Source organism: Paenibacillus albidus, from assembly GCF_014644435.1.
Taxonomy (GTDB): domain Bacteria; phylum Bacillota; class Bacilli; order Paenibacillales; family Paenibacillaceae; genus Paenibacillus_AQ; species Paenibacillus_AQ albidus.
In genome coordinates, this window is record NZ_BMKR01000013.1 from 57,672 (window position 1) to 167,919 (window position 110,248).

97 protein-coding genes, 2 tRNA genes, 4 pseudogenes and 1 riboswitch (1 of these 104 running past the window's edge) are annotated in these 110,248 nt (G+C 49.0%); of the genes and pseudogenes, 81 read left to right on the forward strand and 22 right to left on the reverse strand.

Annotated elements, in window-relative coordinates:
• The 3 genes from mdh to IEY53_RS16755 all read left to right on the forward strand — a co-directional run.
• On the forward strand, positions 1–399 hold the 3' portion of the coding sequence (gene mdh, locus IEY53_RS16745) for a malate dehydrogenase (protein WP_189026899.1). It extends 543 nt beyond the left edge of the window; the window shows 399 of its 942 coding nt (coding positions 544–942); its start codon lies beyond the left edge, outside the window; it ends in the stop codon at positions 397–399.
• 143 nt (positions 400–542) lie between these two features.
• Complete coding sequence (locus tag IEY53_RS16750; protein WP_189026901.1) at positions 543–968, forward strand: hypothetical protein; 426 nt, start codon at positions 543–545, stop codon at positions 966–968.
• Positions 969–1,221: 253 nt separating this feature from the next.
• On the forward strand, positions 1,222–2,091 hold the full coding sequence (locus IEY53_RS16755; protein WP_189026903.1) for an SDR family oxidoreductase: 870 nt from the start codon (positions 1,222–1,224) through the stop codon (positions 2,089–2,091).
• 146 nt (positions 2,092–2,237) lie between these two features.
• Here the strand turns inward: IEY53_RS16755 and IEY53_RS36310 are convergent.
• A pseudogene (locus tag IEY53_RS36310) lies at positions 2,238–3,060 on the reverse strand (transposase); the annotation flags it as partial.
• A 494-nt stretch (positions 3,061–3,554) separates the two neighbouring features.
• On the opposite strand from IEY53_RS36310, the gene IEY53_RS16765 reads away from it, so the two are divergent.
• From IEY53_RS16765 to thiH, 10 genes are all read left to right on the forward strand, one after another.
• Positions 3,555–4,412 carry an ABC transporter permease gene (locus tag IEY53_RS16765; RefSeq protein ID WP_189027062.1) on the forward strand — a complete coding sequence of 286 codons (858 nt, stop codon included), beginning with the start codon at positions 3,555–3,557 and terminating at the stop codon, positions 4,410–4,412.
• Between the two features lie 19 nt (positions 4,413–4,431).
• Complete coding sequence (locus IEY53_RS16770; RefSeq protein ID WP_189026905.1) at positions 4,432–5,313, forward strand: carbohydrate ABC transporter permease; 882 nt, start codon at positions 4,432–4,434, stop codon at positions 5,311–5,313.
• A gap of 35 nt (positions 5,314–5,348) precedes the next feature.
• Entirely contained in the window at positions 5,349–7,025 is a 1,677-nt protein-coding gene (locus IEY53_RS16775) for an extracellular solute-binding protein (protein WP_189026907.1), read from the forward strand.
• Positions 7,026–7,101: 76 nt separating this feature from the next.
• Positions 7,102–8,859, forward strand: coding sequence for a sensor histidine kinase (locus tag IEY53_RS16780; protein ID WP_189026908.1), 1,758 nt, complete (start codon positions 7,102–7,104; stop codon positions 8,857–8,859).
• A 30-nt stretch (positions 8,860–8,889) separates the two neighbouring features.
• Entirely contained in the window at positions 8,890–10,536 is a 1,647-nt protein-coding gene (locus IEY53_RS16785) for a response regulator (RefSeq protein WP_189026910.1), read from the forward strand.
• A 39-nt stretch (positions 10,537–10,575) separates the two neighbouring features.
• Positions 10,576–10,788, forward strand: coding sequence for a hypothetical protein (locus IEY53_RS16790; RefSeq protein WP_189026912.1), 213 nt, complete (start codon positions 10,576–10,578; stop codon positions 10,786–10,788).
• 78 nt (positions 10,789–10,866) lie between these two features.
• Positions 10,867–10,968, forward strand: a riboswitch (TPP riboswitch).
• A gap of 128 nt (positions 10,969–11,096) precedes the next feature.
• Positions 11,097–11,756 (forward strand): thiamine phosphate synthase, encoded by a 660-nt coding sequence (locus IEY53_RS16795; protein WP_189026914.1) that lies wholly within the window; start codon positions 11,097–11,099, stop codon positions 11,754–11,756.
• Positions 11,740–11,943: a sulfur carrier protein ThiS gene (thiS, locus tag IEY53_RS16800; protein WP_189026916.1), complete on the forward strand. Its 204-nt coding sequence runs from the start codon at positions 11,740–11,742 to the stop codon at positions 11,941–11,943. The genes IEY53_RS16795 and thiS overlap by 17 nt, the downstream gene beginning before the upstream one ends.
• Positions 11,944–12,012: 69 nt before the next feature.
• The gene (locus tag IEY53_RS16805) at positions 12,013–12,780 is read left to right on the forward strand and encodes a thiazole synthase (protein ID WP_189026918.1); all 768 of its coding nucleotides are present in this window, start codon (positions 12,013–12,015) and stop codon (positions 12,778–12,780) included.
• 30 nt (positions 12,781–12,810) lie between these two features.
• Complete coding sequence (thiH, locus tag IEY53_RS16810) at positions 12,811–13,932, forward strand: 2-iminoacetate synthase ThiH (protein ID WP_189026919.1); 1,122 nt, start codon at positions 12,811–12,813, stop codon at positions 13,930–13,932.
• A gap of 520 nt (positions 13,933–14,452) precedes the next feature.
• Here the strand turns inward: thiH and IEY53_RS16815 are convergent.
• Positions 14,453–15,472, reverse strand: a complete 1,020-nt coding sequence (locus IEY53_RS16815) for a MerR family transcriptional regulator (protein WP_189026921.1) — start codon at positions 15,470–15,472, stop codon at positions 14,453–14,455.
• A 94-nt stretch (positions 15,473–15,566) separates the two neighbouring features.
• Here IEY53_RS16815 and IEY53_RS16820 point away from each other — a divergent pair, with 94 nt between their 5' ends.
• The 12 genes from IEY53_RS16820 to IEY53_RS16875 all read left to right on the forward strand — a co-directional run bounded on the left by IEY53_RS16820 (position 15,567) and on the right by IEY53_RS16875 (position 29,763).
• Positions 15,567–16,865: an amidohydrolase gene (locus IEY53_RS16820; RefSeq protein WP_189026923.1), complete on the forward strand. Its 1,299-nt coding sequence runs from the start codon at positions 15,567–15,569 to the stop codon at positions 16,863–16,865.
• A 172-nt stretch (positions 16,866–17,037) separates the two neighbouring features.
• The gene (locus IEY53_RS16825; RefSeq protein WP_189026925.1) at positions 17,038–18,684 is read left to right on the forward strand and encodes a fumarate hydratase; all 1,647 of its coding nucleotides are present in this window, start codon (positions 17,038–17,040) and stop codon (positions 18,682–18,684) included.
• Between the two features lie 361 nt (positions 18,685–19,045).
• Positions 19,046–19,435, forward strand: a complete 390-nt coding sequence (locus IEY53_RS16830; protein ID WP_189026927.1) for a VOC family protein — start codon at positions 19,046–19,048, stop codon at positions 19,433–19,435.
• Positions 19,436–19,594: 159 nt separating this feature from the next.
• A complete protein-coding gene (gene pnpS, locus IEY53_RS16835) occupies positions 19,595–21,391 on the forward strand; it encodes a two-component system histidine kinase PnpS (RefSeq protein ID WP_189026929.1) in 1,797 nt (598 codons plus the stop codon).
• Between the two features lie 136 nt (positions 21,392–21,527).
• A complete protein-coding gene (locus tag IEY53_RS16840) occupies positions 21,528–22,256 on the forward strand; it encodes a response regulator transcription factor (RefSeq protein WP_189026931.1) in 729 nt (242 codons plus the stop codon).
• A 206-nt stretch (positions 22,257–22,462) separates the two neighbouring features.
• The gene (gene pstB, locus IEY53_RS16845) at positions 22,463–23,218 is read left to right on the forward strand and encodes a phosphate ABC transporter ATP-binding protein PstB (protein ID WP_229696196.1); all 756 of its coding nucleotides are present in this window, start codon (positions 22,463–22,465) and stop codon (positions 23,216–23,218) included.
• Between the two features lie 29 nt (positions 23,219–23,247).
• On the forward strand, positions 23,248–23,907 hold the full coding sequence (phoU, locus tag IEY53_RS16850) for a phosphate signaling complex protein PhoU (protein WP_189026933.1): 660 nt from the start codon (positions 23,248–23,250) through the stop codon (positions 23,905–23,907).
• Between the two features lie 171 nt (positions 23,908–24,078).
• Complete coding sequence (gene polA, locus IEY53_RS16855) at positions 24,079–26,748, forward strand: DNA polymerase I (RefSeq protein WP_189026935.1); 2,670 nt, start codon at positions 24,079–24,081, stop codon at positions 26,746–26,748.
• A gap of 51 nt (positions 26,749–26,799) precedes the next feature.
• Complete coding sequence (gene mutM, locus IEY53_RS16860; protein ID WP_189026937.1) at positions 26,800–27,636, forward strand: DNA-formamidopyrimidine glycosylase; 837 nt, start codon at positions 26,800–26,802, stop codon at positions 27,634–27,636.
• 195 nt (positions 27,637–27,831) lie between these two features.
• Positions 27,832–28,596 (forward strand): manganese efflux pump, encoded by a 765-nt coding sequence (locus tag IEY53_RS16865; protein ID WP_229696197.1) that lies wholly within the window; start codon positions 27,832–27,834, stop codon positions 28,594–28,596.
• Between the two features lie 10 nt (positions 28,597–28,606).
• A complete protein-coding gene (gene coaE, locus IEY53_RS16870) occupies positions 28,607–29,203 on the forward strand; it encodes a dephospho-CoA kinase (protein ID WP_189027066.1) in 597 nt (198 codons plus the stop codon).
• Entirely contained in the window at positions 29,200–29,763 is a 564-nt protein-coding gene (locus IEY53_RS16875) for a lytic transglycosylase domain-containing protein (protein ID WP_189026940.1), read from the forward strand. Before coaE ends, IEY53_RS16875 begins: the two co-directional genes overlap by 4 nt.
• Before the next feature lie 77 nt (positions 29,764–29,840).
• Here the strand turns inward: IEY53_RS16875 and IEY53_RS16880 are convergent, their stop codons facing one another.
• On the reverse strand, positions 29,841–30,059 hold the full coding sequence (locus IEY53_RS16880) for an alpha/beta-type small acid-soluble spore protein (RefSeq protein WP_189026942.1): 219 nt from the start codon (positions 30,057–30,059) through the stop codon (positions 29,841–29,843).
• Between the two features lie 161 nt (positions 30,060–30,220).
• On the opposite strand from IEY53_RS16880, the gene nrdR reads away from it, so the two are divergent.
• From nrdR to IEY53_RS16895, 3 genes are all read left to right on the forward strand, one after another.
• The gene (nrdR, locus tag IEY53_RS16885) at positions 30,221–30,697 is read left to right on the forward strand and encodes a transcriptional regulator NrdR (RefSeq protein ID WP_189026944.1); all 477 of its coding nucleotides are present in this window, start codon (positions 30,221–30,223) and stop codon (positions 30,695–30,697) included.
• Positions 30,698–30,967: 270 nt separating this feature from the next.
• Positions 30,968–31,043: transfer RNA gene (locus IEY53_RS16890), tRNA-Ala, on the forward strand.
• A 9-nt stretch (positions 31,044–31,052) separates the two neighbouring features.
• Positions 31,053–31,125, forward strand: a tRNA-Lys gene (locus tag IEY53_RS16895).
• A gap of 1,263 nt (positions 31,126–32,388) precedes the next feature.
• Here IEY53_RS16895 and IEY53_RS16900 read toward each other — a convergent pair.
• Positions 32,389–33,048 (reverse strand): TetR/AcrR family transcriptional regulator, encoded by a 660-nt coding sequence (locus tag IEY53_RS16900; protein WP_189026946.1) that lies wholly within the window; start codon positions 33,046–33,048, stop codon positions 32,389–32,391.
• Positions 33,049–33,327: 279 nt separating this feature from the next.
• Here IEY53_RS16900 and IEY53_RS16905 point away from each other — a divergent pair, with 279 nt between their 5' ends.
• Genes IEY53_RS16905 through IEY53_RS16920 form a run of 4 tightly spaced genes read left to right on the forward strand, consistent with a single transcriptional unit; the run spans position 33,328 to position 37,189 of the window.
• Positions 33,328–34,173, forward strand: coding sequence for an SDR family NAD(P)-dependent oxidoreductase (locus IEY53_RS16905; protein ID WP_189026948.1), 846 nt, complete (start codon positions 33,328–33,330; stop codon positions 34,171–34,173).
• Entirely contained in the window at positions 34,170–35,180 is a 1,011-nt protein-coding gene (locus tag IEY53_RS16910) for a zinc-dependent alcohol dehydrogenase family protein (protein WP_189026949.1), read from the forward strand. Before IEY53_RS16905 ends, IEY53_RS16910 begins: the two co-directional genes overlap by 4 nt.
• A gap of 32 nt (positions 35,181–35,212) precedes the next feature.
• The gene (locus tag IEY53_RS16915; protein ID WP_189026951.1) at positions 35,213–36,376 is read left to right on the forward strand and encodes an SMP-30/gluconolactonase/LRE family protein; all 1,164 of its coding nucleotides are present in this window, start codon (positions 35,213–35,215) and stop codon (positions 36,374–36,376) included.
• Positions 36,377–36,400: 24 nt separating this feature from the next.
• Positions 36,401–37,189 carry an SDR family oxidoreductase gene (locus IEY53_RS16920; RefSeq protein WP_189026953.1) on the forward strand — a complete coding sequence of 263 codons (789 nt, stop codon included), beginning with the start codon at positions 36,401–36,403 and terminating at the stop codon, positions 37,187–37,189.
• A gap of 294 nt (positions 37,190–37,483) precedes the next feature.
• On the opposite strand, the gene IEY53_RS16925 is transcribed toward IEY53_RS16920, so the two are convergent.
• From IEY53_RS16925 to IEY53_RS16950, 6 genes are all read right to left on the reverse strand, one after another.
• Entirely contained in the window at positions 37,484–37,897 is a 414-nt protein-coding gene (locus IEY53_RS16925; RefSeq protein ID WP_189026955.1) for a hypothetical protein, read from the reverse strand.
• 103 nt (positions 37,898–38,000) lie between these two features.
• Positions 38,001–38,489: a GNAT family N-acetyltransferase gene (locus tag IEY53_RS16930; RefSeq protein WP_189026957.1), complete on the reverse strand. Its 489-nt coding sequence runs from the start codon at positions 38,487–38,489 to the stop codon at positions 38,001–38,003.
• 104 nt (positions 38,490–38,593) lie between these two features.
• The gene (locus tag IEY53_RS16935; RefSeq protein ID WP_189026959.1) at positions 38,594–39,598 is read right to left on the reverse strand and encodes an ABC transporter ATP-binding protein; all 1,005 of its coding nucleotides are present in this window, start codon (positions 39,596–39,598) and stop codon (positions 38,594–38,596) included.
• Entirely contained in the window at positions 39,595–40,377 is a 783-nt protein-coding gene (locus IEY53_RS16940; protein WP_189026961.1) for an ABC transporter permease, read from the reverse strand. Before IEY53_RS16940 ends, IEY53_RS16935 begins: the two co-directional genes overlap by 4 nt.
• Positions 40,378–40,405: 28 nt before the next feature.
• Positions 40,406–41,224 (reverse strand): ABC transporter permease, encoded by an 819-nt coding sequence (locus tag IEY53_RS16945; protein ID WP_189026963.1) that lies wholly within the window; start codon positions 41,222–41,224, stop codon positions 40,406–40,408.
• Entirely contained in the window at positions 41,224–42,417 is a 1,194-nt protein-coding gene (locus IEY53_RS16950) for a serine hydrolase domain-containing protein (RefSeq protein ID WP_189026965.1), read from the reverse strand. The genes IEY53_RS16945 and IEY53_RS16950 overlap by 1 nt, the downstream gene beginning before the upstream one ends.
• 541 nt (positions 42,418–42,958) lie before the next feature.
• Between IEY53_RS16950 and IEY53_RS16955 the strand changes: the two genes are divergently transcribed.
• Together IEY53_RS16955 and IEY53_RS16960 are read left to right on the forward strand one after the other, a co-directional pair.
• Positions 42,959–43,708, forward strand: coding sequence for a DeoR/GlpR family DNA-binding transcription regulator (locus IEY53_RS16955; RefSeq protein WP_268240782.1), 750 nt, complete (start codon positions 42,959–42,961; stop codon positions 43,706–43,708).
• On the forward strand, positions 43,705–44,529 hold the full coding sequence (locus IEY53_RS16960) for a Cof-type HAD-IIB family hydrolase (RefSeq protein WP_189026968.1): 825 nt from the start codon (positions 43,705–43,707) through the stop codon (positions 44,527–44,529). The genes IEY53_RS16955 and IEY53_RS16960 overlap by 4 nt, the downstream gene beginning before the upstream one ends.
• Positions 44,530–44,625: 96 nt before the next feature.
• Here IEY53_RS16960 and rpoN read toward each other — a convergent pair whose 3' ends face one another.
• A complete protein-coding gene (gene rpoN, locus IEY53_RS16965) occupies positions 44,626–45,945 on the reverse strand; it encodes an RNA polymerase factor sigma-54 (RefSeq protein WP_189026970.1) in 1,320 nt (439 codons plus the stop codon).
• A gap of 190 nt (positions 45,946–46,135) precedes the next feature.
• Here rpoN and IEY53_RS16970 point away from each other — a divergent pair, with 190 nt between their 5' ends.
• From IEY53_RS16970 to IEY53_RS17000, 7 genes are all read left to right on the forward strand, one after another.
• On the forward strand, positions 46,136–48,937 hold the full coding sequence (locus IEY53_RS16970; protein ID WP_189026971.1) for a sigma-54-dependent transcriptional regulator: 2,802 nt from the start codon (positions 46,136–46,138) through the stop codon (positions 48,935–48,937).
• A 179-nt stretch (positions 48,938–49,116) separates the two neighbouring features.
• Positions 49,117–49,536 carry a PTS sugar transporter subunit IIA gene (locus tag IEY53_RS16975; protein WP_189026973.1) on the forward strand — a complete coding sequence of 140 codons (420 nt, stop codon included), beginning with the start codon at positions 49,117–49,119 and terminating at the stop codon, positions 49,534–49,536.
• Position 49,537: 1 nt separating this feature from the next.
• Positions 49,538–50,020, forward strand: coding sequence for a mannose/fructose/sorbose PTS transporter subunit IIB (locus tag IEY53_RS16980; protein WP_189026975.1), 483 nt, complete (start codon positions 49,538–49,540; stop codon positions 50,018–50,020).
• A gap of 27 nt (positions 50,021–50,047) precedes the next feature.
• A complete protein-coding gene (locus tag IEY53_RS16985) occupies positions 50,048–50,818 on the forward strand; it encodes a PTS mannose/fructose/sorbose transporter subunit IIC (protein WP_189026977.1) in 771 nt (256 codons plus the stop codon).
• Positions 50,819–50,848: 30 nt separating this feature from the next.
• Positions 50,849–51,673: a PTS mannose transporter subunit IID gene (gene manZ / locus IEY53_RS16990; RefSeq protein WP_189026979.1), complete on the forward strand. Its 825-nt coding sequence runs from the start codon at positions 50,849–50,851 to the stop codon at positions 51,671–51,673.
• A gap of 932 nt (positions 51,674–52,605) precedes the next feature.
• The gene (locus tag IEY53_RS16995; protein WP_189026981.1) at positions 52,606–52,788 is read left to right on the forward strand and encodes a hypothetical protein; all 183 of its coding nucleotides are present in this window, start codon (positions 52,606–52,608) and stop codon (positions 52,786–52,788) included.
• Between the two features lie 65 nt (positions 52,789–52,853).
• Positions 52,854–53,108, forward strand: coding sequence for a hypothetical protein (locus tag IEY53_RS17000; protein WP_229696198.1), 255 nt, complete (start codon positions 52,854–52,856; stop codon positions 53,106–53,108).
• A 171-nt stretch (positions 53,109–53,279) separates the two neighbouring features.
• On the opposite strand, the gene IEY53_RS17005 is transcribed toward IEY53_RS17000, so the two are convergent.
• A complete protein-coding gene (locus tag IEY53_RS17005; protein ID WP_189026982.1) occupies positions 53,280–54,134 on the reverse strand; it encodes a helix-turn-helix domain-containing protein in 855 nt (284 codons plus the stop codon).
• 140 nt (positions 54,135–54,274) lie between these two features.
• On the opposite strand from IEY53_RS17005, the gene IEY53_RS17010 reads away from it, so the two are divergent.
• On the forward strand, positions 54,275–56,740 hold the full coding sequence (locus tag IEY53_RS17010) for a beta-mannosidase (protein ID WP_189026984.1): 2,466 nt from the start codon (positions 54,275–54,277) through the stop codon (positions 56,738–56,740).
• A 142-nt stretch (positions 56,741–56,882) separates the two neighbouring features.
• Positions 56,883–57,170: pseudogene (locus IEY53_RS17015) on the forward strand (SRPBCC family protein); the annotation flags it as partial.
• 429 nt (positions 57,171–57,599) lie between these two features.
• Here IEY53_RS17015 and IEY53_RS17020 read toward each other — a convergent pair.
• Complete coding sequence (locus IEY53_RS17020; protein WP_189026986.1) at positions 57,600–58,472, reverse strand: LysR family transcriptional regulator; 873 nt, start codon at positions 58,470–58,472, stop codon at positions 57,600–57,602.
• 110 nt (positions 58,473–58,582) lie between these two features.
• Between IEY53_RS17020 and IEY53_RS17025 the strand changes: the two genes are divergently transcribed.
• The 10 genes from IEY53_RS17025 to IEY53_RS17070 all read left to right on the forward strand — a co-directional run bounded on the left by IEY53_RS17025 (position 58,583) and on the right by IEY53_RS17070 (position 73,844).
• Positions 58,583–59,002: a tautomerase family protein gene (locus tag IEY53_RS17025; RefSeq protein WP_189026988.1), complete on the forward strand. Its 420-nt coding sequence runs from the start codon at positions 58,583–58,585 to the stop codon at positions 59,000–59,002.
• The gene (locus IEY53_RS17030) at positions 58,999–59,322 is read left to right on the forward strand and encodes a carboxymuconolactone decarboxylase family protein (protein WP_189026990.1); all 324 of its coding nucleotides are present in this window, start codon (positions 58,999–59,001) and stop codon (positions 59,320–59,322) included. Before IEY53_RS17025 ends, IEY53_RS17030 begins: the two co-directional genes overlap by 4 nt.
• A gap of 44 nt (positions 59,323–59,366) precedes the next feature.
• A complete protein-coding gene (locus tag IEY53_RS17035; RefSeq protein ID WP_189026991.1) occupies positions 59,367–59,624 on the forward strand; it encodes a hypothetical protein in 258 nt (85 codons plus the stop codon).
• 253 nt (positions 59,625–59,877) lie between these two features.
• Complete coding sequence (locus IEY53_RS17040; protein ID WP_189027070.1) at positions 59,878–61,281, forward strand: FAD-dependent oxidoreductase; 1,404 nt, start codon at positions 59,878–59,880, stop codon at positions 61,279–61,281.
• 132 nt (positions 61,282–61,413) lie between these two features.
• Complete coding sequence (locus IEY53_RS17045; protein ID WP_189026993.1) at positions 61,414–63,024, forward strand: response regulator; 1,611 nt, start codon at positions 61,414–61,416, stop codon at positions 63,022–63,024.
• A 66-nt stretch (positions 63,025–63,090) separates the two neighbouring features.
• The gene (locus tag IEY53_RS17050) at positions 63,091–64,851 is read left to right on the forward strand and encodes a cache domain-containing sensor histidine kinase (RefSeq protein WP_189026995.1); all 1,761 of its coding nucleotides are present in this window, start codon (positions 63,091–63,093) and stop codon (positions 64,849–64,851) included.
• A 175-nt stretch (positions 64,852–65,026) separates the two neighbouring features.
• Complete coding sequence (locus tag IEY53_RS17055; RefSeq protein WP_373293875.1) at positions 65,027–65,986, forward strand: ABC transporter permease; 960 nt, start codon at positions 65,027–65,029, stop codon at positions 65,984–65,986.
• Positions 65,987–66,029: 43 nt separating this feature from the next.
• Positions 66,030–66,905: a carbohydrate ABC transporter permease gene (locus tag IEY53_RS17060; RefSeq protein ID WP_189026997.1), complete on the forward strand. Its 876-nt coding sequence runs from the start codon at positions 66,030–66,032 to the stop codon at positions 66,903–66,905.
• Between the two features lie 95 nt (positions 66,906–67,000).
• Positions 67,001–68,560 (forward strand): extracellular solute-binding protein, encoded by a 1,560-nt coding sequence (locus IEY53_RS17065; protein WP_229696199.1) that lies wholly within the window; start codon positions 67,001–67,003, stop codon positions 68,558–68,560.
• 103 nt (positions 68,561–68,663) lie between these two features.
• The gene (locus IEY53_RS17070; RefSeq protein WP_189026999.1) at positions 68,664–73,844 is read left to right on the forward strand and encodes an OmpL47-type beta-barrel domain-containing protein; all 5,181 of its coding nucleotides are present in this window, start codon (positions 68,664–68,666) and stop codon (positions 73,842–73,844) included.
• Positions 73,845–73,890: 46 nt separating this feature from the next.
• On the opposite strand, the gene IEY53_RS17075 is transcribed toward IEY53_RS17070, so the two are convergent.
• The gene (locus IEY53_RS17075; protein WP_189027000.1) at positions 73,891–74,934 is read right to left on the reverse strand and encodes a LacI family DNA-binding transcriptional regulator; all 1,044 of its coding nucleotides are present in this window, start codon (positions 74,932–74,934) and stop codon (positions 73,891–73,893) included.
• A gap of 136 nt (positions 74,935–75,070) precedes the next feature.
• On the opposite strand from IEY53_RS17075, the gene IEY53_RS17080 reads away from it, so the two are divergent.
• Positions 75,071–75,697, forward strand: a complete 627-nt coding sequence (locus IEY53_RS17080) for an SGNH/GDSL hydrolase family protein (protein WP_189027002.1) — start codon at positions 75,071–75,073, stop codon at positions 75,695–75,697.
• A 253-nt stretch (positions 75,698–75,950) separates the two neighbouring features.
• Here the strand turns inward: IEY53_RS17080 and IEY53_RS17085 are convergent, their stop codons facing one another.
• Positions 75,951–76,403: an Lrp/AsnC family transcriptional regulator gene (locus IEY53_RS17085; RefSeq protein WP_189027004.1), complete on the reverse strand. Its 453-nt coding sequence runs from the start codon at positions 76,401–76,403 to the stop codon at positions 75,951–75,953.
• Positions 76,404–76,574: 171 nt separating this feature from the next.
• Here IEY53_RS17085 and IEY53_RS17090 point away from each other — a divergent pair, with 171 nt between their 5' ends.
• The 5 genes from IEY53_RS17090 (at position 76,575) to IEY53_RS35150 (ending at position 84,520) form a co-directional block, all read left to right on the forward strand.
• The gene (locus IEY53_RS17090; RefSeq protein ID WP_189027006.1) at positions 76,575–76,724 is read left to right on the forward strand and encodes a hypothetical protein; all 150 of its coding nucleotides are present in this window, start codon (positions 76,575–76,577) and stop codon (positions 76,722–76,724) included.
• Positions 76,721–78,253: an MFS transporter gene (locus IEY53_RS17095; protein WP_189027007.1), complete on the forward strand. Its 1,533-nt coding sequence runs from the start codon at positions 76,721–76,723 to the stop codon at positions 78,251–78,253. The genes IEY53_RS17090 and IEY53_RS17095 overlap by 4 nt, the downstream gene beginning before the upstream one ends.
• A 659-nt stretch (positions 78,254–78,912) precedes the next feature.
• Entirely contained in the window at positions 78,913–79,590 is a 678-nt protein-coding gene (locus tag IEY53_RS17100) for a GntR family transcriptional regulator (RefSeq protein WP_189027009.1), read from the forward strand.
• Positions 79,591–79,640: 50 nt separating this feature from the next.
• Positions 79,641–80,261: an ABC transporter permease family protein gene (locus tag IEY53_RS17105; RefSeq protein ID WP_189027011.1), complete on the forward strand. Its 621-nt coding sequence runs from the start codon at positions 79,641–79,643 to the stop codon at positions 80,259–80,261.
• A gap of 59 nt (positions 80,262–80,320) precedes the next feature.
• Positions 80,321–84,520 carry an Ig-like domain-containing protein gene (locus IEY53_RS35150; protein ID WP_229696201.1) on the forward strand — a complete coding sequence of 1,400 codons (4,200 nt, stop codon included), beginning with the start codon at positions 80,321–80,323 and terminating at the stop codon, positions 84,518–84,520.
• A 20-nt stretch (positions 84,521–84,540) separates the two neighbouring features.
• On the opposite strand, the gene IEY53_RS17125 is transcribed toward IEY53_RS35150, so the two are convergent.
• Positions 84,541–85,431, reverse strand: coding sequence for an AraC family transcriptional regulator (locus tag IEY53_RS17125; protein WP_189027013.1), 891 nt, complete (start codon positions 85,429–85,431; stop codon positions 84,541–84,543).
• Positions 85,432–85,548: 117 nt separating this feature from the next.
• On the opposite strand from IEY53_RS17125, the gene IEY53_RS17130 reads away from it, so the two are divergent.
• Both IEY53_RS17130 and IEY53_RS17135 read left to right on the forward strand, forming a co-directional pair.
• Positions 85,549–87,438 carry an ADP-ribosylglycohydrolase family protein gene (locus tag IEY53_RS17130; RefSeq protein ID WP_189027015.1) on the forward strand — a complete coding sequence of 630 codons (1,890 nt, stop codon included), beginning with the start codon at positions 85,549–85,551 and terminating at the stop codon, positions 87,436–87,438.
• Positions 87,439–87,441: 3 nt separating this feature from the next.
• Complete coding sequence (locus IEY53_RS17135) at positions 87,442–88,272, forward strand: amidohydrolase family protein (RefSeq protein WP_189027017.1); 831 nt, start codon at positions 87,442–87,444, stop codon at positions 88,270–88,272.
• 501 nt (positions 88,273–88,773) lie between these two features.
• On the opposite strand, the pseudogene IEY53_RS17140 reads toward IEY53_RS17135, so the two are convergent.
• A pseudogene (locus IEY53_RS17140) lies at positions 88,774–89,214 on the reverse strand (hypothetical protein).
• Positions 89,215–89,481: 267 nt separating this feature from the next.
• On the opposite strand from IEY53_RS17140, the gene IEY53_RS17145 reads away from it, so the two are divergent.
• The 3 genes from IEY53_RS17145 to IEY53_RS17155 all read left to right on the forward strand — a co-directional run bounded on the left by IEY53_RS17145 (position 89,482) and on the right by IEY53_RS17155 (position 91,100).
• Entirely contained in the window at positions 89,482–89,778 is a 297-nt protein-coding gene (locus IEY53_RS17145) for an RQC-minor-1 family DNA-binding protein (RefSeq protein WP_268240784.1), read from the forward strand.
• A 246-nt stretch (positions 89,779–90,024) separates the two neighbouring features.
• Entirely contained in the window at positions 90,025–90,537 is a 513-nt protein-coding gene (locus IEY53_RS17150; protein ID WP_189027021.1) for a TetR/AcrR family transcriptional regulator, read from the forward strand.
• A 140-nt stretch (positions 90,538–90,677) separates the two neighbouring features.
• Positions 90,678–91,100, forward strand: a complete 423-nt coding sequence (locus tag IEY53_RS17155; protein WP_189027023.1) for a DUF3995 domain-containing protein — start codon at positions 90,678–90,680, stop codon at positions 91,098–91,100.
• A gap of 91 nt (positions 91,101–91,191) precedes the next feature.
• On the opposite strand, the gene IEY53_RS17160 is transcribed toward IEY53_RS17155, so the two are convergent.
• Positions 91,192–91,557: a VOC family protein gene (locus IEY53_RS17160; RefSeq protein ID WP_189027024.1), complete on the reverse strand. Its 366-nt coding sequence runs from the start codon at positions 91,555–91,557 to the stop codon at positions 91,192–91,194.
• 231 nt (positions 91,558–91,788) lie between these two features.
• On the opposite strand from IEY53_RS17160, the gene IEY53_RS17165 reads away from it, so the two are divergent.
• From IEY53_RS17165 to IEY53_RS17200, 8 genes are all read left to right on the forward strand, one after another.
• On the forward strand, positions 91,789–93,330 hold the full coding sequence (locus tag IEY53_RS17165; protein ID WP_189027026.1) for an ABC transporter substrate-binding protein: 1,542 nt from the start codon (positions 91,789–91,791) through the stop codon (positions 93,328–93,330).
• 79 nt (positions 93,331–93,409) lie between these two features.
• Complete coding sequence (locus tag IEY53_RS17170; protein ID WP_189027028.1) at positions 93,410–94,411, forward strand: ABC transporter substrate-binding protein; 1,002 nt, start codon at positions 93,410–93,412, stop codon at positions 94,409–94,411.
• Positions 94,408–95,199 carry a (2Fe-2S)-binding protein gene (locus tag IEY53_RS17175; RefSeq protein WP_189027029.1) on the forward strand — a complete coding sequence of 264 codons (792 nt, stop codon included), beginning with the start codon at positions 94,408–94,410 and terminating at the stop codon, positions 95,197–95,199. The genes IEY53_RS17170 and IEY53_RS17175 overlap by 4 nt, the downstream gene beginning before the upstream one ends.
• A gap of 42 nt (positions 95,200–95,241) precedes the next feature.
• Positions 95,242–95,607 (forward strand): hypothetical protein, encoded by a 366-nt coding sequence (locus IEY53_RS17180; protein ID WP_189027031.1) that lies wholly within the window; start codon positions 95,242–95,244, stop codon positions 95,605–95,607.
• 176 nt (positions 95,608–95,783) lie between these two features.
• Positions 95,784–96,437: a TetR/AcrR family transcriptional regulator gene (locus IEY53_RS17185; protein ID WP_189027033.1), complete on the forward strand. Its 654-nt coding sequence runs from the start codon at positions 95,784–95,786 to the stop codon at positions 96,435–96,437.
• A 27-nt stretch (positions 96,438–96,464) separates the two neighbouring features.
• Entirely contained in the window at positions 96,465–96,833 is a 369-nt protein-coding gene (locus IEY53_RS17190; RefSeq protein WP_189027035.1) for a DUF4180 domain-containing protein, read from the forward strand.
• A gap of 59 nt (positions 96,834–96,892) precedes the next feature.
• A complete protein-coding gene (locus IEY53_RS17195; protein WP_189027077.1) occupies positions 96,893–97,570 on the forward strand; it encodes a formylglycine-generating enzyme family protein in 678 nt (225 codons plus the stop codon).
• 31 nt (positions 97,571–97,601) lie between these two features.
• Positions 97,602–98,252: a hypothetical protein gene (locus IEY53_RS17200; protein WP_229696202.1), complete on the forward strand. Its 651-nt coding sequence runs from the start codon at positions 97,602–97,604 to the stop codon at positions 98,250–98,252.
• 373 nt (positions 98,253–98,625) lie between these two features.
• Here IEY53_RS17200 and IEY53_RS17205 read toward each other — a convergent pair whose 3' ends face one another.
• The 3 genes from IEY53_RS17205 to IEY53_RS17215 are packed head-to-tail and all read right to left on the reverse strand — an operon-like array spanning position 98,626 to position 101,713.
• Positions 98,626–99,240 carry a DUF4097 family beta strand repeat-containing protein gene (locus IEY53_RS17205; RefSeq protein WP_189027037.1) on the reverse strand — a complete coding sequence of 205 codons (615 nt, stop codon included), beginning with the start codon at positions 99,238–99,240 and terminating at the stop codon, positions 98,626–98,628.
• Positions 99,237–100,841 carry a hypothetical protein gene (locus IEY53_RS17210; protein WP_189027040.1) on the reverse strand — a complete coding sequence of 535 codons (1,605 nt, stop codon included), beginning with the start codon at positions 100,839–100,841 and terminating at the stop codon, positions 99,237–99,239. Before IEY53_RS17210 ends, IEY53_RS17205 begins: the two co-directional genes overlap by 4 nt.
• The gene (locus IEY53_RS17215; RefSeq protein ID WP_189027041.1) at positions 100,838–101,713 is read right to left on the reverse strand and encodes an ABC transporter ATP-binding protein; all 876 of its coding nucleotides are present in this window, start codon (positions 101,711–101,713) and stop codon (positions 100,838–100,840) included. The genes IEY53_RS17210 and IEY53_RS17215 overlap by 4 nt, the downstream gene beginning before the upstream one ends.
• 193 nt (positions 101,714–101,906) lie before the next feature.
• Between IEY53_RS17215 and IEY53_RS17220 the strand changes: the two genes are divergently transcribed.
• The 6 genes from IEY53_RS17220 to IEY53_RS17245 all read left to right on the forward strand — a co-directional run bounded on the left by IEY53_RS17220 (position 101,907) and on the right by IEY53_RS17245 (position 107,476).
• Positions 101,907–102,626 (forward strand): response regulator transcription factor, encoded by a 720-nt coding sequence (locus tag IEY53_RS17220; protein WP_229696203.1) that lies wholly within the window; start codon positions 101,907–101,909, stop codon positions 102,624–102,626.
• Position 102,627: 1 nt separating this feature from the next.
• On the forward strand, positions 102,628–103,725 hold the full coding sequence (locus tag IEY53_RS17225; protein WP_189027043.1) for a sensor histidine kinase: 1,098 nt from the start codon (positions 102,628–102,630) through the stop codon (positions 103,723–103,725).
• Positions 103,726–103,810: 85 nt separating this feature from the next.
• A complete protein-coding gene (locus IEY53_RS17230; RefSeq protein ID WP_189027045.1) occupies positions 103,811–104,074 on the forward strand; it encodes a hypothetical protein in 264 nt (87 codons plus the stop codon).
• Positions 104,075–104,139: 65 nt separating this feature from the next.
• Entirely contained in the window at positions 104,140–105,048 is a 909-nt protein-coding gene (locus IEY53_RS17235; protein ID WP_189027047.1) for an NAD(P)-dependent alcohol dehydrogenase, read from the forward strand.
• 63 nt (positions 105,049–105,111) lie between these two features.
• Positions 105,112–105,897 carry a phosphotransferase gene (locus tag IEY53_RS17240; RefSeq protein WP_189027049.1) on the forward strand — a complete coding sequence of 262 codons (786 nt, stop codon included), beginning with the start codon at positions 105,112–105,114 and terminating at the stop codon, positions 105,895–105,897.
• Positions 105,898–106,234: 337 nt separating this feature from the next.
• Positions 106,235–107,476 (forward strand): RICIN domain-containing protein, encoded by a 1,242-nt coding sequence (locus IEY53_RS17245; RefSeq protein ID WP_189027051.1) that lies wholly within the window; start codon positions 106,235–106,237, stop codon positions 107,474–107,476.
• Positions 107,477–107,482: 6 nt separating this feature from the next.
• Here IEY53_RS17245 and IEY53_RS17250 read toward each other — a convergent pair whose 3' ends face one another.
• Complete coding sequence (locus IEY53_RS17250) at positions 107,483–108,427, reverse strand: aldo/keto reductase (protein ID WP_189027052.1); 945 nt, start codon at positions 108,425–108,427, stop codon at positions 107,483–107,485.
• Between the two features lie 151 nt (positions 108,428–108,578).
• Between IEY53_RS17250 and IEY53_RS17255 the strand changes: the two genes are divergently transcribed.
• The 3 genes and pseudogenes from IEY53_RS17255 to IEY53_RS17265 form a co-directional block, all read left to right on the forward strand.
• Positions 108,579–109,217, forward strand: a complete 639-nt coding sequence (locus tag IEY53_RS17255) for an SGNH/GDSL hydrolase family protein (RefSeq protein WP_189027054.1) — start codon at positions 108,579–108,581, stop codon at positions 109,215–109,217.
• A gap of 107 nt (positions 109,218–109,324) precedes the next feature.
• A pseudogene (tnpA, locus tag IEY53_RS17260) lies at positions 109,325–109,680 on the forward strand (IS200/IS605 family transposase).
• Between the two features lie 115 nt (positions 109,681–109,795).
• Positions 109,796–110,248 (forward strand): nuclease/transposase family protein (locus IEY53_RS17265; protein WP_505820003.1); only part of this gene is annotated, 453 nt, incomplete at its 3' end.

Genomic DNA, 110,248 nt, shown 5'->3' on the forward strand with positions numbered 1-110,248 from the left:
GATGATATGGTTCCGCTTGTGCGCTACTCCAGTGTCGGCGGCATTCCGATCGACAGCCTGATCCCGGCAGAACGGATAGCTGACATTGTTCAGCGAACGCGTACCGGCGGCGGTGAAATCGTCAGCCTGCTGGGCAACGGCAGCGCGTATTACGCGCCTGCAGCTTCTCTGGTGCAGATGACGGAAGCGATCCTGAAGGACAAGAAGCGGATTATTCCGGTCATCGCTTTTCTTGAAGGCGAATACGGCTACGATAATCTGTTCATGGGCGTTCCAGCCCTGCTGGGTGCGGACGGTATCGAAAAAGTATTTGAGCTGGAGCTTACAGCAGAAGAAAAAGCGGCGCTTGACAAGTCCGCTGATTCCGTTAAAGCTGTGACTGCGATAATTGGTTCCTGATCGGATGCTTCGAGTTGTGACAAAGGGATGTCCCCGAATCCATGAAAAATGGCGGGGGGGCATCCCTTTTGCTTTTCTTAATTTCAGTTATTGGGTATAATTAGATGTAATTTATATCACAGCAATAACAGAGGAGGTATGTTATGAGTCAAGTATTTTTTTTCCTACATATGATCGGGACGTTGGCCCTGGGATTTTATCTGGTCCTCCCTTTCATTCTCGGACGCACCGCGAAGTTGTCGGCTCCGGCCAAAGAAGGAACATTAAGCGCCATTGGAGGCTTTAACCGCTTTGCCCAGTACGGATTGGTGATTCAACTGCTTACGGGTGGCTATATGATGACCAAAGGGGAATATTCCGTACCGTGGATGATTATCGTGGTCGTCTTGCTGCTGGCTATGTTCGCCCTTGGCGGCATCATCAGCAAACCGTTGCGTCTGGCTTCAGAGGGCATGCGTGAGAACCGCGACGTATCCAGCTATACCGGCAAAATCCGTACTCTGAGTTCCTTGCTGATGGTTACACTGGTGCTGATGGTCTTTTTCATGGTGTACAACCAGATTATCTAATAGTTTACTCCGAGAAGGAGCGGTCCTTGGCAGCCTAACTGCGCAGATCGCTTCTTTTTTGCGTTATGCTGTTGTGTGTGTGGAGTAAAAAAAGACGTTTTTTTGTTTGACGCGGCTTGGAGCGTGGTAAGTAAAGTATCGTAAAGTCAAGTTGGGTAGTCAAGTTTAATAGTGCATAAACCAAGACCCTATAGCCATCCTAAGATGATCAGCAAGTGATTCTAAGTTGCGAAGCGAAAGGAGAAAAGGTATTATGTCAGACACTAACCAGACTCAAAAAACATTACCCCCGCAGGAACAGGATCGACAGCCCGGAATCGAGAGTGAAATGAAGCCGAGGCCGAAATATGAACCGGCGAATTATAAAGCAGCAGGCAAACTGCTGGGCAAGGCGGCTCTGATTACCGGAGGAGACAGCGGAATTGGCCGGGCTGTTGCCGTTCTGTTCGCCAAGGAAGGCGCCGATGTAGTCATTTCCTATCTCAATGAGCATTCGGATGCTGAAGAGACCAAACGCCAGGTTGAGCAGGAGGGACGCAAATGTGTCCTGATCTCCGGTGACATCGGTGTGGAAGCATTCTGCCAGGATCTGGTCAACAAAACGGTGGAAGGCCTCGGCAAACTGGATATTCTGATCAACAATGCCGCAGAGCAGCACCCGCAGGACAAGATTGAGGACATCACGTCCGAGCAGCTGGAGCGCACGTTCCGCACGAATATTTTTTCCATGTTCTATTTGACCAAAGCAGCGATGCCGCATCTGCAGCAAGGCTCGACCATCATCAACACCACGTCGATTACGGCGTACCGGGGCAGCCCGCAGCTGCTGGACTATTCATCCACCAAAGGAGCGATTCTCAGCTTCACCCGTTCCTTGTCCACCAATCTGGCGGAAAAAGGCATCCGCGTCAACGCCGTTGCACCAGGGCCGATCTGGACGCCGCTGATCCCGTCTACCTTTGACGCACAGCAGGTCAGCGAATTCGGTGCTACCCAGCCGATGAAGCGGCCCGGGCAGCCGGAGGAGCTGGCACCGGCTTATGTCTATCTCGCTTCCGACGATTCGACCTATGTGACCGGACAAGTCATTCATGTCAACGGCGGCGAGGTCGTAAACGGCTAAACGCCTTGTGGATGCCAGCCGCGCCACTTTCACAGATGAATAAATATAAAACTAAGAGCCTGTCCCAAAAGTAGCTTTCTACGAGCGGAGACAGACCACGTTCATTCTCAAAACCGTAAAAATTCAACGGAACAGCGATTCTCCTGTTATTGGAGGATCGCTGTTCTGCGTTTTTGGTCATTTGCAGCTTGCTTCAGTAGTTTGTGGGCAAGCGAAAGCCATCCGACCTCAAGCGACACTTTTTCCATGCCACGAAGAAGAAATCTCTGGAAGCCCCGGTTGTTCTTCAGTTGGTACATCGTTCCCTTAGAGGGCAACCCTCGCAGCTTGGGCTGCGGTAATGACGTTTTCTGATTTCATATCTACTCTCCAACGTTTCCTTGCTTTCTTTGCGAAAATGCAGCGTTTGTCCGGCAGAACAGGTCCACGTATCTTCAGTTTCATTGTACGTCCAATTCTCAATCTTTCCGACGTTCTCTTTCCACGCTTTGCTCTTTTCTTTATGATAGCTGCCGTATTTGACGACAGCCGTTATCTCTTCCTTTTCCAGGTAGGCATAGTTTTCTTCACTGCCGTAGCCTGCATCCGCAATCACCGCCCTCGGAAGTTCTGCCTTGCCTTTTCCAGATGCGGCTGTAAACAACGGGTATCGGTAGGTCTTGGGTGTAGACTGTAGGCCAAAATAAACTGGTTTTCGGTTCCGATCTGTACATTGTAACCCGGTTTGAGTTGACCATTCCGCATGTGGTCTTCCTTCATCCGCATGAAGGTTTCATCCGGGTCGGTCTTGCTGAAGCTGTTCCGGTCGCCAAGCAGCATTTGGTACTGCTCGTACTTCAGCAACATGGGCAGCAAATCCTTACGAAGCTTCCGAACGGCTTTTTTCAGGGGCTTGTCTTTGGGTTTTTCCAATAGCTGAGCTTCAAGCTTCTGCGCTGCTTGTTCGAGTTTCTCGCTGCTCCACCCGGATGGTTGGGTGGTACCTCCATCCAAAAGGGCGATTTCTTTTTGTGATTTTAAAGAGGATTGTAGAAACTTTTTCTGCTCAAAGCAGCGGAGAGGACGGACTGATTGCGGAAAAGCGGTAGCGGTCGCCTTGCTCTCCGGATTTTTACCGCTAAGCGAAATAAATAAAATCTGGAGAGCACAGCGATTGGAGCAACGGTCCGTTCGCGCAGCGTCCACATCGAGTGAACAAGTCAATCCGACTCAAAAACAGCGGGGCCGTCCCAAGCAGCCATTTCATGGCTTATGGGACAGCCCCTTTATTGAGTTTCCGCTCGATTCCTTAATATAGTTTTATGAATCTTAAGACATTGATATATCGCCGGATCCCCGCGGAACTTACACTTAAAGTAGTGAATGGCCGTTCACACTGCACAGGAAAGTGAAGGGGGAGAGGATGCTTGAGGACGAGACAGAGACAGGGCTGGAAATGGAAAACAACCTGGCCGCTGCACACGATGCTGCTTCCGGGAGTCGCTATAGTGCTGATATTTTGCTATTTGCCGATGTTTGGGCTCGTCATGGCTTTTCAGGATTTTCAGCCTCATCTTGGTTTTTTTCGCTCCGACTGGATTGGACTTGAGAATTTCCGGCTGATGTTTGAATATCCGGATGCCAGACAGGTCATTTGGAATACGTTTTTAATCGCTTTTTTGAAAATCATCGCTCATCTGATCGTGCCGTTTGTATTCGCCCTGCTGCTGAACGAGGTGCGGAGAATGCTGCTGAAGCGCCTCATTCAGACCTTTGTATACCTTCCGCATTTTCTCTCCTGGGTCATTTTGGGGGGCATATTGCTGGATATGCTGTCCACCGACGGAGGGCTGGTCAATCAGCTTGTAGGGTGGCTCGGATTCCCGCCTATATTTTTCCTTGGGGACGGGGACTGGTTCCGGATTACGGTGATTGCCAGCGATGTTTGGAAAGATTTTGGATTTTCTACGATTATATTCTTGGCAGCGCTTGCAGGGGTGAATCCCGAGATGTATGAAGCGGCATTGATCGACGGGGCGAACCGCTGGCGGCAGACACTGTCGATTACTATCCCGGCCATGATTCCGATAGCTGTAGTGGTGGCTACATTATCGCTTGGCAACATTTTGAATGCCGGCTTTGATCAAATATTCAATCTGTATAATCCGCTTGTTTACGAAAAGGGAGATATCATCGATACCTATGTGTATCGGGTGGGGCTCATCGGAGGCGACTTCGGTTTCGGTACAGCGGTAGGCGTATTCAAATCGCTGGTCAGCCTGACACTAATTATTATTTCCTACCGTTTGGCCTACAAGCTCGCAGGCTATCGGATATTCTAACCGGGGAGGGAGAAACCGTATGCACTACCGTTCCACTTCGTATCGAATTTTCTCCATTCTAAACGGGGTATTCCTGTCTCTCCTGGCGCTGCTCTGTATCCTGCCGCTAATTCACGTTCTGGCGGTATCGCTCAGTTCTTCGGCAGCGGCGGATGCGAATTTGGTGAAGCTGTGGCCGATCGGTTTTACAACCGAAGCCTATATGGTAACCTTGGGAAATGACCGTTTCATTTCCTCGTTCGGGATCTCCGTGCTGCGGACGGCGCTGGGAACCGTTCTATCGCTGCTCCTGTCCATCCTGGTCGGCTACGCGCTCTCCAAGGAAACGAATGAGTTCAAGGGACGAAACGGTTATGCCTGGTTCTTCGTATTCACCATGCTGTTCAGCGGCGGACTGATTCCGACTTATATTGTGGTTCAGAAGCTGGGCTTGATCAATAGTATTTGGGCGCTGGTTCTGCCGGGCGCTATGAGCGTATACAATACGATTCTCTTAATGAATTTCTTCCGGACATCAGTGCCGAAGGCACTGGAAGAAGCCGCTTTTATTGACGGGGCCGGGCACTTCCGTACTTTGTGGAGCATTTATCTGCCTATCTCGCTGCCTTCACTGGCAACCATCTCACTGTTCACGATGGTGGGGCACTGGAACGCCTGGTTTGACGGGCTGATTTATATCACAGATACGGCCAAATACCCGATGTCGACCCTGCTGCAGACGATTGTGGTTCAACGTGATCTCAGCAGTATGAGTGTCAGTGCCGACGAGATTCAGGCGTTGTCCAACCGTACCGTTAAGACGGCGCAAATTTTTATCGCTACCTTGCCCATTATTCTGGTGTATCCGTTCCTGCAGCGGTTTTTCGTCAAAGGCATCGTCCTGGGCTCGGTCAAGGAATAAAACATCATCCATTTAACGATCAAGGGGGAATTTCCATGATAACGAAATCCGGCAAGCTACTATCGATCACGCTGGCGCTGGCACTCGGCATGACGCTGCTGACAGGCTGCGGCGGAGAAAAGAATACGAACACAACGCAGGCTGTCGATCCCACAGGCAATGAAATTATAGACGGCAAATATAAGGACACGCTTACAATCAAGGTGGCGCGGCAGTTAACGGCGGATGTGACCTTCCGCAGCGGGGAGGACATCAACAACAATCCCCATAAAACTTGGGTCAAGGACAAATTCAATATCGATCTCGATTATGTGTGGACGGCGGACAGCAGCTCCATTGATACGAAGGTGCGTCTGATGCTGTCGGCCAACGAAGCACTCCCCGATGTGATACAGTTCCGCGGCTCGCAGGATGTGGCGGATGCGCTGATTGATTCCGGCAAGTTCCTGGCGCTTAACGATATATTCGATAAAAATGCCGGCGAGAACCTGAAGAATGCATTGGCCGAAGATCCGACCGTCTGGAATCCGTACACCCGCGATGGGCAGAGATACGGCATCCCAGTGCTCGATTACGCCTACAATAATGACCCGGTGCTCTGGATTAGAGACGACTGGATGAAGAAATTCAGCCTGGAAGCGCCGAAGACGGTGGACGAACTGGAGAAAATGATGGAGGTCTTTGCGACTCAGGACCCTGATGGCAACGGCAAAAAAGACACCGTCGGCCTCGCGGTCGGCATCAAGGACGGCTTCAAAACCTGGGGACCGGCCGACAGCGCTTTTCTGTTCGGTGCATACGGCACGATTCCGAATCAATGGAACCTGGGCGGAAACGGCGAATTGGAATACGGCTCGGTGCAGCCGGAGGCGAAGCAGGTGCTTGTCAAACTGCGCGACTGGATGAGCAAAGGTTATATCCATAAGGAAGCCGGGCTTCAGGATGCAGGAAAAGCATTAGAGTTGTTTGCGGCAGGCAAGGCCGGGATTGTTACTGCCCCGTATTGGGCCAGCGGCTGGGTGCTTCCGGGCGTCAAAGAGGTGGATCCGAACGCGGAATACAGCGCCTACCCGCTGCCGGCAGGTCCTGACGGCAAAGTCGGCCGCGGCCAATCGGGAACGTCCAACGGCGTCATTCTGATCAACAAGGATTTCGCCCATCCTGAAGCGTTGTTCCTGTACATTAACTATTTGTTCGACAATCAAGGCAAAGAGGGCAGCGATCTTGAGTATGGTTACGCGGAAGGCTATGATTATATACTGAAAGACGGCCAGCCGGTGTGGAACAGTGAAGAGTTTCCTGCGGACAGTCCTTTTATGCCGGCTCCCAAATATACGTTGACGTTTGACGGTGCACGCATTCCTTCACAAATGATGAAGACCCTGAACGATCTGGCTGAAGGCAAAACACCGGAAACCACTTTTGAGAAAAAGGCGGCGATGGACCTCCCGGGCAATATCAAGGCGGGCGCGGTGAATTACCAGCAGCGCGAGAGTGCGATGCCGAATATGTTCAACGGGTCCAACACGAAGACGATGAAGAAACGCTGGGACTTCCTGTTCCAGCTGGAAAAAGAAACGTTCAATAAAATCATTTACGGCGAGCTTCCGGTGGACGATTTCGATTCGTTCGTGCAGCAGTGGAACACTTCCGGCGGTGAGACCATCACCAAAGAAGTGAACGAATGGTATAAGTCGGTGAAGACGCAATAATCCATATTCATGAGGAGCCTTTCCTTCCCGTTCCTGCTGGAAGGGAGGCTTTTCTCCAGCAAAGGGGCTGCAAGAGGTGCCGAAGACGAATTTATTCAAAAAAGTGCTGCTGATCCTATGGATTCTGCTTACGCCGCTGACCTTGATGTTTATGTATTTCAACAAGGTGAGCATCGGCGTGGTACGGGAGGAGATAGAGACGAACAGCCGCAGCCGGCTGTCCTTCTACATGCAGCGCATTGACAGTGAATTCGACAAATTCGTCACTTCGATCGCCAATCTGAACAATGACCCCAGCATTCAGGCCTTTACCCGCATGGAGGCCGGAGCGAGCGCTTATACCAAATTTCAGAGCAAGCTGGAGGCCGGCAAGGAGCTGAGCTCGATTAATTATGGCAGCTGGGAGCATTCGTACAGCCTGTATGCCATCAATTCCGGGGAGACGGTGACGACTCATTATTCGGTGCAGTATAACGACTATTTTGTAAAAAAGCTGCGGGAGAAGGGCTATGAGCAGTTCCGCTGGAGTTACGATGCGCCTGCAAGCCCAAGCGTCCGGCCCGCCTTTGTCTGGTGGGTATCCGAGCCATTCTCGGCTCATAACGCAGCTATGGACTCGAACATGATCGCGGAGATCCGCGTCAATACACGGGATTTGGCCGGGCTGCTGGACGAGTTCAAGGGTGAAAGCTCAGGCGTGCCTTTCCTGTTCCATTCCGGCGATCCGGTGATCCGCCCTGCAAACTCTGACAATGGGGAAATCGCGGAGATCTCTGCCCGCTTTCTGGAACGGGAGGAGCTGGCACCGGAAGGCACGTTCACAGCCAGTGTGAATGATGTGGAATACATGGTCAGCTATACCACCTCCGAGGAACTGGAGTGGGCGCTGATTGAGTATGTGCCGCTGGAGCAGATTTTGCAGCCGATTACGTCCAGCCGTAAATGGTTCTGGGCCTTTCTGGGACTGCTTGTCACGCTCGGTGTGCTGTCGGCATATCTGCTGTACCGGAATATACAGGTCCCCATCCGCAAGCTGTATGTGGCCGCCAAAAAGCTGGAGGGAGGCAGCTACAGCTATCGGCTCCCACAGAACCGCAGCGATGAATTCGGCTACCTGTTTGAGCAGTTCAACAGCATGACAGTCCAGATCGGGGATTTGATTGACCGTGTCTACGCGGAGGAGTTGCGCTCCCGGGAGGCGACCCTGAAGCAGCTGCAATCACAGATCAATCCGCATTTTCTCTATAACTGCCTGTTTTTTATCAAAAATATGACCCGGCTGGGCGAGCAGCAGGCGGTGATGGCGATGGCGGTTAAGCTCGGCGACTTTTTCCGCTATACGACGCATGTGGATCAGCAGGAGGCGGCACTGCGGGAAGAAATCCAGCTGGTGGACAATTACCTGTCCATCCAGAAGATGCGGATGAAGCGTCTTACGTTCAGCATCACCATACCGGAACAGCTTCATGGCATCACCGTTCCACGTCTGCTGCTCCAGCCTATAGTAGAAAACGCCATAATCCACGGGATTGAGCCGAAGGAGGGCGAAGCGCTGATCCGAATGGAGGGTGGCCGTGTAAGCGTGAACGGAAGGCCGGCTTATGCCATCGTTGTCGAGGATAACGGGGCCGGCATGGAAGAAGCCGCGCTTCATGCGCTCAGAGAGCGCCTGCAGAGCGGCCAGGAGCTGACGGAGAGCTGTGGGCTGCGCAATGTGCATTTGCGGCTGATCCACCGGTTCGGTGAAGGCTCAGGGCTCGTGATAGAGCACTCGGTACTGGGCGGCCTGCGGGTAACCGTCCGCTGGATGGACCAGGCATCCCCGCCCGAATGAATAAATGCTAACGCCAGAGGAGACAATGCCATGTTTCAGGTTCTGATTGTTGATGATGAAGAGTCGGTTGTGGATGGGGTAGCGGCAACTTTGCCTTGCGAGCGTTTGGAGATTTCCACCATTCACAAGGCTTTGTCCGCTTCGGAGGCATTGGCTGTGGTGCTGAACCATCCGGTGGATCTGCTGATCACCGATATCCGCATGCCCGGCATGTCCGGTCTGGAGCTGCTCACCCGCATGCAGGAAACCTCCAAATCGACAAAATGCATTCTGCTGACCGGCCATGCCGATTTCAACTACGCCAAACAGGCCATTCAGGGCGGGGCGATAAATTATTTGCTGAAGCCGGTCGATGATGAAGAGCTGATCGGTGCTGTAGAGCAGGCCCTTGCTGCAATCCGGCAGGAATGGCAGTCGGTGGTATCCCGGCGGAGGACGGAGCGGACATTGAAGGAGAACCTGCCCGTACTGCGCCGCAATCTGCTGCTGGAGCTGGTCCAGCGCAAACGTCTCTCGGAAGAAGTGCTGGAGAGCCGGCTGCAGACGCTGGAGCTGCCGATTGCCAGGGAGGACCGGGTTGCGCTGGTTATGGTTCGCCTGGAGGAGCCTTTTATCCAATATGACGACTATAATCTGCTGTTGATGGAATATGCGGTGACCAATATTGCCGATGAGGTGCTGGGTGAGCATTATGCGGTCTGGTCATGCCGGGACCCGCACGGATATTTGCTGTTAGCCCTGAAGCCATTAGCCGGACGAAATCTTGTGCCGGAGCAGGCAACGGCGGCTGCGAAACAACTGGAGGATGAAGCCGGGAAGCTGGCAAGGCTGGTTCAGCTGGTGCAGAATTTTGTGCAAGTGACCCTCAAGGGCGGCATCTCTGTTGCGGGCGGGGAGTGGGGAATATTCCCCGCCGTTTTGGCGGATGCCTACGAGGAAGGGCTGCTGGCGTTCCGGCGGCATATCGGAGGCGGATTTTCCCTTATTCAACGGCAGGCCAGCCTGACAAACCGGCCGATTCGCACGCTGTACCATCTATATGAGCCGCCATCCTTGACCGATTTGCTGGAGGGCGGGCGTTGGGGCGATTTTCGGGAAAAGGTGGAGCAGGTCTTTGCCGAGCTGGAGGAGCGTTTTGCCGGATCGGGACAGCATGCGCTGGAAGCCTATTGGGCGATCGCAGGCGCTCTGGCCTATATCACCCACAAGAGCGGCTACGGGTTGTTCGATCTGGTCAGCGGAGGCCAGGACCTGCTGTCCTGCGATACGTTCCGCTCGATCGGGCAGATGCACGGGCGGACGCTGGAGCTGATCGATACCGTGCAGTCGGAGCTGGAGGGGGACGCGGAGCATGCCCATGCTGCAGTGATCCGCCGCATCAGAAGTTACATCGAGGATCATCTGGCGGAGGATGTGTCGCTGCAGGCCATCGCGAAGGAGGTCTTTCTGCATCCGGTCTATTTGTCGCAGCTTTATAAGAACGTTACCGGAGAGAGTCTCAGCGATTTTGTGCTGCGGCTGCGAATGGAGAAGGCGGCTTTCCAGATCAAGCACAGCAGGAAAAAAGTGTACGAAGTCGCCGAATGCGCGGGCTACCACCATGTCCCTTACTTTATCAAGGTATTTAAGAAATATTACGGCATGACGCCGCAGGAATACCGGGATGCGCATACGTGACCAATTAAGTATAAATATAGAGTTGAGAGGAGAGGCGGTATGACTGCAAAAGCTCAAACTGTCATTCGTAACGGAGGACAGTGGACGGATGCGGAAGGTCAGCCTCTGCATGCGCATGGCGGGGGAATGGTCGTGGAAAAAGGCTGGTATTACTGGTTCGGAGAAGACCGCCGCGGACGTGTACGGGTTTCCTGCTACCGTTCCCGTGATCTGGTCAACTGGGAGTTCCGCAACCATGTTTGGAAGATGTAATCTTGCGTTCAACATATATAATTGATGTTTTGGTAGGGATATTATGTTAATATAGACTTCGTCAATAACTTTATATTGAATTATCACTAGGGGTGCCGCAAGGCTGAGACGGACGCAAGTTCCGGACCCTTTGAACCTGATCTGGTTGATACCAGCGTAGGGAAGTGGAGTACGAATTTCTGTGGCCGGGGCGTTTTAAGCGTTCCGTTTCTGTACAGATTCTGACTGCCTTCCTTGCGGGGGGCGGTCTTTTTTGCGTTCCCGTCAGCAAGGGAAGGCAGCATAGTTGGAAGAACAGGAGGCCGCGTATGGCCAAGGGCGAGATTCATCTGATATCCGACGGCAAGCTGTCGCTGCCGCAGTTTGCCAGGCTGGCTGCAAACGTGCATGAATGGGTCGACTATATCCATCTGCGCGAAAAGAGCGCCACTGCCCGGGAACTGCTGGCAGCCGCTAAGGACATGCTGTCGTCCGGCATTCCCGCTGCACAACTGGTCATCAATGACCGAATCGACGTAGCACTGGCATCTGAAGCTTCCGGTGTCCAGCTAGGCTGGCACAGCCTGGACCCGGCTGTGGCCCGGCTTCTGGCGCCGGGACTTCGGCTGGGCCGGTCGGTTCACTCGGCCGCTGAAGCGGAGGAAGCGGCAATGCAGGGAGCGGACTACTGCCTATACGGGCATGTCTATCCTTCAGCCAGCAAGCCGGGCCAACCGGCACGCGGCCTTGCGCTGCTGGCCGAGACGGTGCAGCGTTGCCCCCTTCCCGTAATCGCCATTGGCGGGATCGGTCCGGGGAATGCTGGCGAGGTGATGCACCAGGGTGCGGCAGGGATTGCGGTAATGTCCGGGATCTGCGGAGCCGGGGATCCCTGGAGTGCAGCCAGGGCTATCCGTCTTGCGGTTCAGGGCGTTGCCTGCAGAGACTTGGGAGCAAAGGAGGTGACCTTTGATGAAATTGCTGATTAACGGGAAACCCGTGGAGTCACACGGAGATTGCCGGACGGTGGCCGATTTGATCAGCCTCCCGGAGTGGTCCGGCCGGCTGATGATTATAGAATTGAACGGGGAGATCATCAGCAAGGAGAACTATGAACATATTCTGCTGGCTGAAGGAGACCGCTTGGAGCTGGTTCATTTTGTAGGCGGCGGCTGAAGGCAGCGAGGAGAAGGGCGTATCGAATTTCATAAGAACTATAGCTCAAGAATTCAAGGAGGTTAATTCATGCATGATCCTTTGCTAATTGGCGGAACCGCATTAACCAGCAGGCTGTTTATCGGAACCGGCAAATACAGCCGGAATACCCTGATCCCCGAAGTGGTGGCCCGCTCAGGGTCCGAGGTCATAACCGTGGCGCTCCGCCGTGTGGACCCGGACGGAGGAGAGGAGAATATCATAAGCCACATTCCGGGCCATATGACGCTTCTCCCGAATACTTCCGGAGCACGTACGGCGGAAGAGGCGGTGCGTATTGCCAGGCTGGCCAGAGCAGCGGGCCTGGGCAACTGGGTGAAGATCGAAGTGATCAATGACCAGAAATATTTGCTTCCGGATAATCTGGAGACCATTCGCGCTACGGAAATTCTGGCGGCCGAAGGATTTGTGGTGCTTCCCTACATGAGCCCGGATCTATCCGCTGCGCTGCGCCTGAAGGCTGCCGGTGCAGCTGCGGTGATGCCGCTTGGTGCGCCTATCGGAACGAACCGCGGCCTGCGCACCAAAGAGCTGGTGCGCATTATCATTGAGGAAGTGGACTTGCCAATCATCGTGGATGCGGGAATCGGCAGACCTTCCGAGGCGGCGGAAGCTATGGAGATGGGGGCTGCTGCAGTACTGCTGAACACGGCGATTGCTACCGCACGGGACCCGCTGGTTATGGCGGAAGCGTTCCGGGATGCGGTCGCTGCTGGGCGCAAGGCCTACATGGCCGGACTAGGCCCCGTGGAAGAGGTGGCGGCCGCGTCGTCTCCGTTGACCGGATTTCTGGGCTGAAGTGCAGAATAGCAGAAATGGAGGATGACCATGAGCTTTTATGAGACATTGACCCGTTTGGAAGAGTATCCGTACGAGCAGCTCTGGAAAGAGTATACTGCCGGAGATGTCAGACGTGCGCTGGGCAAAAACAGGCTGGACGAACATGATCTGCTGGCACTGCTCTCTCCGGCAGCGGCACCGCTGCTGGAGGAGATGGCACAGGCGGCACAACGGCTGACGCGTACGCATTTCGGCCATTCGATGCAGCTGTTCACACCGATGTATCTCGCTGATTTTTGCGTGAATCACTGCACGTATTGCAGTTTCAGCTCGATCTATGATTTTCCGCGCAAAAAACTGTCGCTGGAAGAGGTCCGGCGGGAAGCGGAGACGATCGCCGCTACAGGGCTGCGCCATATCCTTATTCTGACGGGTGAATCCCGCCGGGATAATCCGGTCTCGTACATCAAGGACTGTGTAGGCGTGCTGCGTGAATTTTTTGCGTCGGTCAGCATTGAGATCAATCCGTTATCCACGGACGAATACAGGGAGCTGCTGCAGGCTGGGGTAGATGGACTGACCCTGTATCAGGAGGTATACCATCAGGACACTTACCGGGAGCTGCACGTCAAGGGGCCGAAAAGAAATTACCGCAACCGTCTTGACGCTCCTGAACGCGGCTGTCAGGCCGGATTCCGTTCCGTCAATATTGGAGCGCTGCTCGGCATGCATGATTGGCGGCAGGAGGCATTCCAAAGCGCGATGCATGCCCGGTATTTGCAGGACCGGTATCCTGAGTGTGAGATTAGCCTGTCGACACCGCGTTTTCGGCCTTATCTCGGCGAATTTAATCCCGAAAGCGATGTGTCGGACCGCTCGCTGGTGCAGATTATCCTCGCCTACCGGCTTTTTTTGCCCCGTTCAGGCATTACCTTATCCACAAGAGAGCCGGCAACACTGCGCGATCATCTGATTCATCTTGGCATTACGAAGATGTCGGCGGGCGTCTCCACCGAAGTGGGCGGGCATACGAATGAGGGAGGGACGCCGCAGTTTGAAATTTCTGACAGCCGCAGCGTGCAGGAGATTACAGCAATGCTGTATACGAACGGCTTGCAGCCGGTATTCAAAGACTGGGACATCCTGACCGACCCTGTACCGCTTGCTTAATTGCACTCCATACCTTTTATCCGGGGGTGTCCCAAAAGCCATAAAATGGCTACATGGGGCATCCCTTTGTTTGGTTATTGGGTCTCTGTAAGCGGCGGCCTAGCTTATCCGGGCGGGGCGAAAGGTGTTTAGAGTGCACTTTGTACATCGGATTGGTGGAAAACCCGGCGTATTTTCAATTTGGCTGCATTTTGTGCATCAGGAAGAGCAGGATACGTCTGTTTTCTCAATTATTAATGTATGAAATACATCAGAATGAACTTTCGAGCGCTGCCAGGGCGATTAGGCTGCACGAAATACACTGGGGCTGCCAAATGGCTTAAAAGTAACCCCAAACCCCCTTTAAACTACACAGCATACGCAATATTCTGGAGCTTGCTTCTCCATAAGCGGCGGCCAGCGTGCCAGTGGGACCTAGCCTGTGTAGACTTCACTTTGTGCTCAGATTGGGAGGCCCCGGGTTCGGCATAACAACAAACCTTGCCCCTGCGTGAAGGTTGCATGCCATGTTGCGGTGTCCTCAACGGATCGGTACTGCATACACGATATGGAGCCGTTCATTAATTCTCTGGTGTTTGGTGATATAGCCCAGGCTCTCGAACTGGGCCAGCAGATCTGAGCATGTACGCTCAGGCTCACCGCTGCCGCCTAAGCTGCCATCCGGTGGCGTTGTCCCCCTTTCCGCAGCTTCAGGCCGCATCAGGTCCGTGATGCAGATACGGCCGTGCGGCTTCAGCACCCGCCGCATTTCATCAATGGCCAAGGTCTGCTGATTCCGGCTCAGATGATGGAAGGCGAAGCTGGTGACCACAAAATCAAACCTGCCCTCCAGAAAGGGGAGTGCCAAAAAATTGCCGAGCTTGCTCTCCATGGCGGGGAATTTCCGGCGGCATTCCTTCAGCATTTCCCGGGACTGGTCGACTCCGCACATGACTGCACCCCCAGCCATCAGCTTTCCGGCCAGATTGCCGGTGCCTGTGCCAATATCCAGCCCCTGTTCACCAGGGATCGGAGCCAGCCATTGCGCGGTCAAGGTAAGTGCCGCTTCATAGTCCTTATATTCGGAAGTGTTATCGAGCACATGCTCATCATGGCGGCTGGCCCGGGTGTCGTAGTTCCATTTGTCACGCCAGCTGCTGCGGTGGTCCCGCAGCCGTTTGGAGCCTTCGGCCAGGGCATAAATGTCCTCCAGAGGCAACGTCTGCTGCTTTTTAACCAAGTCGATCATGTAATCGGTGGTATCAATAATCTGCTTGAGCTCAATCCATTTAGCGAACAGCACCGAACGCTGGAGCTCCAGATAGTAGTGCAGCTGCTCCTGGTCTTGCCCGCCTGTCGGCTCCAGTGCCTGGCCGATATCCTCGATGGACATCCCGGATTCGCGCAGCGCAATGATCGTCTGCAGCCGCCAGATCTCCTTTTCACTGAACTCGCGGTACTGATTCTCCTCCTTGGACGGGGAGATCAAGCCTTTTTCCTCATAGAAACGAATCGCGCGGGCCGAAATTTTGAGCTTGTCCGCCACCTCTTTAATCCTCATGTTATCACCCTTCACTGATATTGGGGGAGGGTTGACCTTCTCGTTAGGAGAAGGTTTAACCTGTTATGTATCACATACACAGGAGGAATCTCCCATGAAAAAAATACTCATTAAGAACGTCACACTGATTACGATGACAAACGAACCGCCGTTTGTAGGCGACATTTTGCTGGATGGAGATATCATCGCGGAAATCGGCCGGGAAATCAACCTTCCCGCCGGGGAGGCCGGCGAAATCATCGACGGAACCGATATGGCTGCGCTGCCGGGGCTGATCAACGCCCACCAGCATACGCCGATGAGCCTTTTGCGGGGATTCTCGGACGATCTCAAGCTTATGGACTGGCTGGAGCGGAAAATGCAACCTGCCGAGGAGAGAATGACGCCTGAGGACATTTACTGGGGGGCCAAACTTTCCATGGCGGAGATGATTCGTTCGGGGACAACCGCTTTTGCCGATATGTATATGCATATGAACGAGATTGCTGCGGCGGTAGAAGAGACCGGCATGCGGGCGTCTCTGACCCGGGGGCTCGTCTTCACTGTGCCGGATGGAGGACGGCGGATGACTGAAGCGCTGGATCTGATCGAGCGTTGGAGCGGTGCTGCCGATGGCAGAATTACCACTATGCTGGGACCGCATTCTCCTTATCTGGTTCCGCCGGAACCGCTCGGTGAAATCATTGAGCTGGCGGAAATGAGAGATCTGCCCGTACACATCCACTTGGCGGAGACCAGGGAGGAAGTCATACAAATCCGCGAGAAATACCGGATGACCCCGACGGAATACCTGTATCATGCAGGTCTCTTTGATAAATGCCATGTGCTGCTTGCCCATAGCGTGCATTTAAACCGCAGGGATATCGGCAGACTGTCCGGCATGCAGGGTGGTGTGTCCCATAATCCGGTCAGCAACCTGAAGCTGGGCTGCGGGATTGCTCCCGTCTCTGAGCTGCTGGAACAGGGAATAACGGTGGGCCTTGGTACGGATGGAGCAGGGAGTGCAGCTACGGTAGATATGTTTGAGGAAATGCGGGCTGCGGCCTGGCTGCAAAAGCTGGACTATGGCGACCCGACCCGGCTCTCTGCCCGGCAGGCGCTGGGGATGGCGACCCGGGAAAGTGCCGCACTGCTCGGACTCCAGCAGGAAGTCGGCATCTTGGAGGTGGGCCGCAAGGCGGATCTGATCCTGATTTCCCTGAACAAGCCGCATCTTCAGCCTGTGCATAATCTGGAGTCCCTGCTCGTCTACAGTGCAAACGGGGCTGATGTGGACACCACCATTGTGAACGGAAAGGTATTGATGCGCGGCCGTCGGCTGCTTACTATCGATGAGGAGGAGCTGTTCCGCCAGGTGCGTACACGGGCACAAAGAATTGTCGAAGGAATCTAGATATCTTGAACTAAAGACTCTGCCAAAAAGCAGGAGGAGCGTAGGGGGAGTTTGGAACTGTATTCAAATTCAAAGTAACCCCTTTCATGTGCGCCCGGGTATGATATGATAAGAATTAATTGTATCAAAATTTAGACAACCTGGAACGGGCCGAAAGGAGCTTGGAGTGAAGATGCAGTATTTTGAAGACAGTATGTACAACCTGATTGTCGAGACTTCCACAAATTTGCCGGGGGATGTACGGCGGGCGGTCGCCAGGGGGCGTGCACTGGAAGACCGGGCCACGCGGTCCGGGCTGGCTTTGACCACGATTGCACAGAATATCGGCATGGCCGAGCAGCAGGTGTCGCCGATCTGCCAGGATACGGGAATGCCCACATTTATCATTCACACACCGGTAGGCATCAACCAGATTGAGATGAAAAAAGATATCCATCAAGCAGTCATCCGTGCCACCAAAAACGGCAAGCTGCGCCCCAACTCCGTCGATTCACTGACAGGCGAGAACAGCGGAGACAATCTGGGAGCCGGCACCCCGGTCATTCATTTCGAACAATGGGAAGAAGATTATGTGGATGTTCGGCTGATTCTGAAGGGCGGAGGCTGCGAGAATAAAAATATCCAGTATAGCCTGCCAGCTGAACTGGAGGGGCTGGGCAAGGCGGGCCGCGATCTGGACGGCATTCGCAAATGTATTCTGCACGCCGTCTATCAGGCCCAGGGGCAGGGCTGCAGCGCAGGTTTTATCGGCGTGGGTATCGGCGGCGACCGGACGAGCGGTTATGAGCTGGCCAAGAAGCAACTCTTCCGCAAGGTCGAGGATGTGAACCCGAATGCCGACCTGCACAAGCTGGAAGAGTACATCATGGAGAATGCCAACAAGCTGGGCATCGGGACGATGGGCTTCGGCGGCGAGGTTTCGCTGCTGGGGTGCAAAATCGGCGTGATGAACAGGCTCCCTGCGAGCTTTTTTGTCTCGGTTGCGTATAACTGCTGGGCTTTCCGCCGTCAGGGTGTGCAGGTTGATCCTGCAACCGGAGCCATTTCGGACTGGATCTATGAAAGTGGAACCGGCGTTTCGGTAGATGAAGCAGGAGGAGAGATCCAGGAGCCGGTAGCGGTTAATGCAACATCCGCAAGTGTTGGGGGTACTGTGGAAGCGGGCAATCCGGCTGCGTTTCCCGCTGAAACTGCCGCCGCAACGGCTCAAGACGGTGAAGCTGGAACAGCAGGGCGTTCGCGCGAGGTCCGCCTGACAACGCCGATCAGTGAGGAGGATATCCGCAAGCTGCGCGTGGGCGATGTGGTGATTCTCTCCGGCGAGATGCATACAGGCCGTGATGCTTTGCACAAATACCTGATGGACCATGACGCGCCCGTGGACCTGAACGGAGCCGTCATTTACCACTGCGGACCCGTGATGTTGAAGGATGAGGAAGGCTGGCATGTAAAGGCAGCAGGCCCGACCACCAGCATCCGCGAGGAGCCTTATCAAGGGGACATTATCAAGAAGTTCGGCATCCGCGCCGTGATCGGCAAAGGCGGCATGGGGCCGAAGACTTTGCAAGCACTCGGTGAACACGGAGGCGTCTACCTTAACGCAATCGGCGGAGCGGCGCAGTATTATGCAGAGTGCATCAAGAAGGTCAATGCGGTGGACTTCATGGAATTCGGCATTCCGGAAGCCATGTGGCATCTGGATGTGGAGGGCTTTGCGGCCATTGTCACGATGGATTCGCATGGCAACAGCCTGCATGCCGAGGTGGAGAAGGATTCTGCCGCCAAGCTGGCCCAGTTCCGGGAGCCGGTATTTAACTAGGACCTGACTTAGTACCGCAGCAGAGCGATTCTGATGTATTTAGTACAGCGCAATCGCTTTGGCAGAGCTCAAAAGTCCATTCTGATGTATTTTGTGCAGCAGGCAGTTAGAAAAAAGGCCCTTTTCAGCTAATTCTGCTTTTCCTAATGTAGAAAATGCAGTCAAATCGGAAATGAGCCTAGTTTATTCGCTACCTGATGTATAAAATGCATTAAAAGACGCCAATCCGTACATCCCTACTATGCAGCAGGCCACCAACTGTAAGAAGCCCCCGGTGAGCTGTGTGTTCTGCGATAGTTAAAAGACTGCCGGAATACCAGCGGGTTAAGTGGTCAATAGATTTATATGAGGGGGGCAACGAATGTCACCGCATTATGTACGAAACGGATTTCATACGGTCACCCCTTACTTTATTGCGGAAAGTGCCGATTCGCTGGTGGATTTTGTAGTAGGGTGCTTTGATGGACGAATCAACGATATGCAGCGGAATGACGAAGGAAGAATTCGCCACGCAGAGCTGCAGATCGGCGACTCCATAATTGAGGTGTCCGAAGCGAACAGCAAATATCCTCCGGTGCAGCAGACCATCCATCTCTATGTGAGCAACGTGGATGAGACCTACCGCAAATGTCTGGAAGCCGGAGCAGTCAGCCTTGAGGAGCCGGCGGACAAGACCTATGGCGAACGGGGAGCGGGGATCAGGGACGGTCAGGGAAATCAATGGTTCCTCGCCACCTGTAAGCCATCTTGATCCACCGGTATTATAAATAACATCAAGCCGCCTTCTCCTATTACAGGAGACAGGCGGCTTTGTATTTGTGTCCCGCCATCATTTCCTGCTGGTTTTTTGTCCTGAATGGAGTTAGGATAAAATGAAAGTCACACGAAAAGAGGAAGAGGCACAATTCAGATGAAACCGTTTCGTATTCGTCTTACACTTATACTAATGGTCATGGTAGGGGTCTCCATGATCGGTGCCGGGTTTACGATGGCTCATTTGTTCAAGGATTCGCATGTGGCTGCGCTGGAAGAAAACATGTCCCGGGAAATAAATCTGCTGGCGGGCACGTTCAAGTTTCAGGACATGAACGCACCGGATGCTGTTGCATACTACACGGAGCAAGCCGAACATGTGGCTGCACTCATTGGTTCAAGGGTCACCTTTATTACCAAAGAAGGCAAGGTCATTGGGGATTCCGAGAAAAACCCGCTGGAAATGGACAACCATTCCAACCGGGAGGAAGAGCTGCTGGCCGCCAAGGACGGAATCGGACGGGCCATCCGGCATAGTGAAACTATGGACCGCAAAATGCTCTATGTGGCGGGTGCGGTTGCCTCCGGGCATGGCTTTGACGGTTATATCCGTCTGTCCATGCCGCTGGACGCGGTCTCCGAAGTGCTGAACCGGGCCTGGATGATTATGGCCGGAGGGCTGGTGCTGCTCTTTGTTGCAGCCACCTTCGTAAGTTACAGAGTTGCCTTAGGCATGACGTCTCCCCTCGAACAAATTACCCGGGTAGCCCGGCGCATCACGGATCAGGATTATGATGCACGGGTGCCGATGAACCGCAAGGACGAGGTTGGGCAGCTGGCGGCAGCGATCAATGCGATGGCGGACAGCCTGCAGAACCAGTTAAAGACCATTCGTGACAACGAAGGTCTGCTGCAAAGTGTTCTGGACAACATGACGGGCGGCATATTAATGATTAATGCGGAGGACGAAATTGCACTGTTGAACCGGGCGGCCGAAAAAATGCTCGATGTCAACAGCACCGAAATCACCGGACTTTCGTACCGTGAGCTCAAGCGCCATTACGAGCTGACCCGGTTGATAGAAGAAGGCATATCCCGCAAGGAGACCGTCCATGAGGAGCGGAGCATTTACAATCCCGGAGAACGGATTGTCAGGCTGGACGGAGTACCCATGCAGCAGGATGAATCCTACCGGGGGATGTTGTTCCTCCTCCAGGAGGTTACCGAAATCCGCCGGCTGGAGAAAATGCGCAGCGAATTCGTCGCGAATGTGTCGCATGAGCTCAAGACACCGGTTGCGGCGGTCAAGGGTTTTGCCGAGACCTTGCTGGGCGGCGGAGTTACAGATGAGAAAACAGCACGTTCTTTCCTGCAGATCATCTATGACGAGAATGAGCGCTTGAACCGCCTGATTGGAGATATCTTGGAGCTGTCCAAGATCGAATCGAAGCGGGTGGCACTGGAATGCTCCCCTGTTCACCTGATTGAGTTCTTTGATTCCATGCTTGAGACGATCAGCAAAGTGGCGGAGAAGAAAAATATCAGCCTCAGTGCAACTGTGCCGGCCGAGCTGTTCATTGAAGGCGACGAGGACAAGCTGCGCCAGATCTTTTTGAATCTGCTCTCCAATGCGATTAATTACACGCATGAAGGCGGCAGTGTCAAGGTCACCGCCCATAACCGCCTGAAGCCGGACGGCAGCGAAAGTGTGGTCTTTACCGTCAGCGATACCGGAATGGGTATACCGCGCAAGGATCTGCCCCGCATTTTTGAACGCTTTTACCGGGTCGATAAGGCCAGGTCCAGAAGCTCCGGCGGCACCGGGCTGGGGTTGTCCATTGTTAAGCATCTGGTCGAATTGCACCGGGGTTCGATTTCGGTGGAGAGTGATCTTGGAATCGGGAGCTCTTTCATTCTTGAACTTCCGCTGCTGCAGGAGGAAGAAGAGAGCTGAGTGGCTGAGATGTGCAATGTTGTGTCAAATAAAAGCTGCGGCAATTTATAATTTTTACACAGTGTTAACATTCCGGTGATATGATGGGTCTGCTGTTGTTTTGTAAATTTTAAAACATATGAATACGGGGGAACCTATGGCACAACGATTGCTTGTCATTGAAGACGAACCGACGCTGGCCCGGCTGCTGTCCTACAACCTTACGCAGGAAGGTTATGAGGTGACGGTGGAAGATCATGGAACAGCAGGATATGACCGTGCGACTAGAGAACCTTTTGACTTAATCGTGCTGGATTTGATGCTGCCGGGTATGAACGGAATTGATATTCTTGATAAATTGCGTGGACAAGGCATCCGTACGCCAGTTATCGTGCTGACGGCCAAAAATGCCGAAGAGGATGTCGTCCGGGGGTTGAAATCAGGTGCGGATGATTATATAACGAAGCCTTTTGGCGTATCCGAGCTGTTGGCCCGGGTCAGCGCTGTACTGCGCCGTATTTCCGGACTGGCTGAAGAAGCAGTTCCCGAAGCAACGGTATCCGCCTCGACCATTATTCTGGGTCAGCTGGAGATTTACCCGGAGCGTTATGAAGTGTCGCTGGGCGGCCAGAGCATCAATCTGCGCCCCAAAGAATTTGAAGTGCTGCTCTACCTGGCCCGCAAGCCGGGGGTCGTGCTGACGCGCGATGATCTGATGAATGCTGTGTGGGGCTTCGATTATATCGGCGGCCAGCGGACTGTGGATGTGCATGTCAGCTCACTTCGCAAGAAGCTGGAGCTTGATCCGGAATCCGTTCATATCGATTCGATCCGCGGGGTAGGCTATAAACTGGTAGTTAACAAAAAAAGAACTCCGGTCATTTAGGAGGTGTCTTCAAACCATAGGATTTAAAGAGGATATGACTTCTGTCATAATCCTCTTATGCTTAGGTTTGAAGACACTCTTTAAATGACGGAGTTCTTCTCATACCGTCACTTATTTTACAATGCGTTAACAATTCTCTTCAACTGTATTTACATTGCATGGTTATGATGGGGAACGAAGCTGATGAGAAGGAGACGCAAATACGAATGAAATCCATCATTGATATAGAGAAACTTGATCTCTACTATGAGTCCTTTCATGCGCTGAAGAATGTCGATCTGCAAGTGCCGGAGAAGCAGGTTACTGCTTTTATTGGTCCTTCCGGCTGCGGCAAGTCCACTTTGCTGCGTACACTTAACCGTATGAACGATATGATTCCGGGTACCCGGATTGAAGGCAAGGTCAACATAGGCGGCAAAAACATTTATGGAGACGAGGTCGAGGTGGAAAGCCTGCGCAAGCAAGTCGGCATGGTCTTCCAGCAACCCAATCCTTTTCCCAAATCGATCTACGATAATGTGGCCTATGGTCCGCGCCTGCATGGCGTCCGTTCCAAAAGCGAGCTGGATGAACTCGTGGAACAAAGCTTGCGCCAGTCCGCCCTGTGGGATGAAGTGAAGGATTTTCTGAAGAAATCCGCACTGAGTCTGTCCGGCGGGCAGCAGCAGCGGCTGTGCATTGCAAGAGCGCTGGCCGTGCATCCCGATATTCTGCTAATGGATGAGGCCACTTCGGCCCTGGACCCGGTGTCCACTCTCAAGATTGAAGAGCTGGTACAGGAACTGCGGAGCAAGTATACAATCGTGATGGTCACGCATAATATGCATCAGGCCGCACGTGTATCGGGCCGCACTGTATTTTTCCTGAATGGTGTGATTGTGGAGGCCGCAGATACGGAGCAGCTGTTCTCGACCCCCAAGGATTCCCGCACCGAAGATTATATTTCCGGACGTTTTGGCTGACCATATGTTCTGAGGAGGAACGCGCTTATATGATTCGCAGAAAAGAATTTGATAAAGATTTGGAAGAGCTGCGCAGCCTGCTGCAGCAAATGGGTGAGCATGTAACGGATGCGCTTGAAGGTGCGGTTCTGGCTCTGCAAACTCTGGATACTACGCGTGCACAGGAAATCGTCAAGGCGGACCTTCGGCTGAATGCCATGGAAGACAGAATCATGGAGATCGGATCACGGCTGATTATCACTCAGCAGCCGGTGGCGAAGGATTTGCGCCGTATTATCACTGCGTTCAAGATTTCGAGTGATTTGGAGCGTATGGGCGATTTGGCTCTGGACGTAGCTAAGGTAACGATGCGGGTTCAGGGGCAACAGCTGATTAAGCCGCTGGTGGATATTCCGCGCATGGCCGAGATTGTTACCGGCATGACGACGGAAGCCATCCAGTCCTACCTGGACGAGAATACTGATCTGGCCTACAAAATGGCTCAGGATGATGATCAGGTAGACCATTTGTACAGCAACATGATCAACGAGCTGTATGCTTATATGGTAGAGAAGCCGGATGCCCTGTCCCAGGCCATGCTCTTGACCCTGGTAGGCCGGTATATTGAGCGGATCGCCGACCATGCCACCAACATTGGGGAGAGCGTTGTTTATCTCGTCACGGGGAAACGCCCGGATCTGAATCAGTAAGCGGTTCAGCGGGTATTAATATAATAGAAGGAAACGTTGAAACGCCGGCCTCCCGCCGGCGTTTTTTGGATTGCAGGGAGAAAGGACCCAGACTATCAAGCCATCGTTTCTTCTGGGCCGGGGCATATGTTAAGATAGACAAAGCAAGCAACATAAAGGCGAGGTGTTACAGTGGACAAGTTAATTCTAATAGATGGCAATAACATTATTTACCGCGCATTTTTCGCAATGCCGCCGCTGACGAATACTGCGGGACAGCAGACGAATGCCGTATATGGATTTACGACCATGCTGCTGCGCTTGATTGAAGAACATAAACCGACGCATATGATCGTGGCCTTCGATGCCGGCAAGGTTACCTTCAGGCATGAAGGATATCAGGATTATAAAGGCGGACGCCAAAAAACACCGCCCGAGCTCTCCGAGCAGTTCCCTCTGCTCAAGGATCTGCTGCGGAATTTGGGGGTGCCGCAGTTCGAGATTGAGAGTTATGAGGCCGATGATATTATCGGGACGATCTCCCGTCAAGCGGATGAAGCCGGCCGGCAGGTTATGATCGTCTCGGGGGACAAGGACATGCTGCAGTTGGCTTCGGAGCATACGACCGTAGCGCTGATCCGCAAGGGCGTCACCGAAATTGAGCTGTACGGACCGGCGCAGCTGCGTGAGAAATACGATCTTACACCCGAGCAAATCATTGATCTGAAAGGCCTGATGGGCGATGCCAGTGATAACATTCCCGGTGTGCCGGGCGTGGGCGAGAAGACCGCCCTCAAGCTGCTGCATCAGTTCGGCTCCGTGGAGGGTGTGCTGGCAGGTACGGATGAGCTTAAGGGCAAAATGAAGGAAAAGCTGGAGGCCCATGCCGAAGATGCGCGCATGAGTAAAAAGCTGGCCACGATCTTCCGCGAGGTGCCGCTTGCGCATGCCTGGGAAGATATGGTCTTTACCGGAATCAAGAGCGATACCGCCGGTCCGGCGCTGGCCAAGCTGGAGTTCAAATCGCTGCTGGAGCGTTTGTCTCTAAGTGCAAATGCCCCCGTTCTGGCCGGAGACGGAGAGGGAGCCGAAACGGCGGAAGCGGAGCTTGATATCACCGTGGTTGGTGAAGAGCAGCTTGCAGCACTTGTTGCCGATCTGCCGAATATTTCAGCGCTGCATGTGGAGACGAGCGGAGAGAATCCGCATCGTGCCGAAGTGATCGGGATTGGGTTTTCTTCTCTGGAGCGGCATTACTTTGTGCCATTCAGCCTGCTGCAAAGTCCCGCTGCAGCGAAGCTGCGGGAGTGGCTGGGTGATGAGCACGCGCCGAAAAGCGGCTATGACCTGCACCGGGCGGACCTGGCGCTGCATTGGAAGAACATCCCCTTTGCCGGAGCAGCCAAGGATGTACAGCTGGCGGCCTACCTGCTGGACCCAACGGAAGCCAGCCAGAATCTGAATGATCTGGTATCCAAATACGGCTTGCCGCGCCTGGCTCCAGATGAAGATGTCTTCGGAAAGGGCGCCAAATACAAAATACCGGAGCTTGCCGTTCTCGGCAATCATGTCGCCCGCAAGAGTGCGGCGGTGCTTGCCATTGTCGGGAAACAGGAGCAGGCACTGCTCGATACGGACATGACGGGATTGTTCGATGATCTGGAAATGCCGCTCTCCCGTATCCTCGCCGATATGGAGAAACAAGGGATTGCAGTGAATATGGGCGATCTGAGGGAACTTGGTAAGGAATTTGAAGCGCAGATTGCCAAATTGGTCTCCGAGATCTATGACATTTGCGGAACGGAATTTAACTTGAACTCACCCAAGCAGCTCGGAGAAATCCTATTTGTGAAGCTGGGACTGCCTGTCGTCAAAAAAACGAAGACCGGCTATTCCACCGATGCGGAGGTGCTGGAGAAGCTTGCGCCTTATCATGACGTAGTGCGCCACATCCTGCAGTACCGGACCATCGCCAAACTCCAATCTACTTATGTAGAGGGACTGCTCAAGGAAATCTCCCCGGAAACCGGGAAGGTTCATACCTTTTACCGGCAGACCATTGCAGCTACCGGACGGCTCAGCAGCCAGTTCCCGAACCTGCAGAACATTCCGATCCGGCTGGAGGAAGGCCGCAAAATCCGCAAAGTCTTCGTGCCTTCGGAGCCGGGCTGGTCGATCCTCGCGGCGGATTATTCGCAGATTGAACTGCGTGTGCTCGCCCATATCTCGGATGATGAGCGCCTGAAGGAAGCTTTTTTGCAGGATATGGATATTCACACCAAAACGGCCATGGACGTATTCGGAGTAACCGCCGAGCAGGTGGACAGCAATATGCGCCGCTCCGCGAAGGCGGTCAACTTTGGGATCGTTTATGGTATCAGTGATTACGGGCTGTCGCAGAATCTCAATATCACGCGGAAGGAAGCTTCCCATTTCATTGAGCAGTATTTCGAGGTCTTCCAAGGCGTACGCCGGTATATGGATGAGATTGTGGTGGAGGCGCGCAAGAACGGCTATGTGACTACACTTCTGGAACGCCGCCGATATTTGCCGGAGATCAATGCGAGCAACTTCAATCTGCGCTCTTTTGCCGAGCGGACAGCGATGAACACCCCGATCCAGGGAACGGCGGCGGATATCATCAAACTGGCTATGGTGCATATGGACAAGGCATTGGCGGAGCGTGGACTGAAGAGCCGGATGCTGCTGCAAGTGCACGATGAGCTTGTGTTCGAGGTGCCTGCCGGGGAGCTGGAGCTGATGAAGACTCTTTTGCCGGAAGTGATGGAAGGGGCTCTGAAGCTGTCTGTACCGCTTAAGGCGGAGGTAAGTTATGGAAGCAACTGGTATGAAGCGAAATAGGCTCCCCGCATGGAGTTCATATCCGGTATAATGGTGTAGAGGTGAGAGCTAATGCCGGAATTGCCGGAAGTAGAGACAGTCAGAAGAACTTTGAATGCCTTGGTAAAAGGCAAGCAGATAGAGAACGTAACCGTCCGGCTGCCGAGAATTATTATCCGGCCGGATGATACCCAGGCCTTTGCCCATATGCTGGCGGGTCATAGCATTGTTAATGTGGAGCGCAGAGGGAAATTTCTGCGCCTTGTACTGGATGGTCTGGTGCTTGTCTCCCACCTGCGGATGGAAGGACGGTATGGTCTTTACCAGGCCGGTGAACCGCTGGACAAGCATACGCATGTGATTTTTCATTTTACGGATGGTACCGAGCTGCGTTACAATGATGTGCGCCAGTTCGGGACCATGCATCTGTTCCAGCCGGGGGAAGACCTCACTCTGCCGCCGCTGGTCAAGCTGGGACAGGAGCCGCTTGAGCCTTCTTTTACAGCCGGGAGGTTCAAGGAGATTGTGTCGGGCAAAAGCACCAAAATCAAGTCGCTGCTGCTCAATCAGGAATATGTGGTTGGTATCGGCAATATTTATGTAGATGAGTCGCTGCACCGTGCCGGAATTCATCCGGAGCTCAGTGCCAAGGCACTGACCGGCGAGCAGCTGGACAGGCTGCACCACGCTATCGTGGCTACATTGACAGAGGCGGTTGACGCCGGAGGTTCTTCCATCAAATCCTATGTGAACGGACAAGGGGAGAGCGGTACGTATCAGCAGCAGCTCCTGATTTATGGACGCAAAGACCAGCCGTGCAGCGTGTGCGGCACGATCATTGAGAAGAGTGTTGTTGGAGGCCGCGGAACACACTATTGTCCAAGCTGCCAGCAGCCGTCTGCCCACTGATCTGATTCAGTTAAGACTGCTCCGCTCCATATACGTTTGAGGTTTAAGCAAGCCAGGGTTACCCAGCAGCCGGAAAAGGCAGGCACCCACTGATTGTCCCGCCCATATACTGTGTGAAGAATGCTTACTAAAGCGAACGGAGGCTGGCGGATTGATCTGCCCGGCTTTCCGGTTCTCCACAGGAGGGGTTTGCGGGTGATTGGCCCATACTTGTCGTTGCTGCTGCTGGCGTTTGCCTTAAGTCTGGATGGCTTTGGGGTTGGTGTTACATATGGTTTGCGCAAAATGAAAATACCGCTGCTCTCCATTCTGATTATCTCGCTTTGTTCGGGTGTGGTCATCGGTGTCTCCATGCAGGTCGGTGTGCTCCTGGCTACGGTGGTTTCCCCCACCGCTGCTTCGGCAGTCGGTGCCGTGATTCTGGTGCTGATGGGCTGCTGGTCGCTTGCTCAGATGCTGATGCAGAAGGAGAAAGAACATGTAACAGATGATTTGCCCGTCTCCGTGACTGGGAACATGGTGTCCGGGAACTCGGTGCCAGCGGCTTGGCCCCGGACAGCTGCCGGTACGGATCACTCCCTGCCGGGTGGGGGGGCGGTACTTCAGGAACCAGGCAAAGCGGCTGTATTCTCGCTGGAGCTGCGGCGGCTGGGGATTGTGGTCCAGATTCTGCGTACGCCATCCTCTGCGGACATGGACGCTTCCGGCAGCATTTCTTCTACGGAGGCGATGGTGCTGGGGATTGCGCTCTCGCTGGATGCGTTTGGAGCCGGGCTTGGAGCGGCCTTGCTCGGTTTTAATCCGGTCTGGACTTCACTTGCGATTGCTTTGTTCAGCGGGACGTTTCTGATGCTGGGCATGAAGACGGGGTTGCGGTTTGCCGGAAGTTACTGGATGAAGCATGCCGCTGCGCTGCCTGCGTTATTATTGATTACGATGGGAATAATGAAGCTGTTATGAGGTGAGTACATTGATTATGGGCTTAACCGGAGGCATTGCATCCGGAAAAAGCACGGTGTCAGCACTGCTTGTGAACAAGGGAGCAAGACTGGTCGATGCCGATCTGATCGCCAGAGAAGTCATGCTCCCCGGACATCCGGTGCTGGCTGCTGTCGTCGAACAGTTTGGAAGCGAAATCCTGCTTCCGGATGGTGCTCTGGACAGAGCGAGGCTGGGGGAGATTATCTTCCGCCAGCCGGAGGCCCGGCAGATGCTGAATGAACTGACGCATCCGGCGATCCGCCAGGAGATCAAGGACCGTATGTATAGATTGCACGAAGAAGACCCGGAAGGGCTGGTTATCGTAGATATTCCGCTGCTGTATGAATCCGGTCTGGAAGGCCTGTTCACAGAGATTGTGGTGGTGTATGTGCCCCGCGAAATCCAGCTTGCCCGCTTGATGGAACGGAACGGACTTAGCCGGGAGCAAGCAGAGGAACGGCTTAAAGCACAGATGGACATTGAACTGAAGCGCAGCAAAGCCAGTGTTGTTATCGACAACAGCGGTGATCGGACACAAACAGAGTCTCAGGTTGATCATTTATGGGACAGGCTGGGCTTATCATGAAGTGGCTGCGCAAAAAAAGAGTGCTGCTTCTGCTGTTCATCGGCTTCACGGCTGTTCTGTTCCTGAGCACCAACTGGATGTCATGGTTTTATCCGATCCATTACCGGGATGAGATCAGCAAGCATAGCGAGACTTATGAGATAGACCCGTTTCTGGTGGCGGCAATCATCCGGGTAGAGACCAATTTCAAGACCGGCCAGGAGTCCAAAAAAGGGGCCATAGGCCTGATGCAGCTCATGCCGGACACGGCGAAGTGGGCCCTCGAAAAGGCCAAGCTGCCCGACGTCTCCATGGAACGTCTGAAGCATGACCCTGCCGTCAACATTGAGCTCGGTACCTGGTATCTCTCCTCGCTGTCACGCCAGTTTGAGGGCAACCGTACGGCGGTAATCGCCGCGTACAATGCGGGACCAGGCAAGGTTAGAAGCTGGCTTTCAGAAGGCACCTGGGACGGGACGGAAGCGGCGGTGAAGGATATTCCTTTTGGCGAGACCCGGCACTATGTGCAGCGGGTAATTTATTATTATGACCAGTACTCAGAGTTATACAATGAGTTCTGAAGTCTGGCATGAAAAAGAAGCATTGAACGGCCCAAGGGGCCGTTCAACACTTCTTAGGCAAGCTTTACTTAGGCAGATTATTGAAATTGACCTGCCAGTTGTTGTTCAGCGAGGGTTACAAGACGTTTAGTGATGTAACCACCGATCGAACCGTTTTCGTAAGAAGTTTTATTGCCTTGGTATCCATCTGGGGAAAGCGTAATTCCAAGTTCTTGAGCAACTTCAAATTTCAATTGCTCCAGGGCTCCACGGGAATTCGGCGCTACCAGGTTGTTGGAACTGTTGTTTGAGCTCATGCTGTTCACCTCCTATCGGTTGGTAACTGTATTATGTGCCGGACTTGCCATATTCATAACAACAAAGAAACGGTGTTTTTTGGAAAAAGATAAAGACCCCGCTCCCGCAAGGTTTCTTCCGGAGCAGGAGGCCCATTTATACAAAAGGAAGTGATGAGCTTATGAAATGCCCTTACTGCGATCACACTAATACCAAAGTGCTCGACTCGCGTCCAGCCAACGAGAATAAGTCCATCCGCCGCAGGCGTGAATGCGAGCGTTGCAGCAAGCGCTTTACCACGTTTGAGATGATTGAGGAAACCCCTCTGATCGTCATCAAAAAAGACGGCAGCCGCGAGGAATTCAGCCGCGACAAAATCCTCCGCGGCCTTATCCGCGCCTGTGAGAAGCGCCCGGTATCCGTGGAGCGCCTCGAAAAGATCGTCTCCGAGGTCGAGAAGACCCTGCGCGGGATTGCCTTAGCCGAGATTGAGAGCCGCCAGATCGGCGAGCTCGTCATGGAGCAGCTTTATCCTGTCGATGAGGTGGCTTATGTCCGTTTCGCCTCCGTCTACCGCCAGTTCAAGGACATTAACATGTTCATGAAGGAGCTGAAGGGACTGCTGTCCAAGAATACGGAGGAGCTGGAGGGGATATAGGGCGGACTTAGCTCCTAACCTCCACAAATAACAGGTGATTCTCCAACTAATTTGTTCTGCCCGGCACGAAATCCCTCAATTAGTTGGAGAAAATCCAGCAAACGCAAAGAATATTCAGGCTCCAAAAACTTTTTTTTAAAAAGTGTTGACACCAAGTCGGATTTTTTATATTATATAGAAGTCGCCTACGGAGTTAACGCTTAGTAAACAAGACAAGCTTACCGGTTTGAACGGATTACATATATCGTAATTTCGTCACAGGTAACACATGGGGCCTTAGCTCAGCTGGGAGAGCGCATCGCTGGCAGCGATGAGGTCAGGGGTTCGATCCCCCTAGGCTCCACCAATATCATATGGACTCTTAGCTCAGTTGGTAGAGCAGTTGACTCTTAATCAATTGGTCCAGGGTTCGAGTCCCTGAGAGTCCATCACAGAAGAAACGGCAGAGATGCCGTTTTTTTGCTGTTGTTAGGGACTGATGTGATAAGGAGGGGGATGGGGGAAACTGAAGAGTAGTCGGGGTGCTCACACCAGCTATCCTATTACTGAAGCACACTGGTGCAGCAGATTAACTCGTAGAAGTCTTTTTTTGGGGCACGGGGTCTGATCGGTTTGGAGTGGATTGAGTAAATAGCTGCATCTGAGTCCGCAAGCTAGGCGAAACATTATGTTTTTCTGCAAATAAGTGCTCCATCATGGTCCGTTCCAACTTAGCGGACTCTTCCTCAACAGGAAGAATTTAAGTTCATTCCTCCTAATCCTCCTAATCCTCCTAATCCTCCTAATCCTCCTAATCCACCTAATTAGCTTTATGCTTCATCCCCTGAATATTTTGCTATACCCTAATCTGATACGAACGATTACGCTGTTACGCTCCTACGATATCCAATAACTGCTGATCAACTAACTCATAAATACGTCTGCCGTGCCTATTAGTTACCTTAAGATGAAGTGCAAGCTCCAAAGGTGTAAACGCCCTGAGCAGACGCCTTGCGAAACGCAAAGACTCCGCTTCCAGCCAAGTTAATGTAGAAGAAACATCCGTCACGATGAATTCATATTGTTATATTTCTTAAACCTTATTGAAAATTGAAACTGTTCGAGATTTTGGTTAGGTATATATTATTCTGATTTACCCAACAGAGGTAAAGGATAATAAAAATAGGGCGCATACCAGAGTGTTTGCACCGAATTTTGGATATTTAGAAGATCCTGCAACGTGTACTGTGAAATAGAACAAGGCGGATCTAATATCGAATTCAATACCGTAATATTAATGAGGTTTGATGACAAGGTCCTTTTTGGCGGGGGCGCCAGTGACCGTGTTGTAGGCAAATATTACTTGTAAACGTGTAAAAACCGCCTTATGATGGATAGCTTGCAATCCATAAGGCGGTCTTTGTGCAAATATAAGAATTTATATGCTTCGCGCTATAAATTATCCTTCTATTTCTCGCTGAAACGGTTACCGTCCTTATAAGGACGGCGTAGCCGTTTCTACTTGTGTCTTCAGATTGTTACGGGGGCGCTCTGATGGCGGGGCATCCAAGGCGACGGTCTGCTCTTGTGCAGAGAAGTTAGTGACTACAATCAGCGTTTCATCATTTTGGGTCGCTGGAACATGAACATTACAACAGCTTGGATTGAAAATAGCCTCCATCTTTCAAAAGTTGGAAGCTATTGCAATCAAATTAGCCGCTATGATTTGGAAACAACGAGCCGACAATCAAAGACAACGTCTGCTTGTATACGGCATAGGCTGCTTGTACATCTCCCAAGTGTCCTCCTATGAAAAGATGAATGACGCCGTGGAGCGAAGCCCAGAATATACGGACAACGGATTCGGTGGCGTATTGGCCGGGAATTAGTCCTTGCTCTTGCGCGTTGCTGATTACGGTCAATAATTGCCTCATGGCCGTTACAGTACCGCGCATGCTTTCCTCGTCCGGTTTGAAATCTGCGAAAGCGCCTCCGAACATCAGTTTATAATAGCTGGAGTAGTGCTGTCCGAATTGCCAAAAGGTTTCGCCAAAATTCAGCATATGCTGTGCCGGATCAGCAGCTTGCGGCGTCCTCTCAAATTCGTTAGCGAGGAGCTTGCAACCGTCCAGATACAACTGCTGGGCCAAGCCCTCTTTATTGACAAACAAGCTGTAAATGATTTTTGTCGAGCAATTCATTTTTTGGGATACTTTGCGCACCGTAACGGCTTCCGGGCCCTCTTCCTGCAAGAGCATTGCCGCAGCATCAACAACGAGCTTGCGGAGATTTTCAGTATTTTGCATGCGAGCTTCCCGGTAGGTTTTCAATTTTCGTGTGTTAGTAATGGAGGAGGCATCTTGGTCGCTCATAATCATCCACCTTCGGTTATTGTGTTTTCTTCAGGAAACAAAGTTTCCTGACTCTCTTAGCAGGAATTGTATAAAGTTGTCCTTCACTTGTCAATAAAACGATGGAGGCTCAAAGATTATATTGACTTTCTAAAATCGAGTGGGTACAATGATACCTACAGGAAACACTGTTACCGTAAATGTGCGGTACTTAACTTTCATAAGAATCGAAAATTACTTCTGAGCAGTGGTAACGGTGTTTCTATATTATAACATAGTATCGAAAAGGAGAGCAGCACTATGACAAATAAGGGGAAATGGGCGCTCGTCACGGGAGCATCTTCCGGTATTGGAGAGCAATTCGCGAGACAACTGGCCACACAAGGCAGCCATCTGGTACTCGTCGCCAGATCGGAGAGCAAGCTTGAGAGCCTGGCATCAGAGCTCAGTAAGAAGCATGGCATCAAAGCTGAGGTTATCTCTATGGATCTTTCGAAAGAGGGCGCGCCAAGCGAGTTATATCAGAAATGTCGACTTTTGAAAGTGGATATCGAGCTGCTGGTCAACAATGCAGGCTTTGCTACACATGGTTTGTTTGAAGAAGTGTCAGGTGAGCGTCAACATGAAGAGGTTATGCTCAATGTCGCTGCTGTTGTAGATATGACCCACTTGTTCTTGCCGGACATGTTGCGCAGAAGCTCAGGTACAGTTATCAATGTTGCCTCAACCGCCGGATTTCAACCACTTCCCTATATGGCCGTATATGGGGCAACGAAAGCTTTCATCCTGTCGTTTACTCAAGCGTTATGGTTTGAAAACCGCAACCGCGGCATAAAATTCTTTGCACTTTGTCCCGGTTCGACGGACACCAGTTTCTTTAATGTCGTAGGAGCGGAAGAAGCCTCCGTCGGAAAGAAAGACACACCAGAAAGAGTCGTAGAGGTTGCACTTCGCGCGTTGAAGGAAGGGAAAGTGTATATTGTTCCGGGTGTACAGAATTATCTAGGGGCGCAGTTATCGCGTTTCATTACACGAAAGCAAAGTCTTCGGCTTGTTGGAAGCATGCTTCGTCCGCGTGAAGGATACAGCAGCAATAATAAGAATCCGGGTAATCAATCTGATCTTACAGGGAGGACAATACGATGAAAGCTATACAACTGACAAACGGCTTCGGCTTTGAGGAATTAACCATGACGGAACTCGACCAACCAACGCCAGGCCCTAAGGAGGTGCTGATCCGCATGAGGGCAGCTTCTCTCAATTATCGGGATCTAGTGGTCCTGAGCGGATTAATGCCGATCGAAGTCAAATTCCCCTTCATTCCATTATCAGACGGAGCGGGAGAAATTGTAGCCATTGGCCAAGGAGTAACTAGGTTTCAGGTCGGACAACGCGTAGCAGGTAATCTTCAACAGCGCTTCATTAGCGGCAATCCAAGACCAGGGGTGTTAGAAGAAAGTCTGGGAGGTCCGTTGAACGGAGTAGCGGCCGAGTATGTCGTTCTACATGAAGACGGAGTCGTCCCTATTCCCGATCACCTCACTTATGAGGAGGCCTCCACCCTGCCGATCGCGGCATTAACCGCATGGAGTATGCTAATCGAATACGGCGGTTTGCAAGCGGGTGATACTGTGCTGCTGCAAGGAACAGGCGGTGTCTCCATCTTCGGGCTTCAATTCTCGCTTATGACCGGGGCACGAGTCATCATCACGTCGAGCAGCAATGACAAGCTTGAACGAGCAAAAGCTCTTGGTGCATGGCAAACGATCAATTATTCGGAGGTTCCTGATTGGGATAAGGCAGCGTTAGAGCTGACTGGCGGCGTCGACCATGTTCTGGATGTTGGAGGAGCGGCAACGATGGGGAAATCCATAAATGCACTTCGCACTGGAGGGACCGTGAGTATGGTCGGGTTCTTATCGGGCTTGACCATTCCGGAATACGATGTCTCCAGCATCTTGCAGAAAGCCGCAACGGTTCGCGGCAGTCAAGTCGGCAACCGGGAGCACTTTGAAAAGATGAATCGAGCGATTGCCCATCATCGTTTACATCCCGTCATTGACCGTGTATTCCCTCTAGATCGAATTGGAGAAGCATTCGCGCTCTTGGCTGAAGGAAAGCAATATTTTGGTAAAATCGTAGTCCAAATCTAAAATCTCTCAAAAATGACATAGGAGGCGCTCTAATGCCCAATAAACCAGTTAGCTCCGTTAAATCTACTGAAGGCGGGAATCGCCCTAAACGCTCACTGCGTGCTAGGATATGCAGATGGGGTCTATCACTGCTGGCGGTGCTCGTTTTAGGATTACTCGTTTTCTTGCTTTATCCTTCACCGGTCAAACCGGTAAAATGGTCCGCACCGACGGCTCCCTCTTTTGAGGAAGCGGGTCCGTGGAAACAGAACAACAAACTCAGCTCGGCTCAGCTTGTTACTGATGCCCCTCAATTCCCGGAATTCATTACATTCGATAAAGAAGGACAGCTATATACAGGAGATTCAGACGGGAAAATTTACAAGGTTCCTTTCGATGCAGAGGGCAATCCGCAAAAAGCCCAACTGTTTGCAGACACCAAAGGAACGCCTAATGGGCTTATATTCGATGCCAAAGGCGATTTGATCGTTACGGATGTCAAGAGGGGACTGCTGTCTGTAAACCCATCCGGGAGCATAGAGGTATTGGCCGATCAAGTGGACGGCAAGCCGATCTATTTAGCTAATGAGCTTGATATTGCCAAGGACGGCTCCATTTATTTCTCCGATACTTCGAATTATGGTAGCGTGACCTTCAAAGAAATGGCCGAGAACAAGCCGCATGGACGTTTGCTGAAGTACGATCCAATGACCAAGAAGACGACCGTCCTGTTAGAAGGCCTCTATTTTGCAAACGGGGTTGCCTTGTCCGCGGATGAAGATTTTGTGCTTGTGGCGGAATCGTATCATTATCAGTTGACCAGATACTGGCTCAATGGACCGAAGAAGGGTACATCTGATATTTTCGCAGACAATCTCGCAGGCTTCCCAGACAACATTACGCGTGATGACCAAGGTCATTTCTGGGTCGGTATCTTCACGACTCGCCTTTCTTTTGTAGATCAGATGCATAGCAACCCTTGGTTGGCCAGTACCATGGCCAAAGTGCCGCAGTCGCTGCTTAACGGCGCAAGCGCACCGGTGAAGCATGGGCTTGCTGCGGAGTTCAGTCCACAGGGAGAGCTTATCGGAAGCTGGCATGATCCGGAAGGCAAACTGTATGGCGTAACTACGGCTGCAAGCCATAACGGATATTTATATATAGGAACGGCACCTGGAGGCAGCAAGGGCGTTCATCGCGTGCCTTTAACAAAATAAGGTTGGAATCTGGGAGGGTGCGAAATGAATCTGGATGATTTGAAGCTGTCGTGGAATGAGAAGGAGAGTCTGACGGGCAAAGTGGCCTTGGTGACAGGCGCTAGCAGCGGAATCGGGGCATCGATCGCCAGGAAACTGGTAAAGCGCGGCGCCCATGTGACTGTAGTGGCACGTCGGCGGGATCGATTGGATGAGCTGGTTCAGGAATTGCATAAAGAGGGATTGTACGAGATTATGGCGGTACCTGCTGATATTCAAAAGGCTGAAGAAGTACAGCGTGTGGTCAATGAAACGATTAACCGCTGGGGCCGTCTTGATATTATAGTTGCCAATGCCGGATTCGGGTATCGAAGTCCTTTGGTAGAAGTGGATCTGGAAAGATGGGAGGAGTTGTACAGGACGAATGTACACGGTCTAATGTTGACGCTGCACTACGGGCTTCCGCCAATGCTGGGTCAGGGCAAGGGAGATGTCATCATCATCTCCTCCATTGCCGGCAAGGAAGTGATTGCCGGTGGAGGTCCATACAGCGCTACCAAATACGGCGTTAACGCTATAGCGTCTGCATTACGTTTGGAGACAATCGATCAGGGGATTCGCGTTACGACGATTCAGCCCGGGGCGGTGGCAACGGAATTTTCTCAGGTGGCCGGGTATTCCGAGGATGAAATTCGCGCGTTTGCTTCGAAAGTCCTGCCGTTACATCCTGATGATGTTGCAGAGGCGGCACTCTATGCATTGGAGCAGCCTGAGCATGTCAGCATTCCGGAACTAACCATTATGCCTTCAAGGCAAGCCCAGCGGTTCAAATAAAACGACGTCCAAATAGTACAAAAGATCCGTCCCAGATTTGGCAACGGATCTTTTGTTTTTCCTAGGGTTCGGTCCGCACGCACGTAGCAATTTATATGGGGATTGTGTTACGTTCAATCTTTACATATCTAGAACCTATGTTAAGTGATAGGAAGGTTACGGTCAGTAACTGATCTCCAAGCTGCAAAATGATAAGAAACTGATTTACGCAAGAGGAGCAGAGAAGCAAGTTGTCTCATCTGAAAAAACAATAATAAATCAGGAAGCTCTTACTCATTGCATCTGGAGAGATCGCTATTTCCTATAAAAGGAGATGCGGCTTCCGATAAGACTACACTCGTAATCAATAACCTCTTCAATCGAGTGCTGCTGAACAAATTCCATCAGGTCATCAGCCGGGTTATCGCGATACTCCCGATTATTGCGTGCGGCAATCGGAGTGTTAACATTTTCGAGGTTAACGGTGGAACGTATATCGGAAAAGAGGATACCCTCTTTCTCCAGCATGACCTGAAAAGGCTTGTGCTTGAACAACTCTTGTGCGACAAGAGCGCACATCGTCTGATTCCTCAGCAGGATTCCATCAAAGGGGTGAAGAACCCATCCTCTGTCATCCCGGTACAGGCTGAACGTGAAGTACTCGCCTCCATACTCATATTTCAGATTAATAGCAGTCTCTGAAGTAAGCTCATATGGAAATGCATCCATTCAAATTTGCGCTTCCTGCTTCTTGTTATTTGTGATTATATTAGCATAGCAGAATATGGGGAATCTTGGGAGAGATGATTTTTGGTAATGTATAAAACTAAACTTACTTTACAAAATATACATAATCTATGCGTTCACCAACAAAATTTGCGATATTCTGAGTCTCTCTTTTTTGATCTATTGTGAATCCGACACGCTCATACATTCGTTGAGCAGGGATTAGGTCATCATTCGTGAATAATATAATTTTCCTCACATCATTTCGGATGATTCTATTGACCGCTTCTTGAAGCTGCATTTTACCATAACCCTTGCCTTTGTGTTTTGACGCAATGCAATTATGACCAATTTCCGCATACTCAGGCATATTTCTCGGGTCCCATGAAACAAATCCGATAGCTTCATCGTTTAGTGTTGTGATAAGCCCATATTTATCTGCAATTTCTAAATTGTCAAAGAAAAAGTTATCAAAATCCTGCCAATCAGAAGTACAGCTTTGTTCATATCTGCGATCAAATGAGTACGCGTCTGTCAATAATTCAAAGAGTATTCCCCGGTTAAAGTCGCTCACTTTTTTAAATTTAACACTCATGTGCTAATAACCCCATTTCTTTATTTTATTTAAATAATGATGGAGCAGAGTTTGAGTTCGATTTTGCCGATAAGGAATTGAAGCTTGTTGTATATCATTAATCCCTATTCATCCACCCCACCCGCATTCTCATAAATATTCATAACCACCTGCTGGATCGGCAGCTCCTTGACCGAAATGTCGGAGAACCGGTGCTTCCGGGAGATATCTTCTAGAAAATCGCTGATTGAAATATGGGCCGTATCCACTTCAAGCGTAATCTGAAAGTCGGATAGCCTATCGATTACCTTGGTATAGGCATTGTCGAAGACGGTGCCCTGCACGGACTCCGCAAAAGTAAAATTGACCCGTTTCTTCTCCCCCAGAAAAAGCTTCAACTGCTGAAGGGAATCATCAAAAACCTTGTCCCCATGGTTAATGACAATGACCCGGTGGGCAAGCTCCTCCACATCCTCAAGATCATGGGTGGTCAGAATACACGTCATATTCTGCTTTTTATTCATCTGGCGGATGAATTCGCGGATTTTGACCTTGGCGATCACATCAAGCCCGATGGTCGGCTCATCCAAGAACAAAATGTCCGGCCGATGCAGCATAGCCATGACGAATTCGCATTTCATGCGTTCGCCAAGGGACAGGACTCGTGTCGGCTTTTCGATCACATGCGCAATATCCAGCAGCTCCGTCAGCTCTTCCAGACGGCTTTTGAAATCCGGATTGGCGATTCCGTAGATTGCCTTGTTCATATGGAAGCTGTCGATCGGCGGAATATCCCAGATTAGTTGGGATTTCTGACCGAATACAGCTCCGATTTTGCCGACATAGCGCTTTCTGTCCCGGGCAGGCGAATAACCAAGAACTTGAATTTCACCGCTTGTGGGATACAACGCGCCGCAGAGCATTTTGATCGCCGTTGATTTCCCTGCACCATTGGGACCCAGAATGCCGCAGATCTCCCCCTGCCCAATAGCAAAGCTGATATCGTTGACCGCGTGGACCACGACCTCTTCGCGCTGGAAGAAGCTCTTGAAGGTCTGCCCCATACCTGCACCACGCTTATAGGTTTTATATGTTTTGGTCAAATGCTGTACATCAATAACCGGCATCATCCGCCCACCCCCTCGTACAATCTGATCATGTGCCGGTAAATCCATATTCCTGCCGCCAGAAATAAAAAGCAGGGCAGAATAGCCGCGTAATCGCTGGCATGCACCCGGCCGAGAAGAGCAGACGCAGGGAGGAAGCCCACCATTCCCACAGGAATGATCATCGTTGCCGCAGCCTGCACAGCCTTCGGAAATATAGGCAACGGATATTTTCCGATGTGAAGCACACTGTCAGCAAGCTCGGAAATTCTCGAATTGCCTACCCATTTGAAGGAAATAGCGGCCATCATCAGCGATAATCCTGCCAGGACCGCGGTCCCTGCGATAAACATCCCGGCAAATTGTAACCAGAACAAGACCGGAATGGCGCCTACATGCATAGCGGCGAATATGAATAGCGAAACACCGCCCAGAAACAGTCCCACACTATCGATTGAAAAAGTAGTGGCAATAATAAAAAACAGCGGATTCAGCGGTTTAAGAAGAATAACCTCGAAGCTTCCCTCTCGGACATGTGACATTGTGGTCCATAGAACACCGCCGAAAATAAGACTCGAAAGCCCGCTGGACATGGTGAATACAGACTGAATTAACAATACCTCATACAAGCCCCAACCGGGAAAACTGGTGCCTGCCCGGTAAATAAGCAGGGTCACCAGCGGAAACAGAATGTTGCCGGCTAATGTGATCAGACTGCTGACGATGAAATTCATGCGATAGGCCGCAGCCGACTGCAAAGCGGAATACATACCCTGCTTATAAACATCCAGATACCGTTTCATGGTAAGAACTGTCCTTTCATGGGGTCTTTCACGCGCCGACAGCGGTAAACTGCTTCATAGCATGGCGGCGAACAAGCTCGTTAAATCCGAACGTAATAAGCACTGCCATCGCCTGTATGCCTACAGCTTGCTGTATGGACAGCTCGAGGCCGCCAAGCGAATAATGGCCGGTGAAAACCATTGCGGGCAGGTAGGCTATGTACTGAAACGGCAGGAAGAACTGGATCACTTGAAGGGAGTGCGGAAAGAAGTCAAGCGGAATAAGCGCTCCTGAAAAAATACCCGACACCAACATAAATGCGCTTCGAATCCCGCCCGATTGGACAAGCCAAAATGAAGTCAGGCCAATCGTGTAGTTCACATAAAAATTCATCAGAAAAGCAAGCAGCACCGACAGAATTGTCCATGGAAAGCTTGCCGGCCGCATATCGACTCCAAAAATAAAAATGAAGATCAAAAGGCAGGGCAAAAATTCAAATAGGAAGCCCAAAGACCGGTGTCCAATTTTCTGAAATAATGCGAACGAACGGTGATGAATCGGGCGCAAATGAAAGGTGAGAAATTTACCGGTGCGCACAAGCATGGACAAGTTCCAATCGGCAAAATCCATGGTCAGGTAACCGATAAGCGCAGTAGCACCGAAGTAGCGGATCATCTGGGGAAGCTCAATACCGCCGAGCGAGGAATGATCTCCATATACCGCCGTCCAGATGAAATATTGCACCATAAAATATACAGGACCGACGATAATGGAAACCATGGAATGAGTGCGGTAAGCACTCCACTCTTTGTAGGTCACGTCCGCTACCGTCCGGCAAATAAGCCATTTTTGTTTAAAGCTGTTCATCAGATGAGCCCTGACCAAATGATATTGGTCACATTAAACAATGCCTCTGCGTACCAATTATCTTCGGTGAAAGGCACAAACCATACGGCGGCGAGCTGCTCTGTAGGGTCGATGGCCATGCAGCAGGCTCCTGCGCCTTCATGAAAATAGCTGGTGTCTGAATAGAGGAAGGCAGGGCCTCTTCTCATATCCAGTCCAATGCCATAGCTCCGGTCGCTGACATCGTTACCCCAGCAGTAATCGGGAACCCCGTATAGGGTGCGTGTTGTGATTTTCTCGACCGCTTTGCGGCCAATAATGCGCGTATCGTGCAGTGTTCCCATGCCCAGGAGCATGTTGGCGAACCGGATGAGGTCGGCTGGCGTAGAGGCCAGGCCTCCGCCGGTGCTGGAGACTGTACCCCACAGCTTCTCCATCTGCGAATCTTCAGGCTGATTGCCGTTAATTAGATCGTTCAGCCGCTTCTCATGCCTCTCGTTTCTTATAATGGCGCGTCTGGCTAGCTCCGGAGTCAGTCCCCACACGGTATCCTTCATGCCAAGAGGCTTCAGGATCTGCTCTTCTATGTACTGCTCAGCAGTTACACCGGTCACTTTTTTAATAATTTCTCCGAGCAGGCAGAAGCCGAATGAGCAGTACTGCCATTCCTCGCCGACTTTTTTATTGACCCCGCAGCTCAGCGCGGCTGTGATCCAGTCCGGATCACCACTCTCAGGGTTATACTTTTCGAAATATTCACCGATTAATTGCCAATAAGATTTATGATAGGGAATTAAGCTGCCCGCACAGTCGGGAAACAGGCCCGAGGTATGGGTCAGAAGGCTGTAGATATCGATTTTGTTAAAAGGGTCCACGTTAAACTGCTCCAGGAACACGCTGACAGGAAGGTCAAACCGGAGAATACCGTCCTCAACAAGCTTGGCGATAGCTACTGAGGTAACGGCTTTGGTAATGGACGCGATATTATGAACGGTTGTTGGTAAAAGCGGGTCTGCCCTATCTTCCCGGAAAGAAAGCGGTCCCATAGCCCCGTGCATAAATGTCTTTCCATACCTGGAGACGCAGTAAGATGCGGACTGGATCTTTTTTTGATCGATCAGGGTCTGGAAATGGGCATTCAAAACCTCAATTCTTGAAGTGTCGTAACCTACCTCTGCCGGTGAGCAGTCGGTAACTCCTGGTGTATGCAGCATAAAATATAGGCCTCCTTATAAATATTTACGCCATGCAAGGCTAACCACTCTATCTAAGCGCTTTCAAAATAATTCGCTTATTCAGGCCTTCTTATATGACAATGGCTAGCCAGCACGATTACGTTTAAGTATATTTCCAAACAATGGATGTTACAATAGCGAGTTTGTTTTATAACCAAACTTGCCCGAGTGATTATTCACCCGTTAGGTGATAACACATAGGTATTCATGATTTCATCGGGGAGCGTTCATCCGTTTCTTTTGCCGTGTGCGTGCCCAGTTAAGCACGTATTTTCTAGCCGGTGAAAGCCCGGTCGCTGTTGCAGGGTTTAATGATGAAAACGTTCCCAAAAGAAGAGCGGGCAAAGATACTGGTGAATGATTTATACCAAAAATATCCACAGGGTCCAAAAGTCAAGCTAATCATGTACAAGTCCAATGAAAAAAACGCTTAAAAACACTTAACAAAACTTGCATAATCGCTTATAATGGTGGAAACGAGGGAGGGATTCTTATTTATCAGGAGGAACGTTTAGTCAAGATCCTGGAACACCTTAAAAGTTATGATAAGGCTTCAAATGATGAAATTTCCAAACTGTTGAATATTTCCAGAGATACAGTGCGAAGAGATTTCATCAAGCTGGTTGAAGAAGGGACAGCGATACGGACTCATGGAGGAATTGCCCTGCCTCATTTCAAAGAAGCCATAAAAGCTTACAAAGAACGGCTGAATACAGCTTCGAAGCAGAAGTTTATGGTCGGAAGGGCAGCCTCGAAATACATCGCACACGGAGACCTTTGTTTCATAGATGTATCAACGACCAATAAATTTTTATGTGAGCAAATCAAGAAGAATATAACCGTGTATACCCATTCGCTGGACAATGCAGTGGTCTTGTCAACCCAAAAAGAAATAGAGGTACACTTGCTCGGGGGCAAGTTTAATCATGAGAATCGTTTCTTTTATGATCTTGCTCTTGCCTCCCAGTTAAATGATGTCTATTTTGATAAAGCGTTTTTCGGGGCCGCAGCCATTTTGGAGGACGGGATATACTTCGCAAACCAAGAAGATGCTTATATGAAGCAAATGGTAGCAAAGCGTGCTAAACAAGTATATCTTTTAACGGATTCCCATAAATTCAATCTGATCAGTTCATATAAGGGACTTTCTTTCCAGGACATTCATATCTTGATAACCAATGAAGAACCCCCGGATAAGTATAGGAGGATTCTAAAAGAGTATAGAATAAAGATTGAAATTGCTCTTGAAGAAGGAGATGAACTGTCTTGACGGTAAAAGCGGTTTTTAGTGACGTAGACGGAACATTATTAAATTCTGACCATCAAATTACTCCTCAGACAAAGCAAACGATACAAAAGGCAGTAAAAAGTGGGGTCCCTTTTGTGCTTGTTACTGCAAGGATGCCTGGAGGAGTGGTTTCTCTTCAAGAGGAACTGGCCATCCATTCTCCCATTATTTGTTATAGCGGGGCACTTGTTTTAGAGGAAAACAGCGAAGGGAACATGGTACCTATTCACAGTACAAGTTTATCCCGTCAAGAAACCAGAAAAATTCTCAAAATTGTAAATGACAGATACCCAACCATTAGTATCAGTCTATATAGCTATAATGAGTGGTTGGTTAGTGATACCCGGAATTATTGGGTGACTCAAGAACAAGAAATCATCCATACCGACCCCAGGAAGGCAGATCTCGCCGCTTATCTAGAGAACAATCAGGAAACGCATAAAATTTTATGCATGGGAAATTCTCGGGAAATTAACGATCTTGAACAAACATTAAAGAATGAAACCACAGGCGTTTCAATCTATAAGTCAAAGGAAACTTATTTAGAAATCATGGATAGCTCTGCATCCAAATCACAAGCCATTCAAATCATTCTGCAAAGGCTAGGGTTATCAAGAGAAGAAATCATGACGATTGGTGATAATTTCAACGATATCGATATGTTATCATTTGCCGGATTAGGAATCGCAATGGCTAATGCGCCTGATGAGGTCAAACGCTATGCGGATGACGTAACACTCAGCAATGACAAAGATGGGCTGAAGTATTGCTTGGAAAAGTACGTGATTACATCGGAACAGTAGCAAGCATCGATTGAGTATTTTCGAAAGCAGGAAGCGTCTGACGTCAAAAAGGCCCTATTACACGTCGTGACTGCTTCCGGCCTGGTATTTTGAAATTCAAAACCGTTTTCTTTTGGCAGAAGAGAGACATCGCATTTCCTCTCGGTATTTGGCTACGGTTCTGCGGGAAATTTCCAGACCTTCCTGGGCCAGCATTTCCGCAATCGTCTGATCGGCCAGCGGTTTGCGCTTATCCTCTTCATCGATTAACTGCCGAATGCGTTTTTTGGCGCTCTCCGAGGAAGCGGTTTCGCCGTTCGCCGCTGCAAGAGCGGAAGTGAAGAAGTATTTCAACTCGAACAATCCGCGGGGCGTCTGCATGTATTTGTTGTTGACCGCCCGGCTGATCGTGGATTCATGCAACCCTGTGCTTTCCGCAATCTCTTTTTGGGTTAGCGGTTGCAGTCCATGAATGCCGCCGTCGAAAAAATCATGCTGCATCGTAACGATAGCCTCGGCGACACGTGTCAAAGTCTGCCTGCGTTGCTCCAGACTTTTGATTAACCAGCAAGCGGTGCTGTATTTGTCATGAATAAACTGCCGGGCTTCTTCCTGCTCGGGAAGAGCCCGAAGCATCTGCCTGTAATACGGATTGACCGCGACCTGCGGCGAACCGATATCGCTCAGCCTCACCCGATACTCGCCGCTGCTGGATTGCTCCACCGTAATATCCGCCCTAATGTACCGGTGCTCGTTATGGGTAAACGCCGCGCCCGGAAACGGATTCAGCCTGCGTATCCGGTCGGACACCTGCTGAACCTCAGAAATGCCGGCTCCGAGCGCATCCGCGATTCTCTGCAGCCGGTTGGCCGCCAGACCCGCCAGATGACGCTGCACCACTGCAATGGCAAGCTCATCCTCTTCTCCGGAGCGCCGGAGCTGCAAAAGAATGCATTCCTCCAGGTTGCGGGCAGCAATGCCCGCCGGTTCGAAGCCCTGCACCAGGGCGAGCATAGCCAGAACCTCTGCCAGATTAACGCCTATCAGTCCGGCAACCTCCAGTGCGTCCATCGCCAAATAGCCTTTTTCATCCAGGTTGCCGATCAGATATAACGCCGTCTTCCGCTGCATGCAAGTTAGACCGCAGACCAGTCCAAGCTGTGACTTCAGATGCTCATAAAGGGTATCGGACGGTTTGGCAACCCAGTCCAGCATCTCCTCCGTGTTCGCGCTTTTGGATTTCAAATTCTCCCTGCTCTCTCCGGCGATATATATATCATATTCCTGCAGATCGATAACCGGATTCTCCTTCGCCTGTTCCCGCAGATAGGACATCAGTTCTTCCGAAGAATACTGCAGGATTTGGATAGCCTGCCGTAATTCGGGCGTCATCGTCAGTTTTAACCTCTGTTCTTGCTTCAAACCGAATTGGTTCATGGATCTTCAGCACTCCTTCCGGGTAACCGATGGAAGTAATTCACCCGTATCAGATATTTATAGGAGAGCATTTCGTGAAGTATGACCAACTTTCCTGCTCAAATATAGAGTTTTTTGTGCATTTTATTGTTACCATTTGCACATTGAGTTTGTTATATTTAGCTTGAGGATTCAGGCTGGAGGTATGCAAATGAAGAGAATCGACAGGATTTTGGAATACATTGCGGAGCAGACGGGCAGAATGGCCGAAGAAGATTTGCGGCACGGAGGCGGGATTACCGTGGCGGAGATCGCCGATCATGAGGATATGCTGAGAAATAATGTGAGCAAAGAGCTGAATGAGCTGCTGCGAGCAGACCATATTATCAAAATTAAGGGAAGACCCGTCAAGTTTCTGCACAAAGAAACCGTCGAGTACATTCTCCGGATTAAGCTTAAAGAGAAGCAGATTGAGGCTCAGAGCCTGGATGAGATTCTGCGTCCAGGCGAACAGGTCGACCCTTTTCGCTCCCTGATCGGTTTCAAGGATAGCATGCGTAACCAGGTGGAGCAGGGGAAGGCTGCGATTCTTTATCCGCCAAGAGGATTGCATACACTGATTGTAGGGCAGACCGGAGTAGGCAAAACGCTGTTTGCCAAGTTGATGTACAACTACGGCAAACATATGAAGCGGTTCTCCGACGATTCGCCCTTTATCGTGTTCAACTGCGCGGATTATTACAACAATCCCCAGTTGCTGCTGTCCCATATCTTCGGACATGTCAAAGGAGCATTTACCGGGGCCGATTCGGAAAAAAAAGGGCTTGTGGAGAAAGCGGACGGGGGCATCTTGTTTCTGGACGAGATTCACCGTCTGCCGCCGGAAGGCCAGGAAATGATTTTTTATTTCATGGATACCCATACTTACAACAAATTAGGTGAATCGGAGCGGAATCGCAGTGCGAATGTGCTGCTCGTCGCGGCCACCACGGAAGATCCTGCCTCTTCCATGCTCAAGACCTTTATCCGGCGTATTCCGATTACAATCAATATTCCGCCCTTTCAGGAGCGCACGCCTGCGGAGCAGTTTCAGATTCTCAAGCATTTGCTGGAGAGTGAAGGCCTTCGCGTCAACAAACCGATCAGAGTCGAGCCGGAGGTTGTCAAAGCACTTATCGGCAGTGTCACTTATGGAAATATCGGGCAGCTCAAATCGAATATCCAACTCGTTTGCGCTACAGGGTTCCTGAACAGCATCCGCGAGATTAGGGAGGAGCTTATACTCGATTTCAAACTACTGCCGGGCAATATCAGGGAAGGGTTGTTCAATCTTGGAAAGAACCGCAGGGAGATCGAAGAATTTGGTGCAATTGTATCCCCGCTATATATTACACCCGAAGGAAGCCATTTGCTGGAGGAGGATGTTCTTGAGCCTCCGTTCAACCTCTACAAGCTGATTGAGGACAAAATAAGCCTGCTTAAGGATGAGGGGCTTGACGACAGTTACATCAACAGATTTATCACTACGGACGTCAATATCCATATTAAAAGTTTTTATAACCGTTTCTATAACCTGAAAGGAAGCAGAGAACGAATTCTCAAAATTGTGGATAATGAAATTCTCGAATTTTCTGATGAGGTGAAAGAACTGGTCGAGCGGGAGCTTGATCGGAAATACAGTGAACGTTTCGTCTATGCCTTCAGTCTTCATTTGAGTGCCTTTCTCAAGCGGATCAGAGAGAAGAAATACGGTGGCAAACTGGTCTATGATCCCGTCGACGAACATGATGAAGAATACAGAGTGGCTTTGACCATCAAGGACATGATAGAGTACCGGTTCGGAATTGACGTCCCGGGGGCTGAAATAACGTACGTGGCAATCCTGCTCAAATCGGTGGAGGAGGAGCGGCAGGGCAACGTCGGGATTATCGTGGCCACGCACGGTAACAGCACCGCAAGCAGCATTGTTGGTGTTGTCAACAGTCTCCTCGGCAGCTCCAATATTTGCGCGGTTGACATGCCGCTCGATGTCAGTCCGAAAGAAATTTTGGAAATTATTGTCGACAAGGTTAAGGGTATTGACTGTGGCAGAGGCGTACTGATGCTGGTGGATATGGGGTCCCTGCTCAGTTTTGAAGCGATCATTATGGAACGGGTCGGGGTCAAGGTCAAGACGATCGACATGGTTTCCACACCGCTTACGCTTGAGGCTGTCCGTAAGGCCAGCATTCTCGATATGGAGCTTGAAGACATCCACCGGTCGCTCAAGGATTTCAGAGGCTACAACAACATGGAAGCTTCACTAACAGCGATATTGGACAACAAGGTGATCATCACAGTTTGCTCCTCCGGCAAAGGCGCCGCGGTCAAGGTAAAGGAATTCGTCGAGAAAATCGTTTACGATCTGACGGAAAAGAAAATTACCGTTATTCCGGCAAAAATCAGGGAGCTTGACAAGGTGGTTAAAGAGTTTCAGGCCAAACAAAGCGTTCTCGCCGTAATAGGCGTAAAACGGCCGAGCGACCACAGTGTTCCGTTCATTCCTTTGGAACTGTTGATTGACGCAAGAGGCCAGGAACTGCTAAGAGAACTGCTGGTGCATCATGAACTGCCCGTTACGCAGGCCAATCAAAATGTGGTCATTAAGGGCTTGTGCGAAGACAGCTTAAAGGAATTTTTGACTTATCTGAATCCTCACAAAATATTGGGGACCCTGATGAAATTTGTCGAGGAGCTTGAACGGGAGCTGCGGACCGATTTCGAATATGCCATGAAGGTCCAGATTACCATTCATACTGCTCAGGCCCTGGAGCGGATGGTCATACACGACGGGCTGGTTTACCGCGGCGAGACGGGCATTCTGGATTCACATGTTCTGAATGCGGTAAACCGGGCTTGCAGTATATTTGCCGATGGTATAAATTTGACCCTCACAGAAGATGAGAAATATTATATTTGTGAAATACTGAGCGATGTATATAAAATGACCCCATTAAAAGAACAAAGAGTATGAAGCGTTTATATTTGTGTATGACAGATACAAATTAGAACAAAAAAAGCGTTTTCCCACGAACAAAAATCCCTGGAGCAGCGGGGATTTTTTGGTTTCAAGAAATTTTTCTGGATGATACAGAAGTTTGGCATGGATATTGCATATCTAAGGGCATAGAGAGCTGAGGGGGTGAAAATAAAATGATTGGAGTCATTGTGGCTACGCATGGAAGATTTTCCGAAGAACTGCTGAGGTCTACGTCGATGGTTTATGGTCAATTGGAGAACGTGGTGGGAGTTACGTTTGAACCGGGTGAAAGCGTTAACGGACTTGTAGATAAATTCAAAATAGCACTTGGTACGATTGATTGGAGTGACGGTGTTATATTTCTAGTTGATTTGTTCGGCGGCAGCCCGTACAACGCAGCCAGCCGGATCGCAGCCGGCTATGAGAATATGGATATTGTATCTGGAGTTAACCTCCCCATGGTCGTTGACGTTCTGGTCAGCAGATCGACGGAGAAATTGGAAGATCTGGTAAAGCTGGCGATTCGTGCAGGGCAGGATTCGATGAAATCGTTCCGCACCCTTAGAGAAATTCAAACAGAGGAGGAATTGTAGTATGGAAATTTCATTTGTTCGTATTGATGACAGACTGATTCACGGCCAAGTAGCAACGGTATGGGTGAAAGAAACAAAGTGCAACAAGATTATCGCCGTGAGCGATGAAGTGGCAGCGGATACATTGCGGAAAACCTTGCTGCTCCAAGTATCTCCGCCAGGAATCAATGCTTACGTCGTTACGATCGATAAAGCAATTGAGGCGTATAACAATCCGAAATACGCTGATTTCAAAACGCTGTTTCTGTTTACCAATCCATCGGACGTGCTTCGCGTAGTGGAAGGTGGAGTACCATTCAAGTCGGTGAATGTCGGCGGCATGTGCTACAAGGAAGGCAAGAAACAGATTACGGGAGCAGTATCCGTCGACAAACAGGACGTCGAAGCTTTCCGCAAGCTCCATGAAAAGGGCATCGAATTGGAAATCAGAAAAGTCGCCAGCGATCCGAAGGTGAATCTGATTTCCAAAATTCAAGGTTTATAGTCAAGGAAATAAGAGGGGGGTTATGACATGAGTACTTTTGAAATCGTGATGGTAGCGATAGTTGCAGCCATTTGCGGCATGGGCAGCGTGCTGGACGAAGGGCAGACGCATCGGCCGCTGATTGCCTGCACGCTGATCGGTCTGGTCCTTGGCGATGTCAAGACGGGTATTATTCTTGGCGGTACATTGGAACTGATGGCGCTTGGCTGGATGAACGTCGGCGCATCCATGGCTCCCGACGCGGCGCTTGCCAGTGTAGTATCAACTATTCTTGTTATTGTAGGGCATCAGTCAATAGGTGCGGGTATTGCCGTCGCCATACCGATCGCTGCCGCGGGTCAGGTACTTACGATTTTTGTCCGGACGATCACCGTTTTCTTCCAGCATCTGGCGGATAAATATGCGGAATCGTCAAATTTCAAGGGAATTGAGCTATGTCACTTTATTGCGCTGCTGCTGCAAGGTTTGCGTGTTGCTCTGCCGGCTGTTTTGGTAGCGGTAGCCGCCGAGACGGGATTGGTCACGGACCTGCTGAATGCGATTCCGGATGTCGTAACGAGAGGACTGCAAATCGCGGGCGGCTTTATCGTCGTCGTCGGTTATGCGATGGTTATCAACATGATGTCCGCCAAGTATCTGATGCCTTTCTTCTTCCTTGGCTTCGTTGTTGCCGCCTTTACGGGCATCAACCTTGTAGGTTTTGGTATTGTGGGCGCGGTGCTGGCCGTTCTGTACATCCAGTTGAATCCGAAATATAACGCGAAGGGCGTGGCGGTAGAAGAAATTGATGAACTGTAGCAAGTTTCCAAAGAAAGAGGGGATTATAAAATGGAAGATAAGAAATTAACGAAAAAAGATTTGAACAGCATGTTTTTCCGGTCCTGGTTCCTGCTCGGGTCGTTCAACTTTGAACGGATGCAGTCGATCGGCTTCTGCGTCACTTTGATCCCGGCGATCAAACGGCTATACAGCAAGAAAGAAGATCAAAGAGAAGCTTTAAAGAGGCATCTCGAGTTCTTCAATACACAGCCCTTTATCTCGGCCCCGATTATGGGTGTCACTGCCGCCATGGAAGAGCAGAAGGCTAACGGCCAACCTATTGATGACGCTACCATCAGTGGGGTCAAAGTCGGCTTGATGGGTCCGCTCGCCGGGGTAGGGGACCCGATTTACTGGGGAACCTTGCGTCCGGTTCTTGCAGCGCTCGGTGCTTCCATTGCTCTGACCGGCAGTATTGTTGGACCGCTGCTGTTCTTCATTCTCTTCAACGTCTGCCGGCTGGCGACCAAGTGGTACGGCCTGAAATACGGGTATGAAAAAGGAACGGAGATCGTGTCCGACATGTCCGGCAATCGGTTGCGTAAGCTTACGGAATCGGCTTCCATATTAGGACTATTCGTCATGGGCGCGCTCGTATCCAAATGGACCAGCATCAATGTGCCGCTCGTCGTGTCCAAATATACGGGCACGGACGGTAAAGAGGTAATCACAACGGTCCAAATGATTTTGGACCAGTTGATGCCGGGACTGCTGCCCCTGCTTCTAACATTCCTCTGCATGAAACTGCTCAAAAAGAAAGTGAATGCCATCGCTCTCATCTTTGTTCTATTTGCGGTAGGTATTATCGGATACGCGCTGGGTGTACTAGCATAGGGGGCAAGCAGGGTTTCCGCTTGGGCTCTATGGCTTCCAGGATATAATCAAGATTTGGACATTTCATAATGGAGGAGTGAGTTGCCCTCCTAGTTTCCAGTAATATATTAAACTAAAACGGCATCTCTGCCGTTTTTTTGCTGTTTGGGAACTGGAGTGACTTTTTATTTGGTTTCTTTCGTGGTCCAGTTTGGGAAGAAAAAATCGTGCAATGCAAAGAATGAATATCAACCAAAGTAAAGTCAAAATCGACCTGGATAACGATACAATTGAAGTTGAAGATGACTAATCGATTGATGATATTCTTGAATCCGCCGGTATGTTGACTCCTGAGGAAGCAAAAGAACTGACAGATGAGGTTCGGAGAATGCGCGAGGAAGAGTGAATTGATGAGAGGTTATCAGATGTCTAGATGTTACCTCGCGAATTGCACAAAGAGCCGGAGATATAAGAAGGCAATAACGAGCGAAAGGGCAGAAACCTAAAACCCCTGATGCCATAATTATTGCAACTGCAGTAGAAAATCAGTTGAGATTAGTTTCACGTGATCATGATATGAGCTTTGATAGGGATGAGTTTCCCCATTTCCCTGATTAATCTTTAGGGGCAGTGAAACCAACAAGGGCTTGAGGAGAAGTACCAGGCCGTAGTGAAACGGGGCTACCCGAACTCGCGAACCGGTCTGCCAAAGATGGGGCAAGGTCGAGTCTGCACTATGGAGACGAAGGCGTTCTAGTCCACCCATCGCACCAAGGTGTGTGCGGGCGGCATGGTACGGAAGATGACGTTGTGACCCACGGAGATCTCGTCGTGTCTGAAACGAGTGCACTTGCAGGACGAGTGGTAAACAAAGTCGAAGCGGTCGCGCCGTGCCCGCCGCTTCCAAGAACGCGCGGCAACTTCAGTAACGGATGCTATAAGGAAACCCCGAAGTGCATACCAGACGCACGGCGAGAAGTCGGAGAGCTGCGTACTACTTGCGGACGGACGAACAACAGAAACGTCCGGATCAGCCGTCCAAGTACGGTTGGCTTCTGGTTCACCCAAAAGGTGAACCGGAAGGGGAAGCCGGCTCGTTTTATGGAGACCGGAACTGGCATGAGTTTCGCGAGTAAGCGGCAAGGGAGGGAAATTCCCTAAGTGAAAGACCCAAAACTTGCAAGCGGAGGATACGAAGCGCATGAAAGCAGAAGGCACAGGACGAAAGGTTCATTCATTAATCGACAAGGTATATCACCGAACAAACCTGGAAATGGCATGGGAAACGGTGAGGGCAAACGGGGGCAGTGGTGAAACCGACAAGGTCAGGGTCTGCCAGCAAGCGTTGAAAAACAGGCTGGAATCTATCTTCGAACCCTTGTTCAGTGAATGCAGTTTCGGATACCGGCAGGCAGGTCAACGCATCAAGCGATACGGAAAATTTACCGCGAGGTGATGGGCGGATGTGAATGGATTATGGACGCAGACCTGCGGGATTTCTTAGGCACGGTACATCACGAACCGCTGGTTTACAGGATTGCGGAGCAAGTAAGCGACGGAAGAGTCATGCAGCGGTCGCGGTCGCCTTGGTATCCGGATTTTTCCACAGAACACCTCCTTTGAACATTCATTGAAGCAGACGGTTAACCTGCGCGTTCTTGCGGAAATCAAGCGGGGCCTGATGATAGAACTTTTTGAATTGATGATAGAAGTGGCTGACATTCTCAAAGCCGGATTCGAGCGCGATTTCCACTACACGAAGCTCGGTGGTGAGCAGCAGATTCCGGGCCATATTCAGCTTAAGCTGGTTGATATATTCGGTAGGGGTCTGGTTTAAATATTGCCGGAAAGCCCGGTTCACATGCCCTGCGCTTCTTCCGGACAGCCCGTATAAGGCCCGCAGCCCCTGGTTCAGATTTTCCTTCAGCTGCATTTTAGAGATGGCATGCTCCAGCCACAGGGGCAACTCCGGCCGCTCGGTGGTCTCCGGGGAGAAGAAATATCGGGTCAGTGTATCGACAAGTACACCTTTAAGGTGAATTCTTGCTTTTACCTTGTCGATGTCGGAGAGCATTCTGAAGCGTTCGATATGACGGAAGAACTCGGCCATTTCCAGTTGGGACAGCATGGCGATCCGGGGAAGCGGCGGGTCCAATAATCCGTGCGCAAACTCTTCTTCGTTCAGAAAGGCCAAAGCTTCGGCGATAAGACTCGACCGGCAGGAGATATTTAAGAAACGGCAATCCCCGTCTCCATCCGCTTCATATTTGTGCGTGTCGCGGGGCCTGATAAATACAAGGCAGCCCGGTTTGAGACGCTGTACCTCTCCATTAACGATATGCTTGCATGTGCCTTCACTCAAGATGAAAAACTCATAGAAATCATGGGTATGCTCCGGGGACACCTGGCTTAAGGATTCTACCCAAAAGGGATTAGCCAACAATTCAGGGTCAATATGGCCCGCCTCGGAATATTTGATCATGTCCTTTGATCCTCTCTCAGTGCTTTTGTGATGTTAAAATAGCACACTACTCTCGCGAACACAATACAAGAAATATAAAGACTTTCTTGTTACACTTGATCTGCTAGAGGATAAAAAAGTACATTTGGGAGGCATAAGAGATGCAGCTTGTCGATCTAAACGGAAAATGGCACATGCGACGACTTCACGCGCTGAAATGGCTGGAGGCCAGCGTGCCGGGCTCTGTCTATCATGATTTATTGAATGCGGGGGAAATGCCGGACCCGTTCTACCGCGAGCAGGAGTACGAGGTTCTGGAATTGTCCAATTACGATTATGAATATCAGCGCACATTTCAGGTGGACGCCGGGGCACTGGCACATGACCGCGTGGTCCTGCTGTGTGAAGGGCTGGATACCCTGTGCGAGCTGTCCCTGAACGGAACCCCTATTCTGAACAGTGACAATATGCACCGGACGTATGAAGTGGACATTAAACCTGTATTAACTCCCGGCGAAAATACAATACATGCGATATTCCGTTCCCCTGTGGAATATTCCCTGCGGAAGCAGGCGGAGCTGCCGCTGATAAACTGCGCCGATGCGGTAGAAGGGATCTCCCACCTGCGCAAAGCGCATTCCATGTTCGGCTGGGACTGGGGTCCAAAGCTGCCCGATATGGGCATCTGGAGAAGCATTTCAATCAAGGGCTATGACAGCGCCCGTCTCGACGATGTGTATATTACGCAATTCCACGAAGACAACAAGGTCACGCTGGATGTCCGGGTGAGAACGGAGAGCTGGCAGGAGGCTGAAAGAGAAATTGTGGTTAAAGTCCAGGCTCCATCAGGTGAAGTATTGGAACACCGTGTGTCCGAGACCGCTCATACTGATCATCATATTGCGGTGGAGATCCCGGAGCCGGAGCTGTGGTGGCCGAATAACCTTGGTGCACAGCCCCTGTACAACGTAGAGGTAATTCTGGTTCAGCAGGAGCAAGAACTTGATCTCAGGGAGCTGCGGATCGGACTCCGAACCATTACAGTGAAGCAGGAAGAAGACCAGTGGGGAGAATCGTTTGCCTTTGAGGTCAACGGCGTGCCTATTTTCTCAACGGGTGCCGACTATATCCTGGAGGACAACATTCTGGCGCGCAACACCCGGGAACGCACGGATCGACTGCTCCAAAGCTGCGTTGCGGCCAACTTTAATACCATCCGTGTATGGGGAGGCGGCTACTACCCGGACGATTATTTCTATGATCTTTGTGACGAGTATGGCCTCATTGTGTGGCAGGATCATCTGTATGCCTGCGGCATCTATGCGCTGACGGAGGAGTTCGAGGAGAACATTACCCGGGAGACCATCGACAACATGAAGCGTCTCCGCCACCATGCCTCGCTGGGCTTGTGGTGCGGGAACAACGAGCAGGAGCTGGCCTGGGACGAATGGAACTGGGAGAACCTTACCTCCCTGCAGCTTAAGGCAGATTATATCAAGCAATATGAGGTGCTGCTGCCGGCAATCGCCCGAAAAATCGATCCCAATACCTTCTATTGGCGCGCTTCGCCGTCTTCCAAGGGCGGCTTTGACAAGCCCAATGACGAGAATTACGGAGACATGCACTACTGGGGAGTGTGGCACGGCAAAGAGCCGTTTACCGATTACCGGAAGCTCTATCCGCGTTACATGTCCGAATTCGGGCTCCAGTCCTTCCCGGGCCTGAAGACCACCCAGACTTTTACTTTGCCGGAGGACCGCAATATCTTCTCCTATGTCATGGAGTCCCATCAGAAGAACAGTACCGGGAATGAGAAAATCCTGTACTACATCGGGGAGACTTACAAATATCCTAAGGATTTTGAATCCATTTTATATGCGTCGCAGCTCATTCAGGCAGAAGGCATGCGCTGCGGGGTTGAGCATTGGCGCAGGCACAGAGGACGCTGCATGGGTGCCTTGTACTGGCAGCTGAACGACTGCTGGCCGGTAGCCTCCTGGTCCAGCATCGACTATTACGGCCGTTGGAAAGCCATGCATTATGCGGCCAGACAGTTCTTTGCGCCGCTTCTCGTCTCAGCCCACGATGAGGGGACCAAGGTCTCCCTTCATGTGTCCAACGAGAGCCGGGAGGATGCTGCGGGTGAATTGAGATGGAGACTGCTGACCCCGGCATCGGAAGTGCTGCTGGAATCCGCGAAGCCGGTGGAGATTGCCGCATTAAGTACTGCCGAGTTCGAGCAGCTTGATTTCGGCCATATCCTGGACACGAAAGACAAGAAGCGCGAAGCCTATCTGGAATACGCCTTGGTGGTGAACGGCGAGGCAAAGAGCCAGGGAACGGTTCTGTTCGTCAAGCCGAAGCACTTCCGCTTTGCTGATCCTGAGATCGAAGCCGTACTCGCAGAGGAAGAAGATCGGTTCGTCATCACGGTGAAGTCCAAAGCCTATGCCCGGTTTGTAGAGCTTGGCTTCAAGGAAGCGGATGCCATCTTCAGCGACAATTATTTCGACATGTCGGCAGGCGTGGAAAGAACCGTTACCGTCGCCAAAAAAGATCTCGGCAAGCCCGCAACGGCAGACGAACTGCGCGCCCAGCTTACTGTGCGCTCTGTCTTTGATATTTAATCCACATACCTCGCTGGACATTTGAATACCGTTTAAGGTTATGATTGGCCTTGGCCATCTGCTGTGAGGTGAAAAAAGGGAAGGTCACCCCTTCCGGGTATCCCGATACTCGGAGGGATACCTTCCCATTATTTTTTTGAAGTTAGGATATAAGTTCGTCTTGCATGCTGGTCAATTCGGGGATTCCCCTTGTAAAGTAACGGAGCTTGATCCTCCGAACCGTGTCGGTTTTAACAGGGGTAAGGATTGGCATCTTGCCTTTGAATTGAAAGAAATCGATGGAAAAACGGAATTCACCTTGATTCATTCCGGCTGGGATCCGGAAAAGGTTACTGAATTTGGTCAACCGCATTCGATCGTCCGCGGCTTTATGAACAGCGGTTGGGAGAAAATCGTCCAAGAAAAACTGCCTGCCTATATCGAGGCTTAGCGTGCCTGTCGCTGAATCTGGACATGATGTGTTTTAAGGAATAGCAGCCGAACGGCTGGAGTCGGACCATAACGAGGAATGATGAACCGGGAGGCGTGAGATTGCACGCTTCCCGGTTTTTTGTTTTTATATCAATTGAACAAAAGAAAGGAACAAGGGGCACGAGTAACGGAGAGAAAGGTTGGAGCTGGAGGAGCGGTGCGTCCGCCTTTGTTTTTGGATTTCCTCCAAAAAGAGCTTGAACCTTCTAAGAAATCCAAAAACAACAGCGGCCAGAAGCCCGACCATTTCTCGTAGTTGCGATCAGACCCGCCCTATACAAATCTTAAGTTCAACTTATATAGACTCTCAGTACAAAAAGACATAAAATCCAATATCCCAGCATTCAAAAAAAGCGTTTATATAACGAAAGAATTATATCGGTGCCAATCACTGCCTTACTCCGTCCCTTATATAATCCATCAGCAACGATCTCGAAGCTGGGATATACTCATCTTTTCGGAGCTGAAGCAGACCAACGGGAATAGTGGAATCGTACATATCAACGCCTATTTTAACGACTCCCTCCGGCAAGTGCGTTGAATCCAGAACCACTCCAACAAAATCAAGCTCCCGTACGAAGCCTGGAATGGTTGAGATTTGACTTACTGTATACAGGAATGGAGCCTTGGTGAAGCGGGATAGCTGTCTGGTTAATCGCAAATAATATAAGCAGGTTTGCCCGCCTGCCACCATGGGATAGTCGAGCAGGTCCTCTAACGATATACCCGCTATTTTGTCTAAAGGGTGATTGGCAGGAACAATGAAGGCGATCTTCTCGTTATAGAGCGGTTCAAAGTGAAAAGAGGATAATTCGGCTGGCTCGCCGCATATGGCAAAATCCAGCTGTTTCTGTAGTACCGCTCGTGAAAGAGAGTCGGTGTTTCCGATGACGATGTGGCACGAAATTTGCGGTTTTTGCTCCCTGAATCGGTGTAGTACGCCAGGCAGTACATGACCAGCCCACGACTCCAGTCCGCCAATGGTTATGGTCCCGATTTCGTCTCTTTGCAAAGCTCTGGCCTGCTCCGCTGCATAATTCCAGTGCTGGATAAGCTTGTCGACCTCTGACGCGAACATGCGCCCGGCATCCGTCAGCTCTGCCTCCCATCCCCGTTTGAACAGCTGAATGCCCAACTCTTTCTCCAACCGTTGAATCTGATTCGTTATGGTTGATTGTGCATAGTTCAATTTCGCCGCCGCTTTGGCGAACGTTCCTTCTTGAATAATGGTTCGAAACGCAGTGAGTTCTTTCAGGTCCATGGTTCATACCTCCATCTATATTTTCGAACAAGATAATCATTTTATTCAATTATATAGATAAAGATGAGAGGAGTACAATAGGGATATCCCATAAAAGGAGTGACCTCATCATGCCCTTTATTCGCGTGAGTTACCAGGAAGATCAGTACACGCCCACGGAGTTGCCTCTGATCAGCAAAGTGATTATGGAAGCTCTTATTGAACATTTTAATGTGCCTGAAGACGACTGTTTTCAAGCGTTTCATGCCCATAAGCCCTATGAATTTTACTACAACCGCAATTACCTGAATGTCGAACGCAGTGATCGGCTGTTGTATATTCAAATCACGCTGAAGTCAGGCAGAAGTACTGCGCAAAAAACCGGCTTTTACAAAAGCTTGGCTGAACACTTGGCAAACATCGTGAACGTTAGGCAAGACGATGTATTTGCCGTATTGGTCAATACCGAATTCGAGGATTGGACGTTTGGCAATGGCATCGCGCAAATGATCCAGGCCTCAGAGAACGGGAAGGAGGGAGGCTTGGAATGAAGCACCGGATCATAAAATCGAATGCTCGAGAATCCCTTGGGGATATTGCTCCTGCTTTTGTACGATATTCCGAAGACGTGCTCTTCGGGGATGTATGGAGAAGGACAGAGTTATCGCTTCGGGAACGAAGCCTGCTTACGGTATCTGCCCTAATAGTCGGAGGACATAAGGAGCAACTCCCCTATCATCTCCGGCTGGCCCGGGAAAATGGTCTCACGGAGGAAGAACTGGTCGAAGCGATGACCCATCTTGCCTTTTATGCCGGCTGGCCGCGGGCCGCTTCGGCGTTGCAGGTTGCCAAGGAGGTATTCAGGGAATGAAGCGTGAAAAAGCAGCCGTTACGTGCCCTGCTAATATGGAGTGAATGAATAAAGGTAAGCCAATAGAAACTGAAATGGACAAAATGATTGTGTTAAGCGAACTGTTTGGCGTAAGCTTGGATCATCTGGTCAAGGATGTTCCCAGCAGTACCGGGGGAGTGGAGCGTATCTCAAGCCCCCCTAACGTGGATCTGAAATCCATGTTTCATTATGAGTACAAAAGCGAGCGAACCGCAGCTTACCGGCATGCTGAAAAAGGAGGCAAAATCACCGGATGTTCTGGAGCTCAAAGAGGTAAATAAACCGGTTCGATTGAAATCGCGCTTATGCAACAAACAACGGAACAACATGCAAATAAAGAGACAGCCAGGTTAGGGTTACTGGCTGTCTCTTTAATTTTTTTTTTAAACTATTTGTAAAAGAAAATCCGGTGAACAAACAGGAATGCCATTTGCTAACGAAAAAGGATGGATTTTAGATGAAGCTAAAGTTAAACTAGTTCCTCTGCTTCGACAGATTATAATGAGAACAACACAGTGGGAGGTAGATGTAATCATGGTTAACCAAGTGCAAGCAAGTATTCAAGTATCAGCTAAGCTTCCTGTTTCCTATACACCAGATGTGGTTGTGGTGGGAGGTGGAGCATCAGGTGTTGCAGCAGCTATGGCTGCCGCCCGTAACGGAGCTGAAACCTTATTGATCGAGCAACGAGGGTATTTAGGCGGAATGGGAACGGCAGCGCTGGTACCCGCGTTCTGCCCTTATACGGATGGTGAGAAACCTATCATACGGGGGATCGGCCTAGAGCTTTTGGAGAAGATGAAGCAAGCTGCCGGTGAAGCCTTCTACAGTCGTAATAAGGATAGATTAGATTGGGTAGCTATCGATGTTGAGACCCTTAAGGGTGTATATGACCAGAAGGTAATGGAAAGCGGCGCTAAGATTTTATTTCACACCTTTGCCGATCAGGTTCTGTTGGAGGGAGATCGCATCAGCGGTCTTGTGATCAGTAATAAATCCGGACGCTCAGTCATTCAAGCTAAACTGTATATCGATGCCACGGGGGACGCGGATCTCGCAGCACTGTCTGGCGTGCCATTCCAAACCGGGGGAGAGCACGGTGAATTGCAGCCAGGTACCATGTGTTATGTAGTCACAGGAGCAAATAAGGCTCGTTTTGATCAATTTAAAGACGATACAGGACAAGATGGAGCCTTGGAGAATACTGTCATAGAGGCACAGCGAAATGGAGATCTTCCCGAAGGACGTAAGCGTATTTCAGGCATTGCTTGGATTACGGATACGGTTGCTGGTTTCAACTTTGGACATATATTTGGAATTGATGGGACAAAAGCGGAGGATTTAACCCGGGCAGCCATCGAAGGGCGGCAATTAATTCAAGTGCAAATCCAATTTTTGCGTAAATATGTGCCTGGGTTTGAGGATATCCATCTCGTCCATTCCGGTGATCAAATTGGTATTCGTGAAACACGGCGAATCGCAGGCGACTACAAACTGGTCGTGGAGGATTACATATCGATGCGATCGTTTGAGGATGATATCGCGCGCAACGCCTACTTCATTGATATTCATCTCGCAAATGCCAGCAGCACAATGACGATCAAGTATTTGCCAAAAGGAAAATCACATGGTGTCCCTTATCGTTGTATGCTGCCGCAAGGTAAATCCAATCTGATTGTAGCTGGACGCTCCGTCTCATCCGATCGTCCGGTGCAGGGCTCGCTTCGTGTCATGCCTAATTGCTTTGCGATGGGGCAAGCCGCAGGTACGGCAGCGGCCATGGCGAGTGTGAATGGAGGAGGATTCCGCGAAATATCCGTATCCGGGCTTCAGCGTAAGCTGATCGAGCAAGGCGCTTGGCTTGGGGAGCGGCCGGGTTTTGCAGAGCATGATCAAGCTGCTGTTACCAATCATATTGAATTTGAAGAGGAATGCTAGGCTGCCGCTAATAATAATAAAGGTCGACCTCCTGTTAAGCTAGGCAGGGGAGTCGATCCTTTTGTTTTTTTATAGGTGAAACTGCATTTCCAGTTATACTAAATGAGCAAGGGATAGGAGGTCAATGATCTTATGTATCGATTAGTTATTGTAGACGATGAAGCTGCCGTTCGCTTTGGACTAAGCACCTATTTTGACTGGAGTCAGTATGGTATTGAGGTTGTAGGTGAGGCTGAAGATGGGGATGAGGCCTTAGAGGTCATCGAGCGGGTCAGGCCGAATATTGTGCTTACTGATGTTCGTATGCCCAATATGGATGGAATTTGTTTATCCATGGAAATTAAGGAGAGGCTTCCGACCACCCAAATTGTATTTGTCAGCGGTCATGATGATGTTGATTATCTTAAGTCTGCGTTGAAGGTCAATGCGGTTGATTATATATTCAAGCCAGTGAATATGCAGGAGCTGACCACAGTTATTGAGCGCGTAGTGGCTGTGTTGCAAGATGCGGAGGAAGAACGCACATATATTGTAGATATGCAGGTTAAGCTTACGCAGAGCATGCCTTTACTGCGTGAGAAGTTCCTCATGTCCTTGATTCGTGATGGGGTCACACATCCGGAGCGTATTAAGGATAAGCTTGATTTCCTTGAGCTTGATCTGCCGATGACAGCTGATTACTGGACCATCCTTGTGAACATCGATGATAGTGCAGTAGTCGTCTTAACTCGCTCCGAGCGGGATCAGCAATTGCTTTCCTATTCTGTTCTTAATATTATACAGGAATTAATCAATCGGAATATGCATGGATACATGTTTGAGAATAGAAATGGTGAGTTCGTAGGTATTCTGAGAATGAGAAAGGAGGATAACCAAGAGGGGCAATTGTTCCGTTTAGCAGAGGAAATTCGCGATAATCTCCAGCGCTGGCTAAAGATAAGTGTGACTATCGGTGTTGGCGAGCGCATCTCATCCCTGACTTCATTGCCTCAATCGTATACTCAGGCACGTGAAGCTGCTGAACAGAGATGGTTTTTAGGCAAAAATCATATCCTATCGATCGATAATTTACAGCAGGATAAGAACACTTTCTATCGATTCGATCTTGCTCAGGGAGAACGTATCTTGTCTATGGTGAAAGCAGCGGATAAGGATAAGCTGCTTTCGGAGCTAGATAAGGTTTTTGAACCGTTGGCACGCAGCCGCAAGGAAGGACTTGTTACCTGTCGCCATGTCAGCTTGCAATTGATTTTACTAACAAGCCGTCTTATGCTGGAATTAAATATGCTGGCACCGGAAATAGCAGACAAGGAGACACTGCTCTGGGAGCAGGTTTTTAAGCAAGAAACGATGCTTGATTTAAGAACTATTGTAGAAGCCCATCTGCTAGAGGTGTGTGAACGTGTTGGTGAGAAGCGAAATGGAAGGCCTAAAAATGTGATTGAGAGAATCCAACTCTTGATTGACCAACGTTATGCGGAAAATTTACAGGTAGGCGATATCGCCAAGGAGGTCTTTTTATCTCCAACCTACTTATGTCTCTTATTTAAACAGGAGACAGGAGAAACGATTAATGAATACATCACAAGGGCCAGGATCGAGAAGGCGAAAGAGCTGCTAAGAGATCCACGTAATAAGTTCTATGAGGTCTGCTATACGGTGGGTTACTCTGATCCCAGCTATTTCAGCAAGCTATTTAAGAAGATTACAGGTCTCACACCGAGTGCCTTTCGTGATCAATAGATGTGAAGGCGGTGAAGCAGGGTGAAGAGCCTTCTGAAGAGAAGTTGGGACTACGGCTTGCTGATCTTGAAGGGAGTTATGGGGGTTAGGTCATGGCTGTTGGCCTATATTGTATTCATCCTGATTCCTGCATCGATTCTGCTGCATGCATATACGCAGAAATCATCGCAGATTCTGGAAGAAGAGGTAACCTATACGATGCTGCAAACGCTTAAACAAGCCAGTATTAATCTGGATTATCAGTTTGACTCCGTACGGGATAAATCCAATACTATCTTTATGAACCCCAAGCTGCATCAATATTTAAGCAGCACGGCAACCGTTGGGCAGCAGATGGATTCGCTCAAGGAGATGCGGTATTTGGTTGACAATGCCCAGACGAATCCAAATGTATTCCGGGTTCGATTGTTTGTGAATGGCAATCGGTTGTATGCTGGTGAAAAAATCAATTTTTTTACGTTGGATACCTTGAGGGATAGGCCTTGGTTTCAACAAGTTAGGGACGCAGGAGGTACTATACTGTGGACAGGCGCCTATTTAGAATCTTATATAGACACTGAATCCACCTATGTGTTTTCGGGTGCCAGAATTCTGAGGGACCCTGATGATTACGAACGGATTTCGGGGTATTTATTGATTGATGTAGCTGAAAAAACGATCGAGCATATATTGACAAAAATGAAGTTGACCAAGGAAGGGCATATTTATTTGGCAGCTCCCGATGGAACGATTAAATCCAGTAACGAAAAGGATTTATTGGGGAAGACCTTGAAATCACCTGAGGTGTTGGAGGTATTAGGGCAGAGCGACGAAGGAATCATTCCTCTGATGAAGGATAAGAATCCTCGATATGTGATTTATACCCATGTTCATTCAACAGGCTGGCTGTTAGTAGCAGAGGTACCCAAAGCAGAGATAACCTCTCGTGTGATTGCATTGAATCAGTTTTCAGGCGTAGCGACTTTATTTGGTGTAACCATTCTATTTTTACTGCTTGTATTTTTATTGCTCGCTGTGATTGTACGTGGGATGAACCGCAGGATACAGACGGTCATCATGAGGATTAGGCGGGAAGGTATTGACAGCTTGGACGACCGGATCGGAACCTCAGATACTCTACTGGAGAATAGTGTGGATCATTTGATACATAGAGTTCATGATTTGATGGAAGAGACCTATCGATCCAAGGTACAGGAGAGGGAAGCTCAGTTGCGTGCTTTACAGGCACAGATCAACCCTCACTTCTTATACAATACGCTGGATACCATTAATTGGATTGCAATTGGACGTAAAGCTCATGATATTAGTCAGATGATTGATGGCTTGGCCAAATATTTTAGGCTTAGCTTGAATAAAGGCAGAGACTTTGTAAGCATAAGTGATGAGCTTAATTTGGCCAAGGTTTACTTGGAAATTCAGCAAACCAGATTTCCTAAGAGCTTCACCTTTTATTTTGCAATAGATGAAGACCTGGATCATTATCTAATGCCGAAGCTGACGCTCCAGCCACTAGTCGAAAACGCACTTCTGCATGGGATACGTAAGTCAAAGGGGAAATCAGGAACAATCCAAATTCGGGCTTGCCGGGATGGTGAAGATCTGCTCCTATCCGTTACAGACAATGGGATTGGCATGGAGCAAGAGCTTGCAGACAGTTTGTTGACCGAGCCACAGCCGGACTTGCGTTCTGACGGGGAGGGCAGCTCTTATGGCTTATATAATGTAAATGAGAGAATTAAATTGTTTGCAGGGGAAGCTTATGGTTTGAGTATTCGTTCAAAGCTTGGTGAGGGTACGACAGTTTCGGTTCGTTTTAAAATAGAATAGCATGGGGAAAAGGAGGCTGTCCCAGCAGTAGATTTTCTACTTGCGGGGCAGCCTCTTTATATTGTCCTAAATACCTTAAGATACTACCTGAAACCAAAACATTACCATCTACAAATGGATAGTGCCACTCTTTATAATACGAATATAAGAACACGGAGGGGAGCCGAACTTGAGTATGATACGGGCAGAGCTTGAACAGCAAACAGCTCAGATGAAGACGAAGTCAATAAGTAAGGGGCGCTGGAAGTTATTTCGAAATAATTACGATTTGTATTTGTTATTGATTCCTGGCTTGATATTTTTACTATTATTCAAATATGCACCGATGTATGGTATCATCATTGCCTTTCAGGATTTCAACATTTTTGATGGGTTTATCGGAAGCAAGTGGGTTGGGCTGGATCAATTCGAGAAGCTTATTCATTCGGAAGAGTTTTATCAGGTATTCAACAATACGCTGTTAATCAGTTTTTATAAAATAATTTTGCTTTTCCCAATACCGATCATCATCGCTCTTTTCCTGAATGAGGTGCGCAGGGCTGTATTTAAGAAGACGATCCAGACGATTATATTTCTTCCGCATTTTTTGTCATGGGTCATTATTTCCGGGTTATTCATGAATATCCTTTCTCCGTCCGGTGGGGTGGTGAATCATGTAATCGAATGGCTGGGAGGGACGCCGATCTCCTTTTTCCTCGATAATCACTTTTTTCGAAGTGTTGTTGTTTTTACGGCAGGCTGGAAGGAATCCGGTTGGAACGCCATCATCTTTATTGCAGCGATTGCGGGAATTGAACAAGAGCAATATGAGGCAGCCTCCATAGATGGCGCCGGACGGATCAGACAGATGATTAACATTACACTTCCAGGTATACTGCCAACGATCATTCTAATCTTTATTTTGCGTCTGGGCTACTTACTCGAAGCTGGGACTGAACAAATATTAACGATGTATAATTCGGTCGTGTATTCATCAGGCGATGTGATTGGTACCTTCGTATACCGCCAGGGACTAGGTCAGCAGGATTACAGCTTTAGCACGGCAGTAGGCTTATTCAACTCGGTTGTTGGTTTGATCTTGATCGTATCCGGTAATGAGCTTAGTAAAAGATTAATTAAACGAAGTATATGGTAGGTAAAGCTTATGGACTACAAAGAACTCTAAGGAGGTATAAAGATTGCATAAAAAAACGATAAAAGACCGATCCTTGGATCTATTTATCTACCTGTTTCTCCTTCTTATGGGAGTAGTAACGCTGCTGCCTATAGCCACTGTGCTGTCCAAAGCAGTGAGTGATGAATCGGCTGTCATTTCCGGCAAGGTGGGGATTTTCCCGGTAGGCTTTCAATTGCAAACGATGAAATACGTTATATCCTCCAGCCAATTTCTTACTTCCATAGGTATTTCTATTCTGGTTATGATTGTAGGAACCGTGCTTGCGATTGCATTAACAGCCTTGACGGCCTATCCCTTATCGAAAAGAAATTTGCCAGGAATTTCCTTCATTATGCTGCTGTTTATATTCACTATGCTCTTTAATGGCGGGATTATTCCTAACTATCTGTTGATGAAGGAGCTTCATCTGATCAATAGTCTATGGTCCTTAATACTTCCAGCTTTAATTAGCGTATTCAATATGCTAGTCATTAAAAGCTACTATGAATCACTTCCGGAATCATTAGAAGAGTCTGCCAAGATTGATGGAGCCAGCAACTTCACGATCTTGTTCCGTATCGTTATTCCTTTGAGTGGTCCCGTTCTGGCAACTATCGCTCTTTTTTATGCCGTATATTACTGGAACGATTATTTTAATCCGATGCTCTACATTAACGATGCAGGCTTAAAGCCACTGCAGTTGTACCTGCGCGACATTGTTATGGATGCAGACAGCTCCTCCGCTTTGAATAAGAGCGCCGACGATATGATGAATGCATCTCCGGAGGGTGTTCGCTCTGCGACGGTTATCGCTTCGATCATACCGATGCTTCTCGTCTATCCTTATTTGCAAAAGCACTTTGTCAAAGGCGTGCTGATTGGCTCGGTTAAAGGTTGATGACCCGAATTGCCTTACTTTATTGCATTAATACCCACGGTGTGCACATCGTGGGTTTAATGATATAGTACAAAAATGAATAGGGAGGTCTACCCATGGCAATGAAATATAAAAAATGGATGATGGCAACACTCGCAGGAGGATTATCTGTAACATCTCTGGTCGCTTGCTCCTCTAACGGAACACCATCAGCTAGCAGCATAACCCCAGCTAGTAACCCATCAGCAGAGGTCTCAAAAGCAACGACAGAACCCAAGTCTGAATTGAAAACACTCCAAATCTGGCAGAAGGATGATTATAATACGTATCCGGTAGCCGAATATTTGGAGCAGAAGACGGGTTATAAGGTTCAGTATGATATGCTGCCGCAAGACAAGCCCGAGGACAAGTTAAATATATTGATTGCTTCCGGTGAGCCTTATGATGCGATTACAACATTTGGAAGCACCGATTTCAAAGCGATATACTCTGACTATGCCAAAAAAGGCGCCTTAATCGAATTGGGACCGTTGATCGACAAATTTGGACCCAACATTAAAGCAGTTATAGATCCTGAAGCTTTGGAAGCTGCCAAGGTGGATGGAAAGCTGTATGCGATCCCCACCAAAAGCATCTCGAATGTAAACACAAGCTTATATATTCGCCAAGACTGGCTTGAAAAGGTAAATATGAAGACGCCTACTACATTAGATGAGCTTACAGCGGTTCTTAAAGCTTTCAAAGAGAAGGATCCTGGCGGTAATGGAGACAAAAATATACCTTTAACCGTAAAAGGTGAGGCCGCCTTCATTGATAATATTGCTGGGGCATTTGGAATTCCAAATTTCTGGAATGATGTGAACGGCAAGATGACACCCCGTATTTTAGACCCTGCGTATACCGAGTATGTGAATTATGTTACTGACCTTTTCAAACAAGGACTGTTGGATAAAGAGTATGCAGCTAACAAAGATGCTACGGCTAAAGAAAAATTCACAAGTGGAAAAGCAGGCATGATCCTGTTGAACTGGTCTGACGTTCCCACTATTGCCGATGCTTTAACGAAAAATATTCCCACGGCGAAAGCGAGCTATATTTCGGCATTGAAAGGTAAGGATGGAAAAGCGGGACTTGCTGCATTCAGGGGCTTTGATAGACTTACTTTTATTCCTAAAGCTTCCAAGCATCCGGAAGATGCGATGAAGTGGATAAATGCTAAGCTTGAAAAAGAAACGTTTATAAACATGACCATTGGTGAAGAAAATAAGCACTATACATTGAAGGATGGCACTTATACGCCTATTCAACCTATCTTTTCCGATGAGCGCAATGCGGCCAATAATTTCTTAACGGGCTCCGACGACACGAACTATCCGATCTACTGGCAGGCACGTGTTCGCAAGGATATGCGTTTGTTCGAAGCATGGGAATTTATGAACAAAAAAGAGCCAGCCACTACGAAAGTAGAAGATCCATTAGGTTTTGCTCCTTATTTGCCTGAATTCTCGAAAAGCTTTCAGCAATTGAACACAATGGTGGGGGATTATACGCTGAAGCTGGTTTTCGGTGCTGAGCAATTGAGCGGTCTAGATGATTTCATCGCCAAATTCAAATCCTCAGGCGGAGAAGCAAGTTATAATGAAGTGAATGATTGGTACGCTACGGCTAAGAAGTAACAAAGTAACACGATACAACAAAAATTAAAAGTGCGAGAAGATACAACAACGTATCTTCTCACACGCTCAACTTTACCTAATTAAATGGAAAGGGGAATATATTATGGTAAAGAAAAAATGTATCGAACAAATTGCAAGCGCATTCATTTTAATCACTTTACTGTCGGCAATGTTCATAGATCAACGAAATCCCGTTCACGCCGCGGACTATACGGCCACAATAAATATCGATACGAATGTTGAATCGAGCTTAAGTGAAAACTTCGGGGGATATAATGGGGATTTTCAAACTTATGGCATCTTATACACGGATCAGACGGCCATCGATTTGGCAAATGGATTGAATGGTCGTGTGTTCCGTTTTCCCTCCGGGACGGATAGTGACTATTTTGACATGAGGAGAGGGGATGACGATGACGAGTGGGTATCCCAATTTTTCGGAAAAATGCCCACATTCCATGCTGCCGTTAACGACGGGCAAGTCTTGAGAGCCAAGCCTGACAAACATCAACTTCAGGATTGGAAATATTTTCTCGATCAAGTGCATGGAGAAACTATAATTATTATCAATGGATTCACCGATACGCCAGAAACGGCAATGGCGATTGTGAAATATTGCAAAGATAATCATATTAAGGTTAGCGCCTACGAGCTGAGCAACGAAGCTTTTTTATTTAGTAAATTTTTTCCGACTGCAACGGATTATGCGGATAAAATGAAACCGTATTATGATGCAATCAAATCGGTAGATTCGAAAGCACAGGTAAACGTCATGTTTTCTCAAGGTGAAAAACCCGAATGGGATAAAGAGCTGGCTGCTTATCCAAACAAATATTGGGATGGCGTATCCTATCATTTTTATCGGGGCGGTGATCGGTATTCAACGTTCGACCAAGCGCGCAAAGACCTGAATTCCGCCTTGGCCGAGCGTACCAATTCGTATATTGATTCCTATTACCTTGCAAAAGGTAGACCTGATATGCCTGTAACGATAAGCGAGTTTAATACAACTCCTTCCACGATGACGAATTTGTCCACATCCGGGATGATAAAAACGCTTTATAATGGCATATTCGCCGCTGAATATACGACCAGATTGTCCAGCCATCCCAATGTGAAACGTGTGCTTCTGCATGCAATGATGCAGTTTGGCACACAGCCCACCAATAGCTATGCTGTCGCCATGCGAGATGCATATGAAAAAAAGACGACATTAGATACAACGGGTTACGATTTTGGTATTTATAAAAGCGGTGCTGCTTTAGGTTTGCAAATCACCTATGAAGCCATCAACAACAGCTCCCACTTATGGAAAACAACCACTTTGGGAGGGGCAGAGGTTAACAAGTATTCGGGCAGCAATATGCCTGCTTTATATTCGCAGGCATATAAGGGGAAAAATAATAAAAACTATGTCATGATCACAAACAAATCGGACAGTGCTCATACCGCAACAATCAACATGAACGGAGCTCCCGTAGCATCCAATATGACGAAAACGTATATCTCATCTACAGACCCTGAAATAAAAAATACACTGGCTGACCCGAGTGCTATCGCCATTCAAACGGAAGGTACACTCAATCCGGTAACGATTCCGCCATACAGCGTGATGAGAGTAGAATGGGATGCTTCCGGAGGACAACTGCCGCAGCCTACCCGTATTGTTCAATCTATTGTTGGTAATAGTCAGGTTGAGCTAACTTGGCTTGATTCGCTGCTTGCAACAGGATATGTCGTGAAGTACGGGACGACAGCTGGCGTTTATACAAATACGATAGATGCAGGCCAGTCAAAGAACTATACCGTGACGGGCTTATCCAACGGGACAACCTATTACTTTGCGGTAAGTACTAAGAATAATACAGGCTCAAGCGTTAATTCGAATGAAGTCGCTGCCAAGCTTGTAAAGCCAAGCGCTCCATTGCTGGAAAGTCCGAAAGCAAAGGAAGGTTCCGTCGTACTTCATTGGAATAGTTCAACTAATGCTTCCGGATATTATGTGAAGGTTGGAACAGGATCCGGCAACTATACAAAGGTTATAGATGTTGGCAATTCCATAGGATACGAAGTGACCGGATTAACCAATGATACGGCCTATTATTTTAAGGTATCCGCGTATAACGGTATGGGAGAAGGATTAAACTCCAGCGAATATAGCGCGGTTCCGAGGGTGGATTTACCCTATTCCCCTCACACAGTTCAAGCAAGAGCAACTGGAACGGGAGTTGATTTAACCTGGAGCCCTTCGTATTCGGAGCAGTTTTATGAAAACTTTGAACTTGGAGACGGTTTATGGACTGTATTAAACGGTGAATGGGGGATTGTTCATAGTACGGAAGGTGGTCTTGGCAGTACCAACGTATACCGAAACAGCAATTCTTCCAGTTTTGGAATGAGCGTTGCTGGAGACAGCACTTGGAAAGACTATGTTGTTGAAGTTGGAATCGTAGCACCCGGTTCCGTTACGGGTAACTATGGCGTGGCCGCAAGATATTTGGACAATAATAATTACTATTATGCATATTACGATTCTCAAGAGAAAAATTATAAAATTGTTAAGCGCTTTCAAGGGGTGGAGGCGATTTTGGCTTCATCCGAGCAAATAACAGATTCTTATTTTATTCTTGGAGCAAATAGGAATTATAAATTCAGATTTGAGGTATCGGGCAATAAGTTGACCCTATATAGGGACGCAAATGTAATAGCTTCAGTGACAGATGGAAGTCATCCCCTTCTTTCCGGAAAAATAGGTCTTTACACGAACAACCAGCAGGCGGATTTCGACCGTGTGACCGTGAGATTGGATAATGCGAGCGGCTATGCCATCAAAAGAAGTACGAGTCTAAATGCCGTTTATACAACTGTTGTGAGCGGAGTAACAGGAAGTACCTACAAAGATACCAGCGCAAATCCGGCACTCCATAATTATTATGTAATTACAGCGTTAAATGACAGTGGAGAGAGCACATATACTTCTCCGCTATCGATTGCTTATCCAATGGAACCGTTAATCAATATCGCGCCAAGCGCTATATTATCCGTTGATTCCACCAATGGTTCGTTCAGTGCGAATAAGGCGGTAGATGGAATTAAGAGTGACAACGGCAGCAGATGGCTTTCTTTAAGCGGAGAGCCGCATTATTTTCAGATGGAATGGCCAACGGACAAATTGATCAGCAGTATTCAAGTTTGGAGCGGACTAATCGGAGGATATGGGTTCCAAATCAAAGATTATTCGATTCAGTACTGGGACGGAGAAGAGTGGAGGACAGCGGCTGCTGTTACCGATAATAAAAATGATGTGAATGTTCGTTCCTACAACATACTGGAATTGGATCATCCGATTATTACCAAAAAATTAAGAATGAACATAACGAAAGCCTCTGGCGCAGCCGGTTATACGGATGCCAGATTGTTAGAAATCGAAGTATTCGGTATGGATCGATATAAAAATATAGCGCCAAGCGCTGTGTTAGCTGTTGATTCGACGAATGGTTCATACAGTGCAAATAAGGCAGTAGATGGAATTAAAAATGACAATAGCAGCAAATGGCTTTCTTTAAGCGGCGAACCGCATTACTTTCAGATGGATTGGCCGGAGGATAAGTTAATTAAAGGCATCAACGTCTGGAGTGGGCTGATCGGGGGCAACGGATTTCAAATCAAAGACTATACGATGGAGTATTGGGATGGGGCCAATTGGACAACAGCAGCGACTGTAACCAATAACACCTATGATGCCAACGGTGGTTTGTACAATTCTCTGAAGTGGAGTACTCCCATTTCCACCAAGAAAATAAAAATGAACATAACGAAAGCCTCTGGCGCAGCGGGCTATACAGACGCAAGATTATTGGAAATTGAAGTGATTGGAGCAGATTTACCCGCCACGACGGCGAATTTATCGCCTTCACAGCCGGATGGACCCAATGGGCGGTACATGAATCCGGTTACCGTTACATTGTCCGCTCCGCATACATTATGGGGGGTTACACAGTCCGTATATAGTCTGGATAGTGGGAATACGTGGCTGGCATACACTGGGCCGATCACGTTTGAGCAGGATGGACTCTACCCTATCAGTTATAGATCGGTGGATCATGAAGGCAATTCAGGGAGCATTCAGACGGTTTCGTTCATCATCGAAAGGAATTCTAACACAGTGGGACCTGTGACGACGGCGGCATTGTCTGGAGCTCCAAATGGCGAGGGCTGGTTTAAAGAAGATGTGACGGTTACCTTGACGGCTGTGGATGAATCAGCGGGTGTGGTGGGGACCGAATACAGTATCAATGGTGGGACTACAGCTGCTTACGTGGCACCAATTGTCATTCAAAACGAAGGAACGAGTACGATTGGATATTTCTCTACAGATGCCGCAGGGAATGTGGAAGCGGTGAAATCTTTGCAGGTAAAATTAGATAAAACAGTGCCGGAGGCTATACTAACGCAGTCCGGTCACGCAGTTACGGATGTGACATATATGGATACGCTGAGATTTGATTTGATCAGTACAGATGCACTCTCCGGTGTGGCAACTCAGACATTAACTTTGGATGGCGCTGTGATTAACAGCGGTCAAACCATTACTGCAGGTAGTCTAGCATTAGGTGCACATACGGTGCAATACAGTGTAGTGGATGCAGCGGGCAATTTGGTGCAGTCGACACAAACATTCACGGTTGTAAAGCCGTTATCGGTTGGGGCGCCAGGTAAGCCAGTTTTGTCAGATAACAGTGGTCAAGCAACTGGATTAAAAGATGGTTACTACACAGTCACAATGAACATGTGGTGGGGGAATAACGGCTCTGTGTTCAAGCTGTACGAAAATGGCGTACTGCTTAGTACGCAAACATTGACAGACGCGTCTCCAGCTGCGCAAGTGGCTAAAGTAGATGTGGAAGGCAAAGAGAACGGCACCTACACATATACAAGTGAGCTTATTAATTCCTTCGGAACGACAACTAGCAATCCACTTATGGTCAAAATTACAGACGCATCGCCAGGTAAACCTGTGCTATCTCAGGATAATTGGGATGGAGATGGGAACTACAACGTAACGATGAACATGTGGTGGGGCACCAACGCTTCCGAATACCGCCTATACGAAAATGGCATACTTATCGAAACGAAGAGCTTGAATGCAGCTTCTCCAAATGCTCAAAGCGCCGTGGCGACGATTGCCGGCAGAGCGATTGGTGAGTATGAGTACCGTAGTGAATGGGTCAATGCGGGTGGCGTTACCTCGAGTGATAAGATTACAGTGAATGTAACGAAATAAGAGGTAACCTATCTCCTTGTAATGACAATCGACTATCGAAAAGGAATCATTTTGGCTGATGAGCAGCCGTAGTGCTCCCAATGAATAATTCGCCTTGAATACGGATGTGCTCATAGGGAAGGGTAGGATTAGCGATACGCCATAAAATCCGATCGGCTGCCCGGTATCCGGCTTCTCTGATCGACAGTAGGGGGCGGGTAAATAACGGCAGCTGCTCCGGTTGTTCATTCAGGATACCTATCAAGGAAATATCTTGAGGAATGTTAAGTTGGAGCTCGGTGCATAGCTGGTATACGGTGGCAACCTCTCCACTGACTCCGCAGATGATAGCTGTGGGGGCATAGTGAATCAGCTTATTACGCAGCTCTTCAAGCCACTCGGGATGAGTATTCCGCTGGCTAATCGAATGGACATCCGGATCAACCTCGATATGGAATTCATTCATAGCATGAAGGAAAGCCTGCCAGCGCAAAATAAAGCCTCGTTGGTAATGTGTATCACCCACATACATAATGCGGTGATGACCAATAGATCGCAGGTAGGCAACAGCTTGATAGGTGGCTTCATAAATGTCCCAAATCACACTGTCTACTTTGGTCCCGAGAGGCGGAAAGCTTAACAGAATCTTCGGAATCGATAGACGAAAAAGTGCAGGCTCCCATGCCTTGGGGACGATACTCGGGGCGATGAATAAGCCATCGGCAAATTCTAATCCGTGCTCCTCCAACCAGTCAGACATCTCGGTTTCCCGAATAGAAGTAGGGAGCATACTGGTTTCAATGTGATGGCCGAAGGAGGCGAATCGTTCATATAAGCCCTCAAATAATAGACGGTTGTAACTAACTGATTGTTCGGTTTGTACAAGTAAGAATCGCTTGCGTTCAATCGGATAGGAGATGATGCGTTCCGCCCTTAGGCTGCGAATCTGGTCTTTCGTGAAGTAACCTAGCTTTTCCGCAGTTTCGACAATAAGCTGCCGGGTTGTCTCAGACATGCCTGGTCTTCCTTTTAAAGCTTTATTGACCGTTTGTACGGTTAGTCCTAGCTCCTTGGCAATAGTCTTTAGTGTAACCGACTTACGAATGGGCATGAAGTGTACCTCTATTTTTCTGGATTCATACACCTATCGTATCATGTTCTCATTATTGATTAAACTAAAATTAAACTTTATCATCGATTACTACATTTTATAATGGAGAAGACGGATTATTAGGGGGAGAAGAAACATGGAGCTAATAAATGATGAACGACGATGGTATGGAAAAAGCTGGTGTACACTGGGTGATAGTATTACAGCAGCTAATGGCTATCAACCCTTGGTAGGTGCGGCATTAGGCTTCTCCGTTATTACGAATGCCGGACAAAACGGATGCCCGCTTACTGCAGGCGGTGACCGGGATTATGGCGCAACCGTGCATATAGGACGCAAGATGGAGCCCGGTTATGATTGTGTTACTATCTTTGCGGGTACCAATGATTTTCGTTTGGACAAACCCATAGGACGGAAGGGAGATCGAGATATACATACGTTCTATGGGGCATATATCGAATTAGTCGAGGATATTCTTACGAAAAATCCTGCATGCCGTCTGAGCTTATGGACGCCTCTGCAGCGTGATAAGGACGGCTTTGACATACACTCCGTCAACCAGGCTGGCCATCGACTGATTGATTATGTCGAGGTCATTCAGGCCATAGGCCTTGAATATGCTCTGCCTGTGCTGAACTTATATGCTGAGAGTGGGTTCAACCGCTTCACACTTTCCATTCTCACTTCAGATCGTTTGCATCCTAATGAGCAGGGCCATGTGCGTATTGCTTCGATGGCAAGCAGCTTTTTGGCGCGACTATAGCACCTTAGTTTACCTTGTCACTCAACCACTTGAAAATCAATAAAATCTCGAAACCTACGCCTCGTTGGCGGGGTTCCTTTTTTATGTGAACAGGCAGGGATTTGAAGTAAGCAATTTATCGTATCCGCACAGCCAGATATAGCTGACTATGCGGATATTTATTAGGCTAAGCGAAAAGCATCCCACAATATTGCCTAGCTTTCTCTTTGTGAACTGAAGGAAAAACGTGGGAATAGGTCCTTTCTGCTTGGCATTAGTCAACTCCACATGCTTCTTCGAGAGAATGAATGAGAAATCTATGATCAATCGGAGAAGACATGACAATCATGATCGTATAGGTTCCATACTTATCGCACTGATTGCCAAACTCTTCTAGAGCACGTGTAGAGTCGGTCAGTACTTTTAATAAATAACTGTGATCTCCGCTTATGCGGTGGCACTCGGCAACATGGGGAGACGCATGGACAAAATCAAGAAATGCCAGGCAGTCTCTAGTACGAAACAACATATAGGCCGCCGCATGCTTTCCAATTTTTTCGGGAGAGATGATGGTGCGATACTCCTCAATGATTCCTTTTTCTTCCATCCTTCTAACTCGTTCTGTTACAGCAGGTTGGGACAACCCCACGATTTTACCCAGCTCTGTCATTGAAATCCTCGCTTGATTTTGAAGATTGAAGAGGATTTGTTTGTCTACATGATCCATCTGAATATCCTCCTTTAAATTTAAGGTGCTTTAAATAAAATTTCTTATATTACTTTGTATAATCATCATAATTGATTGAATGTGATATGTAAAATGAGTGATTTAAATTATATAATAAGACTCACACCAATAAGATGATCCACATATGAAAAGTTAGAGAGGATGGCACCATTGAGCAAATACGATTTAAATAAGGTAGGTACAGAAGATTTACAGGCACGTATTGATGAGGTCATTGATTGTACAATTGACGAAAAAAGGCTGGTTGGTGCTGTTGTCAGAGTTGCGCTTAAATCTAAGTCTGGAGGGAACTCTCAATGAGCCTCTCTCACTCCCGCAAAAATATAATCGCATTGGCCGCTATATGTTTGTCCGCGCTAATGTTCGGCCTCGAAATTTCCAGTGTGCCAGTGATACTGCCAACCCTGGAAAAGGTATTGCATGGAACTCTCAAGGATATGCAATGGATTATGAACGCCTACACCATTGCTAGTACGACAGTTCTGATGGCTGTTGGAACGCTGGCTGACCGGTATGGAAGGAGGCGTATTTTTATTATCAGCCTCGTCTTGTTCGGCATTACATCCTTGATTTGTGGCTTGGCACAAAGCACGTCAGTTCTGATCGTCAGTCGGTTTCTTCAAGGCGTGAGTGCTGGCGCGATGCTGATTTGCCAGATAGCAATTCTTTCGCATCAGTTTCAGGAAGGAAAAGAACGCAGCAAAGCCTTTGGCGCATGGGGGATCGTGTTCGGTATCGGCCTCGGTTTTGGACCCATCATCGGCGGCATGATCGTGGCCGTGTCGAACTGGCAGTGGGTTTTCCTAGTCCACGTCCCGCTGACCATCCTCACTTTGATCTTTGTCTTAGGCAGCGTGGAGGAGTCCAGCGATCCGCAGGCGAAAAAGCTGGACATTATCGGCATCGTCACACTTTCGTTGACGGTTTTTGGGCTGGCATACTTTATCACGCAAGGGCCGGAACTCGGCTTTACCAGCATAGCCGCCATCAGCACCCTTGTTGCAACGGCAACATGTTTCATTATTTTTCTGTTTGCGGAAAAGCTCAGCACCCATCCGATGTTCGACTTTTCCGTATTCAGGATACGTAATTTTTCCGGCGCTCTCTTTGGCTCCGTCGGCATGAATTTCAGTTTCTGGCCGTTCATGATCTATCTGCCGATCTATTTCCAGAGCGGCCTTGGTTACGGCATCGTGGCAGCTGGGCTGTCTCTCTTGGCTTATACGCTGCCCACCTTGGTGATTCCGCCTCTGGCAGAGCGCCTTTCGCTCCGCTATCAGCCGCGCATAGTCATCCCATCGGGTCTGTTCATCATCGGCATGGGCTTCATTTTGATGAAATTTGGCAGCGGCGGCGATCACGCCAGCTGGTTGACCATGCTCCCCGGTTCTCTGTTGGCTGGTATTGGGCTTGGCTTAACCAACACGCCTGTGACCAACACGACCACCGGCTCGGTTCCGAGTACCCGTGCAGGCATGGCTTCCGGCATAGACACGAGTGCCAGATTAATCAGTCTAGCCATAAACATCGCCGTAATGGGATTCATCTTGCAGGAAGGCATCCTGTCTTATTTGAAGGGTGCCCTTCCCGGGACTCTCGATGCAGTGCAATTGCGGTCTTTGGCCGAAAAAATAGCTGCCGGAAACACTTCATCTCTCAAACTGGGTTTGCCAGAACTATCCTCTCTGGATGCGTCCGGAGCCGTCGTCCATGCAGCGCTTGTGCACGGCTTTGGCTTGGTGATGCTCTATGGCGGTATTGGCGTATGGGTTTTGGCCGCGATCAGTTTTATGATTTTTGGACCCAAGAGAGCATTGTTGCATAAGTAGAGCGGGAAGACCATCGTGCTCGCAGGCGATTACTCGTGAGTGTCTTATAGCACTACATCAGGTTTTCGTTCGGCGAGCGTGAGATGTTATTGCCCCCGAAAGACCGTCAGGGAACACGGCACGGGTTGATCGGGCTGATCGGGCTGCGATGAACTCGCAAGGAGAACGGTAGCGAAGGCCCTATGGGGATGAAGGGCGTTATAGTGCTCGAACCATTTCTGCGGAGCGTCGTTTGGTAAGTACGAAGCTAGACGATCAAAAGGACAGTCTTGAAAGTCAAGTGTAGTACTTTAAAAACTATATATAAGGAACAGGGTCGGGAACGTATAGATGTGTATACCGATGATGGAAAAAAACTTTGTTTACAGAAAAACGCGTAAATCCTTATCACAAAAGGCTTTACGCCTTGGTTTTCCTTATCGTTCAAACCCTAAAAAATCACTAAAATCTCGGAACCTACGCCTCGTTGGCGGGGTTTCTTTTTTTGTGGCAAGCGTAGCCCTTATTCGGTAAGGGGTTATGGGACGTTTGGTTGTTAGTTTTTGAATGTTAAGAATTATTTGATATTTGATCAAATATCAAATAAAGCGTTTACGAAGATGTTTGGATATGATATTGTATCAAATATCAAATATAAAGATTACAGAGGGGATAAAATGATGAATGTAACACCGGAGTCAGCTTTAAATGAAACGACTTACTCACGTGTAAGGGATAAATTGCGCGAAGATATTTTATCGGGTGTATTCAAATCAGGCGTACGCTTGCGGATCGTCGATTTATCCAATCGTTACGGAGTTAGTCAGATGCCGATTCGGGAAGCACTCCAACAGCTGCAAGGAGAAGGGCTCGTTAACCTGCTGCCTCATAAAGGAGCAAGCGTACGGGAAGTGAATGAGAAGTTCGTATCTGACATGTACGATATCCGAATGGCCATTGAAACGATGTTAGTTCGCAACGCTGTTCCTAACATGAATGATAGCGATTTCAACAGACTAGTCACCATTGAAGAGCAATATGAGAAGGCAGCTGAGGAAGGGGATATGTTGTTATGCTTGAAGCTTAATGAGAGCTTTCACAAAATCATCAATAATCTGGCGCAAAATGAAGAGGCGATTCGCATTATTGACCGGCATTGGGGGCTGATTGACAGCATGCGCCAAATTTTTGGTTCGAACCGGGGGAATGATATTGTGAACGATCATCGGATGCTGCTGGAGGCTTTGAACAATCGAGATGCGGAAGCTGCTGCAAACATTACCAGAGATCATGTCATCAAAGCCAAAGGGGATTTGATTGCAAGATTCAAAGAAGCGGGAAAATCATCTAAAGCCTAGATGTTTTTCCGCTCAAATAATAAAGCGCTTACAATAAAAGGGGGATGAGCGTGTTGTACGATCAAACGGTGACGAATCTCAAGAAGCCTGCAAAGTTGCTGGAACGGAGAAGAAAGTGGTCCCAAATCCGAAAAGACAAGCTATTATATTTCATGGCTGTGCCGGGGATTTTGTTCTTTCTTGTATTCCATTACGTACCGATGTACGGCATTTTGCTCGCATTTAAAAAATATAACATCTATCAAGGCTTTTTCGCCAGTGAATGGATTGGGCTGGATAATTTCAGAACGCTGTTTGGCATGTATGGATTCGACAGAGCTTTGAAAAACACCATTATCATTTCAATATACCAACTGGTGTTTGCGTTTCCTGTCCCGATTATTTTGTCGATTCTGCTGAACGAAATTCGGCATGAATTGTATAAGAAATTCGTTCAAACGTCGATTTACTTGCCTCATTTTGTGTCATGGATTATTATTTCAGGAATTTTGTTTGCTATCTTGTCTCCATCCACCGGAGTCATCAAAGAAATCGCTGATTTTTTCGGGTATGAAGGTGTGACCGTCAACCTGCTGAGCAGCAAGGAATATTTTCGTAGTCTGCTTGTGGTGTCTAATATTGGTTGCAATGTGTTCAAGTCGCCACGGAACAACCTTGTTGTTTTCGCTTAGCTTTAAATTGAAGCGCTTACAATACATGCTTGTTAATCATAAAGGAGGCTGTTTACAGTATGTATAAAAAAGGGTTCTTGGGTGTGATTGTTTATATATTTTTAGCTGCGCTGCTATTCCCAGGGCCAGCAAGTCTGGCTGTTGGCGCTGAAGATACTGGCGTACTACAATTTCAAGACGATTTTAGCGAAGGCATGTCGTTATGGAAGGGGATAAAAGGATCATGGGTTGTTGATAACGGGGCTCTTCGGGTTACCTCGTCCAGCACGAACGAAATAGAGCCGAAAGGACCGAATTCCGTTTGGCAGGATCAAATTGTTGATTTTCGAATCCAAATCGTGGAAGCGCCAGGAGGAGGTTTTACAAGAGTCTTTACAAGGTTTGTGAGCAACACCAGCAATTTGGGATTGCTGATCAGACCTTCGGGATTAAGCTATACCCTAAATGGAGCTGCGGAGTCGTACCTTTCCAGTTATACATTTACCGTGGGTACTAACTATGATGTAAAGATGATGCTATCAGGAAGTACAGCAACCATCTATGCCAAAACGGAAGGGGCATCCAATTACACGAACGTAGGGATGATTTCAGGATTGCCCGTACAAAACGGAAAGCTGAAATTCCAAACCTCTAACGACAAGGTGCTGTTGGATAATGTCAAAATATCGAATATGCAGTCTTCTGCTTTTATGGCAAATGGACGCGTGTTGTCTTCATTAAATCTGGGCAGTCAATCTGCTTTGCAGCTAATCAATACAACCGGGAAAACCGTTGTCTGGACTTCTAGTGACACGACGAGGGCACTCGTAGATGAAAATGGTGTAGTAACTGCTGTAAGCAGGGGCCTGGTAACGATTACGGCTGCTACGGCTGACCATCTGGAACAAGCCGGATTTGATATCTATGTGAAGGACCCGGTCGATCCTGCAGGGGGATTGCAGTTCCAGGACGATTTTAGTAGCGGCATGAGTTTGTGGAATGCTGTATCCGGAGCATGGGGAATCGATCATTCGCAGCTTATTTCCCCGGCTACCTCAACCTCTTTGCTTGAGCCTAAAGGGACTGATACCAAATGGAGGAATATGACGGTATCGATGAGGTTTAACCGACTCGCCACAAGCTCTAACGATAACTTTATTTCGATCAAATTAAGGTACGTCAGCGAAGCCGATTACACACGTTTGCTGATCAGGGGGAGCGGATTAAGTTATATCCAAGCAGGCGGATCGGAGCAGTCTTTTTATGAAACAGCATTCAACACAGGAACGGATTATGATATCAAATTGGTTGCTCTGGATGATTTGGTGCAAGTGTATGTAAAAAAAGCAGCCGATCCTGATTACACCGTTGCGGGTGCGATTTCCAATGCTTCCTACAATTCCGGCAAGGTACAACTGACAACTTACAATGTAAAGGCTTCTTTAGATGACATTCAAATATGGAGCCATGAAAGCTCACCGTTTATTTTGGATAAAAAGTTAAGCGCTTACAATACGGGCTTTGGCGAAACACTCCAGTTGAAGAATACAACCGGGAAAAGTGTGGTGTGGAGTTCAAGCGACAACCAGGTGGCGACAGTAGATCAGACTGGAGCTGTTACTGCGCTCGCGCGGGGACAGGCGGTCATTACCGCAGCAACCTATGACGGTCTCTATCAGGATAAGGGTGAAATCGTGGTCAAGGATCCGATTAATCCTACCGGAGTATTGCAGTTCCAGGACGATTTCAGCCATGGCATGAGTGTGTGGAAAGCTGTATACGGGACGTGGATGGTTGATCATTCCCGGCTTTCTTCGACCTCAACGGCGTCCTCTTTGATCGAATTGAAAGGGACGGAAACATCGTGGAGGAACCAAACGATTTCCATGAGGTTTAACCGTGGCGGAGACCTGGCAGGCAACTTTATTTCTGTGAAGTTCAGGTATGTCAGTGAAGCCGACTATACACGTCTGCTGATCAGAAGTACCGGGTTAAGTTACATCAAAGCAGGCGGCACAGAGCAGCCGCTGTATACAACGACATTTAATACAGGGGAAGATTACGATATTAAACTGGTTGCTCTGGATAATTGGGTTCAGGTTTATGTGAAAAGCGCAACCGACCCTGATTATACGTATGCGGGTGCCATTTCCAATGTTTCCTATGTATTCGGCAAGGTGCAGCTGACGACGTATAATGTGAAGGCTACTATAGATGACATACAAATATGGAACCATGAAAGCTCGCCCTTTGTCTTGAGCACCAAACTTACTGCAATCGCAAGTGGAAATAGCGAACCGCTGCAACTGACCAATACGACAGGGGAAGATGTGGTGTGGACTTCAAGCAATACTCAGGTGGCGACCGTAGACCAGACGGGAGTGGTTACAGCCATAGCGAAAGGTCAGACAGTCGTTACCGCTGCAACGTACGACTCCTCCTTTCAGGATAAGAGCGATATCGTTGTATATGTCCAGCCTACAGGAATTGCCCTTAACAAATTGGTTGCATCTCTCTACGTTGGTGAAGCTGAGGAACTTACAGCCACGGTTAGTCCGGCGGATGCCGATAATCCGTTTACCCTATGGACTTCCAGTGACCCTTCTGTGGTGAGCTTGGTTGGAGGCTCCAGTACATCCAGAGCCATTAAAGCCCTGTCTGCAGGGACAGCGGTAATCACCGTTACTGCAGTAGACAGCGGATTCTTGGCTTCGACCCAAGTTGTTGTGAATCCGGTTCCAGAACCTACCGTATCCATGGCCGAATTCGCGATTGATCCGACTCCGAAGGCCCTGCCGCCCTATTTTCTGGGAGCACATAACGAACAACTGGTTAAGCTTGGAAAGGTAACTGACTTTCAATTGGAAAGCTTTGATAATCTGGGCATGGACCTCAAGCTTCAAAATGTTCGTGGACCCGATGGAACGGGTGCGAATTATTACTTGTACAACGAAGGCACAGTCATGAATTCAAAAGATCCGCGATACCAGCAATTCTATGGGAATCGAACCGTTGGGGCGGTAGAGGGTGTGAATCTAAAGCCCGGGTACCCGGGCTTATATCTGGCGGATTCCTATCATCTCTCCAATACTTTAGAGGTTCCTTATATCTATGTGTTGAATGTAAGCTCTCAGTCCGTGGACGAAATCTTGGCACAAGTTCAGCAGATGAAGCAGCAAACCACACAACCCATCTATGTGGAAATGGGGAACGAGCTTTACTCCATCTTGAATGATGGAAGCTTCCCGTCTGTCACTGAATATATCGCCAAATGCAAATTAATCTATCAGGGAATCAAAGACATAGATCCAACCATTAAGATCGGGATTGTGGCTGTCGCAAAAGATTTGGAAGACCGGATAGCGGCTGATCCTAATAATCAGCCAGACCCCGATGTGGATTGGGGAGCTACGCAGGGGGGACGCGTTGCCCTATGGAATCAGACCCTAATGACGGACAGCAGTTTCTATGACGCCATCATCGTCCATGTGTATACGCCGATTCCCAATTTATTTGATTTAACGAACAGCAAAATGATGAAATACTTGTATACGTATAATCAAAGTGCATTGGAAGGTCTGGTTACTCAGAAAAACCAATTCTCTGGCAAGGAAATATGGGTGACCGAATGGTCTTCACTTCCAACCGTCATTTTTGGCGAGAAAGATCCTAACGAAAAGGCACGCAAGCAATTTATGAAAACTCCGGCATTTGCGATGCACAATATGGAACGTGTGCTGCAAATGATCGAGTCGGGTGTTGTGACGATTTCGGGCGTACATGCGATGGTCGACCCCCAAGGGTTTGGTATCGTGCAGCAAAACGCGGGTGGAGATCTCGCTGAATTACCGAACTATTATGTATTTAAAGCTTTGGGAGATTTGCTCAACTCCAATAGCAGCTATTACAAGCTCAATCTTGTACAAGGTAATGTTCAAAATGAAAAGCTGCGGTTCATAGCAACGGATGTCTACTATAACGTTGCTGATGTTGGTGCATGGGGATTCGGTGATGCGAGCGGCATTAAGAAGGTCATCTTTGCCAATCGGACGATGAACCCTGCCAACGTTTCCATACCCGGATGGGATCTCAAACCAAATTGGGTATATGGGGGCTCCAATCCTTTACCTGAGTTCCTGACGAACCCGAATGCGAGTTGGTTAGACGCGCCACAAGCTAATCCATTACCAGAGACGCCATCTCCCGCTTTCACCGGAGAGATTCAATTGAAGCCTTACTCCATGACGATTGTGGATGTCATTTCACCTGTCAATCCGTAATTGGCGTTTATGCGACCTTTCTACTCCATCGGTTCTTTATTCCGATAATGCTGAGGTGCGACGCCTTCGATCTTTTTAAACATCCGGCTGAAGTAAAAAGGGTCTGGATATCCGACTTCACCTGCAATCTCCTGAACACTTTTATCTGTACTGCGCAGCAGGTGTTTGGCACGTTGGGTTTTAAGCTGGTGGATGTAGTTGTGGATGTTCGTTCCAGCATATTTTTTAAACACCTGACAAAGATATTCGTAATTTCGATCCAGCAGCCGCTCTAGCGTTTCTTTGGAAATATCCGAATCGTAAAAATTGTTCAAATGATTGACCAGCTTGCGGAATGTGAGGTATGAAGTGGGGAAAGCCGTATCCAAATCGCTTTGCTTCAAAAAATCACCCGCCATAAGCCGGAGTATTTCGCCAAGCAATAAGGTGGCATGAAAACGAAAATAGCCTTTGGGTTGTTTCATTGTCTCCACCAGATCTTCAAATAAGCCAAGCAGCTTATAACGTTGTAAGGAATGAAACTGACGTGGGACGACAAGCAAATCCTCATGAAGGATATCCGTAGTTCGTAGCTCCGTCCGTTCGGCATGGACAATATTAAGCTCGGATGCCCGATCCAGCACGAATTCATTGAGACAGGGATCACAGGAAAATTGCACCCAAAAAAATTGACCCTGTTTTTCATGGGAATTCCATCCGGAATGTGTCTCCCAAGGCATCATAAGCAGTGACTCCCCAGCTTGTAAGCTCATACGTGCTTCGCCAGTCTGCAAATGTACCGTTCCGTCGGCAATAACGATTAGCTCATAATGCGGATTGTGATGCCGGCCGAAGAAATGGAGGCTATTTGCATCGAAAAGATCCGCCCATTTGACGTCTAGCGAAGATAATCGAGAAAGAGAGTAATACATGGCATGACATCCCCCGATGTTTATTCTTATGAAAACAAAACTATGTACATGGCACTACAAAAGAACCGCTCCTATACTAAAATCATCACTATTATATCAAACAACGGAGGTTCTCACATGAATACAAGTATTTTAAACGAACAAGATTACTATCGGATTGTTTACGGAGGATGGCTGGGGAAAAATATCGGGGGAACGCTTGGAGCACCTGTCGAAGGCGTGAAAGAGCTGCTTGAATTGACCTTTTATCCAGAGTTGCCAGACGGTCCGCTAGAGAACGATGACTTGGACCTGCAATTGGTGTGGCTGCACGCCTTGGAGCAGTACGGTCCGGGATTGACCGCCCGCGAGCTTGGGCAAGAATGGTTGGAGCATATCTTTTTCCCGTTTGATGAATACGGTTATGCCCTGACGAATCTGCGAAGAGGTCTACATGCGCCGGTTGCAGGATGGTTCAACAATCCTTTTAACAACTGTATGGGTTCACCTATTCGTTCCGAAATTTGGGCAATGGCGGCACCCGGAGCGCCGGAAACTGCGGCACATTATGCGTATCAGGATGCAATTGTAGACCATGCCGGAGGGGAAGGGGTATATGGTGAAATGTTTTTTGCCGCATTGGAAAGCGCTATTTTCTTTGAGAAAGACCGGGATCGGTTGATTGAGATTGGAATGAGCTATATTCCTGAGGATTGCCGTACCGCCAAAGCGCTGAAAGATCTGCTCCGTTGGCATCAGGAAGGGAAGAGCTGGACCGAAACACGTTTGCTCATTCTGGAGCACCATGGTAGCGACAACTTTACAGATGCTCCACAAAATATTGCATTTACGATCCTTGGATGGTTGTATGGTACAGATTTTGAAGACGCTATTCTGAAAGCCGTCAACTGCGGTTACGACACGGATTGTACAGCAGCAACACTGGGCGCGATACTGGGAATGCTGCTTGGACCGGAAGGCTTGCCTGCCAAATGGGTGAAGCCGGTTGGTGACCGAGTCGTTGTCAGTCCTCCGATTAAAGGATTCCCTGCGCCTAAGAATTTGGATGAGCTGACCCGCCGCACGATCCTTATGGGCAAACAGATTCTTGCCGCTTGGAATACCGGGATTATAGTGCATCCTGACCTTCCGACTTCCTGGAACCGATTGGGGGCTGCGGGAGAAGCGGATAAAACGATCAGGGAGCTTTGGGAGCGAAAGGTGACGTCCAATCTTTACTTGCTGCCGCAGGGAACTAAAAGCTGTCCGGATGCTGAGTTATCCATCGACTTCGGAACGGATGGCCCAGCCATCGGAGTGGGTCAAAGGAAGGTACTGCAGTTTACGTTGACGAACCGTTCGCTTACCCCAATTTATGGAAAAATCGCTTTAGATCTGCCTTCAGGATGGGAGGGGCCGACACCGCTGGAGATTAGCCTGCAGCCAGACGAATCCTTCCAGTGGGACACGGAAATCTTGGCTGGGGCGGTTGCAGCCGCAAGCCATGAGCTTGCTTTTCGCTGGACACGAAGTCATGACCACGCGGTATGGGCTGTTCAGAAAGTAACTTTCGCATTAGTCAGCTCATCCAGATGGATGGTTTGGGGGCCAGATGGCGGAGCGGGAAAAGAGATGTATGTCCCAGGGAATCGAGTGGAGTGGGAGAAGGCTCTTGGGTTAAACTCTGTTCGGTTGCCAGCAGACGGAGTTTACCGGGCGCAAACGACGCTCACTAACCCGGTCGAACGGAAGCTTCGACTTATTGCAGCTGCGAATAGTCCTGTAACGTTGAAGTTGAACGGACAGATCGTGATTGAGTGCAATGAAACGTTGGAATTCATGCCGGCGTATCATCGCGCGCCTCAAGAACAATGGGTGGAGTTAACGTTAGAAGCCGGAAGCCATCAGATAGAAGTAGAAGCTATCAGAAATGGCTGTCCTCTGGAGGTGTACATCTTGCCGGTAGCACTTCACGACACAACATCACCTGGTCCTTACTATTACTACACGGATATTCTGCTGGGGTGAAATATGAGAATCGATGCGCATCAGCATTATTGGAAAACAGAGCGTGGAGACTACGGTTGGCTGACTCCGGAACAGGGTGTTTTATATGCGGACTATTTACCCGAGCAGCTGCATGAGACGCTGGCAGTTAATCGCTTTGAACGGACGATTGTAGTGCAAGCTGCCCCCACGCTAGAGGAAACTGAATTCATGCTTTCATTGTATGAAAAGTATGACAGCATTGCCGGGGTCGTCGGCTGGCTGGATCTGGATTCGCCGGAATTTGGAGAGCAATACGCCAAATTCCGCCAACATCAAGGGTTTATCGGGTTTCGGCCGATGCTGCAGGATTTACCTGACCAATGGATTCTTCAGACTCAGGTCATGACAAATCTGGAGTTGGCAGTCAGAGATGAATGTCCGATTGATTTACAGCTTAGGCCACGCCATCTCCCTTATATGCTGGAGGTACTACGTGTGTTTCCAAACCTCAGGGGAGTGATAAACCACGCGGCCAAACCTTTTATCGAAGAGAAATCCATGGATCCTTGGAAGATGCAAATGACCGAAATGGCTGCCTACCCTAATGTGATGTGCAAGCTGTCCGGTCTGGTCACGGAAGCGAACCAACAAACATGGAGCTGGGAGGACTTAGTCCCCTATGTGCACCATGTCGTAGAAGTGTTTGGTACAGATCGGATCATGTTCGGGAGCGATTGGCCTGTTTGTTTAGCGACTTGCAGTTACAAAGAGGTTTATGACGCTTTGCTCAGGGCTCTCCCTCCTAACTTGTCCCAGTACGATAATGATGCCTTCTTTGGAGGCAATGCAAAACGATTTTATGATTTGCATTAATTGCAGACCGGTAATCGAGGGTGCCGTGATGAGATGGATAGCCGCGGAAACATCCTGAAAACAGGGAATTCAGCCAAGTTGGCTGGGTTCCTTTTGCCAAAAACTGCTGCCAACAGATGGCTTTAGAAAAGCCCGATGGACAACGGCAACAAGGACTAATAAGATTTAACTGAAGTATTGACAAATCAGGGAGTTGGGAATCCAAAGGTCTATTCCAAAATTCTGCTTTCGCTGCTTGGTTTCGGTTTCCTCCAGGCACTACTCATGACTACTACGGACCGTACAGCCCCTATTTTCTCTATTTGGTGTATTTAGCCGGGCTAACGGACCATACCGCGCTTATTGACTCTGCACCAAGCATATTTCGGGTGAAGGGCAGTGAATAGCTGTATTGGAGTCCGATTGCTTGGCGAATACCTGCTATTTTTGATAATAAGAGCTCCTCGGTCCGTTGCAATTCGCATTGTTCTTTCATCCCTAAGACAACGATTAGATGTTTAGTTACACTCTTAGCTGGTACGTACGATTGCGGTGCTGTCCACTCGCGATATCCAAAAGCTGCTGTCCGACCAATTGATGTAATATTCGCCTGGTATGTCTATCGGTAACCTTTGAGATGTTGCGCAAGTTCCAAGGGTGTGAATGCCCTGAGCAGGCGCCTTGCGAAACGCAGAGTCTCGGTCCTTGAATCTCAATCCCGCCTTTGACCCCTCCAGGAATATAAGCCAAATCCAGATAGCGGTAGCCGTTATTGAAATCGCGCACTTCCCATTCCGGAAACAGATGATCCAAATTCCCGATTGGCGGGAACCACACCGTGCGGAGAAATTCAAATGTTCCGTGACCTAATCCTTTGCCAAGCAACTCCCTTCGCCGGTGGTTACTCTCATTCTCCAGATTGCTCTTTAACCATTTCCCGTACTGCTGCTCGAATCGCGACATCGCCATGCTCCTCCTTCAATACAATGCCCTCTGAAATCGATTCAGTGGATATTGTATTTAAGCAGCCTGTGATTCCTATTATATCGCGGACTATAAAGTGAGCTCGATTTTTTATTCAGAAGTAGGGAATTTGATCTGCTCTAGGATAGCCCGGTCCACCGGATAACTTCGTAGTAAGATTATTTACAACTTATTTGGCAGAATGGTAATGTATTTATACAGTGAGATTTAATCGGCTAAGGAGGAAAAGCGAGCGATATTAGGAGTCTGGAAGAGCAAGAGATCAAAGCCATCCTTCGTGCAGCAGAAGAACTGATCATGACCGGAGGGAGAAACCTGCTGGCCAAAATTCTGAAAGGCTCCAAAGACAAGCGCATCCTGAAGCATGAGCTTCAACTCTCTCCAGTCTACGGTTATTATCGGGATTTGAAGTTGGAAGATATCATGCACCGAATAGACTGGATGATCCTCAAGGGGTATCTGGAAATTGAATATGACGACAGATTACCCATGATTGTTTATTCGGATAAAGGGTGGGCTATCGAACGTGAGACTTTTGTCTGATTCACCGGCTATTCCGTTATGAGAATTCGCGGTGAGGTACTGATGTATTCCGCAGAAAATCCCCAAGCTTGCACCGATAGCCGAAAGAGCTACAATTCCCCAAGTCACGGAACCTCGCAGCGGTTATCTTAAAAGGACGGAGAATTTTCGCACAGCAAGCAGTTGTGTTTCTGTCACTCTATTGACAAAATAAAAACTGTAAAGTAATCTAATGAAAACATACGCTGCCGTATCTAGGGGTGGATCATGCAATTAACCAGGGAAGACTGGGTAAAAGCTGGATTAAATAAGTTAGCCGAAGCTGGAATACATGAAGTTCGTGTCGAAATACTTGCCCGGACGCTGAAAATAAGCAAAGGAAGTTTTTACCACTACTTTCGGGACCGTAAAGAACTTCTGGATTCCATGATGGATTATTGGGAAGATTATGCAACCAAACGGATCATTCATAGTATAGAACAAGATAATTCCTCATTGGAACAGTTGCTTCACATTAGTATCAATCGGGATAAGAAAATTGAGATTGGCATTTATGCCTGGGCCAAACATGACCCTAGCGTGGCTTCCCGTTTAGTTGATATTGAGGAACAAAGAATTAATTGTATTTCCAAACTCTATCAAGGGAGGGGGCTGAAGCCTTCAGAGGCAACAGACAGGGCTAGACTCACCTATTTAACTTACGTAGGGTGGATGACTCGGTTCGAGGCCAATACCCATTTTGATATAGAAAAAATGTTTGAGATTTTATTAAATATATGATTACGCATGTCTCTGATGTGGTTGCACGACCCACAGGGACATAAAAAATATATAAACATACGGAAACGTATGTTTATATATTTGAAACCCTTGTAGGACTTCTAAGCAAGGATAAATAAATTGACTGTGGAGGAGTTCGAATGGAATCCGTTATGACATTATCAACAGTAAGTCTTTTAGCTGTAATCAGTATTGTACATGTCTATTGGGCGTATGGGGGTCGATGGGGTGTTTATGCGGTCATACCTTCGAAAGCGGGAGAGTATAAAGCTGCTTTTGTTCCTGGGAAGCTGGGTACACTCTTTGTGGCGATGCTCCTTCTAATTGTCTGCTTTATCCTTCTGATTCAGGGCGGTTATATAAACTACTTTGTAGCAAATCCCATTACAAGAAGTGGGTGTATCGTTTGCGCTTCTGTTTTCTTTCTTCGGGCAGTTGGTGACTTTAGATATATAGGATTTTTCAAGAAAGTAAAACATACTGTATTCGCGAGAAATGATACATGGTTCTATAGTCCGCTTTGTTTGTATTTCGGGTTAACCTGTACGGTTCTTTTGTTTTGAAGCAAGCTGATCCTGCAAAGAGAAGGTACGGAGGAGCTAAGAGGTCGGCGAAATAGACCGCATCCTTTGCGAGAGGGCGGTCTGTTTCTCTCTAGCTGTGCTCCGCTATCTGCACCTCGAAGCCGTCCGGGTCCAGCACATAAAAGAACCGCAGCCGGGGATTCGGCGTGACCGGTCCGCGCGCTACCTGGATGCCCTGGCTTTTAAAATTGTCCATTGCCTCATCCAGTGACTCCACCTCGAACCCAACGGAAACGCCGCATTCCGGCTTCAGAGCCAGGTCGGTTCCTTGAATAAGCTCAATCTTGGGCTGTCCCTCCGTGCCTAACATGACAATCTGTCTTCCTCTGCTCTCAAATCTGCGGTCAACCGGAAGCCCCAGAATGCTGTGATAAAAATTAAGGGACACCTCCAAATCGCGCACCCTAAGCGTAATCCAATTCAGGCTCAATTTCATGATTTTAATCCCCCTATTTTTGGATATATAATATTCTATTTTGCTCATTATACGCTATTTTTCACTGGAACAGTGAGGAGGGGGGAGCATTATCGTATAATACAAAGGGGAGCCCGGCAGAAAGGGGAGGAACGCGTGTTATCCATTATTCAGCAATCATCTCTTAGGCTAGAGCGCTTGTTTTTTTCAAGCGTGCACAGCTATTTCTGCAGGAATGCAGAAGGGGCGTCTTTGCCCGGAAGGACCCTTCACCGGTATGCATTGTGTTATGTAACAGAGGGTAAAGGGCAACTTATCCTCAATGGAGTGCCGCTTACGGCGAGTAAAGGGGACTTCTTTTTATTGTTGCCGGGGATGGCTGTGGAAGGCAAAGCTCTGACTACAGCACCTGTGCATTACATGATCATTTTCTTCTCCTGTATGCAGCTTCGGAATGACCGCAGGCACATGGGACTTCACCCTCCGATATTCCCGGTTAGCGGGAAGCTTGGAGCCTCCGGCAATCCACGGGCTATGGAGATCATGCATCAAATGACAGTATTGGACCGCACCGCCGGATTGGAAGATATCATGCGAGCAAAGTACCGGCTGCAGCAGCTGCTTGTTGTGCTTCTTCATCAAAGAGAGAGCACCGCACAGCACACGGCTGTAGGAATGGACATTGTACTGGCCTACATGAAGACCAACTACAACAAAGAACTTAAAGTTGGGCAACTGGCTCTAATGGCAGGGCTAAGCACAAATCATTTTATCAGAGCTTTCAAACAGTATACAGAAAAGACACCTATGGCATATTTACTGCAGGAACGTATGAAAAAAGCCAAGCAGCTGCTGTTTTCATCCGAACGAGTCAAGCAGATAGCCAAGGAAGTAGGCTACAAGGACGAGCATTATTTTAGCCGGGTGTTCAAAAAATCGGAAGGGGTGGCACCGGCCAGCTATCTGAAAAACAGTCATATCCGTATCGCTGTTCTTTATTATGGACTGGATGATTACTTGATGACGCTTGGACTGAAACCGGTGGCTGCGCTGTCTTACCGGGAGCGGGTGTCAAGAAATTATGCCATTCCCCATCTAGGTGTGCTAGAACAGGAGATTGTCCGCCTGAACGGTTCCCGATTAAATTATGAGGAACTGGCACAAGTGAGGCCTGATCTGATTATTGGGAGCGACCGCCTGTCACCAAGCGAGGCGTTAGATTCCATTGCACCCACTGTAGTCCTTAAGCATACCGATAATTATGAGCAGCAGTTGTCCCGGTTGTCCCGTATTCTGGGCAGAGAGCAACAGGCTGATGACTGGATGAATAGCTACGCTGAGTACAAACACCACCTTAGATCGAGGCTTAAAGAACGAGACGTGATGCCAACGGTTTCTTTTATTAGAGTCAGCTCCGAATTCTACCGCCTGTACGGTGCCTCCAATCAGACAGGAACACTCCTGTACAGAGATCTTGGACTAAGCCCGCCCATCTCGTATCCTGAACAGACTGGGGCAGTGGATTTTCAGATTAATGAGCTTCCGAAATATAACCCGGGTTACATCTTTTTGGCTGCCGACCCTACCTTGGAATCGAGAAGACGACTGGAAATGCTGCTGTCATCCAGAGAGTGGTCTTCACTGGATGCAGTGAAGCAGTCCCGGGTGTACGATGCCGGAGATCTGCTGTTCAAAACACTTGGACCTTCAGGCAGAATGTGGGCCATGTCTTATATTGCAACCTGGATAGGTATTCAGGATGATAGAATTATCCATGCCAACAGAGGGTTTTAATCCATTGTAAAGTGTGCATCGTTCTCCTATGATAATGATTATTATTATTATTTAATGGTGCAAAGGAGAATAGAAATAAATGTATAGAATGAGATCCATCCACGGCATGGTCATTGCCGTTCTCCTGCTGATTCTGGCAGCCTGCAGCAATACAGCGGGACAACCAGCCTCCGAAGAGCAGAGTCCCGCAGCTTCCCAAACCCGGGATCAACAGGCCACCGAGCCGGGCACACGCACGATTGCCCATCTCAAGGGAGAAGCAGTGATTCCGTCAAAAATTGAGAAGATCGTTGTTCTCTCGGCAGCATACATAGATCATTTGCTGACTATCGGAGAGAAGCCTTACGGTGTGAACACCGAGGTTCGGTACGGAGGAGACTACCTCCCCTATCTTTCTGACATGCTGGAAGGTGTGCAAAGTGTAGGTTCGGCGGATAGCCCCAACCTGGAAGCTATTGTCGAGCTTGAGCCGGATGTTATTCTTATTGAGAGCCGGACGGCCGAGAATACGTATGAGAAACTGAACAAAATAGCTCCTACCATTGTTCTTGGAAATGAATGGCTCGATTATGGCAATGATACTTCCTTTTGGACCAAGGATTTGCTAACGATCGCGGAGATGTATGACAAGACGGATTTGGCGAAGGAGAAGATCGCCGAACTGGAACAGAAAACTGTCCAAGCAAGTGAGAAGATCAAGGCGTTGGATAACAAACTCCTTGCCTACCTCCGTGTACGCGAAAAGACACTCCAAATTTATGCACAAAAAGGTCATCCGACCAATGCTTTGCTCTACCAGGATCTCGGATTCGAACCTGCAGCACTTACGCCGGAAGAGCAAAGAGAGGATTTATCTTTGGAGAAAACGCCGGAGCTGGGGGCAGACTTTATCGTCCTTGAGGTGGATTCGAATGGCCGTGATTTTTTGGACAACATGCAGGATAGCGCCCTGTGGAAAGACATCCCCGCCGTACAGGATGGAAGGGTCCATGAGACAGATTCCTTCTGGCTCTTCAAGGGCTGGGGGGTTATTGGCCGAGGTGAGATTATTGATGAAATAATGGCATGGATGGATCAATGAGTGGTGTTCAACCTTTTGACAACCAGTGGATGAAAGTTTTTTTGCAGCAGCATTTTGCCGTTACTGTCACGGAGAATCGGAGTATTTCTTTTCCTTACAGTACAGAAGATCTATTGGATGAAGCGAAACTCCCATTAATCATCCGTGAGCAGTCGATTCAGCTTGGTGAGCCCGAAGGACTTGTGGTCGGAACCCTGTTTGCCAAGAGATATTCGGTGTTGATTATGGGGCTGGTCGCCTCCATCAGCCTGTTTGACACTCCAATGTCTCTGCTGCCCGGCACTTTGCGGTTCAGGCCAACTGACGGAGGGGCCATGCAGTATGAAGCGGAGATGGCAGCCTCAGGCAAGTTCCTTGTTAACGATACGGGAGCCCGTCAGGCCTGCCTTGCCAAATATTTGGAACACCTGTTGGAACATTTGCGGCAGGTGTTCCTGGCTGTATCAAGTTATACGGGAGCCAAGGAAAAAGTCATGTGGTCGCTGGTCTCGCATAATTTGCGTAATCTGTATGGAAGGCTGCACACGGACAGCGGACTTTGGGACTCGGAGGATCGGGGCCGGATCATCAGCCAGGATTATAATACACTGTTTCAGCCGGAGAAGCCTGACGAATTATCTATGCGGTTCCTCCGATATGAGCATCCGAAGCTGCAGGGCCGTCCCTTTTATCTGCGTACTTATTGCTGCCTGGCCTACCGGATCAGGATTGGGCCTGATGCAGAAGAGTATTGCAGCACATGTCCCAAGCTATCCCCAGAGGAGCGATGGCGGCTGTTGGATTCCTGAAGCCGGAAGCCATTCTTAGCTCCATTACCGCGGACGTTTGGTTTGGTGAGCATTCATATCATTATCGCAGGCAGCAAAGAAAATCAGGAGAAATCTACGGTGATATTCCCGCTGATCCGCTCGGAGGAAGTGGCCGGATTTCTGCAACAATTTATTCCGGCGTTTTCGTATGAAGCGAAGTGGATTCCTTTGGAGAAGACCGCCTGGCGCAGCTATACAGTAATTCCAGCTCTGTTTGGGATACTGGCTGCTATCCCGCTTATGCTCTGGGCTCCCGGTTACGGGGCCGGGTTGGTATTGTTTCTGCCTTTGACAGCCGGCATATTGGGACAATTATCCTTCAATCAGGTTGGATGGTCGTTTCATGTGAGCCATTTAATTCATTCCATTTCGTATAGAAGGCAGTAAAAAGCCGTGTATCCACACGGCTCCCAAGCAACAGCCGCTTTAGGAGCGGCTGTTTTTATTTTATTTTAGGATGGTTAAGCAGCATTTCAAATCCTGTTGACAGGGCAGGTGCACCCGCTGTACAATTTATTTTATTCCGACTGTTCAGTATAAAATAAGAATTGAAAAGGTGAGCTATGCCCAAATTAGGAATGGAACCCATACGCCGGGCCGAGGTTATTAACGCCACATTAACCTGCATCAGCGTTCACGGAATTGATGGCATGACGCTGGATAAGGTGGCTGAGTATGCCGGCTGCTCCAAGGGTGTGGTGACTTATTATTATAAGAATAAAGATCATCTGACTATTGAGGCCTTTAAGGCGTTTCTGGCCTATTACGGTCTAAAGATTGAGTCGGAATTGGAGAACTCCATGACTGCCGGGGAAATGATGGGCATTGTGCTCAAGCATATTTTGCCTCCGGCCGCTCAGGATACAGGGAACAAAATAAATGTATCTCAGCTTGAGGGAATGGAGCAGATGAATATCCCGCACGAAGATCAGGGGAGACTTTTTCTGCAATTTTTCTCCAAAGCCGTGCTTGACCGCAATTTACAGGAAGTATTGTCCCGGAGTTATAAGGCCGATCTGCAGGGCATTGCCAAGATATTTGATTATGGCAGCCGAATGGGGCATATGTCTGTAGATGATCCGGGAGACGCTGCCTATGGGCTGCTGGCGATGATAGTGGGACTAAGCTTCTTTAGAGTCGCGAACATTCCCACAGCAAAAGGCGGGGACAACCGTTATATTAGTGAGGAATATGTAAGAAGGTTCAGGGATATTTGATTGAACAGGTTCATGAGGAGGATGACGATGAAGATAACAAAAACAGAAGCGAATGGAGTAAATCTTGCCATTGTCAGCGGCAGCGAGATATTTATTGGGGATGTGCAGTCGGCACTGGATCTTATGGCAACTGTACAATATGAATCAGGCTGCAATCGTATTATTATGAACAAATCTTTGTTCAGCGACAGCTTTTTCGATTTGAAAACACGCCTGGCCGGCGAAATCCTGCAGAAGTTCACCACTTATCAGGTGAAGCTTGCGCTGGTCGGTGATTTTTCCGTATATTCCAGTCAAAGCCTTAAAGATTTCATTTATGAATGCAACCATGGGAATAACTTCTTGTTCCTGCCGGATGAACAACAAGCGATTGAAAAGTTAAGCAGGCTGAAGTAAAAGAGGCGGGAGGTTGTCAGGTGGCAAATCCAAATCGCAGTAACGAAGCGGAGTATCCCATGGTGAACCTACCTGGGGGTGAAATTGAATTAAGAGACGACCGCAGGAAGACAACATGGACGGTTCAGGTGAAGCCTTTCGCACTGGCCCCGGTCCCCGTCACCAAAGCGTTATTTGACTCGGTCATGTCAAGGCCGGCGGAACCTGATGCCGAGCCTCAAGCACCGGCGGTGAATGTCTCATGGGAGGATACGCTTCTCTTCTGTAATTTGCTGTCCCGCCGCTCGGGCCTCAAGGAATGTTATTCGCTGGGTGATACAGGTGAAAATGCCGTCTGCAACTGGGAGGCGGAGGGGTACCGTCTGCCGACAGAAGCGGAATGGCAGCATGCGTGCAAAGCCGGAACGGGTGGATACCGTTACGGGGAGCTGGATGAAATCGCCTGGTATGAGGAGAATTCTGCGGGCAGGGTACATCAGGTGGGGCAAAAGCAGCCTAACGCCTGGGGACTCTATGATATGATAGGAAATGTGTGGGAGTGGTGCTGGGATCTATACGATCAGGAGGTATATGGCTCCTACCGGATATTCCGGGGTGGAAGCTGGGCTGAAGAGGCCAGGGGGTGCGGAGCCACCTGCCGCCGCCGCAGCCACCCTACCTTTCGCATTGAGGATCTTGGTTTCCGGTTGGCAAGGTCAGAATATTCTCTATTCCACCATGTTAGTTCAAATCGCTAAATGGTATGATAGAAGTGAGGTGAAGATAAGCATGAACAATAAGACAACGAATGAAGAAATAACAAATGAAGAAGTAACAAATGAAGAAGTAACGAATGAAGAACCCATGTCCGAAGAAAATATGGCCGAGCTTCTGAACGCGGTTCACCATAACGGCCTTGTCGCTTTGAGAATGCACTTTAAGGCGGTTGAAGGACAAATCGTGAAGCTTGAAGCCTATGGACCCGTTTTTGTTTATCATGTACAAGATGAAGCAGAGCATGTTTATTCCTGCGGTTTTTTTCTGCGCGAGTTAATCGCAAGATTCCAGTCGGGCAATGAACCGGCGGTCTGGATGGCTTCGTTTTTCATCGATTTGATGAAAAACAAAGGCGGCAAAGCTTTGCCGCAGCCGGCCACAAGCGAAGACGAAGCCAAAGCCATTATCGACCAGGTGCTGGTTCCCAAGCTCATCGAAGAAGTGCATGAAGAATTTGCTCCCGAGCAGGTCCATGCCGGATTGGTCTGGAACGAGGAGTACGGACCGGTCTTTGAATCCGGATTTCCTGCGATCACGGAAGGCAATAATGTGTGTGCGATCCCGCTACATCTCTTGTACACCCATTTGCAGCTGAACCGCGACCCTGGAGAGATCGTGCTGCAGGGCTTGTATAACATCCGCAAGGAACATGGGCTGGACTAAAATTTAGGTTGGAAAGAAAGAGCGGGGGCCTGGGCCCCCGCTCTTTTGTTAGGTGCTGGAACTAAACTCTGCCAATTAACGCAAACCTTGCTCATGGCGAAACGGAACTCCTGCTACACAAGTTGAACTTGATAATTTAATAAAAAGGGTAGGAGTGCGGAAGGGAAGTTTGGAACTGGAGGAGCGGTAGCGTCCGCCTGAAAGCTTTCCAGAGGAAAGCTCGCATCGGAAGCATAGGCAGTCTACGGATTTCAACCACGAACGGCGGGACAATTGAAGAAATCTGTAGACAACAGCGGCTGGAAGTCCAAACATTCCCCGCAGTTACGACCAAACCCCAATATGAAAATCTAAAGTTCAACTTATATAGCTCCTATTTCTCCACAGAGATGTTGCCCGATTGGGACTTAGCGCTAAGCACAGAGGTCCCGGTATCCGCGCCGTCTATGGTTAGCTTTAAGCTTTGGCCGCCGCCGTCGTTCTTAATGTCCGCGGGGTCTGCCAGAGAGGAATTGATCTTGCCGGACTGGGTGGCCGCCTCCACTGTGCCGGTGTAGCCGCTCACGGTGATGCTGCCTGAATCGGCAGCCAGCTGGATATCCCGGGCCTGGGCATCCGCCAGCTCAATATCGCCGGACGTTGTGATCAGCGAGATGGACTGGTAGCTCTGATCCGGAATCTCCAAATAGAGGGTCGCTGACTTCAAGTGAATGAAGCCGGAGGCGGGCTCAAGATTGACGGTAAGAACATCGCCATCCAGCACCGCAGGCAGCTCTCCACTCGTTTTCATACGGATTTTCACTTCGGCGTCTTCGGAGCGGCTTACCTTGACGGATTGTCCGTCCGTGTTGATCTGAATCTGCTGCACTTTGCCTCCCGCGAAAGAAGCGGTTTGCTCCACCGCCTTGTCTCCGCAACCTGCGAGTCCCAGCATAAGGAAAACCGCTGCCAGTGGAGTTAGCCATTTGTAGCCTGTACGTTTCTTCATAAGGATGATCCCCTTCTTATAGATAGATTACCCGTTCGGAAGAACTGGGCGATTACGGATATAACGATTAGAAGGCCTGTCATACCAAGATAAAGTTCGGGAGAAGCTTCTGATATTCCCAGGAAATCTAGCTCTGGAATATGGTTTAGCGGCCCCAAATACCACCACAGCATATAAACAACCTCGAACAGCTTTTTTGAGCCGCTCAACGTGCCCAGGGTCAGGGCCAAAGTCGGGACAAACAAGATGCCTGCCCCCCATGCCCATACAGCCTGCCCCTGTGCTTCAAGCATGAAACGAATGATGGCTCCTGAAGAAATCAGCAGCGCAATGAGTACGCCGGCAAGCCATTCTGTCCACCACTTGGCGAAAGGAGAACAACTGGAGGCTATCAATCCGCGTGTAAAATAGTGCTTATCCCGCATCCCCATCTGCGACCACACGCCGATAGGCCAAATCATCACAAAAGGCAGCAGGCTGGGCAGATATTCCGCCGGGATGAACAGGCAGCCCGCGATGAGTGCGGCAGCGGCCAGAAACCACCACAAGGACAGGCCTTTCAGCATAATCTTCAGTTCGGAGCGGAGCAGACCCGGCCAACGCAGTCCTTTAGCTTTCACTGCGGGTGAGAGCTTAAGCGGGCCATTCAGGCCCGTTGCAGGAAGGGAGGACCCGGCCAAAGGCTGTTCTTGCGCCGAAATGACCAGCTTATGAAGCGAGACAGCAGCCCCGGAGCTGTTAAACCGCCGGAACAGCAGGGAAGAGGCCACTATGATCGCTGACCCGGCAGCGATCCAGACCAGGCGGATGAAAATTAGCTGCTGATCCCAGACCACACCCTGCCAGTCAAAGGTGGGGATTTGTCCTTCTACCGGATAATAACCAAAGCTCCCGCTGTTCTCAAGACTGGACAGGGCTGGATAGTGTTCCGCAGCACCTTGGGCCATCCCTTTCAGGATGGAACTGATCCCGAACATATCCCACCAGTGGTTTGGGGCAGCAATGGACAGAACGCTGGCGAATATCCACAGGCAGAAAAAAAGCAAGTTGCCCAGCAGTCCCTTGAACCCCGGAAATACATCAAACAGAACCGTTAACGAGGCGAGCAGGAATAATGAAGGTACAGTAATGTATAAAAGAGGTGCAAGGTAATCCCCGACCTGCAGCTGAACATCTTCTCCCCGCAGCAACTGCATGGCCATGAACGCGAGCAGCAGGACGGCCTCGATCACCAGCAGCACCACAAAATTGGCAGCGGCTTTGCTGACAATATAGCGAAGATTGCGGACGGGAGCAGCTGCGATCAGCGGCCCGACCTTAAGCCGTTCGTCCTCGGAAATTTGACTTCTCAGCATAAAAAATCCGAACAGCCACAGCAGCATTGTTGTTAACATCGCGGCCATTCCGCCCAACCAGGCGGAGTTGTATATGCCTCTTACGCCGCCGATATAAAAAATTTCATAGCCGGCGGACGCATCCGGCACGCAGGCATACCCGGCGAACACGCTGATCCCGATGACAAGCAGGAAGGAATAGCTCCGCATTTGCTTGATCAGATTGGTTTTGATTAAATGAAAGTAAACAGACAGGGCTGAACTCATGGCGTAGCTCCTAACGAGGACACCCTGTACAGATAGGCATCCTCCAGTGAGGAGGGAAGCAAAGTAGCGTTCGGCATTGGGCGCAGATCAGAGACGATCCGGGCATGAATACCGTCGCTGCGCTGAATCGCGCTGCTGAGGGTATACTTCTCCTGCATGTCCTGCAGTGCGGCGGCGGGGATGATGCAATTCCAGACCTTTTCCTCCACACTTTGGATCAGGTTCTCCGGTTCCGCGTACGTGACCAGCCGGCCCTTGGCCATAATCGCAATCGTTGGGGCAATGGACTCCACATCGGTGACGATATGAGTCGACAGAATAACGATCCGCTCCGCCGACAAGCTGGACAATAAATTGCGGAAGCGGATTCTTTCCCCGGGGTCCAGTCCGACGGTTGGCTCATCCACAATCAGCAGTGAGGGATCGTTAAGCAGGGACTGGGCGATGCCCACCCGCTGCCTCATGCCGCCGGAGAAACCGCCGAGCAGCCGCTTCCGGTCATGGGAAAGATTCAGAATCTCCAGCAGCTCGTTAATTCGCGTTCGTGCGGTTTTGGCTGACAAACCTTTCATGGCGGCCATATAGTCGAGAAATTCAAGCGGCGTCAGATTCGGATAGACGCCAAAATCCTGCGGCAAATAACCAAGCTCCTGGCGCAGAATCTGCGGCTGCCGGGCAATGTCCACGCCATTCCACGTGATTTTCCCTGTGGTCGGTTGTTCAATGGTCGCAAGCATCCGCATTAATGTCGACTTGCCCGCACCATTTGGACCGAGCAGCCCGACCACTCCCGGCTTAAGCTTCAAGGATACGCCGTTCAGCGCACTCTTGGAGCCATAGGTCTTCGATACCTGTTCAATTTGTAATTCCATGTGTAATTCCTCCGTTACATCCAAGTTGGCGAGCAGCTACCAGCAGCTGCATTAACAGATTAGCCGACGAAAGTAAAAATAAAGCAAAATCCCGGTTAAATGGAGACAGGAAACCAGCGGCCGATCTTTTGTGTGCTAAAATAAAGCGATAACTTATCCGAATTGGGAGGAAACACCATTGTTGATGGACAATGTGAATACCGAAAAAATTCTGCTGGTTGATGACGAGCAGGGGATATTAACGCTGCTGGAGATTACACTTAGAAAAGAACGCTACCACGATATAACCAGCTGCACCACCGGGGAACAAGCGCTATTTTATATCCAAAACCATACGTATGATCTCATCCTGCTGGATGTGATGCTGGGGGATGTCAACGGATTTGAGCTGTGCCGTGACATACGCAAGCATACAGACGCACCGATTATTTTTATTACATCCTGTGCAAGCGACTTTGACAAATTAACGGGTCTGGGCATCGGCGGGGATGATTATATTACGAAACCCTTTAATCCGCTTGAGGTGATCGCCCGAATCAAAGCCTTGTTCAGGAGGCAGAACCTGACTCAGTCTTCGGCACACGGAAATTCGGGAAACAAAGAATACAATTACGGGCGTTTTATTCTAAAACCCGCGGATGCCGTATTACTTGTTGGCGGCCAGACTGTGGAGTGTACGGCCAAGGAGCTGGAGCTGCTGAGTTTCTTTTGCCGGAATCCGAACCGGATCTATACGACCTCGCAAATCTATGAACTGGTGTGGGGGAACCCGGGTTATGGGGATGAGAAGACGGTAACCATTCATATCTCCAAAATCAGAAAGAAGCTCAACGATAATCCCAAAGATCCTGAACTCATCATCAACCTGAGAGGCATCGGTTATAAATTTGTCCCGCCGGTCAAGGAATCCTGAGATGAGAACCAAACTGCGGTTCAGTCTCCATTTTGTAATCGGATTGATTGCCTGGATGTTTGGCCTGGGCCTCACCATGCTGCTTTTGGTCGATTTCCTGTTCCCGCTGCTGGGCATTGTCGAAGATGAGGGTTACTACGATCTGTTCGTTCTGGGTGTTTTTGTACTTAACATTACCGGTTACAGCTTAGTGTTTGCCTGGTATTTCGGCGGTCCGTTAAGGTTCATGATGTCGTGGATTGCCGCTTTGTCGAACGGGAAGGTTGAGCCTCCCGAGACAGTGACTGGAATATTCAAGCGCAACCATAAGCTGAAAGCCAGATACCGGCTGTATAACGAGCTGATTGCGAATATTACAACGTTGTCCGGAAGCCTGAAGCAAGCCGAACTGGAGCGGAGCAAGCTGGAAGAGAATAAAAAAGAATGGCTGGCCGGCATCTCGCATGACTTGAAAACTCCGCTAACCTATGTGACGGGTTATTCAGCCTTGCTGCTGAATGAGGAATATACCTGGAGCGGGGAGGAGCGCAGAACATTTCTGCAAGAGATTCAGTCCAAAGGGCAACACATGGAGGAACTCATCAGCGATATTAATCTTTCTTTTCAAATCAATCATAGTCATGCCTCCCTGCCGATGCAGACCGGCACAGTGGATTTGATCGGCTTCGTACAACGGCTGATTGCCGATGTTGCCAACGACCCCAGAGCCGCGGCTTATCCGCTTAGTATGGATTCGGAGGAACAACGGCTGGAGCTGTTGGCCGATGAGAAGCTGTTGTACCGGGCGCTGCAAAATGTACTCCTGAATGCTGTCATTCATAATCCGGAGGGGACAAGCATCCATGTGACCATCCGGAAGGACGGGCATGGGTTCGCCGAAATTACGGTTACCGATGATGGCCAAGGCATGGACGAACATATGCTTAACCATTTGTTCCACAAATATTACCGTGGAGCGGCTGCCGAGTCCCCCAAGCGGGGCCTGGGCCTGGGGTTGTCTATTGTTAAAAGTCTGATCCTGGCTCATGGAGGCACTCTGACTGCAGAGAGCGAAGTATCCAAAGGCAGCTCGTTTCATATCCGTCTGCCGGTATTGTAAGCTTGCGGAATCGGCCGGATTCGCGGGCCCGCGAATACCGACTCTTTTATTGACGATAGAAGACTGCGGTCCTTATAAGTTGGCTATGACAACTAAAGCGATCTCCACTAAATATTGTATTCCTCCGGCACGTTCAAGCCTTGTGTTCCGACCTCGCCTGATAGAGCGTTTGAATGAAGGACTGTACCGCAAATTGACCGTCATTTCGGCTTCCGCCGGCTTTGGCAAAACCACTCTGGCCAGCGGGTGGGTGGCAAATTGCGACCGGCCTGTCGCCTGGCTGTCCATGGATGAAGGGGATGATGACCCGGTATGCTTCTGGACCGCGCTTATCACTGCACCTACTTAAGTATCTGTTGATCAATACCGTATTGCCGCTATACTCATTGCATATCAAGGTTTGGAGGAATCCCCATGAAAGCAGTAGTGTGCATGAAGTACGGAGCACCGGATGTTCTGGAAATCAAAGAGGTAGCCAAACCTGACCCCAAGGCTAATGAAATCCTGATAAAAATTTATGCGACCTCAGTGGCAACAGGCGACTGCAGAGTTCGCGGCTTCAAAAGTCCGTTCCTCCTCTGGCTCCCCATGCGAATGGTACTAGGCCTCAGAAAACCAAGGAATCCGATACTGGGTGTGGAGCTGGCCGGGGAAATTGAAGCTATAGGCCCGGCTGTGAAACGGTTTAAGAAAGGGGACCGGGTCTACGGATTAACGGGGATGCGTTTTGGTGCCCACGCCGAATATACTTGTATGCCTGAAGACTCTGCAGTTTCGTTGAAACCGCAGAATGCGACCTATGAGGAAGCTGCTGCTGTTCCTTTTTCAGGAACTACAGCCTTGTATTTCTTAAGAAAGGGCAACATTCGGGAAGGTCAGAAGGTGCTTGTCTACGGCGCTTCGGGAGCGGTGGGCAGTTCTGCGGTCCAACTGGCCAAACACTTTGGCGCAAAGGTTACAGGGGTATGCAGTACGGCCAACTTTGAATGGGTGAAGTCGCTGGGGGCCGATAAGCTGGTGGATTATACGAAGGAAGATTTCACGGCAAAAGGAGAGCAATACGATCTTATTCTGGATGCTGTCGGGAAAACTTCCAAATCCGCTTGTGCAAAAGCACTGGCGCCGAATGGAGTATATGTGTCCGTTGAGGGTCAGGGGATCGCGAAGGTACGTGCGGAGGATTTGGTTTTCCTCAAAGAGCTTACGGAGACGGGGAAACTTCAAGCTGTCATAGACAGAGTTTATCCGCTGGAGAAAATCGCTGAAGCCCACCGCTATGTGGAGCAAGGACATAAAAAAGGAAATGTGATTATCACGGTTTGAGAATGCCTTCCTGCGGGAGGTTTTTTTTTGTGCTATGATGTAAATAAATAGGAGGTGAAAGGAATGATAGGTACGCTTATAGGCAGAGGGAATACCGCGGATGTTTTTGATGCCGGCGGTAACAAGGCCGTCAAGCTTTTTAAGGAGGGTTACCCTTTAGCTGCTGTTCAGTTTGAATATGGAAATTCAAAACTGCTGAGCGGGTTGGACATTCCAATAATACAAAGCTATGAGCTGGTTACATACGAGGGAAGGCACGGCATTGTATATGACAGGATTGAGGGAGAATCCATGCTTGAACTCCTTTTTCAGACGGAGGATCTGGAGAAATATACAGCCGTGATGGCTTCGCTGCATAAAGAGCTTCTGGCCTGCAAGCTTAGCTCGGCCGTTAGTCTGAAATCCATATTGAAGAATAATATTGAGCATGCGGATTTAAGTACCCGGTGCAAGTCGGAACTTGCAGAGCGGCTTGAGGCATTGCCGGATGGTGACGGCCTGTGTCATGGGGATTTCAACTTCGGGAATGTCATGATAGGTTCCGGGCGGAATTATATCATTGATTATATGAATATTTGCCGGGGCCATCAGCATGCGGACATTGCCAGGACCGTATATCTAACTGAAATGACACCTGCACCTGCTGAATCTGAAGAGGCAGAACGTATACTTGGGATGAAAAAACAAGCAGCCGACCTTTATCTCCAGGAAATGGGTGTCGGCCGGGAAAGCTTATCCGAATGGCTGCTCGTCACTGCCGCTGCCAGACTTTCGGAATTAAGCAGTGATATGGCAGAGGAGAGAAATACAGTGCTGCAGTATCTGTCGCTGCAGGGACTGCCTGTATAAATCCCGTCACTGCCGCAACGGCCGGATAGCAACGCGCTTGTCCGCTCCAGAAATAGACCGCAGCCATTGTTCCTGGGCGGTCTATTTCCTGTTGAGCCGTATAGGCAAAGGGTGCCGTTTTGAAGACTACGTACAAATCGCACTATTTAGGGGGAGTTTTAGAGTCTCTTTTGGAGCGGGAAATTCCCGGTTCTTAACGGAATCAGAAGCAATATACATGGGAATGTAGGCAAGGCGAAGCGTTACGGATCATTCGTGAAAGGAGCAGGAGGAGCAACGGTCATTTTCGAAACCGGTTGGGATTAAGGGAGATTATATTCCGAAACGGAGGGGTTTTATGTTGAAAAGGGTAAAAGTGTTAAGTCTGCTGCTGCTGTTCACACTGGTGTTTGCCGGGATGCCCGCTGCGAATACAACTGCCGGTGCAGCTCCAGGGTGGAACTTGGCATGGAGCGATGAGTTCGATGGAACTTCTCTGAATACGTCCAATTGGACCGCTGAAATCGGAACCGGTAGTGGAGGCTGGGGAAACAATGAGCTCCAGTACTATACGAACCGTGCGCAGAACCTTCAGGTTACGGGCGGAAACCTCGTCATCAAGGCACAAAAGGAAGCCTATGGCGGCATGAATTATACCTCGGCACGCATCAAAACACAGGGGCTGAAGAGCTTTACCTACGGAAAAGTGGAAGCGCGAATTAAGCTGCCTTCCGGACAGGGGATATGGCCGGCCTTCTGGATGCTCGGAACGAACATTACAACGGTAGATTGGCCTAAAAGCGGAGAGATTGATGTGATGGAACGGGTAAACAACAACCCCTTTGTTAATGGAACCGTACACTGGGATGCCGGGGGCCATGCGGACTATGGGCAAATCTCTGGCAACCTGGATTTTTCCCAATATCATGTGTACAGCATAGAGTGGGATGCGAATTATATCAAATGGTTTGTAGACGGTAATCAGTATAATGCCTTCTACATTGAGAATGGAACCGGCAATACGGAGGAGTTCCAGAAGCCCTTTTTTCTCCTGCTGAATTTGGCCGTGGGCGGGAATTGGCCCGGAAGTCCAAATGATGCGACGCCTTTCCCGGCGCAAATGCTCGTTGATTATGTCCGGGTCTATCAGAACGCACCTTCTTCGGGCATTGTCAGCGGCGGAATCTATACCTTAACCTCCAAGGTCAGCGGCAAGGTGCTGGATGTAAAAGATGTGTCTACAGCGGACGGGGCAAAAATGCATCAGTGGACCAATTACAGTGCAAGCAACCAAAAATTCAAGGTGGAAAGTACAGGTGACGGCTACTATAAGCTTACGGCGGTGCACAGCGGAAAAGTGCTCGATGTGCCAAACGCATCAACCTCCAGCGGTGTGCAGCTGCAGCAAGCCAACGAAAATGGCAGTGATGCCCAGCGCTGGAGGATCGTCGATGCGGGAGGCGGCTATTATAAGCTTGTGTCCAAAGCAAGCGGGCTGGCTATGGATATAGCGGGATCGTCTACAGCCGATGGCGCAGTGGTCCAGCAGTGGACCGATAATGGAACTGATGCGCAGAAATGGTTGTTTACCCTTAATTAATGACGATTAACCGAAAATGATATCCAACTGCTTCAGCTCGTCTTCCGACAAATGAACGCTCAGCGTTTGCAGATTGGATTCGATCTGACCGGGCCGGGTTGCGCCGGGAATGATCAGGTCAACAGCGGGGCGTGTCAATAACCAGGCAAGTGCAATCTGGGCTGGCTCTGCCCCCTTGTCATTTGCGAATGCTTTGAACCTGTCTACACGCTCCAGATTGGCCGGATAGGCATTTTGTTGAAATAAGGGATTGTTCATTCGTGAGACATCGCTAAAGACATCATCCTTTTTATATTTACCGGCAAGCAGGCCCGAAGCCAGCGGGAAGAAAGGAATCAGTGAAATTCCATACTCCAGACAATAAGGGATAACATCTGCTTCAGCCTGACGGACCAGCAATGAATATTCGGCTTGCAGAACATCCAGATGCCCGGCACTATTAAATTCCTGCAGCTGCGCAAAGCTTAAGTTGGAAGCGCCGATAGCTTTGATTTTTCCGGATAACTTGAGTTCCGCCAGTACGTCTGCCGCTTCGGACAGGGGTGTGCGGCTTTCCGGAAAATGCAGAAAGAAGATATCTATATAGTCCGTCTGCAATCTCATCAAGCTGTCATCCACAGCTTTGCGGAGTGCGGCCGGACTGTTGTCCACCTCAATCCCTGCTTGATTAAACTGCGGATTGGAAGAAGCTTTGGTGGAGAGCACCAGCTGCTCCCGCCCTCCGTGCTCCCGGATGGCTTCCCCGATCAATTCCTCGGAATGCCCCAGTCCGTAGAGGTAGGCAGTATCAATAAAATTGATCCCCTGCTTCAGAGCAGCCCGGATTAACTCTCTGCTTAAGTTGTCATCCACTTTGGGGTACATCATGGAGTTGCCCACAACGCCTGCGCCAAAGCCGATTTTAAAGGCTTCCAGTCCTGTTCTGCCTACCTTGATTGTGTTATTATTCATTTCAACATGCTCCTCTTCGGTTTGATATCGGGTCCCTGTAGAAGGGGCCTGACACACATCCTACAACCTGGTGTCAACACCAGGTCAAGGGGAGAAGGCGGAAAATTTAGAGATGAATCGGAAAGCACAATGATATTAGGGGTGAAAGGACATGATGGACAAGAAAGAGCTGCAGTTCAATAACTGGATGAAGGCTGACCCGCTTAGCCGGAAAGAACTGCTGCTGTCGCTCGAAGGTTATAAAGGGCATGATTTTAAACTCAAGACTGTGCAAACCTTCAACTCGAATCAAAAAGAATTTACGACAGGAATCTATGAGCTTGGCGGAGAGGAGTACCTGTTTGTGCCGGGAAACAGAGTCGTGCTGGGTTGGGATGAAGCCAATCCGGTAGAGGAAGCGGTCCTTGCTGCGCTTCAATATGAAATGGATATTGCCGGCATCCCCATGCAAGCGCAGGAATATTTGAAGGAAGTCTGCTCCCCAATTAGAGAAGTCGAAATTTCACCGATGCTGGTGGAGCGAAATGTCCGTTTAATGAACAGCTACAGCACTTGGGTGAATTATAACGAGGTGATCAGAGATTTTGACCAGCAGGGCTTCTCCATGGTCACCGAAGACGAATGGGAGTACCTGTGCGGCGCCGAGTTGGGGGCATTGTTCAGTCTGCCGATGGACAGCTGGATCCACAAGATTTGCAGCCAGGAAAGCTATTTCTGGAATACCCCTGTGGCGGAGCAGCCCAATGCCTACGGATTACAGAATTTTAAGCGAGAAAGCCCACTCCTTTAGGTGTGGGATGATAGCGAGATTGGAATAGACGTCCTAAGACACTTAATGTTCCAACATTTTATGGATATCATGTTTCAGTCTTAAACATAAACCGATACAATTAATGTATGGATAATTATAGAAGAATCAACACAACCGTATCGCCTAATCAATTATCACTTTGTTTTTTGTCCACGATATCGAAAGAAAATCTTTCTTAAATTTGATGTTGAAAGTAGAGATTATCTCAATCGAAATAGATCAAGATCACGCACATCTATTTTTGAATGCTTTGCCGACATGTAGTCCTGCTGATATTATGGCAAAAATTAAAGGAGTCACATCTAAACGACTACGAGAGGAGTTTACACATTTAGCCTATTTACCTTCACTTTGGATACGTTCATACTTTGTAAGTACCGCAGGAAATGTGTCTAGTGAAGCGATTAAAAGATATGTTGAACAACAAAAAACAAGGGGGTGAAAAACATGTGAGTGAAATGCGACTGTTGTGGAACTGAACAATTGATCAAGGATTTCAAATTCGACAAATATTTTGGCTTGGTGGCTGGTCTTTAATTAGAGAGAGGTGAATACTTATGCAGTCCGTCACTATAAAGATAAGATTATTTCCAAGTAACCCAATCGAATTAAAGTTATTAAGCAGAGAATATATTCGAGCGATTAATTCATTAACAGAACAAGCAGAAAAAGAAGGTTCCTTCCCCAAACTCACAACGAAAGATGTAGAAGCTAAACTCCCTTCGGCTGTACTGAATCAAGCTATTCGTGATGCTAAAAGCGTATTTAAGAAAACGAAGAAGGAAAGGAAGCGTCCAATCTTAAGGAAACCCACCTACTATATCAACAACCAAAACTATTCCATTGGCCATTCCTCTATTGCTTTTCCTATCATCGTGGACAACAAAGTGAAAAAGACAATTTTCCCTGCTCTATTAACCGAAAGAGATAAACAATTTCTTCAACATGCAAAATGTGGTCTGATGAGAATCGTTGAGAAAGCAGGAAAATGGTTTGCTCAAGTTTCACTT

What these genes read in the sequence shown, in the direction of transcription:
- IEY53_RS17075 (WP_189027000.1), bottom strand. Translation starts at nt 74,934, where the DNA reads ATGCCCATTCGTAAGTCGGTTACACTAAAGACTATTGCCAAGGAGCTA.
- IEY53_RS16880 (WP_189026942.1), bottom strand. Translation starts at nt 30,059, where the DNA reads ATGAGCTCAAACAACAGTTCCAACAACCTGGTAGCGCCGAATTCCCGT.
- IEY53_RS17235 (WP_189027047.1), top strand. Translation starts at nt 104,140, where the DNA reads ATGAAAGCAGTAGTGTGCATGAAGTACGGAGCACCGGATGTTCTGGAA.
- rpoN (WP_189026970.1), bottom strand. Translation starts at nt 45,945, where the DNA reads ATGAACCAATTCGGTTTGAAGCAAGAACAGAGGTTAAAACTGACGATG.
- IEY53_RS17230 (WP_189027045.1), top strand. Translation starts at nt 103,811, where the DNA reads ATGACAACTAAAGCGATCTCCACTAAATATTGTATTCCTCCGGCACGT.
- phoU (WP_189026933.1), top strand. Translation starts at nt 23,248, where the DNA reads ATGATTCGCAGAAAAGAATTTGATAAAGATTTGGAAGAGCTGCGCAGC.
- IEY53_RS16775 (WP_189026907.1), top strand. Translation starts at nt 5,349, where the DNA reads ATGATAACGAAATCCGGCAAGCTACTATCGATCACGCTGGCGCTGGCA.
- IEY53_RS16840 (WP_189026931.1), top strand. Translation starts at nt 21,528, where the DNA reads ATGGCACAACGATTGCTTGTCATTGAAGACGAACCGACGCTGGCCCGG.
- IEY53_RS17030 (WP_189026990.1), top strand. Translation starts at nt 58,999, where the DNA reads ATGAAGCACCGGATCATAAAATCGAATGCTCGAGAATCCCTTGGGGAT.
- IEY53_RS16935 (WP_189026959.1), bottom strand. Translation starts at nt 39,598, where the DNA reads ATGATGCCGGTTATTGATGTACAGCATTTGACCAAAACATATAAAACC.
- IEY53_RS16920 (WP_189026953.1), top strand. Translation starts at nt 36,401, where the DNA reads ATGAATCTGGATGATTTGAAGCTGTCGTGGAATGAGAAGGAGAGTCTG.
- IEY53_RS17210 (WP_189027040.1), bottom strand. Translation starts at nt 100,841, where the DNA reads ATGAGTTCAGCCCTGTCTGTTTACTTTCATTTAATCAAAACCAATCTG.
- IEY53_RS16905 (WP_189026948.1), top strand. Translation starts at nt 33,328, where the DNA reads ATGACAAATAAGGGGAAATGGGCGCTCGTCACGGGAGCATCTTCCGGT.
- IEY53_RS16805 (WP_189026918.1), top strand. Translation starts at nt 12,013, where the DNA reads ATGCATGATCCTTTGCTAATTGGCGGAACCGCATTAACCAGCAGGCTG.
- IEY53_RS17070 (WP_189026999.1), top strand. Translation starts at nt 68,664, where the DNA reads ATGGTAAAGAAAAAATGTATCGAACAAATTGCAAGCGCATTCATTTTA.
- IEY53_RS17215 (WP_189027041.1), bottom strand. Translation starts at nt 101,713, where the DNA reads ATGGAATTACAAATTGAACAGGTATCGAAGACCTATGGCTCCAAGAGT.
- IEY53_RS17190 (WP_189027035.1), top strand. Translation starts at nt 96,465, where the DNA reads ATGAAGATAACAAAAACAGAAGCGAATGGAGTAAATCTTGCCATTGTC.
- IEY53_RS16950 (WP_189026965.1), bottom strand. Translation starts at nt 42,417, where the DNA reads ATGCTGCATACACCAGGAGTTACCGACTGCTCACCGGCAGAGGTAGGT.
- IEY53_RS17055 (WP_373293875.1), top strand. Translation starts at nt 65,027, where the DNA reads ATGATACGGGCAGAGCTTGAACAGCAAACAGCTCAGATGAAGACGAAG.
- IEY53_RS35150 (WP_229696201.1), top strand. Translation starts at nt 80,321, where the DNA reads ATGTATAAAAAAGGGTTCTTGGGTGTGATTGTTTATATATTTTTAGCT.
- IEY53_RS17150 (WP_189027021.1), top strand. Translation starts at nt 90,025, where the DNA reads ATGCAATTAACCAGGGAAGACTGGGTAAAAGCTGGATTAAATAAGTTA.
- IEY53_RS16980 (WP_189026975.1), top strand. Translation starts at nt 49,538, where the DNA reads ATGGAAATTTCATTTGTTCGTATTGATGACAGACTGATTCACGGCCAA.
- IEY53_RS17010 (WP_189026984.1), top strand. Translation starts at nt 54,275, where the DNA reads ATGCAGCTTGTCGATCTAAACGGAAAATGGCACATGCGACGACTTCAC.
- IEY53_RS17005 (WP_189026982.1), bottom strand. Translation starts at nt 54,134, where the DNA reads ATGATCAAATATTCCGAGGCGGGCCATATTGACCCTGAATTGTTGGCT.
- nrdR (WP_189026944.1), top strand. Translation starts at nt 30,221, where the DNA reads ATGAAATGCCCTTACTGCGATCACACTAATACCAAAGTGCTCGACTCG.
- IEY53_RS17240 (WP_189027049.1), top strand. Translation starts at nt 105,112, where the DNA reads ATGATAGGTACGCTTATAGGCAGAGGGAATACCGCGGATGTTTTTGAT.
- IEY53_RS17025 (WP_189026988.1), top strand. Translation starts at nt 58,583, where the DNA reads ATGCCCTTTATTCGCGTGAGTTACCAGGAAGATCAGTACACGCCCACG.
- IEY53_RS17255 (WP_189027054.1), top strand. Translation starts at nt 108,579, where the DNA reads ATGATGGACAAGAAAGAGCTGCAGTTCAATAACTGGATGAAGGCTGAC.
- IEY53_RS16790 (WP_189026912.1), top strand. Translation starts at nt 10,576, where the DNA reads ATGACTGCAAAAGCTCAAACTGTCATTCGTAACGGAGGACAGTGGACG.
- IEY53_RS17020 (WP_189026986.1), bottom strand. Translation starts at nt 58,472, where the DNA reads ATGGACCTGAAAGAACTCACTGCGTTTCGAACCATTATTCAAGAAGGA.
- IEY53_RS17040 (WP_189027070.1), top strand. Translation starts at nt 59,878, where the DNA reads ATGGTTAACCAAGTGCAAGCAAGTATTCAAGTATCAGCTAAGCTTCCT.
- IEY53_RS17200 (WP_229696202.1), top strand. Translation starts at nt 97,602, where the DNA reads ATGAACAATAAGACAACGAATGAAGAAATAACAAATGAAGAAGTAACA.
- IEY53_RS16875 (WP_189026940.1), top strand. Translation starts at nt 29,200, where the DNA reads ATGAAGTGGCTGCGCAAAAAAAGAGTGCTGCTTCTGCTGTTCATCGGC.
- IEY53_RS17155 (WP_189027023.1), top strand. Translation starts at nt 90,678, where the DNA reads ATGGAATCCGTTATGACATTATCAACAGTAAGTCTTTTAGCTGTAATC.
- IEY53_RS17080 (WP_189027002.1), top strand. Translation starts at nt 75,071, where the DNA reads ATGGAGCTAATAAATGATGAACGACGATGGTATGGAAAAAGCTGGTGT.
- IEY53_RS17035 (WP_189026991.1), top strand. Translation starts at nt 59,367, where the DNA reads ATGAATAAAGGTAAGCCAATAGAAACTGAAATGGACAAAATGATTGTG.
- IEY53_RS16930 (WP_189026957.1), bottom strand. Translation starts at nt 38,489, where the DNA reads ATGAGTGTTAAATTTAAAAAAGTGAGCGACTTTAACCGGGGAATACTC.
- IEY53_RS16945 (WP_189026963.1), bottom strand. Translation starts at nt 41,224, where the DNA reads ATGAACAGCTTTAAACAAAAATGGCTTATTTGCCGGACGGTAGCGGAC.
- IEY53_RS16910 (WP_189026949.1), top strand. Translation starts at nt 34,170, where the DNA reads ATGAAAGCTATACAACTGACAAACGGCTTCGGCTTTGAGGAATTAACC.
- IEY53_RS16750 (WP_189026901.1), top strand. Translation starts at nt 543, where the DNA reads ATGAGTCAAGTATTTTTTTTCCTACATATGATCGGGACGTTGGCCCTG.
- IEY53_RS17175 (WP_189027029.1), top strand. Translation starts at nt 94,408, where the DNA reads ATGAGTGGTGTTCAACCTTTTGACAACCAGTGGATGAAAGTTTTTTTG.
- IEY53_RS17045 (WP_189026993.1), top strand. Translation starts at nt 61,414, where the DNA reads ATGTATCGATTAGTTATTGTAGACGATGAAGCTGCCGTTCGCTTTGGA.
- IEY53_RS16770 (WP_189026905.1), top strand. Translation starts at nt 4,432, where the DNA reads ATGCACTACCGTTCCACTTCGTATCGAATTTTCTCCATTCTAAACGGG.
- IEY53_RS16925 (WP_189026955.1), bottom strand. Translation starts at nt 37,897, where the DNA reads ATGGATGCATTTCCATATGAGCTTACTTCAGAGACTGCTATTAATCTG.
- IEY53_RS16795 (WP_189026914.1), top strand. Translation starts at nt 11,097, where the DNA reads ATGGCCAAGGGCGAGATTCATCTGATATCCGACGGCAAGCTGTCGCTG.
- IEY53_RS17125 (WP_189027013.1), bottom strand. Translation starts at nt 85,431, where the DNA reads ATGTATTACTCTCTTTCTCGATTATCTTCGCTAGACGTCAAATGGGCG.
- IEY53_RS16970 (WP_189026971.1), top strand. Translation starts at nt 46,136, where the DNA reads ATGAAGAGAATCGACAGGATTTTGGAATACATTGCGGAGCAGACGGGC.
- IEY53_RS16985 (WP_189026977.1), top strand. Translation starts at nt 50,048, where the DNA reads ATGAGTACTTTTGAAATCGTGATGGTAGCGATAGTTGCAGCCATTTGC.
- manZ (WP_189026979.1), top strand. Translation starts at nt 50,849, where the DNA reads ATGGAAGATAAGAAATTAACGAAAAAAGATTTGAACAGCATGTTTTTC.
- IEY53_RS17250 (WP_189027052.1), bottom strand. Translation starts at nt 108,427, where the DNA reads ATGAATAATAACACAATCAAGGTAGGCAGAACAGGACTGGAAGCCTTT.
- IEY53_RS16900 (WP_189026946.1), bottom strand. Translation starts at nt 33,048, where the DNA reads ATGAGCGACCAAGATGCCTCCTCCATTACTAACACACGAAAATTGAAA.
- pnpS (WP_189026929.1), top strand. Translation starts at nt 19,595, where the DNA reads ATGAAACCGTTTCGTATTCGTCTTACACTTATACTAATGGTCATGGTA.
- IEY53_RS16820 (WP_189026923.1), top strand. Translation starts at nt 15,567, where the DNA reads ATGAAAAAAATACTCATTAAGAACGTCACACTGATTACGATGACAAAC.
- IEY53_RS17085 (WP_189027004.1), bottom strand. Translation starts at nt 76,403, where the DNA reads ATGGATCATGTAGACAAACAAATCCTCTTCAATCTTCAAAATCAAGCG.
- IEY53_RS16765 (WP_189027062.1), top strand. Translation starts at nt 3,555, where the DNA reads ATGCTGCTTCCGGGAGTCGCTATAGTGCTGATATTTTGCTATTTGCCG.
- thiS (WP_189026916.1), top strand. Translation starts at nt 11,740, where the DNA reads ATGAAATTGCTGATTAACGGGAAACCCGTGGAGTCACACGGAGATTGC.
- IEY53_RS17185 (WP_189027033.1), top strand. Translation starts at nt 95,784, where the DNA reads ATGCCCAAATTAGGAATGGAACCCATACGCCGGGCCGAGGTTATTAAC.
- IEY53_RS17130 (WP_189027015.1), top strand. Translation starts at nt 85,549, where the DNA reads ATGAATACAAGTATTTTAAACGAACAAGATTACTATCGGATTGTTTAC.
- IEY53_RS17135 (WP_189027017.1), top strand. Translation starts at nt 87,442, where the DNA reads ATGAGAATCGATGCGCATCAGCATTATTGGAAAACAGAGCGTGGAGAC.
- IEY53_RS17000 (WP_229696198.1), top strand. Translation starts at nt 52,854, where the DNA reads ATGAAAGCAGAAGGCACAGGACGAAAGGTTCATTCATTAATCGACAAG.
- IEY53_RS17195 (WP_189027077.1), top strand. Translation starts at nt 96,893, where the DNA reads ATGGTGAACCTACCTGGGGGTGAAATTGAATTAAGAGACGACCGCAGG.
- IEY53_RS16785 (WP_189026910.1), top strand. Translation starts at nt 8,890, where the DNA reads ATGTTTCAGGTTCTGATTGTTGATGATGAAGAGTCGGTTGTGGATGGG.
- IEY53_RS16815 (WP_189026921.1), bottom strand. Translation starts at nt 15,472, where the DNA reads ATGAGGATTAAAGAGGTGGCGGACAAGCTCAAAATTTCGGCCCGCGCG.
- IEY53_RS17065 (WP_229696199.1), top strand. Translation starts at nt 67,001, where the DNA reads ATGGCAATGAAATATAAAAAATGGATGATGGCAACACTCGCAGGAGGA.
- IEY53_RS16825 (WP_189026925.1), top strand. Translation starts at nt 17,038, where the DNA reads ATGCAGTATTTTGAAGACAGTATGTACAACCTGATTGTCGAGACTTCC.
- pstB (WP_229696196.1), top strand. Translation starts at nt 22,463, where the DNA reads ATGAAATCCATCATTGATATAGAGAAACTTGATCTCTACTATGAGTCC.
- IEY53_RS16940 (WP_189026961.1), bottom strand. Translation starts at nt 40,377, where the DNA reads ATGAAACGGTATCTGGATGTTTATAAGCAGGGTATGTATTCCGCTTTG.
- IEY53_RS17170 (WP_189027028.1), top strand. Translation starts at nt 93,410, where the DNA reads ATGTATAGAATGAGATCCATCCACGGCATGGTCATTGCCGTTCTCCTG.
- IEY53_RS17160 (WP_189027024.1), bottom strand. Translation starts at nt 91,557, where the DNA reads ATGAAATTGAGCCTGAATTGGATTACGCTTAGGGTGCGCGATTTGGAG.
- IEY53_RS16915 (WP_189026951.1), top strand. Translation starts at nt 35,213, where the DNA reads ATGCCCAATAAACCAGTTAGCTCCGTTAAATCTACTGAAGGCGGGAAT.
- IEY53_RS17100 (WP_189027009.1), top strand. Translation starts at nt 78,913, where the DNA reads ATGAATGTAACACCGGAGTCAGCTTTAAATGAAACGACTTACTCACGT.
- IEY53_RS17095 (WP_189027007.1), top strand. Translation starts at nt 76,721, where the DNA reads ATGAGCCTCTCTCACTCCCGCAAAAATATAATCGCATTGGCCGCTATA.
- IEY53_RS17205 (WP_189027037.1), bottom strand. Translation starts at nt 99,240, where the DNA reads ATGAAGAAACGTACAGGCTACAAATGGCTAACTCCACTGGCAGCGGTT.
- mutM (WP_189026937.1), top strand. Translation starts at nt 26,800, where the DNA reads ATGCCGGAATTGCCGGAAGTAGAGACAGTCAGAAGAACTTTGAATGCC.
- IEY53_RS16830 (WP_189026927.1), top strand. Translation starts at nt 19,046, where the DNA reads ATGTCACCGCATTATGTACGAAACGGATTTCATACGGTCACCCCTTAC.
- thiH (WP_189026919.1), top strand. Translation starts at nt 12,811, where the DNA reads ATGAGCTTTTATGAGACATTGACCCGTTTGGAAGAGTATCCGTACGAG.
- IEY53_RS17225 (WP_189027043.1), top strand. Translation starts at nt 102,628, where the DNA reads ATGAGAACCAAACTGCGGTTCAGTCTCCATTTTGTAATCGGATTGATT.
- IEY53_RS16975 (WP_189026973.1), top strand. Translation starts at nt 49,117, where the DNA reads ATGATTGGAGTCATTGTGGCTACGCATGGAAGATTTTCCGAAGAACTG.
- IEY53_RS16755 (WP_189026903.1), top strand. Translation starts at nt 1,222, where the DNA reads ATGTCAGACACTAACCAGACTCAAAAAACATTACCCCCGCAGGAACAG.
- IEY53_RS17245 (WP_189027051.1), top strand. Translation starts at nt 106,235, where the DNA reads ATGTTGAAAAGGGTAAAAGTGTTAAGTCTGCTGCTGCTGTTCACACTG.